Source organism: Kitasatospora sp. NPDC092948 (assembly GCF_044754805.1).
In the GTDB taxonomy this organism is placed as follows: domain Bacteria; phylum Actinomycetota; class Actinomycetes; order Streptomycetales; family Streptomycetaceae; genus Kitasatospora.
This window is the reverse complement of sequence record NZ_JBIVPU010000004.1, coordinates 505,902-618,805: the sequence shown is the minus strand read 5'-3', so window position 1 is coordinate 618,805 and position 112,904 is coordinate 505,902. Positions and strand designations below refer to the sequence as shown.

The following is a 112,904-nucleotide window of genomic DNA, read 5'->3' as shown; positions in this document are numbered from 1 at the left end:
TTGAGGAAGCGCTCGAAGATCAGGCCGTGCGGGATCGGGTCGAGGTCGGTGATGCCCATCGCGTAGGCGACCAGCGAGCCGGCCGCGGAGCCACGGCCGGGGCCGACCGCGATGCCCTGGCTCTTGGCCCACATGATGAAGTCGGCGACCACGAGGAAGTACGCCGGGAACCCCATCTGGATGATGGTGTCCATCTCGTACTCGGCGAGCTTCTTGTGCTCGTCGTCGTAGCCGTTCGGGAAGCGCCAGTCCATGCCCTCCCAGACCTTGGACTTGAAGAAGTCCGCCTCGGACTCGAAGCCCTCCGGGATCGGGAACCGCGGCATCAGGTTCTTGAACTTGAACATGCCCTCGGTGTCGACCCGGGAGGCGACCAGCAGTTGGCTGTTGCGGCAGCCCTCCTGCCAGATGTCCGAGCTGTCCAGGCCGTACATCTCGGCGGCCGACTTGATGTAGTAGCCGGTGCCGTCGAACCGGAAGCGGTCCGGGTCGGAGAGGTTCTTGCCGGTCTGGACGCAGAGCAGCAGGTCGTGCGCGCCGGCGTCGGCCTCGGTGGTGTAGTGCGAGTCGTTGGTGACCACCGGCGGGATGTCCAGCTTCCGGGAGATCTCCAGGAGGCCGTCCCGGACCCGCTTCTCGATGTCGAGACCGTGGTCCATCAGCTCCAGGAAGTAGTTCTCCTTGCCGAAGATGTCCTGGTACTCGGCGGCCGACTTGAGCGCCTCGTCGAACTGGCCGAGCCGCAGCCGGGTCTGCACCACGCCGGACGGGCAGCCGGTGGTGGCCATCAGGCCGGCGGCGTGCTCGGCGATGATCTCCTTGTCCATCCGGGGCCACTTCACCAGCCAGCCCTCCGCGTACGAGCGGGAGGTCAGCTTGAAGAGGTTGTGCAGGCCCTCCTTGTTCCGGGCCCAGATGGTCTTGTGGGTGTAGGCGCCGGACGCCGAGACGTCGTCCTTCTTCTGGTGCGGCTGGCCCCACAGGATGCGCTTGGTGTTGGACCGCGACTCCGGCGCCACGTACGCCTCGATGCCGATCACCGGGGTGATGCCGGCGGCGGTGGCCTGCTTGTGGAACTCGGCCGCGCCGTACATGTTGCCGTGGTCGGTCATCGCGACGTGCGTCTGGCCCAGCCGCTCGACCTCCTTGAAGAGCTGCTTCAGCCGGGCGGCGCCGTCCAGCATCGAGTACTCGGTGTGGACGTGCAGGTGCGCGTACGGCTGGTCGCTCAAGGCGGGGCCTCCGGGGTCCTGAGGGGGGCTGAAACACGTAAGGCCCGAGCCACCACCAGGGCTCGGACCACGGCTTCCGGGTTCGCGGGTCCGAGTCTAGTCCCCCGCCGGACGTTGAAGCGCTAACCTCCGACCACCACACGGCACCGAGGGGGACTCGCCATGGCGTTCGCTCCACCTGTGCAGGATCCGCCGGGACCGGGCGGGGGCGGACTGCCCGCCATCGGCGTGTTGCTGCTGGTCCAGGCCGTTTCGATGATCGGCGTCCTGGTCTACGACCTGGTCCGGGTCGGCACGGCCTACCTGCCCACCGCGATCGGCATCTCCTACCAGCACATCCCGCCGGCGCCGGTGGCCTTCGGCGGCGCGGACATCGCCTTCCTGCTGGCCACCCTGGCGTTGGCGTTCGGCGCGTTCGCCGGCGGGCGCTGGACCCGCGGCGCGGCCGTGGTGCTCGGCGCGGTGCACGCGTTCGGCGCGTGGTCGCAGCTGGTGAACCTGTTCACCGCGCCCGGCAGCGACACCCGCTTCGTCTTCGAGCCGGTCGGGCACCTGCTGCTGGCCCTCACCCTGGTGCTGACCGTCGTGCTGGCGCTGATCACCACCATCGTGGTGACCGCCACCCGCACCCTGCCGGCCCGCGCCGAGCCCTTCGCCCCTGTGCCTTTCGACCCGGAGCCGGCCTTCCCCGGCCCGGCCGCCCCGGCACCGTACGGCCCGCCGCCGGGCGCCCCCGGCCCCGGCTCGCCGGCCCCGGGCGCCTGGGTCGCTCCTCCGCAGCCCGGGTACGGGCCGCCGAGCCGGCCGCCGCAGCCGCCGAACCCGTACCTGTCGCAGCCGCCCGCCGGCGGGCCGGGCGCCTCGTACGCCTACCCTCCGCAGCCGCCCGCTGCGCCGCCCGCGCCGCCCGCGCCGCCGAACCGGCCGCCCGACCCGTACCGGTAGCGGCGGCCCGCCCGCAGCGGCCTGCCGTTGTCCTGAGGGGTTGTTAGGGTGCTCGCCGTCGGCCCCCTCCGGGGTCGGCGGCGACGAGGGGAGATCCGGCGATGCCCGCCGTGCGCACGCTGTCCGACCGCGAGCTGACGGTCGGCTACTTCGAACGGCAACTGCTGGACCGCGCAACGCCGTTGACGGCCGCCGGGGCGGTGCGGCGGCTGGCCGCGCTGCAGGCGCAGTACTCGCCGTCGCCGCACATCGGCCTGTGGTCCCGGCTGCCGGGCTTCACGGCCGGGCAGTTGGACGCCGCCCTGCTGGACGGCAGTGTGGTGAAGTCGACGCTGATGCGCGGCACCCTGCACCTGGTGCCGGGCGAGGACTACGGCCACCTGGCCGCCGCCTGGCGCCGCCAGTGGCTGCCGTCGCTGCGCGGCCGGCACCGGGGCACCGGCCTGGACGAGGACCGGCTGGAGGCCCGGCTGCGGGAGTTCACCACCGTCCCGCGCAGCGCACAGGAGCTGCGCGAGCGGGTGGCGGAGATCTCCGACGACCGGGTGCACGCCGCGGACCGGCTGAACTACGCGCGGGCGCTGCTGCCGTTCGTGCACGTCGCCCCGTCCGGGCACTGGCGGGAGCACGGCAAGCCGCAACTGGTGCTGTGGCCGGGCGAGTTGCCGCCCGAGCCGGCCGCCACCGCCCGGCTGGTGCACCGCTACCTGCGCGCGTTCGGGCCCGCGTCGCGCGCCGACGTCGCCCACTTCGCCGGGCTGCCGCTGCGTCAGGTCGATCCGGCGCTGGCCGAGTTGGGCGAGCTGTCGCGGCTCCGGACCGAGGACGGCCGGGAGCTGCTCGACCTGCCCGACGCCCCGCCCGCCGCCGATCCCGACCGTGAACTGCCGGTGCGCTTCCTGCCCAAGTGGGACGCCGCGCTGCTGTCGCACGCCGACCGGACCCGGATGCTGCCCGCCGCGCTCCAGTCGCAGGTGTACCGGGCGGCGAACGGCACCCTGCTGGCCTCCTACCTGGTGGACGGCCTGGTCGCGGGGACGTGGACCACCACCCGCACCCGGGGTGAGGCGCGGCTCGCCCTGACCCCGCTGGTGGAGCACGGCCGCCGGCCCGAGCTGGTCGCGGAGGGCGAACGCCTGCTCGCCTTCCTGGAGCCGGACGCGAAGAGCCTCGACGTGGTCTTCGCGCCCTGACGCCCGGCCGGTCCGGCTACTCGTCCAGCTCCGCGAGGAACGCCAGCGCCGCCGCCCAGGTCCGCTCGTCCGCCTCGGCGTCGTAGTCCGGCAGGTCGGCGTCGGTGTACAGGTGTCCGGCGCCCCGGTAGCGGTGCACCTCGACGTCGGCGCCGGCCCGGGTCATCAGCAGGTACCAGGTGTTCAGCCAGTCCTCGGACTCGAACGCGTCCGGCTCGGCCACGTGCAGCTGCACCGCGATGCCGGTGGCGGCGTCCTCGCGCAGGTCGGAGGTGCCGTGCAGGAGCAGCAGCCCGCGGGCCTGCTCGTCGGCCAGCGCCAGGTTCTGCGCCAGCGACCCGCCGAGCGAGAACCCGGCGTACACCAGTCCGTTCTTGGCGGGCAGCAGCGGGGCGACGGCGGTGACGGCGCGGCGCAGCAGTTCGTCGTTGCCGACCTCGTCGCGGTACGCCATGCCCTCCTCCAGCTCGTCGAAGGTGCGGCCCTCGTACAGGTCGGGGGTGTGCACGGTGTGCCCGGCCTCGCGCAGCCGGTCGGCGGCCCGGTGCACGGCGGGACGCAGGCCGTACGCGGAGTGGAACAGGACGATCTCGGCCACGGGTGGCTCCTCGGTGCTCGGTGCTCGACCGTCCATGATCTCCCATGCGGGAACGCGCCGGGGCCCGGCCCACCGGTGGGTGGGCCGGGCCGTCGGGGTGCGGGGTCAGTACGAGGTGCTGACGGCCGCGCCGCTGAAGCCCTGCTGGGCGTACAGGCTGAGGTAGTTGTAGCCGGCGGGCGGGTTGGTGACGGTCAGCGTCTCGGTGTTGTCGGGTCCGGTGGACCTGGCGGTGTACGAGCCGGTGGTGGCCCAGTTGCTGCCGCTGTAGTACAGGTCCGCGTTTCCGGTGCCGCCGGAGACGGTGATGGTGAGGCTGGGGGTGCCGGCCGGCACCCAGAGGTAGAAGTAGGCGTAGTTGTTCACGGTGGCGGCGACGTTCGAGCGGCGGCAGTTCTGGTCGAGCTGCCGGGTGTCGCTGCCGGTGCACTCGGGCGTGGTCGGCACGGCGGAGCCGCAGTTGCCGGCGTTGCAGGCGGTCAGCCAGCTGTTGAAGTCGGCGTCGTAGCGGGTGCCGATGGTGGTCTTCAGGATGGTCCGGGCGCCGTTCCAGTCACCGGTGCGGTACTTGGCGAGCACCGCGTCCATGTCCGCGCGGTGCGACTGGAGCATGTAGCGGACCGCCAGGTAGCCCCAGTTGTAGATCCGGGTCTGGTCCGCGTTGTCGTAGGTGGTGTCGAACAGGGTGGACAGCGCGTAGGTGTGCTGCCCGGCCTGATTGATCGCGTCGGTGTACTCGACGCCCCGGTAGGAGTAGGAGATGTACTCGGCGAAGCCCTCGACCCACCAGACGGTCGGGGTGGTCATGCCGGCGTCGAAGTCGCCGTACATGTCGAACCGGCCGTCGAGGTAGTGGGTGTACTCGTGGTTGAGGTTCCAGATCTGGAAGGCCGGGCGGACCCACTCGGCCTCGTAGGCGACGAACCGCGGCTGGTTGCCGGCCGCGGCCGGGTCGCCCTCCAGGTACATGCCGCCGTTGTCGGTGGAGATCCCGTAGATGGTGCCGGCGTAGGTCTGGTAGTCGCTGCTGGAGTGGAAGACCACCACCTCGATGGTGGTGTTGTTGTCGCCTCCGACCGCGCCGCTGTCCCGGACCACGCCGTGGAAGTACGCGTCCTGGCCCTTCAGGCTGGTGCAGGCGGTGTTCAGCTGGTCGGCCGTCAGCGCCTGGGCGAGGATGCGGATGCTGGGGCTGCACGTGTAGTTGACGGTCAGTACGGCCGCCTTCAGCCGGTTCGCCAGGTCGCAGGTGCCGTAGTAGGCGCAGTTCGCCCGGTCGTAGCTGTCGGTCATCTCGGCCAGGCCGACCCAGAGCGAGGCGGTCCGGCCGGTGATCGAGCTCTGGTCCAGCAGGCTCTTGACCAGCGGCCGGACCTTGGCCTGGAGCGCCGGGTACTGGAGGAACCGGCCGAGTTCGCGGCCCGCGTTGGAGACCAGGAAGTCGTTGGTCCCGCCGAGCAGTCCGCCGTTGCGGGCGGCGAACGACTGGAGGGTGTCCAGCACGCTCGGGTCCGCCTGGACGGCGGGCAGGAAGTCGCTGTTCTGGTGGCCGCGCCAGAGCACCGTGTAGGTGTTGTTGACGGCGTTGACCATGTACCAGGACGCGTCGTAGCTGCTGTTGTAGCCGTTCAGCAGGCGCTTGACGACCGACAGGTAGCGGGCGTTCTCGGCCGCGCTGTCGATCAGGGTGACGGCCTCGCCCAGCGTGGCACCGTTGGCGTCGGTCACGTCCTGGGAGTGCGGGGCGGCGAAGAACGCGTCCAGGCCGCCCTCGATCGCGGACTTCAGGCTGCTGCCGTACGGGCCGACCACGTCCGCGTTGTACCACTGCACGTAGTACCCGGCGCGCAGGTACAGCACCAGCTGGGTGGCCGAAGTCGAGTCGTCGCCCGGGTAGTTGACGGAGACGTCGCGCAGCGCGTTCGCCACGCTCACCATCTGCGCCTCGTTGAACGCCAGCTTCGCGTCGTTGCCCTTCAGCAGGAACAGGCTGTTGACGCAGTCCACCGTGGCGGACTTGATCTGGGCGACCAGCGCGCCGCCGGTCTTCCCGGTGAAGTCGGCGACGTTGCAAGCGGCCGCTGCGGCAAGGGACTTGGCCGCGGCCGGCTCGCCCTTGCCGGTGACCGGCGGGCGCCTGCTGGCGTCCGACCGCAGGTCGCGGTCGGAGTCCTTGCGGCGCTCGGCCGCTTCGGTGCTGCGCGGCGCCGACTTGGACGCCTTCGCGGGCCGTTCGCCGGTGGGAGCGGCGGGGGCGGCCGCCCGGGCGCCCGGCACGAAGGCGGCCAGGAATCCGAGGGCGAGACAGAGGGAGAGCAACAGACTCCACGTTCGCGTGAGGGACGCGAACGGTATCCGGAAGGTTCGCACGTGGGGCCTCCGGGCCGATATGACGCCGCGCATGGGGGTGCACGGCGGAAGGTGGGGGATGGCCGGCGAGCCACCGCTCGACGGCCGGTGACATGTACAATTGCACATGTCACCTCACGCCGGAACCCCCTTCGGCCGGATCAACTGACCCGCATAACCCCGGAGTTCGCTGCGGCGACGACGCCCGGGCCGGCCCCTGCCGGATCGGCCCGCCGGTCCAGGGCCAGGCGCAGCACCACGACCGCCAGCGCGGCCAGCGCGAACCCGACGCCGACCCAGGGGAGCGACCGGCCGCCCAGCGCGGCGAGCACCCAACCCCCGACGGCCGTACCGGCGGTGATCCCCAGGTTCGAGAACGACACGAACAGGCTGTTGCCGAACTCCGGCGCGTCCTGCGTGTCGCGCCCCAGCCAGTGCTGGCAGACGATCAGCCCGCCGGAGTGCACGGCAGCCCAGAGCGGAACGAGAGCGATCATGGGCGCGACGCGCGCACCGAAGGCGTACACCAGGACGTAGACGGCGGCGCACAGCACCGGGAAGAGCAGCACGGTGCGGACGGCGCCGGCCCGCAACAGGGCGGCGAAGGCGAAGTTGCCGAAGATCATGACGACGCCGAACACCATCAGCAGCGCACTGATCCGGGAACCGCCCACCCCGGTGACGGCGCCGAGGTATTCGGCGAAGTAGCCGTACACCGAGAAGAGCGCCGCGAACACCAGGACCACCGAGGCGATGGACAGCCACGTCCGCCCCCGACGCAGCACCCCCAACTGGCGTCCGTAGGACAGCCGTTCACCGGGCGGCAGGGCGGGGAGGAAGCGCAGGACGCCGATCAGGCCGAGCAGGTTGACCGCCGCGCCGAACCAGAACGCCACCGACAGCGAGAAGTGGTCCGCCAGGTAGGACGTGAACGGCACCCCGAACGCGAAGCCCGCCGTGATCCCCGCGAACACCCGGGCGGTGGCTCGGGTCGCGTCCTCCGGCCGGCCGAGCCGCACCGCCGTCGCGAGCGCGACCGAGAAGAAGACCGGGTGCACCAGCGCGGGGACGACCCGGAAGGCGAGCATCACCGCGAAGTGCGTGCTGAGCGCGTAGACGGCGTTCGACACGGCGAAGACGCCCATGGCCGCCGCCAGCACGGCCCGCCGGTCGAGCCGGGACGCCCCGAGGGTCATGAACGGGCCGGACACCGCCACGACCAGGGCGAAGGACCCCACCAGCAGGCCGGCGGCGGCGGCGCTGACGTGCAGTCTGGAGGCGACCTGCGGAAGCACCCCGACGATGCCCATCTCGGTCGTGATGATGCCGAAGACACCTACGGCCAACGCCAGCACGGCCGGCGCGCTTCTTCTCATGATCGTCTTCCTGTGGGAGTGCGGGGCGGGCGTATATCGATGTATCGCGGTTTCTAGATATGAAAGCCCGCAGTGAAGACCCGGGGAGTGCGGGCCGGAGTCAGAGTTCGTTGCCGACGTGGGCCGCGAGCGCCCGGATCGTTCCTTCGTTGCGGCGGTAGTACGTCCACTTGCCGATCCGCTCGGACTCCAGCAGACCGGCGTCCTTCATCGACTGCAGGTAGCTGGACACCACGGACTGCGAGAGCCCCGACCGCGCCTGGATGTCGCCGACGCAGACCCCGATGTGGAACCCCAGGCCCTGCTCGCGGTAGGCGCTCTCGTCGAAGTGCTCGGCCGGGTTCTTCAGCCACTGCAAGAACTGCAGGCGCGCCGGGTTGGCCAGCGCCTTGAACACGGTCAGTGGGTCCACGATCAGCCTTCCGACTCGCTCCGCCGATGTCGCATCTACTTTTTGCGATTTTTGGGAGCGTGTCAACTGCGAGGGGCCCGGGCGCCCCACGCGCCCTACCCGGCGAGCCGGCCGGCCAGCTCCTCCAGGTCGCCGACGAACCACAGTTGCAGCCCGCGGTTGCTCTCCCGCACGAAGTCCCGCAGCGCGTCCGACCGCTCCACGTGCGGCGCGACGTCCCCCACCACCGCGAGACCCATCCGGTACTGGGCGAACTTCTGCACCACCCCGCCCGCGACCCCGCTGCGCAGCCGGAAGAACTCCTCCCCGAACCGCTGCACCGGCACCGCCACCCAGGACGCCCCCAGGTAGTACGCGTTGCCCAGCAGGTCCACCGCGTCCTGCTCCCCCGCGACCGGCTCCCCCTCCGGCGCGCACACCAACACCTGGACCCCGCCCAGCTCCTGAACCGCCGTCACCGCACTTCTCCCGTCATGTCTTCGATCAACCCGAGCACGTCCCCGACCCGCCGCGGCGGGCCCATCACCACGAACCGCAAGGCGCTGCGCGCCTCGTCCGGCACCGCCTGCACCCACAGCGGCCGCGACTCCCCCGACGACCAGGCCCCCGCCGCCGCGAGCACCGCCGTCACCAGCCGGTCCGCATCCGCCCGCCCCACCCCGTCGACCTGCACCACCGCGGAGACCTCCACCCGCGAAGGGCCCGCCGCCTCGACGGCCCCACCCCCGGTGAACGCCGCCACCTCCGCCCGTGCGATCCGGTACTGCTTGCCGATCCGCACGGCCTTCAGCCTTCCGTCGCGAACATAGCCCCGAACGGTCTTCACGTGCAGCCCCAGCAGCTCGGCCACGTCCTCGACGGAGTAGAACTCTTGCACTCCGCATCCTTCCTTATCGCGCCCCGTTGTTCAACCAATAGGGAATGATACGGCACCACTCATCCACTGGCCCGGCCTGACGCGAGCGACCAGGCGAGCGGGCGAGCGAGCAGGCGGGCAGGCGGGCAGGCGGGCGGGCAGGCGGGCGGGCGGGCGGGCGGGCAAGCAGGCGAGCAGGCAAGCGAGCAGGCAAGCGAGCAGGCAAGCAGGCAAGCGAGCGAGCAAGCAGGCAAGCAGGCTGGCGAGCAGGCAAGCGAGCGAGCAGGCGGGCGAGCAGGCTGGCGAGCAGGCGAGGCCCCGCCGCCCCGGTGTTCGGGGATCGACGGGGCCTCACGGCCGCGGCTCGGCGCGGCCGGGTACGCGGGTGCGGTCAGCGCAGCGGGTCGGGCGTCTCCGGCCCGGCCGGGCCGGCGAGGCGGTTGCGGCGCCGGAAGCCGACGGCCGTGGCTGCGACCAGGAGGACGAGTACCGCCATGGCGTCGAGGTTCAGGAAGAAGGCGGTGTCGTAGAGGGGCGGGACGACCGCCACGACCCAGGGCAGGACCGCCAGCGCGACGCCGCCGGCCCGCAGGCGGTCGGTGGCCGGGTCGGCGAGGTGCCGCAGATAGGCGAGGACCATGACGACCGCCGGCCAGGCGGTCGAGGCCAGGAGCAGGGACTCCTGGAGGGGCGTGAAGGCGATGCTGAGGTAGTCGTCGGGCCAGTTGACGATCCACAGGGCGGCGAGGCCTCCCATCGGCACGGCGACGGCTGCCGCGGCGACCGCGGCACGGACGCGGCCCCGCCGGGAGGGGTCGACCGCGTCGGGCGGCGCGAGGAGTACCAACACACCCATCAGCGCCCAGAGTTCGACCAGGTCCAGGTGCAGGCCGAACGACAGGCCCGAAAGGCACTGGGCCGCCACGACGGCGACCAGGACGAGGACCCGGGCCGCGGTCCACCGGCCGAGCGCGGCACACAGCAGGGCGAGGACCCAGGGCGCGGCCTGCGCGACGCCCACCCCCGCCGGAGCGTGGCCGGACCCGGTCGCGCGCAGAACCAGGGCGATCAGCAGGTGGACGACGCCGAGCGCGGCGCCGCCCGCCAGCAGGAACGGCGCGGCACCGGCGAGAACCTGGCCGGCGGGGTCGCGGGAGCTGAGCCGGGTGCGCAGCCGCAGGGCGTGCGCGGCGAGGACGGCCCACTCGTGGGCGGCGGCGCGACGGCCGGCGTGCCGGACCGACTCGGCGTGGACGGCGACGATCTCCTCGCCGTACGCCGCCCGGTACTCGGCGGGGTAGAGGCGGCGCAGCAGCGCGGCAGACCGGGTGAGCGGCCGGGTCATGCCGTCCCCCCACCCAGTCGGAGCGCCGGCCCCGGCGCGGGTCGCAGTGTCGGCCGCAGGCCCCCGAGGGTGAGTCGGCGCTCGGCCTCGTCGGCGCCGGCGCGCAGCCGCCGGGTCTCTTCGGCCAGGGTCCGGCGGCCTTGCTCGGTCAGGGTGAAGGTGCGGCGCAGCCGCCCGTTCACGACCTCCTCGCCCTCGACCTGGATCAGCCCTTGTTGGAGCAGGCGGTCCAGCGCCGTGTAGAGGGTGCCGGTGAGCATCCTGGTCCGGCCTTCGGTGATCGCCAGGACTTCCTGAAGGATCGCATATCCGTGCCGGGGCTCGTCGGCCAGCGCGGTGAGCACCAGCCGCGTCGGCTCGTGCAGTTGACGGTCTGTCATAGCGCAGACGATAGATCAATGGTTTAAATATGTCGATGGCTTAGCTATCGGCGACCCGCCGGCCCGCCGCTCGGCGACCCCCCGGCCAAGAGCCGACCCCGCCGCTCGGCGACTCCCCGGCGATCCACCGCCACCGCTCGGCGACCCCCAACCAAGACCCGACCCCGGCACTCGGCGACTCCCCGGCGATCCACCGGCCCACCGCTCGGCGGCCCCCGACCAAGAGCCGGCCCCGCCGCTCGGCGATTCCTCGGCGACCCCCCGCGAAAAACCGTTTGCATCCGCCGCCGGGCTGGCTAAGGTGGTCCACGTCCTTCCGCATGCGCCTGTGCTGTGGTCGGCCGAGACGAGTGAGGAGGTGTGGCCAGGATGGTTGCCGCCGTGATGCGGCGCGCCTTTGTCTGCGCGCCATACGCCTCCCCCCGTCTTCTTCCCACCGGCTGACAGCGCGCCATTCCGCGCCCCGGTGGGCCACTCCCCAGGAGCCACCGCAGTGCGCGAGCGCTTTGCCGACAGCGATTCCTTCTCCCGTATCCGCCCCAAGGGCGCTTCCCGTCGTGGCCGCAAGGCCGACCGCTTCGACGACGCCGAGCCCGAGTACCTGTACTTCCCCTCCGAGGAGTCCGACTTCGCGGACGAGGAGGAGGCCGAGGCGAACCCGCCCGTCGCCGACGGCCCCGCCGTGGGCGACCGCTGGTCCACCTGGGACCAGTCCACCCCGACCGAGAAGGGGCCCGAGCCGCGCCCCGACTGGGTCATCACCGAACTCGCCGCCGTGGACACCGAGTTCGGCATCGTGAAGACCGGCAAGGAGGCCGACGTCTTCCTGCTGGAGCGCGCCGTCCCGGGCACCGGGCGCCGCACCCTGATGGCGGCCAAGCGCTACCGGGACGCCCAGCACCGGATGTTCCACCGCGACTCCGGCTACCTGGAGGGCCGCCAGCACAAGGAGTCCCGGGTCAGCCGGGCGATGGCGAAGCGGACGGCGTTCGGCAAGGAGGCGATCGCCGGCCAGTGGGCGGCCGCCGAGTTCACGGCGCTGTGCCGCCTGTGGTCGGCGGGCGTCGCCGTGCCGTACCCGGTACAGATCACCGGCACCGAGATCCTGATGGAGTTCATCGGCGACGAGGCCGGCACGGCCGCCCCGCGGCTGGCCCAACTGCGCGCCGAGGAAGCCGACATCGACGACCTCTGGGAGCAGCTGGGCCGCAGCCTGTCCCTGCTGGCGTACGACGGCTACGCGCACGGAGACCTCTCCGCGTACAACATCCTGGTGCACCACGGCCGCCTGGTGATCATCGACGTCCCGCAGATCGTCGATGTGGTGGCCAACCCCCGGGGCCTGTCCTTCCTGGAGCGGGACGTGCGCAACGTCGGCGCCTGGTTCGTCTCCCGCGGCCTGCCGCCCGAGCGGGTGGAGGCCCTGGTGGAGTCGCTGGCGGAGGACGCCCGGCTGCAGCGCTGACGGCCCGTCGGCTCACTCGCTCGGCCAGAGGACGAACCGCGGCAGCACCACTCGCCGCGGTTCGCCGCCGCACGCCCCCAGCGCCCCGCGGATCTCGTACAGGTGCGCCACGGCGAGTTCCAGCGGGGCCTCGTCCGGCTGGTGGCTGTAGCGGATCGGGTAGTCGACGCCGGGCCGGGTCGACATCTCGATGTGGCAGCCCAGCACGTGGCTGACGGGCCGCCGTTCGGCCAGCTCGATCAGCCGGTCGATGCTGAGGGCGAACGCGGCCCAGTCGTCGATGTAGAGCCGGCCGGGGTAGACGGTGTCGCCGGTGAGCAGGAAGCCGCTCCACGGGTCGTAGTAGGTGACCGCGGCGGGGTGGTGCCCGGGGGTGGCCAGGCACTCCAGCACCCGCCCGCCGAGGTCGATCCGGGCGACGGCGTCCGGGTCGGCGTCGAAGCCGAACCACGGCCAGGCGTCGTCCTTCCCGGCCGGCACCAGCTCCGTCCCCGGCCGGTCGGCGAACTGCCCGTCCCCGGCGACGTGGTCGCCGTGCCCGTGGGTGTGCACCACCAGCAGCCGGTAGTCCTCCCGCGGGTTGTTCGCCAACCAGCCGTCGATCAGCTCGTCCACGGTCCGCCGCAACGGCAGGTACGCGGCCTCGGCGGTGGCGCCGGTGTCGATCAGCACCGCCCGCTCGTTGCCGAACAGCAGGTACAGGAACGGCGCTTCGTAGTGGACGGCCATGTTCTGCCGCAGGATCACCGTGTGCTCGTCGTACGCGTACACCTGCAGGTCGGGGTCGGTGTTGTGCTTGGCCGACGGCGAGCCGTGGTTCCAGCTGACGTCCAGCGGGCGCGCCCCGGGCCGGCCGGTGGTGAAGTCGATCGGGTTGCCGGTCACTGCGGGGTTCCTCCGGATCTTCGTGCCGAACATGCCGGTTGACCGTACGTCAGCCGCCCCGGCGACTCGAACGGGCGTGCCCCGGCGGCGTGTAGAGTCGCCGCGCGAAGAGGGGCCCGGCCGACTTCCCATCGGGTGGCCCGGCGGGCCAGACTCTTGCTGACAGGTCGTACACCATGCTCGGGGGACACGGGACATGTGGGGTCGGGGGACGGTGCTCGGGGGCCGGTATGCCCTCGCCGAGCGGCTCGGCAGCGGGGCCATGGGCGAGGTCTGGCGGACGGACGACCGGGTGCTCGGCCGCCAGGTCGCGGTGAAGATCGTGCTTCCGGCGCTGATGGAGGACGAGGTCTTCGCGGCCCGGTTCCGCCGCGAGGCGACCGTGCTCGCGGCGATGAACCACCGCGGCGTGGTGCACATCCACGACTACGGCGAGGACGCCTCCGACCCGTCCGCGAAGATCGCGTACATCGTGATGGAGCTGCTGTCCGGCCGCCCGCTGGACAAGGCCAAGGGCCGCGGCAGCTTCCCGCCGGACCGGGCGCTGGACGTCGCCGCGCAGGTGCTGGACGCCCTGCACGCCGCGCACCAGCAGGGCATCGTGCACCGCGACATCAAACCGTCCAACCTGATGATCGATCAGGACGGCCGGGTCACCGTCACCGACTTCGGCATCGCCCGCACGCTGGCCGACACCCGGATCACCACCGCGCACGCGGTGATCGGCACCGCCCTCTACATGGCCCCGGAACGCGCCGAGGGCAAGGACGCCTCGGCCGCCTCCGACCTGTACTCGGTCGGCGTGGTGCTGTACGAACTCCTCACCGGGAAGCCGCCGTTCACCGGCGAGACCCCGCTGGAGGTGGTCCTCAAGCACGTCCGCGAGCCGGTGCCGGACCTGCCGGACGCGGTGCCCGCGCCGGTGCGCGCGGTGGTCGTGAAGTCCCTCGCCAAGCAGCCCGGCGAACGCTACCCGGACGCGGCGGCGATGGCCGTCGCCGCCCGGCAGGCGATGTCCACCCCCGCCGGGCTGGGCGCCGTCCTGGCACTCGCCGGACCGGACGGAACCCCTCCCGCCGTCCCCGCCCCGGCCGCCGCCACCGCCGCCCCCGAGCGGACGAACCACGCCGGACGCCGACGGCTGGTCACGTTCGTGCTGCCGCTGGTGCTGGTCACCGGCGGCGGAGTGACGGCCCAGCAGCTCGAAATCCTGCCCTGGCAACACCGGCCCGACGCCGTCAACGCCGCCAAGTCCCCCGAAGCCCCGACCGGTTCCGCCTCCCCGACCGCCACCGCCTCCCAAGGCGGCCCGACTCAGCAGCAGTCCTCCGCCCCACCCGAGTCCGCCGGCCCGCCCACCACCGACCCGAACGGCAACCCGCTCCCGCCCGGCGGCACCACCGCCCAGGGCAACAGCAACCCCGGCACCGGCAACGGCGGTTCCGGCAACGGCGGTTCCGTGAACAACACCACCGGCGGCGGCACCTCGGGCGGCGGCTCCAACGGCGGCGGCTCGAACAGCGGCGGCGGCAGTGGCGGTGGCAGTGGCGGCGGCGGCACCCCGGCCCAGCCCGCCCCGACCACCCCCAAGCCCCCCTCGGCCACCGGCCCGGCAGCGGGCTGCGGCGGCAGCGGCTGGGGCCGGCTGGTCAACGTCGGCACCGGGCAGGCCGCCGGCCTCGGCTCGGACGCGCTGACGGGAGGCGTGCCCGTGGTGTCGGGCCGCAACACCTCCTACGGCTGGATCAAGACCACCGACGGCACCGGCCAAACCTTCTTCACCGCCTGCAACAGCAGCAGCGGCGTCAACCTCGGCGGGCGCTACGCGGGCAGCCCGAACATCGCCGAACTGGCCGGCTCCAGCTCCTACGGAGACATGACCAACTGGTTCCCGGCCGACGCCGGTTCCGGCATGTTCCAGCTCAAGTTCGGCTACGGCGTGCAGAGCTGCCTCACCGACAGCGGCGCCGGCACCACCCTGACCATCACCACCTGCTCCCCCGGCGACAAGTCCCAGCTCTTCCGCTTCTCCTGACCGCGACTCCCGCGCGTCGCACCGGAGTTGTCACACCCCTGGGGAAGAGTGCCGGACATGGCCGAACAGTACGTCGCCGCGTTCGCGGTGGACGCCGCGCTGCTGCTGCGCCTGCCCGGGTCGGGCGGCGCGGGGCTGCCCGGCATCCACCGGTCCGCCGCGCTCGCCGAGCTGCTCTCCGGCCGCCTGCGCGCCGACACGGACTCCCGCTACACCGCCCTGCTGCCCGCCCTGGCGGGCACCCTCGGGACCCCACTGGGCGAGGCCGTCCTCGCGGGCCGGCACTGGGACGAACTCACCGGCGTCTTCTGCACCTTGGGCCTGCCCGCGCTCGCCGCACTGTGGTCCCGCCGCTGGCCGTGGCCGGACGGCGCCACCGACGACCGGCCCTGGCCGTGCCCGACCCTCACCCCGTGCACCGCGCTCCCCGGCGTGCTGGCCGACCTCGCCGCCCTCGACCCCGGCGCGCTCCCCGGCCACCCCACGGCCAACCTGGAGGAGGACGACCTCGAAGAGGCCGCCTGGTTCCTCACCGAGCACCTCCCCACCTGGGCGTCGCACGCCCACGCGCACTCACTCGACCTGCTGCTGCTCCGGGACGGCGCCCGATGACCGCCGGCGCCCTGGTGGTGCGCACCGACTTCGCCGACCCGGCGGCCTGGCGACGCCTGTGCGACGTGCTGGCCACCCCGACCGAGGAGGGCTTCCGGCCCGTCGTCGCCCCGGTCGACGACCCCGCCAACAGCGGCCTGACCGTCGCCGACCTGGCGGCCCGCCTGCCACCCGACTACCGGCACCCGCTGCTCGTCGTCGCCGACCGCCGCACCCTCTCCGACCCCGAACTCCCGCTGCTGGCCGCCCACCTGCGCGACCCGGCGGCCCCGACCGTCCGGGTGGCCGCGGCCGCCCTGTGGGGCATCGAGAACAACCTGTCGATCTCCAACACGGACTTCTCGGACTACCCCCGCGCCGCCGGCCCCGACGGAGTCTTCCGCGGCTTCTGACCGTCCGTCACGTCGGCCGTCACGACACCACGTCCTTCGTCGCGAACCCGCGGAACGCCAGCGCCAGCAGAATCGCCGCGTACGACAGGGACAGCACCACGCCCTGCACCATCCCGCCCCACTCCAACTGCGGCTGGAGCGCGTCCGCCCAGGCGTACTGCCAGTGCGCGGGGAACCACTCGCGCAGCGAGCCGAGCGCGGTGACGGCGTCCAGCACACCCGTGATGATCGACGCGAAGACCGCGCCGCCGACCGCGCCCAGCGGGGCGTCCGTCGCGGTGGAGAGCCAGAACGCCAGTGCGCCGACCACGACTTCGGCGAGGAAGACGTACAGCACGGCGATCGCCAGCCGGGGCAGCGCCTCGGTCGCGGAGAGCGTCGCCCCGGTCGGGAGCTTCAGGTCGCCCCAGCCGTACGCGGCGGTGCCGACCACCAGGCCGACGGCGGGCAGCAGGACGACCGCCGCCGCCGAGAACGCCATCGCCACGGCGAACTTCCGCGCCAGCAGCCGGGCCCGCGGCACCGGCGCCGCCAGCAGGTAGCGCAGCGAGGACCAGCTCGCCTCGGAGGCCACGGTGTCGCCGCAGAACAGCGCCACCGGGATCACCAGCAGGAACCCGGTGCCCATGAACAGCAGCGTGGTGGCGAAGTTCGCGCCGGACGCGGTGGCCAGCTCGATGAACGTGGTGCGGTTCTCCCGCCCCGGCGTGCCACCGATCTGGAACGCCGCCAGCACGATGAACGGCAGCAGCGCCAGCACCCCGCCGATCACCAGCGTGCGCCGCCGCCGCAACTGCCGCATCGCCTCGACCCGCAGCGGCAGCGTCCGCCCGGGCCGGTACCCGGGGGCCGCCGTCTCCCTCACGGTCGTACTCATGCCGCTCCTCCGATCAGGGACAGGAAGGCGTCCTCCAGTCGTCGCTGCGGGCCGATGCCCGCCACCGGCACGCCCAGGCGCACCAGTTCGGACGTCAGCCGGCTCACCGGCAGTCCGTCCAGCCGGACCAGCAGCCCGCCGTCCACCGCCCGCACGGACTCGACGCCGTCCAGCGCGGACAGCTTCTCCGCGACCGCCTCGGCCTCCGCCCCGGCGAACCCGTCCTCGACGTTCACCAGCAACTGCTCGCCCGCGCCGGTGATGTCGGCGGTCGGCCCGGCCACCACCAGCCGGCCGCGCTCCATCACCACCAGGTGGGTGCAGGACTGCTCGACCTCCGCGAGCAGGTGGCTGGAGACGATGACGGTGCGCCCGGCGGCGGCGTAACGGACCATCACCTCCCGCATCTCGCGGATCTGCGGCGGGTCGAGGCCGTTGGTCGGTTCGTCCAGGATCAGCAGATCGGGCAGGCCCAGCATGGCCTGCGCGATCGCCAGGCGCTGCCGCATGCCCTGCGAGTAGGTGCGCACCGCGCGCTCCAGCGCCTCGCCGAGGCCGGCGATCTCCAACGCCTCCGCGAAGTGCGCGTCCTCCACCGGCCGCCCGGTGGCCGCCCAGTACGACTCCAGGTTGGCCCGCCCGGTCAGGTGCGGCAGGAAACCCGCGCCCTCGACGAACGCCCCGACCCGGGACAGCACCGGCGCGCCCGGCCGGATCGCCTGCCCGAACACCCGGATCTCGCCCTCGTCGGGACGGATCAGACCCATCAGCATCCGCAGCGTGGTGGTCTTGCCGGCGCCATTCGGACCGAGCAGGCCGAGCACCTGCCCGGCCTCCACCCGCAGCGACAACTCCCGTACCGCGTACCGGTCCGCCGAGCCCTTGTACTTCTTCGACAGGCCGGTGATCTGCAACGGCACCCCGGCCAGCTCCGGATCCGGCGCGGGCGTCGCCACCCGCCGGCGCCGCACGAACAGCAGCAGCGCGCCGATCACCAGCGCCACCAGCGGCAGGATCCACGTCCGGTTCGGCACCGGCGCGGCCTCGGTGCGCAGCTGATCCACCGTCGGCACGCTCAACGGCCCGGCCGCGGACAGCGTGTACGTGGCGGCCTGCACCGGCGAGGCGTACGCCAGGTCGGTGGACGCCACCACCAGCCGCAGCCGGTGCCCGGCCGGGAACTCGTGGTCCACGGCCGGCAGCGTCACCTGCACCGTCCGCCCGCCCGGCACGTCCGCGCCGGTCACCCGCAGCGGGGCGACCAGTTGCTGCGGCAACGCCTGCTTCCCGTCCGGCGCGACGTCGTACACCTTCGCGAACAGCACCGCCTCCGGGGCGTCCGCGGCCACGTGCACCGCCACCGTCGGCGCGCCCGTCAGGTGCAGCGCGCCGCCCAGCGGCGCGGAGTCGAACGCCGCGTACTGGCCGGGGAAGTCGATCGACAGGCCCGCGCCCACCGAGGACAGCTGGGACAGCGCCCCGATCCCCGGCAGCGTCGAAATGTTCGGCGGCGAGCCGCCCGGCGGGTTCGCCACCTTCTGCTCACGGCCCGTCAGCTCCACGGTGCGCTGCGCCGTCCCGCCCAGCCCGGGGTAGCGGTCGGCGTCCGCGCCGCGCAGCACCGCCTGGAAGCCCGTCGAGTCGACGCCGCCGGTGCGGGTCACCCGGAACGCCGGGCCGGTCGAGGTGCCCCTGCCCTTCAGATAGTGGTCGAACCAGGCCGTCACCCGGGCGTCCGAGCGGGTACTGCTCTCCTGCCCGCCGTCGTGGCCCGCGCCGAACCAGTCCACCGCGACCGGTGCGCCGTTCGCGGCCACCGCCTTCGCGATCCGGTCGCCCTGGTCGAGCGGGAACAGCGAATCCTGCTGACCCTGGATCACCAGCGTCGGGACCTTGATCCGGTCCGCCACCGAGGACGGGCTCGACCGCTCCAGCACCCGCACCGCATCCGCGTCCGGCCGCCCGGCCGCCGCCACCCGGTTGTACATCGCGCACAGCTCGTCCCGGAACCGGCCGCACCCCACCGGCCCCTCGGCCGCCGGCTGCTTCGGCCCGCCGTCACCGAGGCCGGACGCCGAACCGGTGGTGAAGAAGATCCCCGCCCACAGCTTCTTGAACACCCCGTCGGCGGCCGAACTCCCCTGCGCCGCCTGCGGAAACAGCGCATCCGCCAGGTTCCACCAGGTGATCTGCGGCGCGATCGCGTCGATCCGCCGGTCGTACGCGGCCGCCAGCAGCGACACCGCCCCGCCGTACGACGCGCCCGTCACCCCGACCCGCGGATCGCCCTCGCCGTCCAACTGCACCTCGGGGCGCTGCGCCAGCCAGTCCACCAGCCGCGACACGTCCGCGACCTCACGCTCCGGCTCGTTCAGCCCGATCTGCCCGGACGACTGCCCGAACCCGCGCGCCGACCACGTCAACACCGCGTACCCGTCCCGGGCCAGCTCCTCCGCCCGCGACCGCTCGCTCTCCTTCGACCCGCCGAAGCCGTGCGCCAGCAGAATCGCCGGACGCCGCCCCGACCCGCCCGCGGTGAAGAACGAGGTGTCGATCCGAACCCCCTCCGACACCTCCAGGAACCGGTCCTCCCGATGCACCGCCGCCGGCTCCCCCGCCGCCGCGACCACCGCCCCGCCACCGCCCAGCAGCGCCACCAGCGCGCCCCCGGCCACCACCACCCGCCGACGCATCACCCACCCGCGCCATGCCTCAGCGAACCCCATGCCCGCGATCCTAGCCGCGCGACAAGTAGGACTCCTGTTAGCGCGAGACCGCTCGCCCCTTCCCCGTTCGCGGGCGACCACCGGCGGACAGGTGGGCAGATCGGCACAGAAAGCCCAATCCCCACGCTATGGTGCAAATCCCCCACCCTCCCGAGGTGCCCCCGTGCTATGGCCTCTCGCCAGCCTCCTCACCGCGATCCTCGCCACCCTCTTCGCCGGCTGGCTGGTCGACCAGATCCTCCAGCGCCTCGCGGCCCGCCACCCCGACGCCCCGGTCTGGGAGGCCCTGCGCCGCTGCCGGATCCCCCTCCAGCTGGTCCTGCTGACGGCGATCCTGCTGTCCTCCCCGCCGCTTCGCCGGCTCTTCCCCAGCGAGGACAGCGCCGCCCGCCACACCGTGCTGCTCGCGCTGATCGCCTCTCTCGGCTGGCTCACCGTCCGCGTCCTCGCCGCCGTCCTGGAGGCGGTCTTCAGCCGCTACGAGACGATCACCGAGGACGCGTCCCGGGTCCGACGCGTGCGGACCCAGCTCGGTCTGGTCCGCCGCGTCGGCTCGGCCGTCGTCTGGGTGGTGACGGTCGGCGCGCTCCTGCTGACCTTCGACGCGATGCGCACGGTCGGCGCCAGCCTGCTCGCCTCCGCCGGCCTGATCGGCATCGTCGCGGGCATCGCCGCCCAGTCCACCCTCGGCAACTTCTTCGCCGGCCTGCAGATCGCGTTCAGCGACACCGTCCGGATCGGCGACACCGTCGTCCTGGAGGGCCAGCAGGGCACGGTCGAGGAGATCACGCTCTCCTACCTGGTGCTGCGCCTGTGGGACGACCGCCGACTGGTGGTCCCGGTGTCGTACTTCGTCTCCAAGCCGTTCGAGAACTGGACCCGCCGCGACCCGGGCCTGTACGCCTGGGTGCTGCTCCACCTCGACCACTGCACCCCGGTCGAGGACCTCCGCGCGGAGCTGGGGCGCTTCCTGACCGGCACCGAGTTGTGGGACGGCGGGGACTGGTCCCTCACCGTCACCGACACCACCCCGTCGACCATCGTGGTCCGCGCCATGATGACCGTCCGCGACCCGGACGCCGCCGGCGCCCTCAAGCTCGCCACCCGCGAACACCTGCTCGCCCACCTGAGGGACCACCACCCGGAGGCCCTCCCCCGCGTCCGCACCGCCTAGTCACGCCCCCGGCCGGACCTCGCTCTCGTAGGTGACCCAGGTCGTGCGCTCGGCGAGCGTGTCGTACAGCGCCTGGGCCTGCCGGTTGTCCTCCGCGGTGACCCACTGCACGAAGGATCGCCCCTCCGCGGCGGCGAGTTCCCGCAGCCGCTCGACGAGCGCCCGCCCGACACCGCGACCGCGGACCGCCGGGTCGGTGAACAGGTCGTCGAGGAAGATCCCCGTCGTGCCGGTGTACGAGGAGGGGACGGGGCGGTGGTGCGCGAAGCCGACGACGGCTCCGTCGGCCTCCGCGACGAAGGCGTCGCATTCGTGCCCGGGGTCCGTCAGCCAGGCCCAGACCCGGGAGACGACCTCCTCGGACTCCTCCAGCCGGTAGAACTCGCGGTACTGGCGGAACAGTTCACGCCAGCGGGCCTCGTCCGTCGCGGCGAGCGGACGGACGGTCGGGGTGGTCGATGTCATGCGGTGCTCTCTCCGTTCTCGTGCCGGCCGGGCACGTGGTGCGCGGGTGCCCCGAAGGTCCGCCCGTCGCCGGGTGGCGGTCGGCGCGTCGCCCGCCCCGTGCAGCATGGCAGTACGGCCGCGCCCCGGACACGGCACCCCGCACCCCGCACCCCGCACCCCGCACCCCGCAGGGCAACGCGCCGGCCGCCGGCCGAGACCCGGCCCGCACCCACGGTCACGGCGGCCCGACGAAGCGTCACCATGGGGGAATGACTTGGCAAGCCGATATCGCCATCGACCCGGACGGTGTCCGCCGCGCCGCCGTCCTGATGCGGGAGTCCGCCTCGGACAGCCGCCGCGGGTTCATGCTCGACGACGCCCAGAGCGCCGGCGGCGCCCATCGCGGCTGGCAGGCGGCCGACGCCAGCAGCCGGTGCGTCGCGGCCTGGCGGGACCGCCTGCACCGGGAGGCGGACGAGGTCGAGGCCGCGGCCGACGCCCTCCGGGCCTCGGCGAACGCCTACGTCAACACGGACGGCGCGACGGCCGTCGCCCTCTCGGATGACGCACAGTGGCTGCGGGGGGCCTGATGCTGACCCTCGACGACCTCGACCACGCGCAGCCCGGGATGTGGCAGCAGGCCTGCGACGACGCGCTCACCACGGCCAGGCACTGCGAGCACCTCGCCTCGGTCGCCCGCGACGAGGTGAACCGGACCCTGGCCGGCGCCTGGACCAGCCCGACCGGCGACTCGGCCCGCGCCCGGTTCGCCCGGCACGCGGAGGCCTACGACTGCGCCGCCCTGTCGATGCGCGACCTCGCCAAGGTGTACGACCGGCTCGCCACCTCCATGGCCGACGCCCAGCGCGCCCTGCACGACGCGCTCGACTTCGCCCGCGGCCACCGGCTGAACGTCAGTCAGGACGGCGGCGTCCACCGCGACCCGGGCCCCGTCGACCCGGCCGGGGCCGCCGCCCTCGACGACCGGATCCGCCAGGCCCGGGCCCTGATCGCGGCCGCCCTGCACGACGCCACCGCCGCCGACACCGCCGCGACCGACGAACTCCGCACCCTGGCCCGGCTGCCCGGCATCGACAGCGCCGCCACGGTCCGCGAGGCCCTCGACCACGACGGCAACAGCGCCCTCGCCGTCGCCCTGCGCCTCCAGGGCGCGCAGAACGGCCCGCACCGGATCAACGTCCCGCCGGAGCTGGTCGAGGCGGCCCGCCGGGCGTCCGCCGAAGCCGGCATCAGCACCGACCTGCTGCTCGCCGTCATGTGGCAGGAACAGCAGTGGTACCAGAATCAGGAACCGGGCCTGGACGGCCCGTTGACCGCCCTCGGGCGCAGGTCCGACCGGGCCGCCGAGGAGAGCCTCAAACCCGACAAGTCCCTCGGCATCACCCACCTCAAGCTCGCCACCGCCCGGAGCGTGATCGAGGCCGAGCCGTTCCGCTTCCCCGGCCTCGCCGAGCTCGGCGACGCCCAGTTGGCGAAGTACATCGAGGAACACCCCGCCGAGGACCTCCGCCTGAGCGCCTGTCACCTGCGGCGGCTCCGGCAGGACCCGGAGGGCTCCGTCACCGACAAGGAGCTCTTCGTGCTCTACGCCGCCGACACCGAGCAGGTCCGCCGCTCCAACGCCCAGTACGGCGACGACGGTTCGCACCGCGGCGCGGCCATCAAGGCCCGCTCCGACAACTGGGACGCCATTCAGCAGTCGATGCGCGACGCGGACGCCTGGAACAGCCTCCCGGAGGCGGAGCGCCGCCACGCCCTCGACGAACTCGCGGCCCGGACCCCGAGCGACACCGCCGTCGAACTGAACCCGCTGTACGCCGGCCCGGGCGTGAGCACCGGCGCGCGCGGCACCGCACCCGCCCCGCCCGGCCTGCTCCGCCCACCGCTCCCGCCGTTCACCGGCGCCCGGCCGACCCCGGCGCCGAGCCCCGGCCCCGCCCCCGTCCCTCCGGCGGGCTGAGCGACCGATGCGCAGCCCCCGCCCCGCCCGTCTCCTGCTCGCCGCCCTGGCCGCCGCCTGCCTGGTCTCCTGCACCGGCGGCGGACCGCCGCCCCGGGTGCCGATGCCCTCGAACGTGCCGGCCGCACCCGAGTTCCCGGACTCCGGCACGGTCGTCGAAGCCCTCGAAAAGGGCGGCATCCCCTGCCTGGTCACCCTGCACAGCACCCTCGACGGAGGATCGAGCACCACCTGCACGACGACCCTCGACGGCACCACCTTCCAGTACGAGGTCGACGTGTTCGACCCGAGGCAGTTCGGCCGGGACGACATCGGCAACGCGATCGCGGCCGGACGCACCGCCTACCACCAGACCTACGTCGCGGCCGGGAACTGGCGGATCAACGTCGTCCCGCCCGCCTACGCGCCGCGCATCGCCCAGGTCCTCGGCGGCGTGGTGCTCCCCGGCGGCGAGCCGAGCATCCCCGACTACCCGCTGCCCGGGTTCCCGTCGGCCCCCCGGTACGACAGCGTCGAGCAGCTCGCCGCGGCCCTCGACGCCTCGGTCGGCTGCGCCGACCGGAAGGCGGGGCCCGGTTCGCTGGCCTGCCGGACCGGGGACCGGGTCGGCCGCGGGCCGAACTGCGCGACCATGCGGCTCTACGGCGGCGACGCCGAACGCGACCACGCGCTGCGCTCGGCGATCTCCCACCCCGGCGTCCCCGCGTACCTCGCCGCGGGCGCGAACTGGTCGGTCAACCTGTGCGACTACGGGCTCGCCGACCGGGTCGCGCACGACCTCGGCGGTGTCGTCGTCTCCTACGACGGAGGCTGAGCGCACACGGCGAGGGGCCGCGGCCGGAATCCCGACCGCGGCCCCTCGACCGACCGTTACAGCGCGCGCGTCATCGTGCGGTGCGCGATCCCCGCGTCGTCGTACTCGGGTCCGTGCGCCGCGTAGCCGAGCCGCTCGTAGAAGCCCATCGCCCGTACCTGCGCGTGCAGCTCGAGCTCCTTCGCGCCGCGCTCGCGGCCCAGGTCCTCGACGGCCCGGACCAGTCGGACGCCCAGTCCGGTGCCGCGGGCGGCCGGGACCACGGCGAGCCGGCCGAGCAGCACCCGGTCCTGGATGCCGCCGGTGATCGCGAGCGCCTCGGGGCCGGAGATCAGCCGGGCGGTGCCGAGCGGGGCGCCGTCCTCGTCGACCGCCAGCAGGTGCAGCGAGGTGGCGTCGTACTCGTCGTACTCCAGCTCGGCGGGGATCTCCTGCTCCTCGACGAACACCGCGCGCCGCACCGCCCACACCGCGGCCAGGTCGTCCTCGTTCGCGGCGACCCGAATGGCGGCGGCCACCTCAGCTCTCCGCCGCGATGACGTCCAGCGCGTGCTGGAGGTCGTCGGGGTAGGCGGAGGTGAACTCCACCCAGCGCCCGTCCTCGGGGTGTTCGAAGCCGAGCGAGACGGCGTGCAGCCACTGCCGGGTCAGGCCGAGCCGCTTGGCGAGCGTCGGGTCCGCGCCGTAGGTGAGGTCGCCGACGCAGGGGTGACGCAGCGCGGACATGTGGACCCGGATCTGGTGGGTGCGGCCGGTCTCCAGCTTGATGTCCAGCAGGGAGGCGGCGCGGTAGGCCTCGATCAGGTCGTAGTGGGTGACGGACGGCTTGCCGTCCCGGGTCACCGCCCACTTCCAGTCGCTGCTGGGGTGGCGGCCGATCGGCGCGTCCACGGTGCCGGACAGCGGGTCGGGGTGGCCCTGGACCAGCGCGTTGTACTTCTTCTCGGTGACCCGGTCGTGGAACTGGCGCTTCAGGTCGGTGTAGGCGCGCTCGGACTTGGCGACCACCATGATCCCGGAGGTGCCGACATCCAGGCGGTGCACGACGCCCTGGCGCTCGGCGGCGCCGGAGGTGGAGATCCGGTAGCCGGCGGCGGCCAGGCCGCCGATGACGGTGGGGCCGGTCCAGCCGGGGCTGGGGTGCGCGGCCACGCCGACCGGCTTGTCGATGACGACCACGTGGTCGTCGTCGTGGATGATCCGCATGCCCTCGACGGCTTCGGCGACGATCTGCACCGGCGCCGCGGGGGCGGGGATCTCGACCTCCAGCCAGGATCCGGCGGTGACCCGGTCCGACTTCGCGGCGACCGCGCCGTCCAGGGTGACCTTGCCCTCGGCGGCGAGCTCGGCGGCCTTGGTGCGGGAGAACCCGAACATCCGGGCCAGGGCGGCGTCCAGCCGCTCGCCCTCCAGGCCGTCGGGTACGGGGAGGCTACGGGTCTGCGCTGCGATACTCACCCACCCGAGTATGCCCGACCCGGGGCCCGCCCCTTCCCGCCAGTGGGCCGGTCAGGCCTTGGGCTGCCCGTCCTCGCCGTCGGCCGCGGGCTGCTCCTCGGCCTTGGCGGTCGGGGCGCCGTGGATGGTGCCGTCCGGGTTGATGCCGCGGAAGGAGAGCAGGACGACCAGGATGCCGCCGCAGACGATCGCCGAGTCGGCGAGGTTGAAGACCGCGAAGTGCTGGACCGAGATGAAGTCGACCACGTGGCCGCGGAACGCGGACGGGGAGCGGAACAGCCGGTCGGTGAGGTTGCCGAACGCGCCGCCGAGCAGCAGGCCGAGCGCGATCGCCCAGGGCAGGCTGTACAGGCGGCGGGCGATCCGCCAGATCACCACGATGACGCCGGTGGCGATGCCGGTGAACAGCACCGTCAGCGCCTGGCCGATGCCGAACGCGGCGCCGCCGTTGCGGATCACCTGGAGGGTCATCCAGTCGCCGATCACCCGGATCGGCGCGGTGTGGTCCTCCAGCTTGGCGACCACCAGCAGCTTGGAGCCGAGGTCGGTCAGGTAGGCGAGCACCGCGATGATCAGCAGGACGCTGATCCGGCGGCGGACCACCGAGCGGCCGCCGGCGGCGGCGGTGGCGCCCTCGGCCCGGCGTTCCTCGGGCGCGTTCGGGCTCACCCGGTCACCCGCCCCGGTGGAGGTGGCGCTGGGGACGGCGTCGTCCTGGGTCTGGTGGGAACCTGGCGTGCTGATGATCCGCTCCGCTGCCGTGGGAAAAGCCGGTCGACGTTACGGGGACGAGAGTACGACACCCGTCGGCCCGTTGGCCGCCCTGTACGACAATGTGCACCGTGCGGGGCGGCCGGGCTGCGGACCGCGGTCAGCGGCGCTCCTGCTTCGCCTTGCAGCTGACGCAGAGCGTGGCCCGGGGGAAGGCCTGCAGGCGGGCCTTGCCGACCGGCTGGCCGCAGGACTCGCACAGGCCGAAGCCGGCGCCTTCGAGGCGGGCCAGCGCGCGTTCGGTCTGGGCGAGGGAGTCGCGCGCGTTGTTGGCCAGCGAGAGCTCGCTCTCCCGGTTGATGTTCTTGGTGCCGGCGTCGACCTGGTCGTCGCCCGCGCCGTCGTTGGAGTCCCGCATCAGGCCGGCGATGGCGGCCTCGGAAGCCTCGATCTCGGAGCGCAGCCGCAGCAGGTCGGACGCCAGTTCGTCGTGCAGCTCGGCGACCTCGGCGGCCGTCCACGGCTCTTCGCCGGGACGGACCGGCAGGTCCGCCGGATCGACCGATTCGGCGCCGCCACGCGCGCCGGAGCCGGCCGGCACCTGGGTGCGGCTGCTGGCCGCAGTGTGTCCGGTGGTGCCGGTCTTTCGCCGCGCAGTACTCACGGTCCCCTCCCCTGGGTCACTCGCCACGGCCTTGCGCGACCTCGCGGTCACGGTCCCTGTCGCCTTCTCAGCCATGGCTTTCGACCTCATTTACGAATGATCAGAAGCGTCGGTTCCCGACGATCTTGCCGGTCCCCGGAACGATAAACCTCATCGAATCGGCCCACAACGGGACATACCGAAGCTTTTCTCCGATCCCACCCGCGCAGCCTCCGCCGTCCCGACGCTGCAAAAGTTGTGCCCAGAACGCCTCCGGCTAACCGCGCGGGACCCGGCTCACGGGTGCGCGAAACGGCTTGCGGAGGCCGATACACTGGGCCGTGCAAGGCGCAGATGGGACGAGTACCGACGTACGCAGCCATGAGCGACCCGGGGACGGTGCGAGCCCGGGGGTGTGCACGGCGGGAAGATCACCCCGGAGCCGCCGGAAGAACGGCCCGGCCAGGGCCCACTAGACCCGGCAGCAAACCCAAAGAGAGGGCCGCAGCACGCGCGGTCAAGGAGGGTGGTACCGCGGGGCGGCTCGCCGTCTCGTCCCTCCGTCGGAGCCAGTCCACGCATCCGCCGGAGGTTGACGCACCCCATGTCGCCCACCTACAACGCCGTTCCCGCGCAGGTCGACCTGCCCGCGCTCGAACACCAGATCCTCTCCTTCTGGCAGGACCAGAAGGTCTTCCAGCGCACCCTGGAGCAGTCCGAGGGCCGCCCCGAATGGCTGTTCTACGAGGGCCCGCCCACCGCCAACGGCATGCCGGGTGCCCACCACATCGAGGCCCGCGTCTTCAAGGACGTCTTCCCGCGCTACCGCACCATGAAGGGCTACCACGTGGCCCGCAAGGCCGGCTGGGACTGCCACGGCCTGCCGGTGGAGCTCGCGGTGGAGAAGGAGCTGGGCTTCTCCGGCAAGCCCGACATCGAGAAGTACGGCATCGCCGAGTTCAACGCCAAGTGCCGCGAGTCGGTCACCCGGCACACCGACGCGTTCACCGAGCTCACCGAGCGGATGGGCTACTGGGTCGACCTCGACCAGGCCTACCGCACCATGGACCCGTCCTACATCGAGTCGGTCTGGTGGTCGCTCCAGCAGATCTTCGACAAGGGCCTGCTGGTCCAGGACCACCGGGTCGCCCCCTGGTGCCCGCGTTGCGGCACCGGCCTGTCCGACCACGAGCTGGCCCAGGGCTACGAGACCGTCGTCGACCCCTCGGTCTACGTGCGCTTCCCGCTCACCTCCGGCCCGCTGGCCGGCACCGCCGCCCTGCTGGTGTGGACCACCACCCCGTGGACCCTGGTCTCCAACACCGCCGCCGCCGTCCACCCCGAGGTGACGTACGTCGTCGCCACCGACGGCAACGAGCGCCTGGTGGTCGCCGAGCCGCTGGTCGGCAAAGCCCTCGGCGAGGGCTGGGAGACCACCGGCGAGTCCTTCACCGGCGCCGAGATGGAGCGCTGGGCCTACCGGCGCCCGTTCGACCTCGTCGAGATCCCGGACGCCCACTACGTGCTGACGGCCGAGTACGTCACCACCGAGGACGGCACCGGCATCGTCCACCAGTCGCCCGCCTTCGGCGCCGACGACCTCGCCACCTGCCGCCGCTACGGCCTCCCCGTGGTCAACCCGGTGGAGACCGACGGCACCTTCGCCCCCGACGTGCCGCTGGTCGGCGGGGTGTTCTTCAAAAAGGCCGACGAGACCCTGGTCGCCGACCTGAAGGACCGCGGCCTGCTGTTCCGTCACCTCCCGTACGAGCACAGCTACCCGCACTGCTGGCGCTGCCACACCGCGCTGCTGTACTACGCGCAGCCGTCCTGGTACATCCGGACCACCGCCGTCAAGGACGCGATGATCCGCGAGAACGAGGCCACCAACTGGTACCCGGAGACGGTCAAGCACGGCCGCTTCGGCGACTGGCTGAACAACAACATCGACTGGGCGCTGTCCCGCAACCGCTACTGGGGCACCCCGCTGCCGATCTGGCGCTGCGAGGACGACCACCTGACCTGCGTCGGCTCGCTCGCCCAGCTCTCCGAGCTGACCGGCACCGACCAGTCCGGGCTGGACCCGCACCGCCCGTTCATCGACGAGGTCACCTTCCCCTGCCCGCAGTGCTCCACCACCGCGGTCCGGGTGCCCGAGGTGATCGACGCCTGGTACGACTCGGGCTCCATGCCGTTCGCGCAGTACGGCTACCCGTACCGGAACAAGGAGCTGTTCGAACGGCGCTACCCGGCGCAGTTCATCTCCGAGGCGATCGACCAGACCCGCGGCTGGTTCTACACGCTGATGGCCGTCGGCACCCTGGTGTTCGACAAGAACGCGTACGAGAACGTCGTCTGCCTGGGCCACATCCTGGCCGAGGACGGCCGCAAGATGTCCAAGCACCTGGGCAACATCCTCCAGCCGATCCCGCTGATGGACCAGCACGGCGCCGACGCCGTCCGCTGGTTCATGGCCGCCGGCGGCTCCCCCTGGTCGGCCCGCCGGGTCGGCCACGGCACCATCCAGGAGGTGGTCCGCAAGACCCTCCTCACCTACTGGAACACCGTCGCCTTCCAGGCCCTGTACGCCCGCACCGCCGGCTGGTCCCCCTCGGAAGGCGACCCGGCCCCGGCCGACCGCCCGCAGCTGGACCGCTGGGTGCTGTCCGAACTGCACACCCTGGTGCGCGAGGTGGACGCCTCCTACGAGGCGTACGACACCCAGCGGGCCGGCAAGCTGCTGTCCGGCTTCGTCGACGACCTCTCCAACTGGTACGTCCGCCGCGGCCGCCGCCGCTTCTGGCAGGGCGACGCCGCCGCGCTCGCCACCCTGCACGAGGCGCTGGAGACCGTCACCCGCCTGATGGCCCCGCTCACCCCGTTCATCACCGAGCGGGTCTGGCAGGACCTGGTCGTCCCGGTCACCCCGGACGCCCCGCTCTCCGTCCACCTCTCCAGCTGGCCGGTCGCCGACGAGACGCTCATCGACACCGAGCTCTCCAAGCACATGGCGCTGGTCCGCCGCCTGGTCGAACTCGGCCGCGCCACCCGCGCCGAGAGCGGAGTGAAGACCCGTCAGCCGCTCTCCCGCGCGCTGATCGCCGCCCAGGGCTGGGAGGAACTCCCCGCCGACCTGCGCGCCCAGATCGCCGAAGAGCTCAACGTCTCCGTCCTGGAATCCCTCGCCGAGGTCGGCGGCTCCCTCGTCGACACCTCCGCGAAGGCCAACTTCCGCGCCCTCGGCAAGCGTTTCGGCAAGGGCGTCCAGGACGTCGCCAAGGCCGTCGCCGCCACCGACGCCGCCCGCCTCGCCGCGGAACTGCGCGCCACCGGCGAGACCTCGGTCGAACTGAACGGCGAGACCGTCGCCCTCTCCCCCGACGAGGTCATCATCACCGAGACCCCGCGCGAGGGTTGGGCCGTCGCCAACGAGTCCGGCGCGACCGTCGCCCTCGACCTGGCGATCACCCCCGAGCTCAAGCGGCTCGGCGTGGTTCGCGACGCGATCCGGCAGATCCAGGAGGCCCGCAAGAACTCCGGCCTCGACGTCGCCGACCGCATCCACCTCCAGCTCGCCACCACCGACGAGGACACCCTCGCCGCCCTGACCGAGCACCAGTCCCTGGTCGCCGCCGAGGTCCTGGCCGAATCCCTGGGCCTCACCATCACCGACCCGGACGCGCCCCGCTTCTCCGACGAGAACCTGTCGTTGGAGTTCACCCTGCGACGGGCGTAACCGCCGGCGCGCGAGCGGGCGGGCGCGAAACCAGGGGCGCGGGGAACTGCGCGAAGCGGAAGAGGCCCATCCGCAAGATCGCGACGCAGGACAATGACCTGCACTTGATCGCGACCTTGCGGACAGGGCCTCGCGCTCGTCGCGCAGTTCTCCCCCAGCCCTGGCGGGCCGGGAGGTGCCCCCCACACGCCCCTGTTTTCGCACCCACCTACCCCTCCCGAACGCGAAGGGCGCCCCCAGCCGTCATGGCCAAGGGCGCCCTTTCGGTGACGCGTTGCGGGACCGCTTAGTTGTCGCCGTCCTCGTCGATCAGGAAGCCTCGCATCGGAGCGGGGGCCTGCTGCATCGGCTGCGGGGGCTGCGGCCGCACGGCCGCCATCGGCTGGGTCATGCCCGCCGGCGCCATCGCCCCGTTGGAGCTCGCGGAGGCGCCGCCGAACGACGGGGTGCCGGCCGAGCTGCCGAAGGAGCTGCCACCGAAGGACTGGTTGCCGCCGAAGGACGGGGTGGAGCCGAACGACGGTGCCGAGGAGGACATCGCGCCGGCACCGGCGGGCGCCATCGACGACGCGGCCGGCGGCAGCGACGCGGTGGCGGGGATCCGCGGCGGGGCGAGCGAGTCGTCCGCCTGCGACTCCAGCTGACGCAGCTGGGTCTCCAGGTAGGACTTCAGGCGCGTGCGGTACTCGCGTTCGAAGGCGCGCAGGTCCTCGACCTTGCGCTCCAGCGTGGCGCGGGCGGACTCCAGGGAGCCCATCGCGACGCGGTGCTTCTCCTGCGCGTCCCGCTCCAGCGCGTCGGCCTTGGCGCGGGCGTCGCGCTCCAGGCCCTCGGCGCGGCTGCGGGCCTCGCCGACGATCTTGTTGGCCTCGGAACGGGCCTCGGAGATCGCCTGGTCGGCGGTCTGCTGGGCGAGCGCGAGCACCCGGGCGGCGCTGTCGCCACCGGGACCCTGCTGCTGCTGCATCGGGTTGCCCATCGGCTGACCCATCGGCTGCAGCTGCTGGCCGCCCATCGGCTGGAGCTGCTGCCCGCCCATCGGCTGGCCCATCTGCTGCTGCATCGGGTTGCCCATCGGCTGCAGCATCTGACCGCCCATCGGCTGGACCAGCTGCTGCTGGCCGCCCATGGTCTGGCCCATCTGCTGCTGCATCGGGTTGCCCATCGGACCGCCCATCGGGCCGCCCTGACCGGCGGGCAGCTGCGGCGCGCCGGACGGCAGGCCGAGCGGCTGGTTGCCCATCCCCTGCTGGGGACCGGCAAGCTGCTGCGGGCCACCGAGCTGCTGCGGGCCGCCGAGCTGCTGCGGACCGGGGCCCTGCTGCTGGCCGGGCACCGGCGGACCGGATATGGCGGCGGGCACCGGAGCGCCGGGCCGTCCGCCCTCCTGCGGAGCCTGCTGCTCCTTGCGCATGTTCGCCTGGTTCTGCGCGGCGGCACGCGTGGCGGCAGCCAGCTTGGCGCGCAGGTCCTCGTTCTCGCGCAGCAGGCGGGTCAGCTCGGCTTCGACCTCGTCGAGGAAGGCATCGACCTCGTCCTCGTCATAGCCTTCGCGCAGCCGGACGGTCGTGAACTGCTTGTTCCGAACGTCCTCGGGGGTCAATGGCATCTCTTCACCTCAACGTGATCGTCGGACCGGCATCCTGTCGCATCGTTCAGAACGACAGGCGCTGCACGAGCGAGATCAGGACATACACAATGATCATCAGTACGAAGAAGGACAGGTCGAGCGCCACGCCCCCGAGACGCAACGGCGGGATGAATCGCCGAAGAAGCTTGAGTGGTGGATCCGTGACAGTGTACGTGGCCTCCAACACGACGACCATGGCCTTCCCAGGACGCCACGATCGAGCGAACTGGAAGACCCAGTCCATCACCAGCCTGAAGAGCAGGATCAGCAGGAACACGGTCAGCACCCAATAGAGCACCGAACCGAAGATCCCCATCGCTTCTCCCTCTCCCTGACCGACAATCCGTCAGCGACGCACTGTCAAACTGATCCACACAGAAAGTCGTGGCCGGGTCAGCTCTGGTTGAAGAACCCACCCTCGGCGATCCGAGCCTTGTCCTCCGCCGTGACATCGACGTTAGCAGGCGACAGGAGGAACACCTTCTGTGTCACGCGCTCGATACTGCCGTGCAGACCGAAGACCAGTCCAGCCGCGAAGTCTACGAGTCGCTTGGCGTCCGTGTCGTCCATCTCGGTCAAATTCATGATCACGGGCGTGCCGCCACGGAACTGTTCGCCGATCGTACGGGCCTCGTTGTAGGTCCGGGGGTGCAGCGTGGTGATGCGGTAGGGCTCTCGTTCGTTGACGACCTTGGGCATGATCACCGGGGTGCTCTTCTCCAGATTGCGGTGGCGCTCGGATGTGATGGACGACACGGGAGCCATCCGCGGCTGCTCCTGACGGATCGGCACCGCGGCGGGCACCGGCTGGGGTGCGATCTGGGCGACGGGCGCCGGCTGCGCGGGGGCCGCGGCGGCGGAGTTCGCGGACCGCAGGTCCTCGGTGCGGCCGGTGCGGATCGGCTCCGGGTCCGTGTCGTAGTCGTCGTCGGGGTCGTACCCCTGGCTGTCATAGGTCTCGTCCTCGACCAGGCCGAGATAGACCGCCATTTTGCGCATCGCGCCGGCCATGCTGCTGTCTCCTCCGCTTCATGCGCCCACCGTTCACCTGCGGACGCCGTGATGGTCACGGCCTGTCAGGCCGACGGTCCGTCAGACCGCGGAGGTGTGCGCTCGGATGCGATCCACGGGTTTACCTGCAGACTGGTCATCTGCTAGGTTCTGTCCTATTTTGTCCTGCGCAGTCTGATCTACTTACTCGGTGACGTTACCCGAGCGGTGACCGCACTCCGAGTACCGCCGTACCGACGCGTACATGTGTCGCTCCGGCGGCGATCGCCTGCTCCAAATCTCCGCTCATCCCTGCCGAAACCATCGTGGCAGTCGGATGCTCCGCGCGTACGGCGCTTGCGATTTCCGCAAGGCGCGCGAAGGAGCGCGCGGGGTCGCCCGCCAGCGGACCCGCGAGCGGTGCGACCGTCATCACACCCTTCATGTGCAGCCCGGGCGTGTCGGCGATCTTCCCGGCCAGCGCGAGCACGTCGGCGGGCGCGACGCCGGCCCGGTGCTCGCCCTCCCCCGACTCCTTGTCGAGCGCGACCTGCACCAGGCAGCCCAGCGGCGGGCGTTCGGCGTTGCGGACGGCGGCGGCCAGCGAGTCGACCAGGCGGTCCCGGTCCACCGAATGCACCAGATCGGCGTAACGGACCACCGAGCGGGCCTTGTTGGTCTGGAGCTGGCCGACGAAGTGCCAGGTCAACGGCAGGTTGACGCAGCGCTCGGCCTTCGGGGCGGCGTCCTGGTCGCGGTTCTCCGCAACGTCGGTGACGCCCAGTCCGGCGAGGAGTGCGGTGTCCTCGGCGGGGTAGGTCTTGGTCACCACGATCAGGGTGACGTCCTCGCGCGGCCGGCCGGCGGCGGCGCAGGCGTCGGCGATCCGGCGCTCGACCACGTCCAGGTTGGCGCCGAGTTGGTCGAAGCGGGCGCGCTGAGCGCCCGTCAGGGCGGCGGCGAAGTCGGGGCCGCCGGGGAACGGGCCGAAGATGTCGTTCGTCATGAGAGTGGAGGTCCCAGCCAGACGTAGCTTGCGAGTCGGCCGGTCCGCTGCTCCCGACGGTAGGAGTAGTGGTCCGGAGATTCCAGGGTGCAGACAGATGATCGCACCACGCTGTGCACGCCCGCCTCGGCGAGTTGGGCGGCGACGCCGGCCGGCACGTCCAGGGCGGGAGTGCCCCAGGAGGTCTCCGACCGGGCGGCCGGCACGAGTGCGGCCACCTCGGCGCGCATCGCCTCCGGCACTTCGTAGCAACGGCCGCACACGGCAGGGCCGGTGGCGGCGAGGATCCGCTCGGGGCGGGCGCCCAGTTCGACCATCGCGGCGACCGCCGCGGGGACCACCCCGGCGGCCAGGCCCGGGCGTCCGGCGTGCGCCGCGCCGATCACGCCGGCCTCGGGGTCGGCCAGCAACACCGGGGTGCAGTCGGCGGTGAGCACCGCCAGGGCCAGCGGGCGGTCGGTGACCACCGCGTCCACCGTCGGTGCGTACCCGGCCGGTTGGCGGTCCGTCACCACCGCGACGTCCGCGCCGTGCACCTGGTTCATCCAGACCACATCGGCCGGATCCAGTCCCAGTTCGCGGGCCGCGAGGAAACGGTTCTGCTGTACGGATTCGGACGAATCACCCACCGCACCGCCGAGGTTGAGCTCCCCGTACGGCGCGGTGCTCACCCCGCCCCACCGGGTGGTGGAGGCGAAGTGAGCACCGTTGCGAAAGGCCGTACGAATCACTTCAGGAAGTCCGGCACGTCGAGCTCCTCCGCGGGGCTCTCGACGTACGGCTGCCGAACCGGCTGCACCTGCGGCGGCACCGGCGCGGCGGTGGCCACCGGGGCCGGGGCCTCGGACGGGCGGGCCGGCTCCTCGGAGCGGGTGACCGACCCGATCGAGCCGTAGGACGGACGGGTGGCCGGCCGCTCGGGGGCGGACGAACTGCTGCTGCTCGACGAGGAACTGGAGGCCGACTTCACCACCGGCTCGCGGACGATCGCCGGCGGCTGACCGCCGTCGAAGCCGGCCGCGATCACGGTGACCCGGACCTCGTCGCCGAGCGCGTCGTCGATGACCGCGCCGAAGATGATGTTCGCCTCGGGGTGCGCCGCCTCGCTGACCAGCTGGGCCGCCTCGTTGATCTCGAACAGGCCGAGGTCCGAGCCGCCCGAGATGGACAGCAGCACACCGCGGGCGCCGTCGATCGACGCCTCCAGCAGCGGCGAGGAGATCGCCATCACGGCCGCGGCCTTGGCACGGTCCTCGCCGCGCGCCGAGCCGATCCCCATCAGCGCCGAACCGGCGTCCGACATGACCGACTTGACGTCGGCGAAGTCCAGGTTGATCAGACCCGGGGTGGTGATCAGATCGGTGATGCCCTGGACACCGGAGAGCAGCACCTGGTCGGCGGAGCGGAACGCGTCCAGCACCGAGACCTGGCGGTCGGAGATCGACAGCAGTCGGTCGTTGGGGATGACGATCAGGGTGTCGACCTGCTCGCGCAGCGAGGCGATGCCGTCCTCGGCCTGGTTGGCGCGGCGACGGCCCTCGAAGGTGAACGGGCGGGTGACCACGCCGATCGTCAGGGCGCCCAGCGAGCGGGCGATGTTGGCCACCACGGGCGCGCCACCGGTACCGGTGCCGCCGCCCTCGCCGGCCGTCACGAAGACCATGTCGGCCCCCTTGAGGACCTCCTCGATCTCCTCGCGGTGGTCCTCCGCGGCCTTCCGGCCGACCTCCGGGTTCGCGCCTGCGCCGAGGCCGCGGGTGAGCTCCCGGCCGACGTCGAGCTTCACATCGGCGTCGCTCATCAGGAGCGCCTGCGCGTCGGTGTTGATCGCGATGAACTCGACGCCCTTGAGCCCGACCTCGATCATCCGGTTGATGGCGTTGACTCCGCCGCCACCGATGCCGACGACCTTGATGACCGCGAGGTAATTCTGGGGTGCTGCCACGTCGGGGCCTCTCGCCTCGAATTTCCGGGTCGGCTCCCCTGGATACGAAGGCCGACGGATGTCGATGGGTGGGAAGCGCGTGGTTCCAACCCGAACCCTAAACTTGAGGTTGAGGGTTACGGCTGTGCCGGTGTCAGTTCGTTGTCGAGCACAGCTCGTTGACACAGGACAGTAGGTCGCAACCAGCGCGTGTTTCAACGAACACGCCGAGCTTCCCTTTTTCTTTTGAGCCTATGTGATCATCGACCCCCCGGTGAAACCGGGGTGACCATCAAGGGTCGGACCGGAGCCGCAGCTCCGTCAATACCTCCCCCGGGCACAGAACTTACCGGATCAGCCGGACACCGCCGGGGCATCCGGCGCACTCACGTCGTAATTCGACGCCTTCCGGCCGAGCAGGGCCGTCAGGACGCGGGACTTGCGGGCGGTGTCGTCGGCGCTGCCCCAGCGGATCGTCGGGCCGGAGGGGAGTTGGAGCCGGATGTCGTCGTAGGAGTAGACCGTGAGCGAACCGCCCTGTTTGGCCACGTCCGGGGGCAGGCCGGCGGCGACCGTGATGGCCGAACGGACCAGGGTGGGACGGTCGATGACGGGGAGGGCGTCGGTCGCGGGCCCGCCGAGTTCGAGCGCCACCACGGGGACGCCGGACGGCGGCTGCGGTTCGGTGGCGAACTCCACACCCAGCGCGTCGACCTGGACGAACCGCCCGTCGTCGGCACGGATCGCGGCGACCGGTTGACGCTCCGTCACCTTCACCCGCAGGGTGTGCGGCCAGCCGCGCCAGATCTCCACATGGGCCACCCGCGGGACTCCGGCCACCAGCTGTTGGGCCCGCTCCAGGTCCACCCGGGCCAGCGGGCCGTGCGCGGTGGAGCCGAGCGCCCGCTCCACCTCGTCCTGGCTCAACTGCCCGGAGTCCAGGCCCTGGACGGCCACCCGGCGGACGTCCAGGGCGGCGGAGAAGAACACCGTCCAGCCGAGCGCGCCGAGCACCAGGGCGCCCAGCGCCACCAGTACCAGCACGCCCCGGCGGGACAGCCGGAGCCGGGGCGGGCGGGCCTCGTCGCCGTCCTCCCCGAACTCCTCCTCGTAGTCCTCGTCAGCCACGACGGCGGCCGCCGCGGGCAGCCTCGATCGCCTCGTACACCATCTGCACCAACAGGTCGTCCGCGTCCCGGCGGCCGAACTCGGCGGCGGAGCGCGACATCTCCCACAGCTTCGCCGGGTCGGTGAGCACCGGCAGCACGTTCTGCAGCACCCACTCCGCGGTGAGTTCGGCGTCGTCCACCAGCAGACCGCCGCCGGCCTTCACCATCGGCTGGGCGTTCAGCCGCTGCTCGCCGTTGCCGATCGGCAGCGGCACGAACGCGGCCGGCAGGCCCACCGCGGCCAGCTCGGCCACCGTCATCGCGCCGGCCCGGCAGAGCATCATGTCGGCCGCCGCGTACGCCAGATCCATCCGGTCCAGGTACGGCACCGCGCGGTACGGCGGCATGCCCGGGATGTCGTCGATGGTCGGCAGCTCGTTCTTCGGGCCGACCGCGTGCAGGATCTGCACGCCGTACTGCTGGAGCCGCGGCGCGATCGCCTGCACCGTCTCGTTCAGCCGGCGGGCGCCCTGCGAACCGCCGGACACCAGCAGGGTGGGCAGGCGCTGGTCCAGGCCGAAGTAGTGCCGGGCCTCGGGGCGCACCGTGCCGCGGTCCAGGGTGGCGATGGTGCGGCGCAGCGGGATGCCGATGTAGCGGGAGTCGCGCAGCTTGGAGTCCGGGGTGGAGACCGCCACGAAGTCGCTGTAGCGGGCGCCGATCTTGTTGGCCAGGCCGGGGCGGGCGTTGGCCTCGTGCACCACGATCGGCACGCCGGCCCGCTTGGCCGCCAGGTAGGCGGGCATCGCCACGTAGCCGCCGAAGCCGACCACCGCGTCGGCGTTGACCCGCTCGATGACCTCCTGGGCGGCCCGTACGGTGCCGCGCAGCCGGCCCGGGACGGTGATCAGCTCGGGGGTGGGCTTGCGGGGCAGCGGCACCGCCGGGATCAGCGCCAGCTCGTAGCCGCGCTCCGGGACCAGCCGGGTCTCCAGGCCGCGCTCGGTGCCGAGGGCGGTGATCCCGACGGACGGGTCGTGCCTGCGCAGCGCGTCCGCGAGCGCCATGGCCGGCTCGATGTGACCGGCGGTACCGCCGCCGGCGAGTACGACATGCACCGAAATTCACCGCTCCCTGCGCGTCGGCCCGGAGGCCTTCCGCGCTGTGGTTTTCCTACCTGGCACCACCCGGTCCAGGACGGACCCGAACCGGGAGTTGGCCCCTCTACGCCATCGGCGGGGCCGGGCAGCCAGCGCTGCCTTCGCCGCCGGGGTGCTGCGCGCGAAGCACAGCAGCAACCCGATGGCGCACATGGCCGACAGCATCGCGGAACCACCGTACGAGAACAGCGGCAGCGGGACGCCCGCGATGGGCAGGAGTCCCAGCGCCGACCCCAGGTTGACCACGGCCTGAGCCATGATCCACGTGGTGGCGGCGCCCGCCGCGTACCGGACGAACGGGTCCGTGGTGCCGAGAGCCACACGGATACCCGCGTAGCCTAGTGCCGCGAAGAGTGCGAGCACCGACAGCGTCCCCACCAGGCCGAGTTCCTCGCCGGTCGCGGCGAAGATGAAGTCGGTGTGCGCCTCCGGGAGTTGCCCCCATTTCTCGACGCCCGCACCCAGTCCGGATCCGAACGGTCCGCCCGCGGCCAGCGCGTACAGTCCGTGCAGGGCCTGGAAGCAGTCCAGGTTCGGGTCCGGCTTGGTCACGCCCACGCAGGCCAGCCGGCCCAGCCGGTGCGGCACCGTGATGATCAGCGCGGTGCACGCGACCACCGCGATGCCCAGGGTGGCGGCGAACAGCCGCAGCGGGGCGCCGACCATCCAGAGCAGCCCGAAGAGCATCGCGACCAGCACCATCGTGGTGCCCATGTCGCCGCCGAGCATGATCAGCATCATCAGGACGACGGTGCCGGGGACCAGCGGGACCAGCAGGTGCTTCCACTGGTTGAGCATGTGGGTGCGCTGCTTGCGGGCCAGCAGGTCGGCCGCCCACAGCAGCAGCGCGAGCTTGGCGAACTCGGACGGCTGGATCTGGAAGAAGCCCAGGTTGATCCAGTTCCGGTTGCCGTTGATCCGCACCCCGATGCCCGGGATCGCCACCAGCACCAGCGCCGCCACCACGCCGAACAGCAGCGGGTACACGGCGGCGCGCAGCATCTTGATCGGGGCCCTGGTCAGCACGACGGCGATCGCACCGCCCAGCAGCAGGGCGATCAGCTGCTTGCGGAAGAAGAACGTCATCGGCAGCCCGTAGTCCACCACGACGCTCTGCGACGCGGAGAACACCATCACCAGTCCGAGCACCACCAGCAGCAGCGCCGAACCGAGGATCAGGTAATAGGGCGTCAGCGGACGGGCCATCAAGTACCCGAACCGCTCACGCGCTGCGCGCACCCGGGCGACGGGGCCGGCGGACTTGAAGGTGGTCGTGGTCGCCGAGACCAGTCGCAGACGCGGCTTCTCGCTGGGCGGCACGTCCGTCTCCTCGTCGTCGGGGGCAGCTGGCAGGTGGGCGCGAAATCAGGGGCGCGGGGAACTGCGCGAAGCGGAAGGCACCACGTCCGCAAGATCGCGGTGCAGGACAATGAGCTGCACTTGATCGCGACCTTGCGGACGTGACTTGCGCTTGTCGCGCAGTTCCCCGCGCCCCTGGTTGCCCGTGGTTGCCCTAAAGCTCTCGCACTGCCGCCGCGAACAGGTCTCCCCGCTCACCGTAGTTGGTGAACATGTCCATCGACGCGCAGGCCGGGGCGAGGAGGACGGTGTCGCCCTTCTGCGCGGCGGCGGCCGCCACGCGGACGATCTCGGTCATCGCCTCCGCGCCAGTCTTCCCCGGCGCGGGTTCGAACACCGGGACTTCCGGGGCGTGTCGCGCCAGCGCCTCGCGGATCAGCTGCCGGTCCTGGCCGATCAGCACCGCGGCCCGCAGCCGGGGCGCGGCCGCGGCGACGAGTTCGTCGAAGGTCGCGCCCTTGGCGAGGCCGCCGGCGATCCACACCACGGGGCGGTACGCGGCCAGCGAGGCGGCCGTCGCGTGGGTGTTGGTGGCCTTGGAGTCGTCCACGTACGTCACGCCGTCGATCTCGGCGACGTGCGCGATCCGGTGGGCGTCGGGCGTGAAGGCGCGCAGTCCGTCGCGGACGGCCTTGGCGTCCACGCCGTAGGCCCGGGCGAGCGCCGCCGCGGCGAGCGCGTTGGCGATGTTGTGCGGGGCCGGGGAGGAGATGTCGGCGACGGCGCCGATCTCCGCGGCGGCCCGGTCCCGGTCGGGGACGAAGGCGCGGTCGACCAGCAGGCCGTCCACGACGCCGAGGTTGGAGACGGCGGGGGCGTCGAGGCCGAAGCCGATCGCCCGGCAGCCCTCCTCGACGTCGGCCTCGCGGACCAGCGCCTCGGTGGCCGGGTCGGCGAGGTTGTAGACGCAGGCGACCTGGTTGCCCTGGTAGATCCGGCCCTTGTCGGCGGCGTAGGCGTCCATCGAGCCGTGCCAGTCGAGGTGGTCGGGGGCCAGGTTGAGCACCGCGCCGGAGTGCACCCGCAGCGAGGGCGCCCAGTGCAGCTGGTAGCTGGAGAGTTCGACGGCGAGGACGTCGTAGGGCTCCTCGGCGAGGACCGCGTCCAGCACCGAGACGCCGACGTTGCCGACGGCTGCGGTGCGCTTGCCGGCGGCGGTGAGGATGGACGCCAGCATCTGGACGGTGGTGGTCTTGCCGTTGGTGCCGGTGACGGCCAGCCAGGGGGCGGGCTCGCCGGTGGCGGGGTGCGGGGTGCGCAGCCGCCAGGCGAGTTCGACGTCGCCCCAGACCGGGACGTCGGTCTGCTCGGCGGCGGCGAACAGCGGGCTGTCCGGGGCCCAGCCGGGCGAGGTGACGATCAGGCGGGTGCCCTCGGGCAGGGTGGCGCCGTCGCCGAGGCGGACGGCGATGCCCTGTTCGGTGAGGGCGGCGGCCTTGGCGTCCAGTGCGGGGCCGGTGCCGCCGTCCACGACGGTGACGTGCGCGCCGAGTCCGTGCAGGACCCGGGCGGCGCTGACCCCGGAGAGGCCGAGTCCGGCGACGACGACCGGCAGGCCGGCCCACTCCGGGTTGTTCATCCGGTCACCCATCCCGCGTAGAAGAGTCCGAGTCCGACGGCGACGCACAGGCCCTGGATGATCCAGAACCGGACCACGATCAGGACTTCGCTCCAGCCCTTGAGTTCGAAGTGGTGCTGGAGCGGCGCCATCTTGAAAACGCGCTTGCCGGTCATCCGGAACGAGCCGACCTGGATGATCACCGAAAGGGTGATGATCACGAACAGGCCGCCGAGGACGGCGAGCAGCAGCTCGGTGCGGGAGACGATGGCGAGGCCGGCCAGGGCGCCGCCGAGGGCGAGCGAGCCGGTGTCGCCCATGAAGATCTTGGCGGGCGAGGTGTTCCACCACAGGAAGCCGAAGCAGGAGCCCATCAGGGCGGCGGCGACCACGGCGAGGTCGAGCGGGTCGCGGACCTCGAAGCAGGACGCGGTGGCCTTGATCGCGTAGGCGCAGTTCTGGCCGTGCTCCCACAGACCGATGAAGGTGTAGGCGCCGAAGACCATCACCGAGGCACCGGTGGCGAGGCCGTCCAGACCGTCCGTCAGGTTCACGCCGTTCGACATCGCGGCGATCATGAAGTAGGCGAACAGGACGAACAGCACCGGGCCGATCGACCAGTTGAAGTCCTGCACGAAGGACAGCTTGGTGGACGCCGGGGTCTGGCCGCGGCTGTCGCTGAACTGGAGTGCCAGGATGGCGAAGGCGAGCGCGACGAGGGACTGGCCGAGCAGCTTCGCCTTGGCCCGCAGGCCCAGCGAGCGGCGCTTGACCACCTTGATGTAGTCGTCCAGGAAGCCGACCAGGCCCAGACCCGTGGTCAGGAACAGCACCAGCAGGCCGGAGGCAGTGGGCGACTCGCCCGTTATCGCCTTGGTGGCGAAGTAGGCGATCAGGGTGGCCACGATGAAGGCGATGCCGCCCATGGTGGGCGTGCCCTTCTTGCTGTGGTGCGCCTTGGGGCCGTCGTCACGGATGTACTGGCCGTAGCCGTGCCGGGCGAGCAGCTTGATCAGGGCGGGGGTGCCGAGCAGGGTCAGCACCAGGCCGATCAGGCCGGAGAAGAGGATCTGCTTCACTTCGCGGCACCGTCCGCGAGCAGTGCGTCGGCGACCTTCTCCAGGCCCACCGAACGGGATGCCTTCACCAGGACCACGTCCCCCGGCCGCACCTGACTGCGCAGCAGCTCGATCGCCGCGTCCGCGTCGGACACCAGCACCGACTCCTCACCCCACGAACCTTCGTTCCTCGCGCCCAGTTCCATCCGGGCCGCCTCGCGTCCGCCGACCGCCACCAGCTTGGTGATGTCGAGCCGGACGGCGAGCCGTCCGATGGCGTCGTGCTCGTCGAAGCTGTCCTCGCCGAGCTCCCGCATCTCACCGAGCACCGCCCAGGTGCGGCGGCGCTCCGGGCCCTTGCCCGCCATCGTCGCCAGTGCCCGCAGCGCGGCCCGCATGGACTCCGGGTTCGCGTTGTAGGCGTCGTTGACGACGGTCAGGCCATCGGCCCGGTCGACCACCTCCATGCGCCAACGGGACAGCGCACCGGCTTCGCCGAGTGCCTCGGCGACGCGGTCGACGGGCATCCCGAGCTCCACCGCCACCGCGGCGGCGGCGAGGGCGTTCGAGACGTGGTGCTCACCGTACAGGCGCAGCTGCACGGGTGCGGAACCGGCCGGGGTGCTGAGGGTGAACTGTGGCCGCCCGGTGGAGTCCAGGCGAACATCGGTGGCGCGGATGTGTGCGTCCGACGACTCGCCGAACAGCACCACGCGGGCCCTGGTGCGGCTGCTCATGGCACGCACCAGCGGGTCGTCGGCGTTCAGCACGGCGACGCCGTCGGCCGAAAGGGCCTCCACCATCTCGCCCTTGGCCTCGGCGATGCCCTCCTTGGAGCCGAACTCGCCGAGGTGCGCGGTGCCGATGTTCAGCACCAGGCCGACGGTGGGCGGGGTGATGCCGGTCAGGTACTCGATGTCGCCCTTGTGCCGGGCGCCCATCTCCATCACCAGGTACCGGGTGCCGGGGGCGACCTGAAGGGCCGTCAGCGGGTGGCCGATCTCGTTGTTGTGCGAGCCGGCCGGGAAGACCGTCTCGCCGTGCTTGGCCAGCAGCTGGCCGATCAGGTCCTTGGTGGAGGTCTTGCCGGCCGAGCCGGTGAGGCCGACGATCCGCACCTCGGTGGCGCGGGCGACCACGGCGCGGGCGAGCCGGCCGAGGGCCACCACGACGTCGTCGACCAGGATCGCGGGCACGCCGACCGGGCGGGTGGCGAGCACCGCGACCGCGCCGTCGGCGACCGCCTCGGCCGCGAAGTCGTGGCCGTCGACGCGCTCGCCGAGCACGCACACGAACAGGCCGCCGGGCTCGATCTGCCGGTTGTCGGTGACCACCGCGCCGGTGATCTGCGCGTCCGGGTCGGCCGCGTCCAGGGTGCCGTCGACCGCTTTCGCGGCCTCGGCCAGGGTCAGGCTGATCACCGGTCTGCCTCCATAAGCTGCTCCATGGCGACCCGCAGCACCTCGCGGTCGTCGAACGGGCGGACCTCGCCCTTCACGTACTGCCCGAGCTCGTGGCCCTTGCCGGCCACCAGCACGGTGTCCCCGGCGTGCGCCCGGGCGACCGCCAGGGCGATCGCCTCGGCCCGGTCGGGGACGGCGAGCACCTCGCCGCGCTCCTCCTCGGGCACCTCGGCGGCGCCGCCGAGCATGGTGGAGAGGATCGCCAGCGCGTCCTCGGAGCGCGGGTTGTCGCTGGTCAGGACGGCGGTGTCGGCGAGCCGGGCGGCGATCGCGCCCATCGGGCCGCGCTTGTACGGGTCGCGGTCGCCGCCGCAGCCGACGACGACGTGCAGCCGGCCCTTGGTGACCTCGCGCAGCGAGGCGAGCACGGCGCTCAGCGCGTCCGGCTTGTGCGCGTAGTCGACCACGGCGACGAACGCCTGACCGGCGTCGACCTTCTCCAGGCGGCCGGGCACGCCCGGGACCTGCGCCACCCCGGCGACCGCGGCGTCCAGCTCGATGCCGGCGGTGACCAGCGCGGTGATCGCGCCGAGCGCGTTGGCGACGTTGAACGGGCCGGGCAGCGGCACCGAGGCCTCGGCGCGGGCGCCGTCCGGGCCGAGCACGGTGAAGGTGGACCCGGCCGGGCCGAGGTGGACGTCGACGGCGCGCCAGTCGGCGGCCGGGTCGCCCTCGGCGGAGAACGTCACCATCGGGATCCGGGCCTCGCCGGCCAGTCGGCGGCCGTAGGAGTCGTCGCGGTTGGCGACGCCGAGCCGGGCCTTGCCGGGCTCGAACAGCCGGGCCTTGGCCCGGTAGTAGTCCTCCATGTCGGGGTGGAAGTCGAGGTGTTCCGGCGTCAGGTTGTTGAACAGTGCGACGTCGTAGGCCACGCCGTCGGTGCGGCCGTACACCAGCGCGTGGCTGGAGACCTCCATGACCACCGCGTCGGCGCCGGCCTCGTGCATCACGGCCAGCACCGCGTGCAGGTCGGTGGCCTCGGGGGTGGTGCGCTCGGACTTGATCCGCTCCGCGCCGACCCGCATCTCGACGGTGCCGATCACCCCGGGCAGCCGGCCGGCCCCGCGCAGGCCGCCCTCGACCAGGTACGAGGTGGTGGTCTTGCCGTTGGTGCCGGTCAGGCCGATCATCAGCATCCGCTCGGCGGCGGCCCCGTAGACCGCCGCGGCGAGGTCGCCCATCACCGCGCGGGGGCTGTCCACCACCAGCAGCGGCACGCCCGCGTCCGCGGCCAGCTCCGCGCCGGCGGCGTCGGTGAGCACCGCGACCGCGCCGGAGGCCACCGCGCCGGCGGCGAACGCCGCACCGTGGTGGTTGGCGCCGGGGAAGGCCACGTACACGTCGCCGGGGCGCACCGCCCGGGAGTCGTGGGTGACGCCCGTGACGGCCGGTCCTTGGACGGGCTCCAGCCCGAGCAGCCGGGCCGCCTCGGCGAGGGGCAGCGCCGCGGTGCGGCTCGGTCGGGGGGGACTCGCGGAGATTTGATCGGATTTCGGCACGGCCGGAAGGCTATCGGCCCCATGCCCCCCGGGGCCAAACCGGGTCCCGTCGGCCGTGACGCGGCTCACATCGCGCCCGTGGGCCGCGGCGGGTCGCGAGGTGTCGGGGGTGTCGCTCATCTCAGGGCTTCCAGTCGACGGGCAGGTTCGGCGCCTCGCTGCCGCTCGGCGGGACCTGGAGGGTCTTCAGGGTGAACTCCATCACCTGCTTGAACACGGGCCCGCACAGCTGCCCGCCGAAGTGCCCGTTGACCGGGGCCTGGATGACGCAGGAGACCGTCACCCGGGGCTGGTCGGCGGGCGCGAAGCCGATGAAGGAGGCGGTGTACCCGGAGTACTTGCCGGTCTTCGGGTCCACCCGGTCGGCGGTGCCGGTCTTTCCGGCCACCCGGTAGCCCGGGATCTGCGCCTTGTTGCCGGTGCCCTGCTCGTCGGTGACGACGGACTCCAGCATCTCGGTCAGCGTCTTCGCGGTCGTTTCCGTCACCACCCGGCTCTGCTCCCCGGGCGGCGCGGGCGTGTACCGCCCGTCCGGCCCGGTGGTGCCGGCCACCAGGCCGGGGGCGACCCGCACGCCGCCGTTGGCGATGGTGGAGAACACCGAGGTGGCCTGCAGGGCGTTCACCGACAGGCCCTGGCCGAACGGGATGGTGTACTGCTGCGAGCCGTTCCAGTCCTCCGGCTTGGCCAGGATGCCGCGGGTCTCGCCGGGGAAGCCCAGTCCGGTGGGCCGGCCGATGCCGAACTTGTCGAGGTACCCGGCGAGCACCTTGTTGGCCTCGGCCTGGGTCGGGCCGAGGTGCTCGGCGGCCTCGATGGTGCCGATGTTGGACGACTTGGCGAGCACGCCCGCCAGCGTCAGGTACCAGGTCTCGTGGTCGACGTCGTCGTGGAAGACCCGGTCGGAGCGCTGGAGCGTGTTCGGCACCGTGACGTGGGTGTCCCAGTTCGCCGAGCCGGTGTCCAGCACCGCCGCCATGGTCATCAGCTTCGCCGTGGAGCCCGGCTCGTAGGCGTCCTGCAGGGCCGGGTTGCCGAGCTGGTCGGCGCGGGCCGAGGACAGGTCGTTCGGGTTGAAGCCCGGGGAGGTGGCCATCGCCAGCACCTGACCGGTCTTCACGTCCTGGACGACCACATAGCCCTTCTCCGCCCCGGCGTTGGAGACCTGGTCGGTGATGGCGCGCTGCGCCGCCCACTGGATGTCCGGGTCGATCGTCAGCCGCAGGTCGCTGCCGGGCACCGCGTCCTGCCGGTTGCCGGCGGCGGTGGCGACCCGGCGGCCGCCGGCCGAGGCGTAGGTGGAGTAGCCGTCCTGACCGGCCAACAGCTGCTGGTACTGGAGTTCCAGACCGCCGGTGCCGGTGCCCTCGGAGTTGACGAAGCCGACCAGGTTGGCGGCCAGCCCGTTCGCCGGGTAGCTGCGCCGGGTCGACTGCTCCCAGAACACCCCGGCCAACGGGTTCACGCAGGCGGTGTCGAGGAACTCCCGGCCGCCCTTCTCGGCGGGCTTGCCGAGCAGCTCGCGCTGGCCCGCGCAGACCTTGCTGCCGGTCTGCTTGGCCAGCGCGGACTTCAGGTCGGCGATCTGCGTCTTCGCCTGCGGGGACTGACGGGAGGTCAGCAGCGCGTACTGGCTCTTCGGGTTCTTCGCGTTCAGGTGCAGCGAGGCCGCCAGCTTCTCCTTCGGCTGGCCGAGGATCGGCGCGAGCAGCGCCGCGGCCTGCTCGGGGGCGTCCGGCAGGTGGGTCGCCTCGGGGGTGAACATGGTCGGGTCGGCGGTGATGTCGTACGCGTCGACGCTGGTGGCCAGCACGGTGCCGTCGGCGGCGGTGATCGAGCCGCGCTCGGCGGGCAGCGTCGCCCGCACGTACTTGTTGGCGCCCGCACCGGCCGCCAGCGCGTCGGAGTCCAGCAGTTGGAGCTGGACCAGCCGGCCCGCGAAGATCACGAACACCAGGCCCAGACAGGCCGTCACCAGCCGCAGCCGGCGCTTGGGGTCGGCCAGCTTGATGGTCCGGGCGCCCGCCGCCGGGCGGCGCGCGGGCGGCCGGCGGACGTCGGGGCGCGGCCGGGGCCGGACGGCGGGCCGGCGGTCCCCGGCGGGCGGCCGCGGGCGGGCCGGGCGCGGCGGGGCGCCCTCGCCGGAGCGGCGCGGCTCGCCGACCCGGCGGCGCGGGGCGGCGGGGCGGCCGCCGGACGGCGGGGTGCGGCGGGGGCGGTGGGGGTCGCCGGGGCCGGTCGGGCGGCTCACCGCTGGGCCCCGGGCGAGGCGGTGGCGGTGGCGGCGAGGGGCGGCGCGGGGGCCAGCTCGATGCCGGGGTCGCCGGGGCTCGGCGACGCGGCGGGCGACGGCGAGCCGGACGCGGCGGGGCGCTGCCAGGGGTCGGTGCTGCTGCGCGGCACCGGCGGGTTGTCCTCGGCGGCCTTGGCCTTGCCGGTGACGCTGCCGTCGGCGCCGAGGAAGACCGGGTCGCCGCCGGGGACCATGCCGAGTTCGCGGGCGCGCTGCTCCAGCGCGTCGGGCGCGGACTGGGCGGCGATCTCCTGCTGGAGGGACTGCTGCTGGTCGGTGGCCTCGGTGGTCTGCTTCTTCAGCCGGGACAGCGTGAACGAGCCTTCGTTGAGGGCGGTGTTGAGCATCAGCAGCCCGAGCAGCCCGGCCGACAGCAGGGCGACCACCAGCACCGCGAACGGGGTGCGTCCCCTCGTCGAGCGCGCTCCGGGCCGGACAGTGATCCGCGCCCTGCCCCCCTGCCCGGGGACGCGCCCCCGGGTCCGCTCGCCGGCCACCGGCACCGCTCCACTCCCCTTCGCTCCGCTGTTCCCGGGGGCTGGCTACCTCCGGGTCTCCCTGATCCTCTCCGCCACGCGCAGCCGTACGGGTGCGGCGCGCCGGTTCTCCTCGATCTCCTCCTCGGTCGCCAGTTCGGCTCCTCGGGTGAGCAGCTTCAGCCAGGGCTGGAGCTCCTCGGGGATCACCGGGAGGCCCGGCGGGGCGGTCGAGGTGGCGGCGGCCTGGAAGTACTGCTTGACCAGGCGGTCCTCCAACGACTGGTAGGACATCACGACGATCCGACCACCCACTGCGAGGGCGTCCAGCGCGCCGGGGATGGCCCGGTCCAGCACCTCCAGTTCGCCGTTGACCTCGATCCGCAGCGCCTGGAAGGTCCGCTTGGCCGGGTTGCCGCCGGTCCGCCGGGTGGCGGCCGGGATGGCGTTCCGCACCAACTCCACCAGACGAGCACTGGTGGTGAACGGTTCCTTCTCGCGTTCCCGCAGCACCGCGGAGGCGATCTTCCCGGCGAACCGCTCCTCGCCGTACACCTTGAGGATCCGGGCCAGGTCCCCGTGGCTGTAGGTGTTCAGGACCTCGGCGGCGGAGATGCCGCGGGTCTGGTCCATCCGCATGTCCAGCGGCGCGTCCTGGGCGTAGGCGAAGCCGCGGTCGGCCTCGTCCAGCTGCATCGAGGACACCCCGAGGTCGAACAGCACGCCCTGCATCGCGGGGATGCCCAGGTCGTCGAGGACCTGCGGGATCTCGTCGTACACCGCGTGCACCAGGGTCGCGCGGTCGCCGAACCGGGCCAGCCGTTCGCCGGAGAGCCGCAGCGCCTCCGTGTCGCGGTCCACGGCGACCAGCCGGACGTCGGGGAAGCGGGTCAGCAACGCCTCGCTGTGGCCGCCCAGGCCCAGGGTGGCGTCCACCACCACCGCGCCGGGCGCGGAGATCGCCGGAGCGAGGGCGTCCAGGCAGCGCTCCAGCATCACCGGGATGTGCCGGGGGGTCGGGCTGTCGGTACTCATACGGGGGCCGGGCCCTTCCTCAGGTGCAGGTGTGGCCCCGCCATTCTCGCTCACCGGCCCGCCGACTCCGCACGCCGCCCGTGGTCCCCGCCCGCTCGCTCGGGGGAAGGAGCGACCGCCCGGCACCGGGGAAGGTGCGCCAGGTGGGCACGGAGCGGGAGGAGGCCGCGGCCTGCGTGCGGGCCGACGGCCCGGCGCGGAGAGCGGCCGAGCGCCCGGTTGCCGGGTGCCGTCCGCCGTGCTCCACTGCGCCGCCAGACTATCGCTCACGCCTCGTCAGTCAACGCTCCACCACGGCGCACCACCCGCCCGGCGGTATCCGTTCCCGCAGGTCGGACCGGTAGTGCGGGCCCCGGCCGGACGGGGCGCGGAGCGCCGCGGGTGCGCCGGTCGAACCGGGTCGAAGCCGTCCGAACGGGGTGGCCCTCGCTTCCGCGCGCCCGGCAGGACCCGGAAGAGAGGCCCCCGCCGCCCGGCGGGTAAAGGCTTGCGCAGGTGTGCCCCGCCGCCGCCGCGACCCCACTACGGTCGTCGCATGGCACCTGCTCCCGGCTCCGACCGGCCGTCCGAGACCGACCGCTTCCTGGTGGCCAACCGCTCCTATGCCGAGACCTTCCGGGACGGCGGCATGGACGCCCGACCGGTGCGCAAGGTCGCCGTCGTGGCGTGCATGGACGCCCGGCTCGACCTGTTCGCCGCGCTCGGCCTGGAACTCGGCGACGCGCACATCGTCCGCAACGCGGGCGGCGTCGTCACCGACGACACCATCCGCTCCCTGACCATCAGTCAGCGCGCCCTGGGCACCCGCACCGTGGTGCTGATCCACCACACCGGCTGCGGACTGCTCGGCCTGACCGAGGACTTCCGCCACGAACTGGAACGCGAGGTCGGCCAGCGCCCGCAGTGGGCGGTGGAGGCCTTCACCGACCTGGACGGCGACGTCCGCCAGTCCATGCAGCGGGTGCGCACCTCGCCGTTCCTGCCGCACCGCGACGACGTCCGCGGATTCGTCTTCGACGTGCACACCGGCCTGCTCCGCGAAATCCGCTGAAACCACCCGGGCCCCGCCCTCGTCCCAAACCGGGACAAGCCTTCGCGTGTCGCCCGGCCGGGTGACTTCTGGCCGGGGGACAGGGAAGAATGCGCCAAGTATTCGGGGTGGGCCGGGCTCGAACCAGCCGCCCGGCGACTGTTGCACATTGGAGTGTACGGGTGACGACCATCAACGGGCAGGGCACGGGACAGCCTCAGGCGGACCGCCACGAGCGCCGGGAGGCGGCCGGGCCGGCCGAGTTGACGGCGGTCGCCGACCGGGTCCGGGCGTCCGTCGAGAGCGTGATCGAGGGCAAGCCGGAGGCCGTCCGGATCGCGCTGACGGTGCTGCTCGCCGAGGGCCACCTGCTGCTGGAGGACGTGCCCGGCGTCGGCAAGACCATGCTCGCCAAGGCGCTGGCCCGCTCGGTGGACTGCACGGTCCGCCGGATCCAGTTCACCCCCGACCTGCTGCCCTCCGACGTCACCGGCACCAACGTCTTCGACCAGCACCAGCGGGACTTCGAGTTCCGGCCCGGCGCGATCTTCGCGCAGATCGTGGTCGGCGACGAGATCAACCGGGCCTCGCCGAAGACCCAGTCGGCGCTGCTGGAGTCGATGGAGGAGCGCCAGGTCACCATCGACGGCACCACCCACGAACTGCCCTCGCCGTTCATGGTGATCGCCACCCAGAACCCGGTCGAGATGGAGGGCACCTACGCCCTGCCCGAGGCCCAGCGCGACCGCTTCATGGCCCGCATCTCGATCGGCTACCCGAGCGCCGAGGCCGAGTACGCGATGCTCGACCTGCACTCGGCGGCCAACCCGCTGGACGGCCTGCAGCCGGTCGCGCACGCCGCCGACCTGCTCAAGCTGATCGAGGTGGTCAAGAGCGTGTACGTCTCCGACCCGGTCCGCCGGTACGCCGTCGACCTGGTCGCCGCCACCCGCAACACCCCCGAGCTGCGGCTCGGCGCCTCCCCCCGGGCCACCCTGCACCTGGTCCGCGCCGCTCGCGCGCACGCCGCCCTGGACGGCCGCGACTACGTGCTGCCGGACGACATCCAGGCACTGGCCGTCCCGGTGCTGGCACACCGTCTGCTGCCCACCTCGGAGACCCAGTTGAGCCGCCGCACCGTGGAGAACGTGGTGCTCGACCTGGTCTCCCGACTGCCCGTCCCGCGCCCGCAGGGCCGCTGAGGTGGCGGGCCCCGCCCGGCCCTCCGGGCTGCGCGCCGCCCTGCAGGGGCTCACCACCCGGGGGCGCTCCTTCCTGGCCGCCGGCCTGACCGCCGCGCTCTGCGCCTACCTGTTCGGCCAGAGCGCGCTGTTCCAGGTCGGCGTGCTGCTGGCGGTACTGCCGCTGGCCTCCGCGCTGCTGCTGGTGCGCACCCGCTACCGGGTCGCCTCCGGCCGCCGGCTCAGCCCGCAGCGCGCCGCCGCCGGCCAGGAGGCCCGGGTGCACCTGCGGCTGGACAACGTCTCCCGGGTCCCCACCGGCCTGCTGCTGCTGGAGGACAAGGTCCCGTACGTGCTGGGCCCGCGCCCGCGCTTCGTGCTGGACCGGGTCGAGCCGCGCGGCTTCCGCGAGGTGTCCTACCGGGTCCGCTCCGACCTGCGCGGACGCTACCCGCTCGGCCCGCTGCAACTGCGGCTGTCCGACCCGTTCGGGATGTGCGAGCTGACCCGCTCGTTCAGCGCCGCCGACGTGCTCACCGTGGTCCCGCAGGTCCAGGACCTGCCGCCGGTGCGGCTGCCCGGCGAGTCCGCCGGACAGGGCGAGTCCAACGCGCACGCGCTGGCACTGGCCGGCGACGACGACGTGATCCCGCGCGAGTACCGGCACGGCGACGACCTGCGCCGGGTCCACTGGAAGTCCACCGCCCGCTACGGCGAGTTGATGGTCCGTCGGGAGGAGCAGCCGCTCCGGGCCCGCGCCACCGTGCTGCTGGACACCCGCGAGACCGCGCACCGCGGCTCCGGCCCGGCCTCCTCGTTCGAGTGGGCGGTGTCCGCCGCCGCCTCGGTCTCCGTCGACCTGGTGCAGCGCGGCTACCAGACCCGGCTGCTCACCGACACCGGCCGCGCCCACCCCCAGCACGGCAGCACGAACACCACCACCGCCGAGGCCGTCGGCGTGCTGCTGGACGCGCTCGCCGTGGTCGAGCACTCCGACGGCGGCGGCCTCGGCCGCGCCGAGGAGGTGCTGCGCCTGGGCGGCGAGGGCCTGCTGGTGGCGATCGTCGGCGACCTCGACGACGACCAGGCCGAACGCCTGTCCCGACTGCGCCGCCGGGCCGGCGGCGCGGTCGCCCTGGTGCTGGACACCGGCACCTGGGCGGGCCTGCGGCACCTCTTCCCGGACGCCGCCGACGAGCATGGCGACACCGTGGTCCACCGACTGCGCGAGGCCGGCTGGACCGTCCTCCCGGTGCGGGCCGGCGACTCGCTGCCCGCACTGTGGCGGGCCGCCGACCGCACCCAGAATTCCGTTCCCTACCGAGACGAGGTCGGCGCGTGACCACCCGGGCCAAGTTGACGCTCTGCGCGGCCCTGGCGACCGCCCTGGCGGCGCTGTCCCTGTCCCCGCTGTTCAAGGACTCCTTCGCGCTGGCCCCGCACGGCATGCTGATGATCGCCGTCGCGGCGGCCGCCGGCGCAGGCCTGCGCAGCCTGCCGCTGCCCCGCCCGCTGGTGCTGCCGCTGCAACTGCTCGCGGTGGTGTACGTGCTGATGCTGACCACCGTGCAGTCCGCGATGAGCATCGGCGTGCTGCCCGGGCCGGGCGCGCTCGACGCCCTCGCCACCCGGCTGGCCGGCGGCGGCAGCGACATCCAGGAGTACGCGATCCCGGCGCCCACCACCGACGGCCTGCGGCTGATCGTGGTCGGCTCGGTCGCCCTGGTCGCCGTCCTGGTCGACGCCCTGGCGGTCACCTACCGCCGGGCCGCCGCCGCAGGCCTGCCGCTGCTCGCCCTGTACTCGGTGGGCTGCGGCCTGGCCGGCTCGCCAGGCGGCATGTGGCTGTGGTTCCTGTTCGCCGCGGCCGGCTACCTGATCCTGCTGTACACCGAGGGCCAGGACCGGCTCACCCGCTGGGGCCGGGTCTTCCACGGCACCGGCCGCTCCGCCGTGGCGCTGTCCAACGGCGGCCGCCGGGTCGGCCTGATCGCCCTCGCCTCCGCCCTGGTGCTGCCCGCCGTGCTGCCCTCGGCCGGCGCCGGCCTGTTCGGCGGCTTCGGCAACAGCGGCAGCGGCACCGGGAAGGGCAGCGGCTCGGGCGACGAGCGCTCGCTCAACCTGGTGGTCGCGCTCACCGCCAACCTGCGCTCCAGCGACGACACCGAGCTGCTGCGCTTCTCCACCGACGCCCCCGACGCCGACCAGCTCTACCTGCGGGTCGCCGAGCTCAGCGAGTTCGACGGCGCGGAGTGGAAGGCCGGCACGCCGTCCGAGGAGGCGGTGCCCACCACGCTGCCCCGCCCCGAGGGCCTGGGCAACGGCGCGCCCATGACCACGGTCCGCACCAACGTCAAGATCTCCGACCGGCTCAGCACCGTCTGGCTGCCGATGCCGTACCCGGTGTCCTGGGTGGAGCTGCCGTCCACCAACAACTGGCGCTTCGACCGGACCGGCCGCACCATCAACGCCGTCAACGGCCAGAAGACCAACGGCCTGTCGTACACCGTCGGCTCGCTCACCATCAACGCCGAGCCCTCGCAGCTGCGCTCGGCCGCCGCGCCGCCCGAGGACATCACCCGGCGCTACCTGGAGCTGCCGGCCAACCTGCCCTCCGTGGTCGGCGAGACCGCCCGGAAGATCACCGAGAACGCCACCAACCCGTACGACATGGCCGTCGACCTCCAGCAGTACTTCACCAAGGGCGACTTCACCTACAACACCAAGATCGAGCCGCGTACCGGCGGGGACGCCATCGCCAAGTTCCTCCAGGACAAGGAGGGCTTCTGCGTGCACTTCGCCGCCACCATGGCCGCGATGTCCCGCTCGCTCGGCATCCCCGCCCGGGTCGCCATCGGCTTCACCCCCGGCACCGGCGACGGCACCAACCGGATCGTGCGCAGTTCCAACTACCACGCCTGGCCCGAGCTGTACTTCTCCGGCCTCGGCTGGATGCGCTTCGAGCCGACCCCCAACCGGGGCGCCGCCCCGCGGTACACCGTCCCGCAGGCCGCCGCCTCGGCGCAGCCCAGCGCGCAGCCCAGCGCCTCCGCGTCCGCCGACCAGCCGTCCGCCGGACCGTCCGCCTCCAGCACCTGCACCTCGCAGCAGCACCGGCTCGGCGACTGCGACGACCAGTCCCTGGCCGTCGAGCACCGCACCACCGCCACCCCGTGGTGGCAGAGCCCGCCCGCGCTGCTCGGCGCCGCCGGGCTGGTCCTGCTGCTCGCCCTGCTGGCCACCCCGATGCTGCTCCGCGGCCGCCTGCGCCGACGCCGCCTCGGCACCGGCCGGCACGCCCCCGGCGCGGACGGGCCCCGGCTCACCGACCAACAGGTGCTCGCCGCCTGGGCCGAACTGATCGACTCCGCCTGGGACCTGGGGCTGCCCCCGGACGAGGCCCGCACGCCCCGGAACGCCGCCCGCCGGCTCGCCGAGGACGCCCACCTCGCCCCCGCCGCGGCCGAGGCCGCCGGCCGGGTCGCCCTCGCCACCGAACGCGTCATGTACGCCCGCGAGTCCGACCCGTCCCCGCACCTCGGCACCGACGTCCGCACCGCCCGCGAGGGCCTGCTCCTCCAGGCCTCCCGCGGCCGCCGCCTGCGCGCCCTGCTCCTGCCCGCCTCCACCGTCCGCTTCTGGTGGCGCACCCAGGACCGCATGGCCGCCCTCCGGGAACGCACCGCCGCCCGCACGGAGGCCCTCCGCGCCGCCGTCGCCCGGCGCTTGCGCCGCGCCCCGAAGGAGTAGGGCCCCGCCGTCCCGGCGTTCTCTCCCCGGCCCGGCCGAGGGAGAACTCCGGGACGGCGCAAGGCGTCGAACGCAAAGATCCGCCCGACGAGGGAAGCTCCCTCCTCGGGCGGATCTCTCCGTAGTGAGTTCCGGTTGCGCTACAGCCCGCTCTGCTCGTCGCGGCGCCGCTGCCAGCGCTGTTCCATTCGGTCCACGACGCCGGTCTTCCGGCGTGGCGCTGCCGCCTGCCGTGGACCGTGTCCGGCCGGGCCTCGACGCCACGCGGTGACCGCGAGGACCGCACAGCCCAGCATTACCAGGAACCCGACCACGCTGACCCAGATGACCTGCGCGACCAGGCCGCCCATGAGCAGCGCGATGCCTGCCACGAACCCCGCCGCGGCCAGGTAGACCCGCCGACGGGTGTAGGTGCGCAGGCCGGTTCCCTCAAGCGCTGACGCGAACTTGGGATCTTCGGCGTACAGCGCTCGCTCCATCTGCTCGAGCAGTCGCTGCTCGTGCTCCGAGAGCGGCACGGAGTCCTCCTACTCGTCGGTCGCGGGGCGACCGGTCCGCCACCCCTGGCTCGGGCCTCGTGGTCCATATGCCCCACCGGTCTGGCCGTCATGCTTACCGGCTTTACCCAGATCATACGGTCCACGGGCCCGGTTCGGCGTGGTCAATCAGGCGTGGCACGGGCCACCGCGACGTGGGGCCCGCACCTCTGCAACGAGCGGGCCCCCCACTTGGTGCCCCTGGCGTGCCGGTGTGCGGTCAGACCGCTTCGGCGAGCAGGTGGAGCTGGGTGGCGACGGCGTGGAACGCGGGCTGCTCGGCGGCGGCCAGTTCCAGCTTCAGCAGGGCGTCGAGCGCGCCGGGCTCGGTGTCGACCAGGACGCCGGGGACCAGGTCGGCGAAGACCCGGATGCCGTGCACGGAGGTGACCCGCAGGCCGGCGTCGGAGGCGAGGGCGTCGAGCTGGTCGCCGGTGAAGCGGCGGGGCATCGGGTCGCCGGCGCCCCAGCGGCCGTCGGGGGCGTCCAGCGCGGTGCGGGCGTCGGTGAACTGGCCGGCCACCGCGCGGGCCAGGACGGCGCCGTTGCGGTTGGCGGCCAGCAGGCTGACCAGGCCGCCCTTGCCGAGCGTGCCGACCAGGTTGCCGAGCGCCTCGGCGGGGTCGTCGACGACCTCCAGCACGCCGTGGCAGAGCACCGCGTCGACCGAGCCGGCCGGGACCAGCTCGGGGAGCGTCTGGGTGTCGCCCTGGACGGCGCGGACCAGGTCGGTGACGCCGGCCTCGGCGGCCCGCCGCTCCAGCGCGAACAGCGCGTCGGGGCTGGGGTCGACCACGGTGACGCGGTGGCCCAGCCGGGCCACCGGCACGGCGAAGTTGCCGGTGCCGCCGCCGGTGTCGACGACCTCCAGGACCGGCCGTCCGAGCTCGGCGGAGCGCCGTTCCAGCGCCGAGCGCAGCACCTCCCACACCACAGCGGTACGCAGCGCACTGCGGGGACGAGTCGGATACAAGGCGGCACCCCTCTAGGCAGGACTTCCACGGCGGAAACGCCCTTACCCTATCCGCCCGAACAGGGCGGACAGGGTGCGGCGCAGTGCCGGGTTCAGGGATGCAGGGCCAGGATCCGCTCCACGATGCGCAGGTACAGAGCGGTGTTGCGGATCAGGTCGTCCGCGTCGCGCGGCCCGGCGGCGCCGACGATGCCGGCCTCGGCGGCGGCCCGGCGGCGGGCGCCTGCGGCGAAGTAGGCGGCCCACTCGGCGAGTTCGGGAGCGACCTCGGGCAGCAGCTCCCATGCGGGGCGGATGGCGTGGCGGCGGCGCGGACTGCGCTCGGGGCGGCCGCGGACCGCGAGCACGGCGGCGGTGGCGCGCAGCGCGGCGAGGTGGGCGGTGGCGTAGCGCTCCAGCGGATCCTGCCGACTGCGGGCGAACACCAGGGTGCGGTGGGCGTGCCGCAGCAGTTCGAGCGCGGCCGGCGAGGCGGGCACCCGGCGCAGCACCGGGTGGACGTCGGCGCCGCGCACGGCGGGCAGCGTGGGTTGATCGACGGCAGGGCGGGCGACAGGCTCAGGACGACTGATGGTCATGGGTCTCCCCCGTTCACTCCGGACCTTGCCCGGGCCGGTCGGCCCGGGCATGCATCCATCGTGAACGGGGGGTCTGACAACTCCGGGCCGTTCGTGGCCGGTCGGTCGTCCCCGACGGCCGCTCCCCCGGAAGGGAGTCGGGCTCCGCCGCCCCGTGTCGGCGGTGCCCGACCCTGCCGTGCGGCCGTTGGTCGCGCCCAGGGCCTGCGGTGCGGGCCAGCTGTCCCCCGTCGGCCGTGGCCTGCCCCGGGCGCTCCGGGCGGCTCCAACCTGCGGCCGTCCCGTTGCCCACTACTGTGCCGTCGCGCCGTCACAGCGGGAATCCGTGCGGGTACTCAACCGGCGATCTGAGTACGGATACTCAGACGCCCCCGACGGTCGGCGGGGCGGGTACGGTGGCCGGATCCCGTCCGAGGGCCGGGCGGGGGGCGTGCGAGGGGGGCTGCGGTGGAGGCCGTTCCGCTGATCTTCACCAGCGGCTGGGCGAGCGGGATCAACGCCTATGCCGTGGTGCTGCTGCTGGGCCTGTTCGGCCGGTTCGGCGGCGCCGAGTCGGTGCCGCCGGTGCTGGAGCGCACCGATGTGCTCCTCGCCGCGGCGGTGCTGTTCCTGTGCGAGGCGGTCCTGGACAAGATCCCGTACGTGGACACCGTCTGGGACGTGGTGCACACCTTCGTCCGCCCGATCGCCGGCGCCACCGTGGGCGCGCTCCTCGCGGCGCACGACCCGGGCTCCCTCGGCGAGGTCGCCGCCGGCGCGGTCGGCGGCACGACCGCGCTGCTCAGCCACGGCGTCAAGGCCGGCCTGCGGATGGCGGCCAACACCTCCCCCGAGCCCGCCTCCAACATCCTGCTCAGCCTCGGCGAGGACCTCTCCGTCGCCGGCCTGGTCACCCTGGCCGTCTTCCACCCGTGGCTGGCCGCCTCGGCCGCGGCCGTCCTGCTGCTGCTCGGCGCCCTGCTGGTCTGGTTCGCGGTGTCCCGCATCCGCCGCTTCTGGCTGCGCCGCAGGGACCGCGGACGGGCGCGAGCCCGGGCACGTGAGGGCGTGCGGGACGAGGGCGAGCCCGACCGGGGGCGCCGGGGGTCCCCCCGGCGGAGCGAGGGGGCGGAGCCTCGCGAAGCGGAAGACCTCCATCGGCAGGATCGCGATCTCACGCAATGACCTGCACGTGAACGCGCCCCGCGCAGGCAGCCGCCGCGTGAGGGCCGCATAGGATCTCCTGCCATGGCTCGCATCATCGTCATCGGCGCAGGTATGGGCGGTCTGGCCGCCGCGTCCAGGCTCGGCACCCTCGGGCACCGGGTGACGGTGCTGGAGGCCGCCGGGACGTACGGCGGTCAGGTGGGGGCGTACCGGCGGGAGGGGTTCGGGTTCGACACCGGGCCGGGGCTGCTCGCGCTGCCCGCGGTGTACCGCGACCTCGCGTTGAAGACCGGCCGGGAGCCGTTGGAGCAGCTGGTCGGGTTGCGGCCGGTGGACCCGGAGAGTCGGCACGTGTTCGCGGACGGCACCGAGCTGGTGCTGCCGAACGCGTCGCGCGGCGGGGTCGGTCAGGCGTTGGACGCGGCGTTCGGCGCGGGCGCCGGCTCGCGCTGGAACGACGTGGTCAACCGGGGCCGGACGGTGTGGGAGGCGACCCGTCGCCCGCTGCTGGAGGAGCCCCGTCCGGCCGTCGACCCGGTCGACCCGTACCCGGTGCCGCCGCGGCGGGGGCTGTCCCGGCTGCTGCCGCGCGGCCGTCACACGCTGGCCGAGGTCGCCGCGCGCGAGTTGGACGGCGCGTCCGGCCCGACCGCGCTGCTCGCCGAGTTCGCGCTGCGGTACGGCCTGAATCCGCTGACCGCGCCCGCCTCGGCGACCGTGCTGCCGTACATGGAGCAGTCGTTCGGCGTCTGGTACGTGGACGGCGGTCTGCGGGCGCTGGCCGACGCGGTGTTCGCGCGCTGCGAGGCCCGCGGCGTCGAGTTCCGGTTCGACACGCCGGTGCGGGCGTTGGAGCGTGCGGGCGGGCGGGTCACCGGTGTGCGCACCGACGAGGGGGTGCTGGCCGCCGACGCGGTGCTGTCGGCCGTTCCCGGGCTGGGTATGGTCGCGCCCGCCGAGCCCGCGCCCGGGCGGTTCACCGTGCTGCTCGCCCTGGACGGTGCCCGGCCCGCCGGTACCGCGCACCGCACCGTGCTGCACGGCGCGGACGTCGCCGCCGAGGCCCGCGCGGTCTTCGCCGACCGTGTCCTGCCCGAGCAGCCCACGATCCAACTGCTGCGCCCGGACGACCCGTTGCTGGTGCCCGGCGCGGACTTCGAGTCGGCCGTGCTGACCGTGACCGTCCCGGCCGGGCCGGAGCTGACGGAGGCCCGGCAGGACGCCTACGCCGAGCAGCTGCTGGCCCGGCTGGCCGCTGCGGGGATCGACCTGCGGGAGCGGCTGCGCTGGCGGGAGACCCGGGTGACGGCGTCCGTCCCGGTGCCCGCGCTGGCCGGCGGGCAGCTCGCCCGGGCCAACCGGGCGGGCGAGCCGGGGCTGTACCTGATCGGCGCGCACGCCCACCCCGGCGGCGGGCTGGCCCGGGTCGGGATGTCCGCGTCGATCACCGCGGGGCTGATCGGCCCGGCCTGACGTCGGCTCAGTACTGCTGCTGGTAGTACCAGTTGTGCTGCTGCTCGCCGGGCTGCTGCGGGATGTACGGCTGTTGCTGCTGTTGCTGCTGCTGGTACTGCTGCTGCTCCGGCTGGTACTGCTGCTGCGGGAACTGGTAGACCGGCTGGCCGTACTGGTCGTAGCCGATCAGCTGCGGCTGCTGCTGCTGGGCGTAAGGGTCCTGGTACGCCTCCTGGTACGGCTGCTGTTGCTGCTGGTAGCCGTAGTCGGGCTGCTGGTAGGCGTACTGCTGCTGCTCCGGCTGCTGGTGGACGACCGACTCGTCGATGTAGATGCCGGTCTCGATCTCCTGGAACTCCTCGTACGCGTACGGCTGTTCGGCCACCGGCTCGTCCTCGACCGGGCCGACCTCGCCGACCTTCGGGGCCGTCTCGGCGGCCACCGCCGCGACGGTCGCCCCGCCGGTGGCCGCGGCCAGCAGCGGGACCTTCGCCAGCGGGCCGGGGAGGCTGCCGTCCGCGCGGCGCAGCGACCAGCCGACCGGGCGGCCGCGCTTGACCGAGAGGGTGACCATCGCCTGGCCTGCCGCGAAGGCTCCGGCGCCCGCCACTATCACCGGCACCGAGGACCGGGTCATCCCCGCGACGACGCCGAGGAACCCTGCCAGGGCGAGTGCCCGCCAGTGCAGCGCGGCCCGGTTCTGCAGCAGCAGTTCGGCCGTCAGCCAGACTGCGACGAGCGCCAAAGCGCCATAGAGGAACAGGTGTCCGATGCCCATCCCCGCAACCTCCAGACGCCACCATCACCGCGCGATTGCGGGCGACTGTACCGCCTCCGGGCAAACAGCACCGCATCCCGCGCCACCCCGGCCGGGCACTGTTCCCGGCCAGCGCCCGTCCGCGCCTCCGCGCGCCCCTCCCGCCCGGCCCGGCGGACCGGGCCGACGGGGGCGTCAGTGCTTGTGGAGGCCGAGGTTCTGGTAGATCTCCAGCGTCGAGGTGCTGTGGTTGAGGGTGATGAAGTGCAGGCCGGGGGCGCCCTCCGCGAGGAGCCGCTCGGCCATGGCGGTGGCGTGCTCCAGGCCGACCGCGCGGACCTCGGCCGGGTTGTCCGCGGCGGCCTCCAGGCGGCGGCGGAAGTCCGGCGGGAAGTCCGAGCCGGACAGCTGGGGGAAGCGGACCAGCTGGCGGATGTTGGTGACCGGCATGATCTCCGGGATGATCGGCGTCTCGCAGCCGGCCGCCGCGACCCGGTCGCGCAGCCGCAGGTAGTCCTCGACCTCGAAGAACATCTGGGTGATCGCGTAGTCCGCGCCGGCCCGGCACTTGGCGACGAAGTGCTTGATGTCCTCGTCCCAGTCGGTGGAGCGCGGGTGCATCTGCGGGAACGCGGCCACGCCGACGCAGAAGTCGCCGATGCCCTTGATGAGTTCGACGAGTTCGTAGGCGTAGCTGACGCCCTCGGGGTGGCGCACCCACTCGCCCATCGGGTCGCCGGGCGGGTCGCCGCGGACGGCGAGCACGTTGCGGACGCCCTCGTCGGCGTACTGGCCGATGATGTTGCGCAGCTCGGCCACCGAGTGGTCGACGGCGGTGAGGTGCGCGACGGGGGTCAGGGTGGTCTCGGTGGCGATCCGGCCGACCAGGTTGACGGTACGGCCGCGGGACGAGCCGCCGGCGCCGTACGTCATGCAGACGAAGTTCGGGTCGAGCGCCTCGACCCGGCGGATCGCGTCCCAGAGCTTGCGCTCGCCGTCCTCGGTGCGGGGCGGCATGAACTCGAAGGAGAAGGAGCGGTCGCCTGCCGCCAGGAGGTCACGCACAGTCTGGGCGCGGTCGCTTCTGGTGGAGGGAATCCCGAGTGCCATGCACGAAGGGTAGCCGTCGGCGGCGCGGCCCGGACAAACCGAGTCCAGGGGCTGAGACGGTGGGTGAGCGATTTCCGGACACGCCCGCGAGGGGCCGCTCCGGGGCCTCGGCGAATGGGTGCACCCGCGCAGGGGCGTTAGTCTGACTGTCAGCCCAATCTATACCGGAGTTCCAGGTGCCCTCCTCCATCCGTCTTCCCCGCAATCCCGTCGATGCGGAGGACGTGCGCGACCGCGTCAACGCCGCGCTGAGCACGTTCATGGCCGAACGGACCGCCCTGCTCTCCGGCATCTCCGACCAGCTCGGCCCGGTCGCCGACGCGCTGCGCGAGTTCCTGCTCGACGGCGGCAAGCGGCTGCGCCCGGCGTTCTGCTACTGGGGCTGGCGCGCGGCCGGCGGCGACGCCGACGAGCCCGGCATCGAGCGGGCCGCGGCCGCCCTGGAGCTGCTCCAGGCCAGCGCCCTGGTGCACGACGACCTGATGGACCGCAGCGACACCCGGCGCGGCCTGCCGTCCGTGCACCGCCGCTTCGAGGGCCTGCACCGGGCCAGCGGCTGGTGCGGCGACCGCGAGCAGTACGGCGCGTCCGCGGCGGTGCTGCTCGGCGACCTGCTGCTGATCTGGTGCGACGAGCTGTTCCAGCGCTCCGGGCTGCCCCCCGCCGAGGTGTCCGCCGCCAAGCCGGCCTTCGACCTGATGCGCACCGAGGTCATGCTCGGCCAGTACCTGGACGTGCTGGAGCCGGTGGCGGGCGACTCCACCGACGCCGACGCGCTGGACCGCGCCCGGACGGTGCTGCACTACAAGTCCGCGAAGTACACCATCGAGCGCCCGCTTCAGGTCGGCGCGCTGCTGGCCGGTGCCGGCCCCGACCTGGTCGAGGCGCTCGGCAACTTCGGCCTCCCGCTGGGCGAGGCGTTCCAGCTCCGGGACGACCTGCTCGGCGTCTTCGGCGACCCGGCGGTCACCGGCAAGCCGGCCGGCGACGACCTGCGCGAGGGCAAGCGCACCCTGCTGGTGGCGCACGCGATGCGCGGCCTGTCGGACGTCGACGCCAAGCACCTGGACACCCGGCTCGGCGCGCCCGACCTCACCGCGGACGAGGTGGCCGAGCTGCGCGAGCTGATCTCCGCCAGCGGTGCCCCGGCGATCGTCGAGGCCCGCATCGACCAGCTGCTCACCGAGGCGCTGGCCGCCCTGGAGGCCGCCCCGATCGCCGGCGGACCGACCCGCGAGGTGCTCCGGGCGCTGGCCGACGCGGCGACGGTCCGCAAGTACTGACGGCCTGCCGGCGCGCCACGAACCGACGGCACCGACGGCCCGTCAGCGCGCCCACCACCGCCGGGAGGCGAGCGCGGCCAAGCCGGCGCCGACGGCGTTCACCAGGACGTCGTCCACCGAGGAGACCCGGTCCAGCCACAGCACGTACTGGGCGGTCTCCACCAGCACCGAGCAGGCCGCACCGAGCGCCAGCATCCGGGGGACGGACGCCAGGGCGCGAAAACGCATCGGCGCGAAGAAGCCGAGCGCCGCGAACACCAGCAGGTTGCCGACGACCTGCACCACCGCGACGGCCGGGGTGCTCAGCGTGAGGGTGTCGTACAGGTCGTGCAGCGGCACCAGGCTGACCCGCCGCGGTGCGACACCCGCCCCCGGGCCGGGCAGCATGGTCATCCAGACCCACGGCAGCGTCCCGTGCACCATGGCGACCTCGACGAACGCCCGCCGCCGCCCGCCCTCGGCGCGACGCCGGGCCAGCACCCGCACCAGCCCGGCGGACAGCGGCAACGCGACCAGCGACCAGAACACCGCCGCGTTGACCGTTCCGACCCAGGGCTGCCACCCGGCGCGGTGGTGCAGCGGCCGCTGCGCGACGAACGCGACAGCTGCGGCGAGAAGCACGGCCGGAACGAGCAGCGCCGTCCGGCGAACACGGGACATGGGATTCACGACTCCACTGAGACCACCGAGGCCCTCCGCGGTTCCCGGCCGAAACCCGCGGCAACGGCCCGCCCGGGCCAAGCCCGGGCGCACGGCCGACTGCCCGCGACCGCCCGAAGCCCGCCACAGGCGGCCCGTTCGGGCCTAGCGCAGGCGCGCGGCCAGCTGTGCCGCTGCTGCGCCCGGGTCCTCGGCGGCGGTGAGGGCGCGGACGACCACGACGCGGGTGGCGCCGGCGGACAGCACCTGGTCGAGGTTGTTCCGGTCGATGCCGCCGATCGCGAACCAGGGCCGGGTGGGGCCGGCGGCAGCCGCGTGGCGGACCAGGTCGAGGCCGGGGGCGGGCCGGCCGGGCTTGGTGGGGGTGGGCCAGACCGGGCCGGTGCAGAAGTAGTCCACGCCGGGTTCGGCGATCGCCGCGTCCACCTCGGCCCCGGTGTGGCAGGAGCGCCCGATCAGCACGTCCTCGCCGAGGATGGCCCGGGCCACCGCCACCGGCAGGTCGTCCTGCCCGAGGTGCAGCACGTCCGGGCGGGCGCCGTACGCGACGTCGGCGCGGTCGTTGACGGCCAGCAGCTTGCCGTGGCGCTTGGCCGCGTCCGCGAAGACCTCCAGGAACTCCAGTTCCTGGCGGGCCTCCAGGTTCTTGTCCCGGAGCTGGACGATGTCGACGCCGCCGGCCAGCACGGCGTCCAGGAAGTCCGCCAGGTCGCCCTGCTCGCGGCGGGCGTCGGTGCAGAGGTAGAGCTTCGCGTCGGCGAGCTGCCGACGGGCCGTCACCGGGTCCGTCACAGCGCCATGGCCTGGGCGCGACGCTTGACCTCGGTGCCACGGTTCTCGCGCAGGGCCTGGATCGGGCTGCCGGGCAGCGACGGGTCCTCGGTGAACATCCACTCCAGGATCTCCTGGTCGGAGAAGCCGCAGTCGCGGAGCACCGTGAGGGTGCCGACCAGGTGCTTGACCGGGCCGTCGTCCTCGATGAAGTCGGCGGGCACCTGGAGGGAGTTGTTCGCGCCGCGGCGGACGGCCAGCAGCTTGCGGCTGCGCACCATGTCGCGGACCTCGGTGATCACCACGCCCCACCGCTCGGAGATGTCGGGCAGGTACAGCCACGCGGGAACCAGGGCGTCAATCTTGGGATCAATAGTGCTCACGCCCCCAGCCTACCCACGCGCTACGCGGTCGCCGCCTTCAGCTGGACGGCCGGGTCGGCGGCGAGCTCCGGATCGAGCACCGTGCCGCGTTCGATCAGGCGGCGGCCCTGCGCCAGGTCGCGCGGCCGGTCCACGGCCAGCAGCGCCACCGGCGCGCCGTCGCGCAGCCACAGCACCGACCAGTCGCGCCCGGACGGGGAGCCGCGCCACAGCAGGTGGTCGGCCCCGGCGTGCCGGCCCGCGTACTGCACCATGCGGTCGAACTGCTCGGACCAGAAGTACGGGACGGGGTCGTAGGGCGCGTCCAGGGCGCCGAGCACGGAGGCGGCGACCGTGCCGCCGGAGTGCAGGGCGTGGTCCCAGTGCTGGACGGCCAGCCGGGCGCCGAACCGGGCGGACGGGTAGGAGACGCAGTCGCCGGCCGCCCAGACGCCGGGCAGCGCGGTGCGCAGCCGGTCGTCCACCGGGATCGTGCCGTCGGGTTCGAGGGCCAGCGGGCTGTCGGCGAGCCAGCCGGTGGCGGGGCGGGCACCGATGCCGACCACCACCTCGTCGGCGGGCAGGTGGGTGCCGTCGGCGAGCAGCACCCCGCCGTCGGCGGCCCCGGCGACGCCGACGCCGCAGTGCAGTTCGACGCCGGCGGCGGCGTACCACTGGGCCATCAGCGTGCCGAGTTCGGCGGGCAGCGCGCCGGCCAGCGGGGTGGCTGCGGCCTCGACGACGGTGACGTGGCAGCCGAGGGCGCGGGCGACGGTGGCGGTCTCGGCGCCGATCCAGCCGGCGCCGACCAGCACGACCCGCTTGCCGGGGGTGAGCGCGGCGCGCAGCGCGTGCGCGTCGTCGACGGTGCGCAGGGTGCGGGCGCCGGGCAGGCCGGGCAGCGTGCGGGGGTCGGCGCCGGTGGCGATCACCAGGGCGCTGTAGGGGAGTTCGCCGCGGTCGGTGTGCAGCACGCCGGCGTTCAGGCCGGTGGCGCGGCGGCCGGTGAGCAGTTCGACGCCGAGGTCGGTCCAGTCGATCTCGAAGGCGGTGGCGTCGGTCTTGCCGAGCAGCACGTCCTTGGAGAGCGGCGGCCGGTCGTACGGGAGGTGGAGTTCCTCGCCGACCAGGGTGATCGTGCCCTGCCAGCCGCCCTGCCGCAGGTTCAGCGCGGCCTGTGCGCCCGCCATGCCCGCCCCGACCACGACGACCCGGTCCGTTGCCCTCAGCTCAGCCACGGCGTCCACCCTAGCCGCCCGTACGCCCCTGTGGGAGCGGGTGGGCGCGGCGTTAAGGTGGGAGGGACGACCTTTCACGGGAGCCCGGCGCACCGGGCTGAGAGGCGGGCTGTGGCGGCCCGCGACCGTCCGAACCTGATCCGGGTCATTCCGGCGAAGGGAGAAGTAGCGCTGTGGCACATTCCGACGTGCTGGTGATCGGCGGAGGCATCATCGGCCTCGGCGTCGCCTGGCGTACCGCGCAGCGCGGGCTGAGCGTCGCGGTGGTGGACCCGTCGCCGGGCGGCGGCGCGGCGCAGGTCGCGGCGGGGATGCTCGCCCCGGTCACCGAACTCCAGTACGGCGAGGAGCCGTTGCTGCGCCTGGGGATGGCGTCGAACGACCGCTACGGCGCGTTCGCCGCCGAGCTGACCGAGCTGACGGGGCTGGACACCGGCTACCGCCGCACCGGCACCCTGGCCGTCGCGCTGGACTCCGACGACCGCGAGGAGCTGCGCGAACTGCACGCCTTCCACGGCCGGTTGGGCCTGGAGTCGCAGTGGCTGACCGGCCGGGAGTGCCGCCGGCTGGAGCCGATGCTCGCCCCCGGGGTGCGCGGCGGCCTGCACGTCGCCGAGGACCACCAGGTGGACGGCCGCCGACTGGCCGCGGCGCTGGTGGCGGCCTGCAAGCTGCTGGGCGTGGCCTTCCACCGCACCCAGGCCGCCGAGCTGCTCACCGACGGCGAACGGGCCGTCGGCGTGCGGCTGTTGACGGGCGAGCAGCTGACGGCCGGCCGGACGGTGCTGGCGGCCGGATCGCGCAGCCACCTGCTGCCGGGCCTGCCGGACGGGGTGCTGCCGGCGATCCGCCCGGTGAAGGGCCAGGTGCTGCGGCTGCGGATACCGCAGCTGTACGCGCCGTTCCTGTCCCGCAACGTGCGGGCCGTGGTGCGCGGGCAGCACCTGTACCTGGTGCCGCGCGCCGACGGCGAGCTGGTGGTCGGCGCGACCACCGAGGAGATGGGCCACGACACCACCGTCACCGCGGGCGGCGTGTACGAGCTGCTCCGGGACGCCCACGAACTCGTCCCCGGCATCACCGAGTTGCCGCTGGTGGAGACGGGCGCCGGGCTGCGGCCGGGCTCTCCCGACAATGCGCCGCTGCTCGGCCCGACCGCGCTGCCCGGCCTGGCCGCCGCCACCGGGCACCACCGCAACGGCGTGCTGCTCACCCCGGTCACCGCCGACCTGCTCGCCGACTACCTGGCCACCGGCGAACTCCCCCGGCTGGCCGCCGACTTCACCCCCGACCGCTTCCGCACCGAGGTGCCCGCATGAACACCGTCGCCCTGACCGTCAACGGCGAACCCCGCACGCTGCCCGAGGCCACCACCCTGGACGCGGTGGTCGCGGAGGTGTCCGCCGCCAACACCGGCGTCGCCGCCGCCGTCAACGAGGCCGTGGTGCCGCGCAGTTCGTGGCCGGCCACGGCGCTGCGGGCGGGCGACCGGGTGGAGATCCTCACCGCCGTGCAGGGAGGCTGACAGCCATGGCCGACGACCTGCTGACCATCGGCGACACCACCTTCGCCTCCCGCCTGATCATGGGCACCGGCGGCGCGCCCAGCCTGGACGTGCTGGAGCAGGCGCTGCGGGTCTCCGGCACCGAACTGACCACGGTGGCGATGCGCCGGGTCAACACCGCCACCCAGGGCTCGGTGCTGGAGGTGCTGGCCCGCAACGGCATCCGGATCCTGCCGAACACGGCCGGCTGCTACACCGCCGGCGAGGCCGTGCTGACCGCCCGGCTGGCCCGCGAGGCGCTCGGCACCGACTGGGTGAAGCTGGAGGTGATCGCCGACGAGCGCACCCTGCTGCCCGACCCGATCGAACTCCTGGACGCCGCCGAGACCTTGGTCGACGACGGCTTCACCGTGCTGCCGTACACGAACGACGACCCGGTGCTGGCCCGCAAGCTGGAGGACGTCGGCTGCGCGGCGATCATGCCGCTCGGCTCGCCGATCGGCTCCGGCCTGGGCATCCGCAACCCGCACAACTTCCAGCTGATCGTGGAGTCCGCGAACGTCCCGGTGGTGCTCGACGCGGGCGCCGGCACCGCCAGCGACGTCGCCCTCGCGATGGAACTCGGCTGCTCCGCCGTGATGCTGGCGTCCGCCGTCACCCGCGCCCAGGACCCGGTGCTGATGGCCGACGCGATGCGCCGCGCCGTCGAGGCCGGCCGCCTCGCCCACCGGGCCGGCCGCATCCCGCGCCGCTACTACGCCGAGGCGTCCTCCCCCACCGCGGGCCTCGCCGACACCCGGGAGCGCCCGGCGTTCTGACGGCGCGCCCGGCAGGTGTGCGACCGCTGCCGGGTGCCGACCGGTTCGGACCGGGCCCTCTAGACTCCTCGGGTGGACATGACCCTGAACGACCCCCTGCTCGGTGCGCTGCTCGACGGGCGCTACCGGGTCGAGCAGCGGATCGCCGTCGGCGGCATGTCGACCGTCTACCGCGGCACCGACACCCGGCTGGACCGCACCGTCGCACTGAAGGTGATGCACCCGACGCTTGCGGGCGACGCCGACTTCACCGCGCGGTTCATCCGCGAGGCGAAGGCGGTGGCCCGGCTGGCGCACCCCAATGTGGTCAACGTGCTGGACCAGGGCGCGGATCCGCGCGCGGTGTTCATGGCGATGGAGTACGTCCCCGGCCGCACCCTGCGCGACCTGCTGCGCGACCGCGGCGCGCTCTCGGTGCGGGCCGCGCTGGACGTGCTGGAGCCGGTGCTGGCGGCGCTCGGCGCGGCGCACCGGGCCGGGCTGGTGCACCGGGACGTGAAGCCGGAGAACGTGCTGATCACCGACAACGGCCTGGTGAAGGTCGCGGACTTCGGCCTGGTCCGGGTGATGGGCGCCGCCGACTCGAACGCCACCGCCACCACCGAGGCGGGCCAGCTGCTCGGCACCGTCTCGTACCTGGCGCCGGAGCAGATCAGCCAGGACGCGCCCACCGACCAGCGGGTGGACGTCTACGCGGCGGGCATCCTGCTGTACGAGATGCTGACCGGCGCCAAGCCGCACACCGGCGAGAACGCCGCCCAGGTGATGTACCGCCACCTGCACGAGGACGTCCCGGCGCCGTCCCGCACCGCCCCCGCGGTCGGCCGGGAGCTGGACGCCCTGGTCGCCGCCGCCACCGCCCGCGACCCGCAGGCCCGGCCGTGGGACGCGGTGGAGCTGCTGGCCGCGGTGCAGCGGGTGCGCCGCACGCTGCCGGCCGCGCAGTTGGACGCGGAGCCGCCGGCGTCCGGCCGGCCCACCCCGCAGTTCGGCCCGGGCGAGGCGACCGCGGTGATCAGCGCCCCGCCGGGCCTGGAGCGCACCAGCGTGCTGGACGTCCCGCCGGACCTGCTGCCGCCGGTCCGCCCGGTGAACGACGACGCCCCGCCGCGCCGCCTGCGCCGCACCTCGCGCCGCCGCAGCCGCAGCCGCGCCCCGCTGATCTGGTCGGCGGTGGCGCTGGTGGTGGTGCTGCTGGTCGGCGGCGTGACGTACACGCTGTCCAGCGCGGTGTACGCGACGGTGCCGAGCGTGCTCGGGCAGAGCCGGCAGCAGGCCGTCACGGTCCTGGACAAGCAGGGCCTGCACGGCGCGTTCAGCGAGCAGTTCAGCGAGTCGGTGCAGGCCGGGCAGGTGATCTCCACCGACCCCGGCGTGGGCGCCAAGGTCCGCAAGAGCGACGCGGTGAAGGTGGTGGTCTCCCGCGGCCCGGAGCGGGTGCCGGTGCCTGAGTTGACGAGCCGTCCGCTGGCGGAGGCGTCCAAGGCGCTGACCGACGCCCGGCTGACCCCGGGCACCACCGCCGAGCAGTTCAGCGACTCGGTGCCGAAGGGCGCGGTGATCTCCACCGACCCGGCGGCCGGGACGGCGCTGGCCCCGAACTCGCCGGTGGCGCTGACGGTCTCCAAGGGCATGCACCCGGTGCCGGACGTCTCCGGCATGTCCAAGGACGACGCGGTGAAGGCCCTCCAGGACGCCGGGTTCACCCCGCAGATCGCCGGCCTGCTGCCGTTCGGCAAGGCCACCGACCAGTCCCCGGCGGCGGGAACGCCCCGCCCGCAGGGGTCGACGGTGACCGTCACCATCAGCCTGTTCTAGCGCTTCAGCGCAGCGGCCCGTCGCCGTCCTGCTCCTGGTAGGAGTAGCGCTGCTCCTGCCAGGGGTCGGCCCGGTTGTGGTAGCCGCGTTCCTCCCAGAACCCGCGCCGGTCGGCCCGCATGTACTCGACGGCGCGCACCCACTTGGGGCCCTTCCAGGCGTACAGGCGCGGCACCACCAGGCGGACCGGGAAGCCGTGTTCGACGGTGAGCGGCTGCCCGTCGTGGTGGGTGGCGAAGACCGTCGACGGGTCGGCGAAGTCGACCAGGCTCAGGTTGGCGCTGTAGCCGTACTCGGCCCACACCATGACGTGGGTGACGGACGGGTCGGGCGGAGCCAGGTCGAGCACCGTCCGGGCGGCGACGCCGTGCCACTCGTTGTCGAGCATGGAGAACTTGGTGACGCAGTGGAAATCGCCGCGGACGGTCACCTTGGGCAGGGCGTGGAAGGCGGCGAAGTCCCACCTGGTCTTCTCCGCGTCGGCGGTCGCCCCGAACACCTGGAAGTCCCAGCTGTGCGGCTTGAACCGGGGCACCGGCCCGTAGTGCAGAACCGGCCAGCCGCGTTGTCGGCGCTGGCCCGGCGGGAGCCTCGGGTCAGCCGGCGGCGACGGTTCCGATTGGTTCTGACCCATGGCTCCATGGTGACAGACGGCCTTTGCCGTACCGCGCCCACCCCTTGGGGAACACTTTCCACCGGAGGGGGGCAACACGACGGAAATGCGCCCGGCCGTTCGGGCCAGATACCCGCGAACGGCCCAATCTGCGCAGCATCTTCGCAGGTCAACGAATTGTCCGGCGGGAAGGAGCGGCGATCTCCGACCGTTCGGTAAGCGTGAACTTACTGGAAGTGACCCGGACCGGCTGCCACGATGCGGGCATCCGGGCAGCGCCCGGAATGTCGAGTCAGGAAGGGCAGGCCATGCAGGGCGATCCCGAGGTCATCGAGTTCCTCAACGAGCAGTTGACCGCCGAGCTCACCGCGATCAACCAGTACTTCCTGCACGCGAAAATGCAGGAGAACAACGGCTGGACCAAGCTCGCCAAATACACCCGGCACGAGTCCTTCGACGAGATGAAGCACGCCGAGACGCTGACCGACCGGATCCTGTTCCTGGAGGGCCTGCCGAACTACCAGCGGCTGTTTCACGTCCGGATCGGGCAGACCGTCACGGAGATGTTCCAGGCCGACCGGCAGGTCGAGGTGGAGGCGATCGACCGCCTCAAGCGCGGGATCGTGGTGATGCGCGCCAAGAACGACGTCACCTCGGCGAACATCTTCGAGGACATCCTGGCCGACGAGGAACACCACATCGACTACCTGGACACCCAGTTGGAGCTGATCGACAAGCTCGGCGAGGCGCTCTACCTCGCGCAGGTGATCGAGCAGCCGGACACCTGAGCCGCCCCGGGGGCCGAGGGGCCGGGCGGCCCGGGAGCTAGGCGGCCTGCGGGGCGGCCGGCTCGGCCAGGCCGAGCCGCTGGGCCAGCCGGGCGGTGGGGCAGGGGCGGGCGCCGCTCTCGCCGAGCAGCGCCTGGATGCGCCGCACGCAGGAGCCGCAGTCCGTGCCGGCCTTGCAGCCGCGGGCTATCTGGCGCGGGGTGGTGGCGCCTTCGTCGATCTCCTGCTTGACCCGGGCCTCGGTGACCGCGTGGCACATGCACACGTACATGTGCGGCCCCTTCCAGCTCGGCTTCGTTTACTGAGCCTTACCTTACCTGGCGCTTCGGGTACGAAGAAGGCCCCTCCGCCTTCGGATCACCGAAAACGGAGGGGCCTTCGTCACACCGCCGGGCCGGGCCTACTGGCCGCGGTACATCTCGGCCACCAGGAACGCCAGGTCCAGCGACTGGCTGCGGTTGAGCCGCGGGTCGCAGGCGGTCTCGTAGCGCTGGTGCAGGTCGTCGACCAGCACCTCGTCGCCGCCGCCGACGCACTCGGTGACGTCGTCGCCGGTCAGCTCCACGTGGATGCCGCCCGGGTGGGTGCCCAGCGCGCGGTGGACCTCGAAGAAGCCCTTGACCTCGTCGAGCACGTCGTCGAACTTGCGGGTCTTGTGGCCGCTGGACGCCTCGTAGGTGTTGCCGTGCATCGGGTCGCTGATCCACACCACCTGGGCGCCGGACGCGGTGACCTTCTCCACCAGGGTGGGCAGGTGGTCGCGGATCTTGCCCGCGCCCATCCGGGTGATGAAGGTGAGCCGGCCGGGCTCGCGGTCCGGGTCCAGCCGGTCGATCAGGGTGAGCGCCTCGTCGACCGTGGTGGTCGGGCCGAGCTTCACGCCGATCGGGTTGCGGATCTTCGAGGCGAACTCGATGTGCGCGTGGTCGAGTTGGCGGGTGCGCTCGCCGATCCACACCATGTGGCCGGAGACGTCGTACAGCTCGCCGGTGCGCGAGTCGGTGCGGGTCAGCGCCGTCTCGTAGTCCAGGATCAGCGCCTCGTGCGAGGAGAAGAACTCGACCGTCTTGAACTCCTCCGGGGCCACCCCGCAGGCGTTCATGAAGGCCAGCGCCTGGTCGATCTCGCGGGCCAGCTGCTCGTAGCGCTGGCCGGCCGGGGAGTTGCGCACGAAGTCCTGGTTCCAGGCGTGCACCTGGCGCAGGTCGGCGTAACCGCCGGTGGTGAAGGCGCGCACCAGGTTGAGCGTCGACGCGGAGGCGTTGTACATCCGCTTCAGGCGCTCCGGGTCCGGGATCCGGGACTCGGGGGTGAACTCGAAGCCGTTCACCGAGTCGCCGCGGTACACCGGCAGCGTCACGCCGTCGCGGGTCTCGGTGTTCTTCGAGCGCGGCTTGGAGTACTGGCCGGCGATCCGGCCGACCTTCACCACCGGCACGGAGGCGGCGTAGGTGAGCACCGCCGCCATCTGGAGCAGGGTCTTCAGCTTGTTGCGGATGTGGTCGGCCGACACGCCGTCGAAGGCCTCGGCGCAGTCACCGCCCTGGAGCAGGAACGCCTCACCACGCGCGACGGCGCCGAGCCGGGCGCGCAGCTGGTCGCACTCGCCGGCGAAGACGAGCGGCGGATAGGAGGCGAGCTCCGCAAGGGTATTGCGCAGAGCCTCTTGGTCCGGCCATTCAGGCTGCTGCGCCGCGGGCAGGGACTGCCAGGAGTGGTTAGTCACGGTCACAACGCCAAGGCTACGGGGTCGTACAACCAGGTTGTGGACGCCGCCCGCCAAGTGAGACAGGTCGTGGACATCCCCCGGACAGGCCGGCGGTGGGCTATCGTCTGCTGCATGACCGCGACCTACACCTCCTCCTGGTGGTGGGCCAGCCCGTTGGGCGGCCCACGATTCGCGCGTCCCTAGAGACGAACGACGGCCGCCCTTCGGGGCGGCCGTCGACGTATGTGTCCAGCGTCACGACCGTTCCGGAGGGCGGCGGCAGAGCCCGCAGCCCACTCCCGGAAGGACCACCGCAGTCGTGACCACCACCACCGCCGACCTGATCGCCCGGCTCACCGCGCCCGGCGCCCCCGCCTTCGCCCTGCTGCACCGCCGCGCGCCGCGGCTCGCCCCCGACACCGTCGAGCTGCTGCTCGGCGCCGTCTCCGAGCACGACACGCTGGCCGAACTGCCGGTCCCCCACGGCGTGCCCGCCGACGGCCCCCGGCACGACCTGCTCGCCCTGGTCCCCTACGCCCAGCTGCGTGAACGCGGCTTCGCCGCCCGCCAGGACGGCACCCCGCTGCGCGCGCTGTCCGTCGAGGAGCAGCACGCGCTGCCGCTGGCCGAGGTGCTGGCCGCGCTGCCGGACGCGCCGGTCGAGCTGCGCGGCGGGGAGTTCGACCTCGACGACGCGGAGTACGCCGGGATCGTCCGGCGGGTGATCGAGGACGAGATCGGGCGCGGCGAGGGCGCCAACTTCGTGATCCGGCGCGACTTCCGGGCCGAGCTGGCGGGCTTCTCCACCGCCACCGCGCTGACCCTGTTCCGGCGACTGCTGGAGCACGAGCGCGGCGCGTACTGGACGTTCCTGGTGCACACCGGCGACCGGGTGCTGGTCGGCGCGTCCCCCGAGGTCCACGTCCGGCAGTCCGGCGGCACCGTGGTGATGAACCCGATCTCCGGCACCTACCGCTATCCGTCGACCGGGCCCACCGCCGAATCGCTCCTCGAATTCCTGCGCGACCCCAAGGAGTTGGAGGAGCTCACCATGGTGGTCGACGAGGAGCTGAAGATGATGTGCGCGGTCGGCGACCTCGGCGGGCAGGTGCTCGGGCCGCGGCTGAAGGAGATGTCGCACCTCGCGCACACCGAGTACGAGCTGCGCGGCCGCACCTCGCTGGACGTCCGCGAGGTGCTGCGGGAGACCATGTTCGCCGCCACCGTCACCGGCAGCCCCGTGCAGAACGCCACCCGGGTCATCGACCGGTACGAGCGCGGCGGGCGCGGCTACTACTCGGGCGCGCTGGCGCTGATCGGGCGCTCCGCCGGCGGCGGCCAGCAGTTGGACTCGCCGATCTGCATCCGGACCGCCGACATCGACCCCGCCGACGGCTCGCTCGTCGTCCGGGTCGGCGCCACCCTGGTCCGGCACTCCGACCCGGACTCGGAGGTCGCCGAGACGCACGCCAAGGCCGCCGGCGTGCTCGCCGCGATCGGGGCCCGCCCGGGCCGGCCCGCGAAGGCCGCCGCCGCCCGGCCGAGGCTCGCCGAGGACCACCGGGTGCAGGCCGCCCTGGGCTCCCGCCGGGCCGGGCTCGCCCCGTTCTGGCTGCGGATGCAGCAGCCCGCCGGGCCCAGCACGGGCGCGGACGCCCTGGTGGTGGACGCCGAGGACACCTTCACCGCGATGCTCGCCCACCTGCTGCGCTCGCTCGGACACCCCGTCACCGTGCTGCGCCACGACACCCCCGGGCTGCGCGAGCGGGTCGCCGCCCACCGGGGCCCGCTGGTGCTCGGCCCCGGCCCCGGCGACCCCGCCGACCCGGCGGACCCGAAGATGGCGCTGCTGCGCCCGGTCGTCGCCGACGCCCTGGCCGCGGCCCTGGACGGCTCCCGCACCGCGCCGCTGCTGGCGGTCTGCCTCAGTCACCAGCTGCTGTCCGCGCAGCTCGGCCTGCCGCTGGTCCGCAAGGCCGTGCCGTACCAGGGCGCGCAGGAGGCCGTCGACCTGTTCGGCGTCCGCCGCACCGTCGGCTTCTACAACACCTTCACCGCCCGCTGCGACGACGCCGCGGCGCAGCGGCTGGCCGTCGACGGCGTCGAGGTGGCCCGCGACCCGCGCACCGGCGACGTGCACGCGCTGCGCGGGCCGGGCTTCGCGGGCCTCCAGTTCCACCCCGAGTCGGTGCTCACCAGGGACGGCGTGGAGATCGTCGCGGAGCTGCTGCGGCCGGTCCCGGCAGTGCGCCACCGAGCCGTCCGACACAGCCGCTAAAATCCCCGAAAACGCTTAACACCAAGCAGAGTTGACTGATATTCATATTCTGCTTCACCAGCGGTGTCGGAGGGGGACATGGCGCATTCGGCGGAACATGACACGGTGGAGATCGTCCTGGACGACGGCACCGTCCTGCACGCGGCCGTCCGGGCCGACTCGGAACGGGCGGCCGGCGACGCGGGGGCGGTGTCCCGGGCGGTCACGCACAGCCTGGGCGAGGTGCGGCGGACGGTCCGCGCGGTCGGCCGGTGGGCCCGGGACACCGCGCTGGAGGCCGGCGACCCGGAGTCCTTCGAGGTCGAGTTCGGGCTCAACCTGGGGGTGAAGTCCGGCCAGTTGATCAGCGTGCTGGCGGAGGCGTCCGGCGAGGCGAGCCTGGTGGTGCGGCTGACCTGGTCGCGGCCGGACGGCCGCCCCGCCGAGTGACCGCGCAGGGCGCGCCGGCCGCCGCCCTCTGGCTGGCCGGGCCGACCGGGGAGTTCCTCGGCAGCGGCTTCCACCTGGGCGCGGGCCGGGTGGTCAGCTGCGCCCACGTGGTCGCCGGGCAGCCGGCGGTGACGGCCCGGCACTCGGGCGCCGTCCACCCCGCCCGGGTGGTGCTGCTGGCCCCGCCCGAGCGCCCGCCCGGCGCGGCCGTCCACCCGCCGCCGGACCTGGCGGTGCTGGACGTCCCGGGCCTGGCCGGCGCACCGGCGGTGCCGCTCGCGAGCCGGGACGTCGCGAACGGCGCGGGCGTGCTGGTGCACGGCTTCGCGGTGAACGCGCTGACCGGCCAGGTCGGCCCGGAGTCCGCGCAGCTCACCGTGGCCGGCCCGTCCGGGCTCGGCCTGCGGGTGCAACTCGGCTGGGTGCAGCGCGGGTTGAGCGGCAGCATGGCGGTGGACGGCAACGGCCGGGCGGTCGGCGTGGTGAAGGCCACTGCGGACGACCGCGACCCGGTCGGCGGCTGGCTCACCCCGGTGTCCGAACTGCTGCCGCTCGTCGGCGAGGTCCGGCCCGCGCCGGTGCGGCCGGTCACGGCCATGGCCTGCACCCGGCTGCTGGTCCAGATCCCCCAGCTGGACGACCCGGCGGTGCGCCGGGGCGTGGTGCAGCTGATGAACAACCAGCTCGGCCCCGGAGCCGGGATCGTCGTGCCGCACCACGAGAATGCCTTCCTCCACCTGCAGGCCATCGCGTCCTCCGCCCTGAACCACAGCAGGCCGGAGGACGCACTGCCGGCCCTGCTGACCTCGGTACTGGCGTTGTGCGGCCCGAACCGGGCCCTGGACGAACTCGGCGCGCTGCTGCACCTCGACCTGGAGGAGTGAGGCATGGACCGCTGCACCGCGGAGACCCGCCGCCTGCTGAAGGAGATCCTGTCCAGCTGGTACGAACTGGCCGAGCTGCTGCCGAGGTTGGAGCAGCACCTGGCCGAGAACACCGGCTACGTCGTCCAGATCCACCCCACCACCTCCATCCTGTCGCTGTCGGCCGACCGGATCGCCAAGTACCTGGCCGAGGAGCACCCCCAGCCGGCCGCGGCGATCGGCCACCTGCACGACTGGCTGAAGAGCACGATGGGCTCCCAGCGACGCACCGACTGGGTCGGGTTCCTCGCCCGGGTCCAACGCCCCGGGCTGAAGACGGATCAGCGCGCCGACCTGGTGGCGGTCGCCGCGGTGCTCTGCTTCCCGCCCCAGCCCCTGGAACGCGCCACCAACCAACGGCTGGTCGCCCTCGCCGACTGGGCCCTGACCGCCACCAGCGTCACCGTGCTGCTGGACGAGATCGAGAAGGTCGAGCCGGAGCTGGCCCAGCAGGCCCGGGCCGCGGTGAAGCGCTCACGCGACCGTGTGATGCACATCCCGCCCCCGCCGCCCCGCCTCCGGAGACTGCTGGCGGTGGGCACCGTGCTGCTGGTCACGGCGGGCGTGGTGACGGCCGTGGCGCTGTCCGGCGGACTGCCCGACCGGACGGTGAGCTGGTCGCCGTCCACCGTGCCGGTGAAGGGCCAGACCGACGCGAAGGTGGACGTCCCGAAGGGGGCGCACCGCCTGGTGATGCACGTCCAGTTGGTGGATCCGCACCCGGAGCTCGGCAGTTGCCGCGGCCTGCAGGTCCTCCTCAGCACCGACCAGGGCCAGCAGACCGGTTGGCAGGCCCCGGACGCCACGCTGTCCGTTCCGGTGCCGTCCGACCATCCCGAACTGACCATCTCCCTGCACCTGGACGGCCCGGCCGACTGCGACCAGATCATCAAGACCCAGAGCGTCGGATTCGAACAATAGGAGGTTCCCGTGGCCAGATCGCGTTTCGCCCTGCTGTCCGTCGGTCTGCTTCTACTGGCCGGCACCGTGGCGGGCTGCGACACCACCGGAGGGACTTCGGCCGCCCCGTTCGACAGCATTCCGATCAGGGTCGGCTTCAAGGACGGCCGCCCCGGCATGTCCGCTCTGAACGACGGAAGCTGGTCCGGCTTCGAACCGCACCTGGCACAGAGAGTCCTCAAGGACGCACTGGGCCGCACCTACACCTCGGTGCCCCTGGGCGTCGGCACCTGGAAGGGCGCCCTCAGCAACGACAAGGCCAACAACAACACGGTGAATCTGGTGATCGCCGACATCTCCGAAGGGAAGGACTCGGAGGGCTACGACCTGGCCGGCCCCTACCTGCTGACCCCGCTCGGCGTCCTGCTGAAGGACAAGGACCAGACACCGGTCAAGGACATGAACGACCTCGCGCCGCTGACGGTCTGCGCGCAGAAGGACACCACTGCGGCCCACACCCTGGACGAGAGCCACCCGCAATATTCCAGGGCAACGAACCTCGACGAGTGCTTGAAGCAACTCGACCGCGGCACCGTCAGGGTGGTCGTCGCCGACTTCGTGGTGCTGCGGGGCATCGCCCACAACCTCCGCTACCCCACCGATCCGGCCGACCCCGCCGCCCCCGCCGACCCCCAGGACCTCGGCCGGCCCAAGTACCGGGCCCCCCGGGACGTCTACCTCGGCCGCCCGCAGCAGCTGATGGCGGTGCTGCCCCCTCTCCATCAGCAGGCCTGCAAGCTGCTCGGCAGAGCCATTGCCGACTACGTCCAGGACACCGACTGGTTGACCTCGGTACGCACGTACGCCGGGCTCGACGACTTCACCGACCAGGAGATCATCAACACCTTCCGGCCCCCCACCACCCAGGCCAAGGACACCTGCGCCGCCTGATCCCCGAGGCCTAGCCGAGCTCCTCGTCCAGCCCCTGCTCGATCGCGTAGCGGACCAGCTCGACCCGGTTGTGCAGCTGGAGCTTGCCGAGGGTGTTCTGCACGTGGTTCTGCACGGTGCGGTGCGAGAGCACCAGCCGGTCCGCGATCTGGCGGTACGACAGACCCTTGGCGACCAGCCGCAGCACCTCCGTCTCCCGCGGGGTCAGCTGCGGCGCGGCCGGCTGCGCGGGGGTGCCGGGCTCGGTGGCCAGGCGGCGGAACTCGCCCAGCACCAGCCCGGCCAGGCCGGGGGTGAAGACCGGGTCGCCGAGGGCGGTGCGGCGCACCGCGTCGATCAGCTCCTCACGGCCCGCGGACTTCACCAGGTAGCCGGTCGCCCCCGACTTCACCGCCTCCAGCACATCGGCGTGCTCGCCGCTCGCGGACAGCACCAGCACCCGCACCGCCGGGTCGGCGGCCACCACCTGGCGGCACACCTCGACGCCGGGCAGCGCGGGCAGGTTGAGGTCCAGCACCACCACCTGCGGGGCGCTGGCCCGGGCCCGGCGCACCGCCTCCTCGCCGTCGCCGGCGGTGGCGACCACCGCGAACCCGGCCTCCGCCAGGTCCCGGGCCACCCCGTCGCGCCACATCGGATGGTCGTCCACCACCATCACCCGCACCTGCTGATCAGTCATCAACGCCCCTCCGCGGCCATCGCAGTTCCACCTCGACGCCCTCTCCGGGCACCGAGTACAGCTCGGCGCTGCCGCCGAGGTCCACCATCCGGCCGCGGATCGACTGCGACACGCCCAGCCGCCCGTCGCGCTGCGCCTGCGCCAGCCGCCCGGCCGGGAAGCCCGGGCCGTCATCCCGGACCGAGACGGTGACGGCCTGCGGCTCGTCCTCCAGCAGGATCCAGGCCCGGGCGCCGTCGCCCGCGTGCACCCGCACGTTGTCCAGCGCCGCGGCGACCGCGGCGGCCAGCTCGGCGGCGACCGGCGCGGGCAGCAGCACCGGCGTGGCGGGCGCGGCGACGGTGATCCGCTCGTTCGCGTGCCCGGCGATCAGCGAACGCAGGTCCGCGTCACCGTCGACGACCGCCCCGGGCTGCTGCTGGCCCGCCATCAGGGCCCGCAGCGCCCGCTCCTGCTCCCCCGCCAGCCGGCCCAGCTCGGCGGCGTCCCCCTGCTGACGGTGCACCAGGGCGAGCACCTGCAGCACCCCGTCGTGGATGTCCCGGGACAGCCGTTCGCGCTCCCGGGTGGCGGCCTCCACCTGGAGCGCCCGGGTGAGCACCGCCTCGCTGGCCCGGGCCAGTTCGATGACGTAGCCGATCGCACAGCCCGCGACCAGCAGCAGCACGATGTTGTGCAGGTTGTCGGGGCTGATCCCGCCGTGGCCGAGGATGTTGGCCGCGCCGATCACCGCCCCGGCGAACGCGGCGGGCCGCCAGCCGCCCTTGCCGGCGAAGCCCAGCACGGTGCCGGCCGCCCAGATGGTGGGCAGCGTCGGCGCGCCGGCGTGGATCCGGGCAGGGGTGTCGATGAAGCCGCTCTGCACGATGCCGAACACCGCGAACAGCAGGTCGGTGCCGAGCACCGCCCAGGTGCACCGCTTCGGCCCGGCGAACGCCCGGGTGCTGGCCAGCGTCCACAGGGTCAGCGCGCCCAGGTAGATCCAGCCGGACACCGGGTGCAGGAACTGCCGGTACGCCGTGAGGAACCGCAGCACCGCGTAGCCGAGCGCCAGCACCCGGAAGTACCCCATGGCGCGCCACAGCGGCAGCTCCACCGACATCCCGCCGGCCACCACGGCCGCGGCCGGCCCGGTCCGGGCCGGCCGCACGACGGGTCTGTGCTCCTCCACCCCAAGCCCCCCTGACGGCCGGTCAGGCGCCGGCGTCCTTCTCCTGCTCCCCGGACTTCTCCTGCTCGGCAGCCTTCTCGGCGGCCTTCTCCGCTTCCTCGGCGGCCTTCTCGGCCTTCTGCTGCGCCTTGCGGTCCGCGTCCGCGGCCTTCTTCTCCTCCGCGAGCTGCCGCTTGGCGGCGGTCGCGTAGATGTCCACGTACTCCTGGCCGGACAGCCGCATGATCTCGTACATCACCTCGTCGGTGACCGAGCGCAGGATGAACCGGTCGTTCTCCATGCCCTGGTAGCGGGAGAAGTCCAGCGGGCGGCCGATCCGGATGCCGGGGCGGACGCCGAAGTTCGGGATCACCTGGCCGGGCGGCTGCACCTTCTCGGTGTCGATCATCGCGACCGGGATGACCGGCGCGCCGGTCGCCAGCGCGACCCGGGCCAGGCCGCCGACCTTGCCGCGGTACAGCTTGCCGTCGGGCGAACGGGTGCCCTCCGGGTACACGCCGAACACCTCGCCGCGCTCGATCACCGCGATGCCGCTGCGGATCGCCGCCTCACCGGCGCCGCGGGCGCCCGAACGGTCCACCGGCAGCTGGCCGACGCCCTTGAAGAACGCCGCGGTCAGCCGGCCCTTGATGCCGGGCGTGGTGAAGTACTCGGCCTTCGCGATGAACGTCACCCGCCGCTTCAGCAGCGCGGGTAGGAAGAACGAGTCCGAAAAAGACAGGTGGTTGCTGGCGAGGATGGCCGGGCCTTCGTCCGGAATGTTCTCCTCGCCCTCCATCCACGGCCGGAAGAAGATCCGCAGCAGCGGTGCGACGATCATCTTCATCAGTCGGTAGAACAACCGGGGCCTCCTGTTGTGCGGACCGGACGATCCTAATGCCCCGGCCCGCGCACCCGTGCACCGGCGGACCCGTCCGGTGCCTCCGCGGGCCTCTGTACGGGGCAACCCGCCCGTGGGACGATCGAGTTACCCTCACCAGCCCACACACCCCAGGAGTCCTGCCGATGCCGCTGCTGCCGGGAGCCGAGCCGTACCGCCACGACGGCGGTCCGGTCGGTGTGCTTCTCGTCCACGGTTTCACCGGTTCCCCGCAGTCCATGCGCCCGTGGGCCGAACACCTGGCCGACGCCGGGCTCACCGTCAGCGCCCCGCTGCTGCCCGGCCACGGCACCCGCTGGCAGGACCTCCAGCCGACCCGCTGGGAGGACTGGTACGCCACCGCGGAGGCCGCCTTCACCGAACTCGCCGACCGCTGCGAGCAGGTCTTCGTCTGCGCGCTGTCGATGGGCGGGTCGCTCGCCCTCAAGCTCGCCGAGAAGCACGGCGACCGGGTCTCCGGACTGGTGCTCGTCAACCCGTCGGTGCGCTCCGACAACCCCGCGACGGTACTTCTTCCGGTCCTGCGCCACCTGCTGCCGTCGCTGCCCGGCGTCGCCGGGGACATCGCCAAGCCCGACGCGACCGAGGTCGGCTACGACCGGCTGCCGCTGCACGCCGCCTGGTCGCTGTCCCGGCTGTGGAGGAGCGTCCAGGCGGGAATGCCCGCGGTGACCCAACCCGTTCTGCTGTTGCACAGTCCGCAGGACCACGTGGTCTCGCCGAGCAACTCGGCAATGGTGCTCGCCCGGATATCCTCGACCGATGTGACGGAGCTGCTGCTCGACCGCAGCTTCCACGTGGCCACGCTGGACCACGACGCCGGTCTGATCTTCGGGGCGAGCCTCGACTTCGTCCGGCGGCTGGCCCCGGCAGCGGCGGTCGATGCCGGGAACCACTCGGGCTGAAAGGCCGATAGTGAACGAGACCAGCAAAGCGAACGACGACGACCTGCCCCGCGACGAACCGAAGGCGGCCGAGCCCGCCGAAGAAGCCGCGCCCGAGCCCGCCCCGTGGCGTCCCGCCGCCGGAAGCCAGGCCGAACAGGACGCGATCTTCGCCGAGCTGGTCGGCCGGTTCGACGAACCGGTCGACGCCGCCGAGCACGACTGGCCCGAGGCGGAGAACGTCCGCGAGCGCCCCCGCCGGCCCGGCGCGCCCACCGGCCCCACCGGGCTCGGCGACTTCGCCCCCCGCCCGGTCCCCCGCCCCGTCGAGGGCCCGCGCGACTACACCGTCGCCGAGGACGAGGAAGAAGGCCACTTCGTCCCGCCCGAGCCCCCGCCGCTGCCCGCGGCCGACACCACCGCCAAGTTCGCCTGGCTCGCCGTCCTCGGCGGCCCGGCCCTGCTCCTGTTCGACGCCGTGGTCTGGCGCGAGGTCTCCGGCTGGCCCGCCTGGGTCGGCGTCATCGCCTTCCTCGGCGGCTTCGGCACCCTGGTCTCCCGGATGAAGGACCGCGACGACGACGAACCCGAGGACCCGAACGGCGGCGCCGTCGTCTGACCCCCACCACCGCACGCCGGAGCTGACGACCGCTCAGCTCCGGCGGCCGCGCCGCTACGGCCCGGGGATCCGCAACGCCGCCAGCACCGGCAGATGGTCCGTCGCCGCGTGCAGATCCGCCTCCGAGACACCCGGCAGCGGATACGGCACCCCGCAGCCCAGCACGTCGATGTCCGGCGTGGCGAACACCCCGTCGATGCGCTGGTACGGCTGCTTCGGCACCGACGTGAGCGTCCCGCCCCACGGCGCCTTCGCGTGCGCGTCCGTGAACTCCTCCGCGAACGCCCGCCAACCGGGCCCCTCCGGCGGCTCGTTGAAGTCCCCGGCGACCACGCCCGGCTCCCCCGGCCGCACCTGACGGCGCAACAGCTCGAACTGCCGCAGCCGCTCCTCCGGCTGAAGACTCAAGTGACAACTCGTCACCGAGAACGGACGCGACCCGCCGATCCGCAGCAGCGCACTCGCGAACCCGCGCGCGTGCAACCCCCGGGTCTTCGGCAGCAGCACGTCCCGCAGCTCCACCACGTCCACCCGCAACCTGCCCAGCAGCAACGGCCCCGCCGCCACTCGGCCGCCGCCGGCCAGAATCACCATCCCGGTCCGGTGCGCGAGCCACGCCGCGGCCTTCTCGCTCTTCCAGTACCGCGGCGACTCCTGCACACACACCACGTCCGGATCGCACGCCCGGATCACCCGAGCCACCGCCGCGCGGTCGTCGCGCAGCGACCGCACGTTGTAACTCATCACCCGCACCCGCCGCGCGCCGTCCGGCTCCACCCCGGAGGACGCCAACGCAACATCAGTGTCCGTCACCTGACCGACAGTAACAGGACGGAACGAGGGAAGGCAGGGGATGCGCCACCGGGGGCGCGTGGGGGCACCTCCCAGCCCGCCAGGGCTGGGGGAGAACTGCGCAAAGCGGAAGGCACCCGTCGGCAGGATCGCGGCACGGACAGAGACCTGCACGTGCGAGCGACCCCGCCGGCGGGTGCCCCAAAGGACCTACACGCGCGCCAGATCGGCCGCGCCGACGATTCCCGCCGCCGACCCCATCGACGCCAGGACGACGTTCGCGCGGGGCCGGGCCGGGCCGCCCGTCAGGTACTTCGCGAAGGCCTCGGCGACCGGGTCGAGGAGGAGGCGGCCGGAGTCGGAGACGCCGCCGCCGAGGACGAAGACGGCCGGGTCGAAGAGCGCGGCGAGGTCGGCCATGCCGCGGCCGAGCCAGTCGGCGACCTCCGCGTAGACGGAGAGCGCCAGCGGGTCGCCCTCCTCCGCCGCCTGGTTGACGTGGATGCCGCGGATGGTCTCGGCGACGCCCTCGTTGAGTTCGAGCATCCGCTTGCCGGCGATCGGGTCGGCCGCCGCCTTCTCCCGGCCGTAGCGTCGCAGGGCGCGCCCGGAGCCGTACTGCTCCCAGCAGCCGTGGCCGCCGCAGCCGCAGAGCAGGCCGTCGGGGACCATGTTGAGGTGGCCGATCTCGCCGGCCACGCCGAACCGTCCGCGGTGCAGGCGACCGTCGAGGACGATGCCGCCGCCGATGCCGGTGCCGACGGTGATCAGCACCATGTCCTCGTACTCGGCGGCGGCGCCGAACCGGAACTCGGCCCAGGCGGCGCAGTTCGCGTCGTTCTCGACCACGGTGGGCAGGCCGGTGAGTTCCTCGATGCGCTGCTTGAGGGGCTCGTTCTCCCAGGCGATGTTGGGCGCCATCAGGACGGTGGAGCGGTCCCGGCTGACGAAGCCGGGGGCGCCGACGCCGACGGCGGCGACATCGGGGTACTGCTCCTTCAACTCCCGCACGCCCTGGGCGATGGCGTCGACCGCCCACTGGGGGTCGGCCGGGGTGGGCACCCGGGTCTTGGCCAGAATCTCGCCGGACTCGTCGACGACGCCTGCTGCGATCTTGGTACCGCCGACGTCCACGCCGATGGTCAGAGCCATGTGTCCCTCAGCTATTCACTCGTTCCCGCTCAGGCCGAACGGTACCGGCTGAGGGGTGCCCACGTACACAGCTCGGCCTACATTTTCCGAAGGCATTCGACGAGCAATCTCGAAAACTGCCTTCAGAAGTCATACCGACTGTCCCGTTCGGTGATGGCTTGAAACCACAATGTGACGACGACGAACCGTCGGCTTCACTACTTGTCGGAGGCCTCTTCGGACCCGTCCAGGTCCACCCGCTCGGTCTCGGCGTGTTGGGGCGCCGACCAGCGCCGCTCGTGCCCGGCCACCGCGGCCCGGTACGCGGCCAGCAACTCGCCGCCGGCGGCGGCCAGGTGGCCGTACACCTCGGGGTTGGACTCGCGCAGCCGGCCGCCGATCTCCACGGCCTTGCCGCCGAGTGCGGTCGCGAACTTCCGCACCTCTTCCACCAGTGGCGCGAACTCGCCCGCTCCGCCCGGCTGTTCCGTACCCATCACACGCTCCCGTCCGTCAGGTCCCGCTACCCGCGCGGCCACAGCGCGGGGTCGGGGGTGAACCGCACCGACAGCGTTCCGTCGACCAGGCCGGCCCCACTGACCGTGCAACGGCGCAGCGCGGACGGGAGTGCCACGACCCGCCGGTAGCTTCCGGCGCCGAGCACCAGCTCGTCGCCGCGGCGCAGCAGTTCGAGGTCCGCGCGGTCGGCGCCGGGCAGCGGCAGGTGCCAGATCAGCTGGTTCTCGGCGGCCAGCCGGTCCTCGGTCCACGGCTCGGCGGGTGCGGGGACGCGGGGCGCGCCGGCCGGGTACAGCTCCTCGGCGAGCGCCTGAAGCGAGTCGGGCTGCCGCACGGTCAGCAGCGGGACGTTCAACTGCGCGGCGATCTCGGCGAGTTGCTCGCGCTGCCGGGTGGCGGTGCGGGCCAGCCAGGGGTCCGGGGAGTCGACCGCGCCGACCGGGTGCGCGCCGTGCGCGACCACCGCGTCCAGCGGCAGGCCGTGCAGCGCGAGGCCGGCCCGGATCCGGGCCAGGGCGCGCGGCGCGGGGCGGGCGGCGTCCAGCACCAGGCGGACGGTGGTGCCGGGCGCGGTGATCACCGCGGCGGCCTCGGCGAGCGCGGCGGACGCGGCGGCCCGGGCCTCGAACAGCTTGTCGGTCGGCATCGGGACGCCCGCCAGCCCGGCCAGCAGCGGGCGCAGCGCGCGGGCGGCCTGGCGCTGCTCGGGCAGCAGCCGGGACAGGTAGCGCTCCAGCTGGGCGGGCAGCGCCAGGGTGGCGATCAGTTCGGCGGGCGGCGGGGCGGCGACCACCAGCACCTCGGCCGCGACCCGGGGCAGCGCGCGCAGCAGGGCGAGGGCGCGGGTGCCGGGCAGCGGGGCGAGCTCCTCGGGGTCGAGCGGCTGGGCGCCGATCAGGTCGAGCGCGGGGGCGAGCCGCTCGCGGTAGCCGTCCAGGGCGGCGCGGAACGCGTCCTGTTCGTCTATCCGGGCGGCGCTCAGGAAGCGCTCCAGTTCGACGGCGTCGGGGCCGAGCCGGACGCCGAGCAGGTCGTCGACGGCCCGGTGCGGGTCGTCGGCGGCCAGCAGCAGGGTGGTGCTGCCCTGCCGGGCGTGGTGCAGGGCGGTGGCGGCGGCGATCCTGGCGGATTCCGGGCCGCTGATCAGTACGGTGCGGGTGGCCACGGGCCCGGTCAGCCCTCGACGCGCTTCTTCAGACCGGCCAGCGCCCGGTCGATGATGACCTTCTCCGCCTTGCGCTTGATCATGCCGAGCATCGGGATCTTGACGTCCACGGCCAGCTGGTAGGTGACCTCGGTGCGGCCCTGGCCCGCGGGGGCGAGCCGGTAGGAGCCGTCCAGGGCGCGCAGCATCTGGCTCTTGACCAGGGTCCAGCCGACCTCGCGGTCGCCGTCCCAGGTGTAGGCGAGCACGTGCTCGTCGCGGATCGCGCCGGCGTCCAGCAGCAGCCGCACCTCGGCGGCGCGGCCGTCCGGTCCGGTCTTCAGGACCTCGATCTCCTTCAGCTCGTCGGTCCACTCCGGGTAGGCGGCGAAATCGGCGATCACCGCCATGACCTCGGCCGGGGTGGCGTCGATGACAATGCTCGACCTGGTGTGCTCCGCCATTGCGGCCTCCGCGATCTCCCTGTGCTGCTGTGCGCCCAGCAGAGGCTATCGCGGGCGGGGCCGCCTCCTTTCCGCCCGGGCACCTTACCGGCGGGTCACCTACCGACTGTCGTAGGGTTCGCATCGGTCCATCCCACGTCCGACCTGCGATGTGACGATCGGAACACCGAGGCCGACCCCTCTGGTCGAACTCACCTACCCAGCAGTAACGTCCAGTCGTCCCGCAGCGTCGCAGACGAGGAGCAGTCTTGCTCGAGGAGTTCAGCCTTCCGGCCCGCTACCAGGTACCGAGCGACGGCAACCTCGCCGACCTGGTCCACCAGAACGCGGAGCGGCACCCGGGCGTCGCTGTGCTCAGCCGCAAGGCGGACGGGCAGTGGCAGGACCTCACGGCCGTCCAGTTCCTCGCCGAGGTGCACGCCGTCGCCAAGGGCCTGATCGCCGCCGGCGTCGGCCCCGGCGACCGGGTCGCCGTGATGTCCCGCACCCGCTACGAGTGGACGCTGCTCGACTTCGCGATCTGGACCGCCGGCGCGATCACCGTCCCCGTCTACGAGACCTCCTCCGCCGAGCAGGTGCAGTGGATCCTCGGCGACTCCGGCGCGCTCGTCGTGGTCACCGAGACCGACAAGCACGCCGCCGTGATCTCCGAGGTCCGCGAGGCGCTGCCGGAGCTCAAGCACACCTGGCAGATCGAGCGCGACGGCATCGCCGAGCTGGTCCGCGGCGGCCAGGACGTCGCCGACCGGGTGATCACCGAACGCCGGGTGCTCGCGAACGCCGACTCGATCGCCACCATCGTCTACACCTCCGGCACCACCGGCCGCCCGAAGGGCTGTCAGCTCACCCACGGCAACTTCCTCGCCGAACTGGGCAACGTCACCGCCCGGATGCCCGAGCTGTTCGTCACCGGCGAGTCCTCGGTCCTGCTGTTCCTGCCGCTCGCCCACGTACTCGGCCGGATCGCCGAGATCGCCGCCGCCATCGCCCCGGTCAAGCTCGGCCACGTCTCCGACATCCGCAACGTCACCGAGGAACTCGGCTCGTTCAAGCCGACGCTGATCCTCGGCGTCCCCCGGGTCTTCGAGAAGGTCTACAACACCGCCCGCGCCAAGGCCCAGGCCGACGGCAAGGGCAGGATCTTCGACCGCGCCGCCGACACCGCCGTCGCCTACAGCCGCGCGCTGGACGCCGGCGGCCCCTCGCTGCTGCTGCGGGTCAAGCACGCGATCTTCGACAAGCTGGTCTACGTCAAGCTCCGCAACGCGCTCGGCGGCCGCTGCAAGACCGCCATCTCCGGCGGCGCCCCGCTCGGCGAACGGCTCGGCCACTTCTACCGCGGCATCGGCTTCTCCGTCCTGGAGGGCTACGGCCTCACCGAGTCCTGCGCGGCCACCACCTTCAACCCCAACGACAAGGCCAAGATCGGCACCGTCGGCCAGCCGCTGCCCGGCTCCGCGATCCGGATCGCCGAGGACGGCGAAATCCTGCTCAAGGGCCCGAACATCTTCACCGGCTACTGGAACAACCCGGCCGCCACCGCCGACGCCCTCCAGGACGGCTGGTTCGCCACCGGCGACCTCGGCACCCTGGACGACGACGGCTACCTCGCCATCACCGGCCGCAAGAAGGAGATCATCGTCACCGCCGGCGGCAAGAACGTCGCCCCCGCCGTGATCGAGGACCGCATCCGCGCCCACGCGATCATCGGCGAGGTCATGGTGGTCGGCGACCGCAAGCCCTTCATCGCCTGCCTGGTCACCATCGACGACGAGTTCTTCCCCCGCTGGAAGGCCCTCAACAACAAACCCGCCGACGCCACCGTCTCCGACCTCCGCGAGGACCCCGACCTCCTCGCCGCCGTCCAGGCCGCCGTCGACGACGGCAACCAGGCCGTCTCCCACGCCGAGGCCGTCAAGAAGTTCCGCCTCCTCACCACAACCTTCACCGAGGACAGCGGCCACCTCACGCCGTCCCTCAAGCTCAAGCGCAACGTCGTCCTCAAGGACTTCGCCGCGGAGATCGAGGCGCTCTACACGCGGTAAGGGGCCCCGGAAACCAGGGAGAGCGCAACCGGGGGCGCGGGGAACTGCGCGAAGGGGAACGCGCCACGTCCGCAAGATCGCGACGCAGGACAATGACCTGCACGTGATCGCGACCTAACGGACGTGATCTGCGCTTGTCGCGCAGTTCCCAGCGCCCCCGATTTCGCACCCGCCTGCGTTCCCGCCCCTGCTCCTAGCGGACCTCCAGCAACCCCGTGAGCCGCTCCGCCAGCATGTCCCACCGCCACGCGTCGTGGACCCACTTGCGCCCCGCCTCGCCCATCTCCCGTCGCAGCTCCGGGTCCCCCAGCAGCCGCACGAGCCGCTCCGCGAGGACCGTCTCCCCGTTCTTGCCGGGGACCACGAACCCGGTCTCCCCCTCGCGGACGGCGTCCGGCGCCCCGCCGGAGTCCCCGGCGACGACGGGGAGTCCGGTCGCGGAGGCCTCCAGGTAGACGATGCCGAGGCCCTCGACGTCCAGCCCGCCCCGCCGGGTGCGGCACGGCATCGCGAAGACGTCCCCCGCGCCGTAGTGAGCCGGGAGCTCCTCCCACGGCACCGCACCGGTGAACACCACCGACTTCCGCACCCCGACCCGGTCCACGAGCTTCTCCAGGTCGGCCCGGTAGGGCCCGCCGCCGACGATCAGCAGCACCGCGTCGGGCTGCGCCGCCAGTACCCGGGGGAAGGCCCGGATCAGCGTGTCCTGGCCCTTTCGCGGCACCAGCCGCGAGACGCAGACCACGACCGGCCGCTCCGTCAGCCCCAGTCGTGCCCGGACGGCGTCCCCGCCGGAGTCCGGCCGGAAGGTGGACTCGTCGACGCCCGGAGGAAGTTGCTCCATCCGCGAGGCGACCCGGGGGCCGACGGCGCGGGCGATCCGGGAACGCGTGTACTCCCCCAGGTAGGTCAGCACGTCCGTATTGCCCCCGATCCGCCGCAACAGCTGGGCGGAGACGGGCAGTTGGGCCCACGCGGCCTCGTGTCCGTGGGTCATGCCGAGCAGCCGCCGGGCGCCGGCCCGGCGCAGGTGCGGGGCCATCAGGCCGAGCGGCGCGGCGGCCCCGAACCACACGGAGGTGCAGTTCTCGGCGCGCAGGATCTCCGCCGCCCGCCGGGTGACCCGGGTGGTGGGAACCATCATCCTGGTGCGGTCGCGGATCACCGGGAAGGGCTGTTCGGCGTCGAACCTGGCCACCTCCCGCCCGTCGCGCCAGGTGGAGGCGTACACCACGATCGATCCGGCCGGTTGACGGACGGCCATGTTGTGGACGAACGCCTGGATGCCGCCCGGCCTGGGCGGAAAGTCGTTGGTGACGATGAGGGTTCTGTTCATGTGCCGCGGCTCGCTCGGTCAGGGGGTGCTCGGAGTACCCGTGAGTGGTCCGTACGATAGGTCACCGTGCCGGTCCGCCGGGAACGCGGCCCGCACCGACCACGGCGGCGGGACCGTCGCGGCCCGGAAGGTTCGGACACGGTTCGGAGAAGTTGAAGGACACCGCCGCAACCATGCGGTGTGCTGGTAGGTCCTTACCGGTACCCCGGGCGCGCCCGGTGCCGGTGCGTACGCGACGACCCGAAGGAGCGTAGTGGAGTCAGCCCAGGCCGAACGGCCCGGCAGTTCGGAGGCCCCGACGCTGCCTGCCCCGTCCGGTTCCGCGCCGAGTCGCCGCCCGCTGTGGGCCCTGGCGGCCTCCTGGACGGTCTCCAGGACGCTGCTCGTCCTGGTCGTCACAGGGGCGTTGCGGCTCGCCAGCACGGACGTCACGGCGGACGTCTCGGTGATCTATCACAGCTGGTACGAGGTGCTCCGCACCGGCACGTTCCCGCTGGACGACGTGACCTGGCAGTACCCGCCGGGTGCGGCGCTGGTGATCCTGCTGCCGGGGCTGCTGCCCTGGTCGTACCTGGTGTCGTTCTTCGTGATCTGCGGCGTGGTGGACGCGGCGGCGATGGCCCTGCTGATGCGCGCGGGCGTGCGCAAGGGCCGCAGCTACCTGGGCGCCTGGTACTGGGTGGTGGGCGTGCCGCTGCTCGGGCCGACGGTCTACTGCCGGTACGACATCATCGTGACCGCGCTGACGGTGGCGGGTCTGCTGGTGGTGCTGCGCCGCCCCGCGGTGGGCGGCGTGCTGCTGGGCCTGGGCGGCCTGCTGAAGATCTGGCCGCTGCTGGCGCTGTTCGGCACGCCGCGCGGCCGCCGCACCCGGCGGGCGTGGACCTCGGCGGCGGCGTTCGCGGCGGCGCTGGGCTTCCTGCTGACGGCGGGCATGAACGGGGCCTTCGAGTTCCTGAAGTTCCAGTCGGAGCGGGGCATCGAGATCGAGTCGCTGGGCGCGCTGCCGCTGCACTTCGCGAGGCTCGCGGGCACCTGGAACGGCACCGTGACGATGAACTACGGCTCGGTGGAGTTCCTCGGCCCGTGGGTGCCGGTGATCTCAAAGGTGATGGTCGGCATGACGGTGGCGGGCTTCGGCTGGCTGCTGATCTGGCGGCTGCGGGCGGCCCGTTGGACGTCGGCGACCACCTTCGACGCGGCGCTGTGCGCGCTGCTGATCTTCACCACCACCAGCCGGGTGATCAGCCCGCAGTACATGATCTGGGTGGTCGGCCTGGCGGCGGTATGCCTGACGGTGCGGGGCAGCAGCCAGCGTCCGGTGGCGGTGCTGGTGCTGGTCGCCACGGCGCTGACCACGCTGGAGTTCCCGGTGATGTTCGGGGCGGTGAACCGCAGCGAGCTGACCGGCGTGCTGGTGCTGACGGCGCGCAACCTGGTGCTGCTGGTGACCACCGTGCTGTCGGCGTACCGGCTGTGGCGTTCCACCCGACGGCGCGAGGTGCTGACCACCGTGGTGCTGCCGGCCGGGCAGGTGGTGGCGCAGCCGCAGTACCCGGTGCGGCCGGGCATCGCCTACGAGCAGGACCTGCTGGACGACCTCACCCCGGCCGACCGCAACTGACCGACCGTCAAATGATCCTTCGCCACATCCCCCTGCAAGTTTCTGAAAGTGCTTGCAGGGGGCGGCTTTTCGCTGCCACCATCGCCGAATGATCGACTACGACATCCTGATCGTCGGCGGCGTCGGCGTGGACACCATCGTCCGGGTGGACCGCCTGGAGATCCCGCCCGGCCGCGACTCGGTGCACGTCCCCCCGGTGCGCGACTACCCGGCGCACACCGGCAACGGCGTCGCGCTGGCCTGCCACACGCTGGGCCTGCGCACCAAGCTCGCCGACTTCCTCGGCGAGGACCCGCAGGGCGCCCTGGTGCTGTCCGAGTACGCCCGCCGCGGCCTGGACTTCAGCCACCTGCCCGCCCCCGCCGGCACCCCGCGCAGCGTCAACCTGGTGGACGCCGACGGCCTGCGGTTCTCCTTCTACGACGGCCGCCACCCGGCGGACGCCCGGCTGCCACGGGAGTTCTGGCTGCCGCTGCTGGAGCGCTCGAAGCACGTCCACCTGTCGATCACCGGCGTCAACAGGGACATGTACCCGGACGTCGAGCGGCTGGGCCGGCCCAGCTCGACCGACCTGCACGCCTGGGACGGCGAGAACGAGCACCACCGGTTCTACGCGCTCCGCTCGGACCTGGTGTTCCTGTCCGCGGCCGGCCTGGACAACCGCCCGGAGGCGGCGATGCGGTCGATCCTCGCCCAGGGCCGGGCCGAGCTGGTGGTGGCCACCGCGGGCGCGCACGGCGCGTTCCTGCTCACCCGCGAGGACGACGCGCTCCGACACTTCCCGGCGGTGGACCCGGGCGCGCCGATCGTGGACAGCAACGGCGCGGGCGACGCGTTCGTCTCCGGCTTCCTGCACCACCGGCTGGCCGGCCGCCCGGTCGAGGAGTGCATGCGGGCGGGCGCGGTGGCCGGCGCGTTCGCCTGCACCACGGCGGGCACCCACACCGCGTTCCTGGACGCGGCGGGCCTGGAGCTGGCGCTCAGCTCCTGAGGGTGGCCACCTCGGCCGCCCAGTTCCGGGTGAACTCGGCGACGCCGAAGCCGAGTTCGGACCGGAAGGCGCGCTCCAGGCCGCCGGGTCCGTTCAGCCCGACGGCCCGGTAGAGCGCCACCAGCCGCTGCGGCCCGTACCGACGGGCGATCAGGTCGCAGGCCAGCCAGGACTGCTCGTAGGCCTGGGCGATGCCGGCCGAGCCGGCGGTGAAGGCGTCGTCGGTGGGCAGCCCGGCGGGCATCCGCCCGGCCCGGACGTCCTTGACCAGCTCGGGGGCGATCTGCCGGGTGCTCCGCCCGGTGCCCTGGTAGCCGGTGTAGTCGGCGACGCCCTCGGACAGCCACAGCGGGGTGCACGACCTGGTGTCGGCCCGGGTCGCGACGTGGGTGGCCTCGTGCGTCACCACCACCCGCCGGCCGAGCTCGCTGAGCTGCCGGTAGGCCTCGGGGTTGACCACGATCCGGTCGGCGGGGGTGTGCATCGGCGCGCCGCCGACCGCCAGGGTGACCGCCGCTATCCCCTGGTAGGCGTCCGCGGAGACATCCATCCGGCGGGCGAACTGCTGGACGGTGAGCGGCAGTTCGAGCAGCAGCCGGCCGGGCTTCCAGGCCCCCCAGACCGCTTCGACGGTGGGCATCGCACGGTCGGCCAGCGCGGCCAGTTCGGCCAGTTCGGCGCTCTCGCCGAGGCCCAGCACCAGGCTGTGCTGCCCGGTCGCGGCGCGGACGGCGCCCAGGTCCCAGAGCGCCACCGCACCGGTGGGCGTCTCCCTGAGCACCCGCCAGCCGGCCGGCTCCCGTTGGAGCTCGACCTGTCGTTCCAGCAGCGCCGGGTAGTCGTCCACGCCCGCGATCCGGTAGCCGAGTTCGGCGCCGACGGTCAACCGGTCGGCGCCGGGCGCGGGTTCGGCGAACGTGGTCAGCCGCAGCGTGTACTCGCTGAAGCGGATCGCGGCCGTCCGGGCCAGCAGGTCCCGGTCGGCCTCCTCGGCGCCCGCCGCCGTCGGCAGCCCGCCGGGGTCGCGCCGCAGGATCGCGCCCGCCCGTCGCGCCAGCACCTGGGTGACGGCCTCCCGGACGCCGGACGGCGTGCCCGGCCCGGGCGGGACGGCGCCCGGCGCGGCGGGCCCGGCCGGCAGCACCCGGGGCAGCGACAGCTGGGCGGCGCACCCGGCGGCGACCAGCAGGGCCGCCCGCCGGGACAGCGAAACCCCGGCCTGCGGCGGCGCCTCCTCCGGCGACAGGTCGGTGACCAGGGGCTCGTACTGGTTCAGACCCGCACCACCGAGTTGACCGGCATCGCGCCGACGCTCTCGTAGCGGACCCGGGCGCCCGGATGCGGGGCGTGCACGACGACACCGCCGCCGGCGTACATGCCGACGTGGTGCCTGTCCTTGAAGAAGATCACCAGGTCTCCGGGCCGGGCTTCGGCGAGGCTCACCCGCCGGCCGGCCGAGGCCTGCCCCTGCGAGGTCCGCGGCAGGGTCACTCCGGCCTGCCGCCACGCCCAGTACATCAGACCGGAGCAGTCGAACGAGGCCGGGCCGGTGGATCCGTATACGTACGGGGAGCCGATCCTCGAAACGGCGGCGTTCAGCGCGGCGGCGGCCCGCTCGGACGCGGGGGGCTGGTCGCCGAGGTCGAGCCGGTCGGTGCCGCGGGTGGCGCGCTGCTCGGCGTCCCGGGCGTCGTCGTCGGCCAGCCGGAGGCGCTCGGCGACGCCGAGGCCGGCCAGCAGCCGCTGGGCCCGGGTGAGCCGGCTGCGGACCTCGTCCTTGGCGGCGGCCAGGCGCTGCCGGGCCTGTTCCAGCTCGTCGAGCTTGGCGGTGGTCTCCTGCCGGCGCTGGTCCAGTCGGCGCTGCCGTTCGTGCAGGTCGTGCAGGATGTCGTTCTGGCGGGCGGTGGCCTGGCCGAGGGAGCGGGCGCCGGCCAGGTAGGACGCCGGGTCGTTGTCGAGCATCAGCCGCAGGGTGGGGTCCAGGCCCTGGGCGCGGTACTGGGCGGCGGCCACCGCCCCGAGGTCGGCGCGCAGTCGGTTCAGGTCGTCCTGTCCGGCGGCGACCTGACTCTGCAGGGCGGCGGCCTCGCGTTGCAGCTGCCGTTGGTGCTCCTGGGCGGCGTTGCACCTCTCGGAGGCCTGTTCGGCCTCCTCGTACAGCTGGTCGACCTGCGCCTTGACGTCGGCGCGGTCGGGCGGGTCGGTCGGCACGGCGCCGGCCGGGGCGACCCCGAGCTGGAGGACGCCGGTCGCGGCGGCGGTGAGGGCCAGGGCGCGGGCGAGGCGCTGGACACCGGGCAGTGGGGGGCGACGGTGCACGGGCACGTGCGACGACTCCGTTCCTGCGGCCGGCCTCCGCCGCCGCCCGCCGGTCGGGCGGCCGTCCGCACGGGGGGCCGGGGCAGAGGTTAGCGAGTCGGAAGGATCCAGTCCAAACCCTGACAACCTCGAATATTCGACCGTAAATCGGACACCGGAACGACTGCGGCCCGGCACCCCTGTCGCGGGGTGCCGGGCCGGAGGCGTCGAGAAGCCGTCAGATCCGGACGATCTTGGTGATCGGCATCACCGTGGCCGACTCGTAGCGGACCTGCGCGCCGGTGTGCGGGGCGTGCACGATCTGGCCGCCGCCGACGTACATGCCGACGTGGTGCGCGTCGTTGTAGTAGATGATCAGGTCACCCGGTCGGGCGTTGGCGATGTTGGTGCCGATGTTGGTGCCGGCGCCCGCCTGGGCCTGCGAGGTGCGCGGGATCGACACACCCGCCTGGGCGTACGCCCACTGCATCAGACCGGAGCAGTCGAAGGTGCTCGGGCCGGCCGCACCGTAGGAGTACCAGCTGCCCAGCTTGGACAGCGCGGCGCTCATCGCGACGCCCGCGTAGCCGGCCGGGGCCTGGACCTGCGTCGGCGCGCCGAGGTCGGTGCGGGAGGTGTCGCGGGAGGCCCGCTCGGCCTGGGTGCGGGAGTCGGCGGCGGCCTTGGCCTCGGCCGCGGCGAGCTCGTCGCGCTCCTTCTGGGTGAGCGAGTTGAGCAGGTCCTGCGCCTTGACGAGCTTGGCCTTGATGTCGTCCTTCTCGGCCTGCAGCGCCTTGGTGGTGGTGTCCAGCTCGGCGAGCTTCTGCTCGGCCTCCTTGCGCTGCCCGTCGAGCTTGGCCTGCTCCTCCTTGAAGCTCTTGAGCAGGTCCGACTGGGTGGCGCCGACCGTGTTGAGCGCGCCGGCCTGCCCGAGGAAGGTGTCCGGGCTGCTGGAGAGCATCAGCTGCATGGTCTGCGGGATGCCGCCGTTGCGGTACTGCTCGGCGGCGATGGTGGCCAGGCTCTCCTGAACGGTGGTCACCTGGTCCTGCTGGCGGGCCAGCTGGTCCTGCAGCTGGGAGACCTGCTTCTGCAGGCCCTGCTGCTTCTCCACGGAGGCGTTGTACGCCTCGGTCTTCACCTCGGCCTGCTCGTTGAGCTGGTCGACCTGCTGCTTGACCTGGTCCTTGGTGGGCGTCGGGTCGGCGTGCGCACCGGTCTGCGCGGAGAGCGCGACAGCGGTGGCGGCAGCGGCAGTGAGAATCGAGACCCGGGCACGGCCGACGGGCTTGGGACGGCGATGGGACGCCACGAAGGCGGACTCCTTCTTCCTCACACCGCCTACCGGGTGAGCTGACGGGTTCGGGCCGGAAGAGATGCCCTACGGCGCTTCACCGGCCGCTGTCGCGGCCGACCTGGCGCCGATTCACCCCGGGGGAACGTGGTTCCCCGGCTCCGTTCGACAGCACCCCCGCAGGGGTATCCCCGTCGACGGATCTCGTTCTGACGATCCGCCCGCTGCGTCACGGACTCGGCGGCGACCGCCACCGTCGCCCCCCTTGGGCGACCGACTCTGCGGCGGTCGAACCACGACCCTAGTAACCAATCCGTGATCGGTTCAAATCATTGTCCGAAAAAAATCTGATTCTGGGTCAATTTTGATTACGGAACTGACCGAACGTAAGTGATTCGTTGCACAGTGCGTAGCATTTCCCGCTGATCCCACAGAAAACACCACGCCCGGACGTGTGCGAGATCACAGCAGAATCTCGACCCGTCCGGGCGTGTCACGGCGCGTCAGTTGTGGCCCTCTGCGGGCATATGTCCGATTCGTCGGACCGTCAGACCCGGCGGATGGTCTGGATCGGCAGGGTGTCCGCGGCCATCACCTTGACCACGTCGCCGGTGCGCGGCGCGTGCACCACCATGCCGTTGCCGATGTACATGCCCACGTGGTGCGCGTCGTTGTAATAGATCACCAGGTCACCGGGCTGGGCGTTGTGCCAGTCCTTGCCCACGTTGGTGCCGACACCGGCCTGCGACTGCGAGGTGCGCGGCAGCGAGACGCCGGCCTGCGCGTACGCCCACACCATCAGGCCGGAGCAGTCGAAGGTGCTCGGGCCGGTCGCACCCCACACGTAGGCCGAACCGCGCTTGTCCATCGCCTTCTGCACCGCGACGCCGGCGTAGCCGGCGGCCTTCGGCAGGCTCGCCAGGTCGACCGTGCGGTCGGCGCCGCGCGAGGCGGTGCCGGTGCCGCGCAGGATCGCGGCCCGGTCGGCGGCCGAGAGCTGGCTGAGCAGCTTCTGCGCCTCCTGGAGCTTGGTCTGCACGTCGTTCTTGGCGTCGTTGAGCGCCTGGGTGGAGCTGTCCAGCTCGGCCAGGACGGTCGCGGCCTCCTGCTTCTGCTGGTTCAGCCGGCGCTGCTGGTCCTCCAGCGACTTCAGGGTCTCGGCCTGGGTGCTGGCGGCCTGGTCGAACGAGGACGCCTGGGCCAGGTACTTGTCCGGGTCCGAGGAGAGCATCAGCTGCATCGACGGGTCGACACCGGCGTGCCGGTACTGGTCGCCGGCCACCGCCGCCAGCCCGGAGGCCAGCTCGGTCAGCTGCTCCTGGCCGCGGGCGACCTGGTCCTGCAGCTGGTCGGCCTGCTTGCGCAGCTGGTCGGACTTCTCCTTGGCGCCGTTGTACTTCTCGGCGGCCTGCTCCTGCTCCTCGAGCAGCTTGTCGACCTGCGCCTTGACCTCGTCCTTGTTCGGCTGGGCCGGCGCGGCGTGCGCACTCACCTGGGCCGACAGGGCGACCGCAGTCGCGGCGGCAGCGGTGAGCACGGTCACCCGGGCGCGACTCGGCTGCTTGGGACGGCGGTGGGAGGCCAAGGCGGTGCTCCTTCTTCCTCTGGACTCACCCATTCGGGCGATAGTCCGGAATATAGGTTTGACGCCAGACCCTAGTGAAGCCCCGGCCCCCGCGTCCACTCCCGGGGGGCTTTCGGTTCCGCCTCTCCGCCCCTTTTCACCACACCGACACACTCCGGACGCTTCAACGCCGCTGAGCGCCCGTCAGTTCGATCAACTGCGCGACAGCCGGTTCAGCAGCAGCACCGAGGCCACCGGGCGGGCGCCCGCCTTGCGCACCCCGTCCGCGACCTCCTTGTCGGTGGAGACCACCACCACCGGCCGGCCCTGCGGTTCGGCCCGCACCATGCGGCGGATCAGCTCGTCCGCGGTCTCCCCGGTGCGGCTGAACCGGACCCGCACGCCGCGCGGCGGGGCCATGATCACCGGGACGTCCAGGTCCTGGCCGTCGAACACGCAGGTCACCTCGGCCTGGGTCCGCTGGGCCAGCATCGCCAGGCCGCCCAGCAGTCTCAGCCGCTGCTGCTCCAGCGGCAGCTGCGGATAGCCGGTCTTGGTCACGTTGTAGCCGTCCACCACCAGGTGGACCTGCGGGATCGCCAGCAGCTGGTCCAGCAGCGCCGGGTCGTCCTCGGCCAGGCCGCGCCGGGCCACGTCGTGCGGCGACGCCGAACCGGGCTCCACCGCCTCCACCAGGTCGGCCGGGCGCAGCGCCGTCACCGGGAGCGCCAACTCCCGCTGCAGGCCCTGCGCGGACTGCAGGACGGTGTCCAGCAGCAGCCGCAGCCGCATGTCCTCGACGCTCCGGCCCTCCCGGGCGGTGCGCCGGCCGGTCTCCACCGCGGCCTCCAGCTCGGCCACCCGGTGCCTCAGCCGGCGGGCCTCCACCTCGGCGGCGCCGCGCTCGGCCGCGGCGGCGGCCCGGGCGGCCTCCAGTTCGGCGGCCAGGCGGCGGCTCTCGGCCTGCGCCCGGCGGGTGTCGGCCTCCAGCGAGCGGACCTTCTTGCGCAGCGAGTCGGCCTCCCGGCGCACCCCCTCGGACTCGGCCCGGTGCCGGTCCAGTTCGGCGCGGGCGGCGGAGCGGGCCTCGGCCAGCTCCTCCTGGAGCTTCTCGGCCAGCCGGGCGGCCTCCGCGGCGGCGCCCTCGGCGTCCACCCGCTCGGCCTGCTCGCCGGCCTCCTCGACCAGCCGGGCCCAGCCGGTGGGCCGCACCAGGTAGGCGGCGGCGGCCACGTCCATCGGGTCGGCGGCGGCCGGCACGGTGCCCGCCTCCAGCGCGCGCACCAGGTCGGGCTGGCCGAGCCGCAGCCGCTCGGCTATCCGGACCCGGAACGCCGGGTCGGACTCCAGCGCGGCGGCCAGCGCGGTGGCCGCGTACTTGGCCCGCCGGGCGGCGGTGAACTTGGCGTACGGGCGCAGCGCGGCGGGCAGTTCGCCGGGGGCGATGCCGCCGAGCGCGTCGGAGGCGATGCCCACCACCCGGCGGCGCACGCCCTCGGGCAGCACTCGGCCGGCGGTCTCGCCGTTGCCGTCCTCGGCCGCCGGGGCGGCCTCGACGGGCCCGGCCTCCTGGGTCTGCCGGACCGGAGCGGGCGTGGTCCCGTCCGTGCCCGCGGGCGCGTTCGCTGCCTCCGCCACTGTCCTCGGCTCCGATCCTGGTCCGGGCGGGCCCCGGCGGGTGCCGGGGGCGTTGGTGTCCGCCGCTGCTTGCAATTGTCCCGTCTACCGTGCCGCACCGACAGCACCCCGCCGACGAGTCCGCCCCGCGCCCCGGTCCGGGGCGCGGACGGGAACACGGGGCGGTGGAGGTGCGTCAGCCCTGCGCGGGGCCGCCCTCGGTGGTCTCCTCGGCGCCCGGGCGGGCCACCAGCTCGACCTGGTCCACGGCGTTGCACCACCGGCAACGCACCGACTCGATGGTCTCGGCGAGCACCTGGGTCTCCTCGACCTTGGAGTCGCCGGACAGGTCGAAGTGCAGGAAGTCGATCACTCGGGAGGACCGGGTGACGTCGAAGCGGGTGAGGTTGCCGCACAGCGTGCAGCGCCAGCGGGTCTCGGCGGTCGGCGCGGCAATGGTCATCAGTGGTCCCTCTCGGCTGGTCCCGGTTCCGGGCCTCCAGCCTATTGCCTGCGGTCGGGGGCCCGGGCCACCGGTCCACTGCCCGGACGCTCACCCGCCCGGAGCAGCGCCCGGTGTCGCGGACGCGCCCCCGAGGAATGCTCACCGGCATGGTGCTCACCGCCCCCGCCCGGGCCGGTTCGCCGGCGGCCGAGCGGGCCGCCCGCACCCCGGTCGTCAGCTACCTGCTGATCGCACTGTCCGCGCTGGTCCTGCTGGTCGGCCCGGCCGGCGGCCTGAACCCGGCGTACGGCAGCGGCGCGGCCCGGGCCTGCGCCGAGCAGCGCTACGAGCACCGCTGGGGTGCGGTGCCCGCCGAGCTGCTGAGCGGCCGCCCGCTGACGGCCGCCCAGCTGTCCGCGCTCACCCCGGCCGCGCCGGGCTGCGCGCTCCCGCCGACACCCGGCAAGATCCCCGAACTCTCGGTCCTCACCTCGCTGTTCGTCCACGCGGGGTGGCTGCACCTGGTCGGCAACCTGCTGTTCCTGTTCGTCTTCGGCCCGGCCGTGGAGGCCCGGCTGGGCCGGATCCGCTTCCTGACCGGCTACCTGGCGATCGGCTACCTGGCCACCTACGGCTACGCGGTGGCCGAGGCGCACACCGCGGACGGGATGCGCGCCCTGGTCGGCGCGTCCGGCGCGATCGCCGGGGTGCTGGGCGGGTACCTGCGGCTGTGGCCGAAGGCCCGGGTGACGGTGCTGGTGCCGGTCCTGCTGTTCCTCCCGCTGCGGTTCCCGGCCTGGCTGGTGCTCGGCCTGTGGTTCGCGCTGCAGTGGTGGTCCGTCAGTTCCGGCGGCGGCGGGGTGGCCTATCTGGTGCACGTGATCGGCTTCGTGACGGGCTGGCTGTTCGCCTGGGCCGCCCGTCCGGCGGGCGATACCCTGGGCGCACCTTCTCGAACAGGAGTTGCTCAGTGATCACCGCGATCGTCCTCATCAACACCAGCGTCGACCGGATCCCCGAGATCGCCGAGGCGATCGCGGCCATCGAGGGCGTCAGCGAGGTCTACTCCGTCACCGGCACCTACGACCTGGTCGCCATGGTGCGGGTGCGCAACCACGAGGACCTGGCCGAGGTGATCCCCGGCCGCCTCAACAAGGTCCCGGGCGTCTCCAACACCGAGACCCACATCGCCTTCCGCACCTACTCGCAGCACGACCTGGAGGCCGCGTTCTCGCTCGGCCTGGACGAGTAGCCGCTCGGCTCAGCGCTGCCGGCCCCTGTCGATCTGCTCGGTGGCGACGCAGCGCCCGCCCTCGTTGCGGTAGCTCCACCGCGCGCCGTCGGTGACCAGGTCCCGAACGGCCGTCAGGAACCGGTCCAGGTGCTCGACGGGGGTGCCGGCGCCGAAGCTGACCCGGATCGCGTTCAGGCTGCGCTCCCCCGGCAGCGACGGCTCGGGCGCCCCGCACGCGCTGGGCGCCACGTCCTCGCCGCCCAGCAGGGTCCGCACCAGCGGGTGCGCGCAGAACAGCCCGTCCCGCACGCCGATGCCGTACTCGGCGGACAGCGCGGCCGAGAAGTGCGAGCTGTTCCAGCCGCGCACCACGAACGACACCACGCCGACCCGGTCGGAGTCCTCGCCGAACAGGCTGAGCACCCGCACCTCGGGGATCTCCGCCAGCCCCTCCGTCAACTTCGCGACCAGCGCCCGCTCCCGGGCCTCCAGCGCGTCGAAGCCCGCCTCGCCGAGGGCCCGGCAGGCCGAGGCGATCGCGTAGGCGCCGATCACGTTCGGGGAGCCGGCCTCGTGCCGCGCGGGGCCGGTGTGCCACTCCACCGCCACCGAGCCGTCCAGCTCCCGGGCCACCGTCCGGCTCGCCCCGCCGCCGGCCAGGTACGGCTCCGCCGCGTCCAGCCAGTCGGAGCGGCCGGCCAGCACGCCGGCCCCGAACGGCGCGTACAGCTTGTGGCCGGAGAACGCGATCCAGTCGACGTCCAACTCCCGCACCGACACCCGGTGGTGGGGCGCCAGCTGGGCCGCGTCCAGCACCACCCGGGCGCCGTACCGGTGCGCGACCTCGGTCAGCGCCTTGACCGGCCACAGCTCGCCGGTGACGTTCGACGCCCCGGTCACGCAGAACAGCTTCGGTCCGTCGGACGCCCCCAGCAGCGCTTCCTCCAGCGCGGCCACCGCCTCGCCGTGCGATCGCGGCGCCCGCAGGTAACGCACCGTCAGGCCTTCGCGCCGCCACGGCAGCAGCGACGCGTGGTGCTCGGTCTCGAACGCGAACACCTCGGTCCCGGCGGGCACCGCCCCGGCCAGCAGGTTCAGCGAGTCGGTGGTCGCCCGGGTGAACACCACCTGGTCGCCGTCGCGCAGCTCCAGGAACTCGGCGACGGTCCGCCGGCTCTGCTCGAACAGGTCGGTCGACAGCTGCGACAGGTACCCGGCACCCCGGTGCACCGACCCGTAGTACGGCGCGTACGCCGCCACGTCCTCCCACACCCGGGCCAGCGCCGGCGCACTCGCCGCGTAGTCCAGCGCCGCGTACCCGACCTTCTCTCCGGACGCCAACGGCACCTCGACGTCCTGGCCCAGCACGGCCAGCGGCTCACAGATCTCGGCGGTCACAGACATGGATGCACTCCTCCACAGGGTAAGGACCCCGGGGTGCATCGACCGGAAGTCCGCGCTTGCCGCGCGGACGGATCGCCACGCAGCCCGGTCCTCACCCAGGGCACCCCGCCACGGACGGAGGGTTGCCGGACAGCAAGCTGGGGCTTGTCGCTGCCACTCATGACCTGCGCAAGACCATACACGAGAGCCCCGCAGTCTCAACCCCTGTCCAGCACGTGGACCCCACCCCTGACGCCCCGCCAGACGTGCGGGCAGCCGCACGAGCGGCCGCCCGCAGACGGCTAGGCCCGCCCGGGAAGGAGCAATTCCCCTCCCCGGGCGGGCCGTTCGCACCGGGAGCCGCTACTGGGTGGCCTCCGCCCAGCGCTTCAGCAGCGACCCCGCCGCCCCCGAATCGATCGCCGCCGCCGTCCGCACCATCCCCGCCGCGAGCTGCTCGCTCAGCGGCGCGTCCGTCAGCTCCAGCGCCACCAGCGCCGCCGCGCTGTTGAGCAGCACCGCGTCCCGCACCGGCCCGCGCTCGCCGTTCAGCACCCGCCGCGCGACGTTCGCGTTGAACTCCGCGTCGGCGCCCCGCAGCGCCTCGATCCCGACCAGCTCGATGCCGACGTCCCGCGGGTCGAACCGGGTCTCCGTCACCTTGCCGTCCCGAATCACCCAGACGTGGGACGTGGTGGTGATCGTCAGCTCGTCGAGCCCGTCGTCACCCCGGAACACCAGTCCCTGCCCGCCGCGCCGGGCGAGCACGCCGGCGATCAGCCCGGCCAGCCGGGTGTCGAAACAGCCGACCGCGTGGGCGCCGACCTTGGCCGGGTTGGTGAGCGGGCCGAGGATGTTGAAGACCGTCGGGACGGCGAGTTCGGCGCGGGCCTGCGCGGTGTGCCGCATCGAGGGGTGGAACTTGGCGGCGAAGCAGAAGGTCAGTCCGACCTGCTCGGCGACCGCCGCGACCCGCGCGGCGGACAGGTCCAGGTTGATGCCGAGCCGCCCGAGCACGTCCGAGGAACCGGACGCCGAGGACGACGCCCGGTTGCCGTGCTTGACCACCTTCGCGCCGGCCGCCGCGGCGACCACCGCCGACATGGTGGAGATGTTCACGGTCTTTGCCCGGTCGCCGCCGGTGCCGACGATGTCGACGGCCGGCCCGGGGATGTCCAGCGGCACGGCGTGCGCGTACATCGACTCGACCAGGCCGGAGATCTCCTCGACCGTCTCGCCCTTGCCGCGCAGCGCGATCAGGAAACCGGCCACCTGCACGGGGCTGGCCTCGCCGCTCATGATCCGGTCCATCGCCCAGGCGGTGTCGGCCTGGGCGAGGTCCTCGCCGCGCATCAGGGCCATCAGGATGTCGGGCCAGGTGCGGACCACCTGCGCGGGGTCGCTACCGCCGTTCGCAGAGTGCACGTTCACCATGGCCGTCTCCAGCTCTCGTCTTGTCGCAGAGGAATGGAGTCAGCCTATCGAGCGAGCGGGGACGGCCGCCCTGCCTTGCCGTCCCCTTCTCTTCAGGTGAGACGGCCCGGTCCGCACACCGGGACCGGTCAGCGCGCGGCCGGCGCCCGGCGGGCCACCCGGGCCCGCAGCAGCGTCGTCGCGGCGTCGGCGAGCGAGACCGGGTCGACGGGGTGCGAGATCGCCGCGTCGGCCCGGCTCCAGGCGGCCAGCCAGGAGTCCTGCGGGCGGCCGATCAGGACCAGCACCGGCGGGCAGCCGTAGATCTCGTCCTTCAGCTGCCGGGTGAGGCCGAGTCCGCCGGCGGGCACCGCCTCGCCGTCCAGCACGCAGAGGTCGACGCCGCCCTTCTCCAGGGCGCGGAGCACCGCGGGGGCGGTGGCGCACTCCAGGTACTCCAGCGCGGGAACGTCCCCGGCGGGGCGGCGGCCCAGGGCGAGGGTCACCTGCTCACGGGTGTTGCGGTCGTCGCTGTAGACGAGAACGGTGAGCGTCTCGTCGGAGTGCTGCGCCATGTCCCCTGCTTCCTGGTGCTCGTCCTCTTATATGTGTCCACTGTGTTCGCGCGGGCCACGACCGCGCGCGGACCCCGACCGAACGGCCCAGTGTGACCCGGACCACGTCCTGGGACGGATGCTACTCCGGCGGACCCGTCCTGAAGAGACCCCGACGCGATCTCGCTCAAGCCGACGCGCCACAGGCTCACCCCCACGGCCCAGTTCCCTCACCCGCTCCGAACAACCGTCAGAAAACGGACGGCCCGCGAGGCGGGCATACCTCACGCACCGGACACTCCGAGGGAGACCCCCCGGCGTGAAGACGGAATAAGGGACCGACATAATGTCCGTCGTGGCGACAGCAACAGCAACAGAAACCGGACACGCGCACGGAGCGGTCAACAGGCCGAACCTGGTCAGCGTGGGAACCATTGTCTGGCTGAGCTCGGAGCTGATGTTCTTCGCGGCCCTGTTCGCGATGTACTTCACCCTCCGCTCGGTCAAGGGCGCCGAGTTCTGGCACGAGAAGGCAAGCGCCCTCAACGTGCCCTTCTCCTCGGTCAACACCACGATCCTGGTGCTCTCCTCGCTCACCTGCCAGCTCGGTGTGTTCGCCGCCGAGCGCGGTGATGTGAAGAAGCTCCGCTCGTGGTTCACGATCACCTTCGTGATGGGCGCCATCTTCATCGGCGGCCAGATCTTCGAGTACACCGACCTGGTCAAGAAGGACGGCCTCTCGCTGTCCTCCGACCCGTACGGCACGGTGTTCTACCTGACCACCGGCTTCCACGGACTCCACGTGACGGGTGGTCTGATCGCCTTCCTGCTGGTCCTCGGCCGGACCTACGCGGCGCGGCGCTTCACCCACGAGCAGGCCACCGCGGCGATCGTGGTGTCGTACTACTGGCACTTCGTCGACGTTGTGTGGATCGGCCTGTTCGCGACCATCTACCTGATCAAGTAACAGCCGCCCCGCCCCTGACCCGGCGTCACCGTGACGCATGGAAGTCGGGGGCAGGCTGCTGCCGACCAGATCCTGACACCGGGGTTATTCCGTGAAAAAGCTCTCCGCACGACGGCGCCACCCACTGGCGGCGGTCGTCGTTCTACTTCTCGCCCTGGCGGCCACCGGGGGGCTGTACGCCGCTTTCGCGCCCGCCGAGAAGGCGCAGGCCGACAGCTCCTCGCAGTCGCTCGCCATCGACGAGGGCAAGAAGCTCTTCGCCGTCGGCTGCTCCTCCTGCCACGGCCTGAACGGCCAGGGCACTTCTGACGGTCCGTCGCTGGTCGGCGTCGGCTCTGCTGCTGTCGACTTCCAGGTCGGCACCGGCCGCATGCCGGCCCAGCAGCCGGGCGCGCAGGTCCCGCGCAAGAAGACCGTCTACAACCAGTCCGAGATCGACCAGCTGGCCGCCTACGTGGCCTCGCTCGGCCCCGGCCCGGTCACTCCGACCACGGAGCAGTACTCGCCGTCCGAGGACAAGGTCACCAACGCCGAGCAGGTCGCCAAGGGTGGCGAGCTGTTCCGCACCAACTGCGCGCAGTGTCACAACTTCGCCGGCAAGGGTGGCGCGCTGACCAACGGCAAGTTCGCCCCGTCGCTGGAGGGCGTGGACTCCAAGCACATCTACGAGGCCATGCAGACCGGCCCGCAGAACATGCCGTCGTTCCCCGACACCACCATGCCGGAGGAGCAGAAGCGCGAGATCATCGCGTACGTCCAGAACACCAACAACGCGCCGAACCCCGGTGGTCTCGCCCTGGGCAGCCTCGGCCCCTTCACCGAGGGCCTGTTTGCCTGGATCTTCGGCATCGGCACGCTGATCGTGATCGCGATCTGGGTCGCCGCCCACACCACCAAGGCCAAGAAGTCATGAGCCACGACATGTCAGAGAACCTGCCGGAGGCTCACGACGCCTCCCACGGCGCTGAGGTCGTCACCCACGACGACCCGTTCGCCGACCCGGGCCTGCCGGCCCACGAACCGCGTCGGACCGACATCGACGAGCGGGCCGCCAAGCGGGCCGAGCGCCAGGTGTCGCTGATGTTCGTGGTGTCGATGCTGGCGACCGTCGGCTTCATCGCGTCCTACGCGTCGATCGACGCCGACAAGCTGGTCTACATCTTCCCGCTGGGCAAGGTCAGCGCCCTCAACTTCGCCCTGGGCATGACCCTCGGCGTGGCGCTGTTCTGCATCGGCGCGGGCGCGGTCCACTGGGCCCGCACCCTGATGTCGGACCACGAGCTGCCGGCCGAGCGTCACCCGATCGAGGCCTCGGACGAGGTCCGCAACGACGTCATCGAGCAGTTCAAGACCGGTGCCGCGGAGTCCGGCTTCGGCCGTCGCAAGATGATCCGCAACACCCTGATCGGCTCGATGGCCCTGGTGCCGCTGTCCGGTGTGGTGCTGCTGCGCGACCTCGGCCCGCTGCCGGAGAAGAAGCTCCTGCACACCGGCTGGGAAGAGGCCACCGCCGCGCAGCCGATCCAGCTGGTCAACATGAACACCGACCAGCCGATGAAGCCCGAGGACATCATCCAGGGCTCGCTGACCTTCGCCAAGCCGCACGGCCTGGAGGAGACGGACGAGGACTTCCAGCAGCGCATCGCCAAGGACGCCCTGATGCTGGTCCGGATCGCTCCGGAGAACATCAAGGACGCCAAGTCCCGCGACCTGGGCTTCGAGGGCATCCTCGCCTACTCGAAGATCTGCACCCACGTCGGTTGCCCGATCTCGCTGTACGAGCAGCAGACCCACCACGCGCTCTGCCCCTGCCACCAGTCGACCTTCGACCTGGCGGACGGCGCTCGCGTCATCTTCGGCCCGGCCGGCCACCCGCTGCCCCAGCTGAAGATCACCACCGATGAGCAGGGCTTCCTGGTCGCCACCGGCGACTTCGACGAGCCCGTCGGCCCGAGTTACTGGGAGCGCAAGCGATGAGCACCGCGAGCGGCACCAACAGCGGTGCCTCCAAGCCGGCCAGCACGCGCGCCAAGCCCGCCAACAAGGCCGAGGCGACTGCGGACTGGGTCGACGGCCGGCTGGGGATCTACTCCCTGGCCAAGGCCAACCTGCGGAAGATCTTCCCGGACCACTGGTCCTTCATGCTGGGCGAGATCTGCCTCTACAGCTTCATCATCATCATCCTCACGGGTGTCTACCTGACGATGTTCTTCAAGCCGAGCATGGCGGAGACCGTTTACCACGGTTCCTACCTGCCGCTGAACGGCATCCGGATGTCGGAGGCGTACGCCTCGACGGTGGACATCAGCTTCGAGATCCGCGGCGGTCTGCTGATCCGCCAGATCCACCACTGGGCCGCGCTGGTCTTCGTCGCCGCGATGTTCGTGCACATGATGCGCGTCTTCTTCACCGGCGCGTTCCGCAAGCCCCGTGAGATCAACTGGCTGTTCGGCTTCCTGCTGCTCTGCCTGGGCTTCTTCGACGGCTTCTTCGGCTACTCGCTGCCGGACGACCTGCTGTCGGGCACCGGTATCCGCTTCATGGAAGGCGCGATCCTGGCGGTGCCGATCGTCGGCACCTACATCCAGATGTTCCTGTTCGGCGGCGAGTTCCCGGGCACCGACATCATCCCGCGCTTCTTCACCATCCACGTGCTGCTCATCCCGGGCATCATGCTGGGCCTGCTGGTCGCGCACCTGATCCTGGTCTTCTACCACAAGCACACCCAGTGGGCGGGCCCGGGCAAGACCGAGAAGAACGTCGTCGGCATGCCGCTGATGCCGGTCTACATGGCCAAGGCCGGTGGCTTCTTCTTCCTGGTGTTCGGTCTCATCGCGGCGATCTCCGCGATCGCCACCATCAACCCGGTGTGGGCGTACGGCCCGTACCGTCCGGACCAGGTGTCGACCGACGCCCAGCCCGACTGGTACATGGGCTTCGCCGAAGGCCTGATCCGCTTCATGCCGGGCTGGGAGATCTCCGTCTGGGGCGGCCACACCCTGAACCTGGGCGTGTTCATCCCGCTGATGCTCTTCCCGCTGGTCCTGGTCGCGATCGCGGTCTACCCGTTCATCGAGTCCTGGGTCACCGGCGACAAGCGCGAGCACCACATCCTGGACCGCCCGCGCAACGCCCCGGTCCGCACCGCGCTCGGCGCCGCCTGGATCTCGCTGTACGTGGTCCTGCTGGTCGGCGGTGGCAACGACCTGTTCGCCACTCACCTGCACATGTCGATCAACACGATCACCTACATGGTCCGGGTCGGCTTCTTCGTGGTGCCGGTCATCACCTTCTTCGTCGCCAAGCGCTGGTGCCTCGGCCTGCAGCGCCGCGACAAGGACAAGGTGCTGCACGGCCGCGAGTCGGGCATCATCAAGCGCCTGCCGCACGGTGAGTTCGTCGAGGTCCACACGCCGCTGTCGCAGAAGGACCTGCACACCCTCACCTCGCACGAGCAGCCCCAGCCGCTGGAGCTGCCCGCCGAGACCGACGAGAACGGCGTCGCCCGCAAGGCCGGCGTGGTCGCCAAGACCCGGACGAAGCTCTCCGAGGGCTTCTACGGCGAGGGCAACCAGATCGCCAAGCCCACCTCCGAGGAGTACCTGGAGATCACCAGCGGCCACGGCCACCACTGATCCCTAGCTGTCACGCCACGTCAGAACCCCCATCGGCCCCGGCCGGTGGGGGTTCTGGCATGTTTCCGGGTTCTGGCATATTTCTCCGGCACCGGCCCGGCGCCCTGTTATGTTGGCCGGGTGCACGTGGCGATCGACCCTCACTCCTCCACGCCGCCCTACGAGCAGGTGCGCTCGCAGATCGCGGCCCAGGCCCGCACGGGTGAACTCCCGATCGGGCTGAAGCTCCCCACCGTCCGCGCGCTGGCCGAGCAACTCGGCCTGGCCGCCAACACGGTGGCCCGCGCCTACCGGGAGCTGGAGGCGGACGGCGTGGTCGAGACCCGCGGCCGGGCCGGCACCACCATCGCCCCCACCGGCGACACCTCGCACCGCCTGGCGGCCGACGCCGCCACCGAGTACGCCGCCCGCACCACCCGCCTCGGCCTCACCCGCGACGAGGCGCTGGCCGCCGTCCTGGCCGCGCTGGACGCCGCACACCGCTGACGCCCGCACGGCGCCGCCCGGCACACCACCGGCCGCCGCACCGCCGACGCCCGCACAGCGAGGTCCGCCCGGCGGGAGCGCTGGGCTCCTGCCGGGCGGACCTCGTCGCCGGCGCCGCTACTGCTGCTCCTCGGCCTCCGGGCTCGGTGCCGGGTTCTTCACCTCGTCCGGCCCCGCCGTGCTCACCGGCTTGCCGAGCGCGCTGTGCTTCACGTAGTCGTCCCAGTCGATGTTCCAGTCGCCGAAGCCGTTGCCGAACGGCTCCATGTCGTGGCCGAGGCTGTTGACCACCTGCACGAGGTCGCCGACCCGGGTGTTCTCGAAGAACCACTTCGCGTCGTCGGTGCTCATGCCGGTGCAGCCGTGGCTGACGTTCTCCCGGCCCTGCGCCCAGGTCGACCAGGGCGCCGCATGGACGTACTCGCCGCTCCAGGTGACCCGGGTCGCCCACTTCACGTCCAGGTCGTAGGACTCGCTGCTGCCGTCGGGTATGCCGATCGTCTCGCCGCTCATCCGGACCGAGGCCTCCTGGCCGAGCACGACCTTGACGCCGTTGCGGGTGTCGAAGCCGGGCTTGCCGGTGGTGACCGGGATGGTGCGGACCACCTCGCCGTTGCGCTTGTACGTCAGCTCGTCGCTGCCGGCGTCGATCACCGCCTCGATCCGGTCGCCGGTCCGCAGCGCCAGGGTCTTCTCCTCGCCGCCGTAGATCCCGTCGGCGACCCGGATGCCGGGCAGGTCGTAGGCGAGCTTCACGGTGGCGTTGGCCGGCCAGTAGTCCTCCGGCCGGAAGTGCAGGTTCTGGTCGTCGACCCAGTACCAGGCGCCGGTCACGGCGGGCTGCGAGGTGACGGTCAGGCCGTTCTCTATCTGCTTCCGGGCCGCCGGGTCGGTGACCTTCTCGGAGAGCTTCACGGTGAGCGGCTGGCCGACGCCGTAGACGCCGCTGCCGGAGCTGTCCGGGCCGAGATCGGCGCCTATCACGTGCTGCGCGGGCGCGGTGGTGAAGCTGGAGTCGGCCTCGCCGTGGCCGCCCTTGCCGTCGTCGGCGGTGACCTTGACGGTGTATCCGGCGCCGGCCCGGAGCGGGTCGGTGGTCTGCCAGTGCTGCTGGTCGGCGGCGAGCTGTCCGGCGACGGGCTTTCCGTCGGGGCCGGTGACGGTGACCTCGCCGAGCTTGGCGGGGCCGTCCGTACTGATGCTGAACGCCTTGGTGGGATCGGCCTTCGCCCCCGTCGCCGACGTGTGGATCAGCTGTGCCACGTCGACCTGGTGGGGCGAGTCCTTGCCGGAGCCGCTGGTGGAACAGGCCGCTGCGGGTGTGATCACCAGCAGGGCGGCCAGCGTGGTCCGGGTACTGACTATCCGAGAGCCCTTCAACGGAACCTCCCAGGGGTTGGAACCTGCCTCGAAGCGTAGGAAGGCGTCACCCCGGAGGCACTCCGGGTAACCCGCGCGGGGGAAATTCGGAGCGCGGTCCCCAACGACAACGGGCCGGGCACTCCCCGAGGGGAGTACCCGGCCCGCCGTACGGCTTGCGCGATCCGGAACCCTTACTGGTTCTGGTTCTCGCCGCGGTAGAACTCGAAGACCCAGCCGAACAGACCGATCATCAGGATCGGCAGCGACCAGAACAGCAGCCACCAGCCGAAGATGACGCCCAGGAAGGCCAGCGCGCCACCGACCGCCAGGGAGAGCGGCTGCCAGCTGTGCGGGGCGAAGAAGCCCAGCTCGCCGGCGTCGTCCGAGACCTCGGCCTCGGGGTTGTCACCCGCACCGGTGTCCACCCGCTTGGCGGTGAACGCCAGGTAGAAGCCGATGAAGGCGCACAGGCCGAAGGCCAGGAACAGCGCGGTCGTGCCGGCGGCCTCCAGGCCGTGGTCCGACTTGGTGGTCCACACGAAGTACGTGATGGCGATGGCCAGCGTGAAGACGGCCAGACCCGCGAAGATCTTTCCCTGTTCCTTCATCGGGCGTCGCCCTCCTTGCCCTTGCCCAGGGACGGACGGTCGTACTGCGCGGGCGTGACACCCTCGAAGTGCTTCGCCGTCTCACCGTGGTTCTCGAGGTAGTCCAGCGCGGCGATCTCCGGGTGGTGCAGGTCGAACGCCGGGGACTCCGAGCGGACACGCGGCAGCGTGGTGAAGTTGTGCCGCGGCGGCGGGCAGGAGGTCGCCCACTCCAGCGAGCGGCCGTAGCCCCACGGGTCGTCGGTGTTGACCTTCTCGCCGTACTTGGCGGTCTTCCACACGTTGTAGAGGAACGGCAGCATCGACAGGCCCAGCAGGAACGAGCCGATGGTCGAGACCGTGTTCAGCGTGGTGAAGCCGTCCGAGGCCAGGTAGTCGGCGTAGCGGCGGGGCATGCCCTCCGCGCCGAGCCAGTGCTGGACCAGGAAGGTGGTGTGGAAGCCGAAGAACAGCGTCCAGAAGGTGATCTTGCCGAGGCGCTCGTCCAGCATCTTGCCGGTCATCTTCGGCCACCAGAAGTGGAAGCCGGCGAACATCGCGAAGACGACGGTGCCGAAGACCACGTAGTGGAAGTGCGCGACGACGAAGTACGAGTCCGAGACGTGGAAGTCGATCGGCGGGGAGGCGAGCAGCACGCCCGTCAGACCACCGAACAGGAAGGTGACCAGGAAGCCGATCGTCCAGAGCATCGGTGTCTCGAAGCTCAGCGAGCCCTTCCACATGGTGCCGACCCAGTTGAAGAACTTCACACCGGTCGGGACCGCGATCAGGAAGGTCATGAACGAGAAGAACGGCAGCAGGACCTGGCCGGTCACGTACATGTGGTGCGCCCACACCGTCACCGAGAGGCCGGCGATGGCGATGGTCGCGGCGATCAGGCCGGAGTAGCCGAACATCGGCTTGCGGCTGAACACCGGGATGATCTCGGAGACGATGCCGAAGAACGGCAGCGCGATGATGTAGACCTCGGGGTGACCGAAGAACCAGAACAGGTGTTGCCACA

The 112,904-nt window shown here is 72.6% G+C and carries 106 protein-coding genes and 3 riboswitches (2 of these 109 cut by a window edge); of the genes, 40 read left to right on the top strand and 66 right to left on the bottom strand.

Features of this window, described 5'->3' with window-relative positions:
* Positions 1 to 1,232, bottom strand: partial view of a DNA polymerase III subunit alpha gene (gene dnaE, locus ACIQF6_RS16435; RefSeq protein WP_400895047.1) — the beginning only. Its footprint begins 2,302 nt before the window's first position; only the first 1,232 of its 3,534 coding nucleotides appear in the window; it begins with the start codon at positions 1,230 to 1,232; its stop codon lies beyond the left edge, outside the window.
* A 180-nt stretch (positions 1,233 to 1,412) separates the two neighbouring features.
* On the opposite strand from dnaE, the gene ACIQF6_RS16430 reads away from it, so the two are divergent.
* Together ACIQF6_RS16430 and ACIQF6_RS16425 are read left to right on the top strand one after the other, a co-directional pair.
* Entirely contained in the window at positions 1,413 to 2,177 is a 765-nt protein-coding gene (locus tag ACIQF6_RS16430) for a hypothetical protein (RefSeq protein WP_400895045.1), read from the top strand.
* Between the two features lie 101 nt (positions 2,178 to 2,278).
* Complete coding sequence (locus ACIQF6_RS16425) at positions 2,279 to 3,370, top strand: winged helix DNA-binding domain-containing protein (RefSeq protein WP_400895043.1); 1,092 nt, start codon at positions 2,279 to 2,281, stop codon at positions 3,368 to 3,370.
* A 16-nt stretch (positions 3,371 to 3,386) separates the two neighbouring features.
* Here ACIQF6_RS16425 and ACIQF6_RS16420 read toward each other — a convergent pair whose 3' ends face one another.
* From ACIQF6_RS16420 to ACIQF6_RS16385, 8 genes are all read right to left on the bottom strand, one after another.
* Entirely contained in the window at positions 3,387 to 4,004 is a 618-nt protein-coding gene (locus ACIQF6_RS16420; protein ID WP_400895041.1) for a dienelactone hydrolase family protein, read from the bottom strand.
* A 69-nt stretch (positions 4,005 to 4,073) separates the two neighbouring features.
* On the bottom strand, positions 4,074 to 6,371 hold the full coding sequence (locus tag ACIQF6_RS16415; RefSeq protein ID WP_400895039.1) for a M9 family metallopeptidase: 2,298 nt from the start codon (positions 6,369 to 6,371) through the stop codon (positions 4,074 to 4,076).
* Positions 6,372 to 6,478: 107 nt separating this feature from the next.
* Positions 6,479 to 7,693, bottom strand: coding sequence for an MFS transporter (locus ACIQF6_RS16410; RefSeq protein WP_400895037.1), 1,215 nt, complete (start codon positions 7,691 to 7,693; stop codon positions 6,479 to 6,481).
* Positions 7,694 to 7,793: 100 nt separating this feature from the next.
* Positions 7,794 to 8,105, bottom strand: a complete 312-nt coding sequence (locus ACIQF6_RS16405; protein WP_400895035.1) for an ArsR/SmtB family transcription factor — start codon at positions 8,103 to 8,105, stop codon at positions 7,794 to 7,796.
* A 95-nt stretch (positions 8,106 to 8,200) separates the two neighbouring features.
* Positions 8,201 to 8,563: a DUF4180 domain-containing protein gene (locus tag ACIQF6_RS16400; protein ID WP_400895033.1), complete on the bottom strand. Its 363-nt coding sequence runs from the start codon at positions 8,561 to 8,563 to the stop codon at positions 8,201 to 8,203.
* Positions 8,560 to 8,982, bottom strand: coding sequence for a helix-turn-helix domain-containing protein (locus ACIQF6_RS16395; RefSeq protein WP_400895031.1), 423 nt, complete (start codon positions 8,980 to 8,982; stop codon positions 8,560 to 8,562). The genes ACIQF6_RS16400 and ACIQF6_RS16395 overlap by 4 nt, the downstream gene beginning before the upstream one ends.
* A 370-nt stretch (positions 8,983 to 9,352) precedes the next feature.
* Complete coding sequence (locus ACIQF6_RS16390; RefSeq protein ID WP_400895029.1) at positions 9,353 to 10,306, bottom strand: hypothetical protein; 954 nt, start codon at positions 10,304 to 10,306, stop codon at positions 9,353 to 9,355.
* The gene (locus ACIQF6_RS16385; protein ID WP_400895026.1) at positions 10,303 to 10,686 is read right to left on the bottom strand and encodes a PadR family transcriptional regulator; all 384 of its coding nucleotides are present in this window, start codon (positions 10,684 to 10,686) and stop codon (positions 10,303 to 10,305) included. Before ACIQF6_RS16385 ends, ACIQF6_RS16390 begins: the two co-directional genes overlap by 4 nt.
* 493 nt (positions 10,687 to 11,179) lie before the next feature.
* Between ACIQF6_RS16385 and ACIQF6_RS16380 the strand changes: the two genes are divergently transcribed.
* Positions 11,180 to 12,151 (top strand): serine protein kinase RIO, encoded by a 972-nt coding sequence (locus ACIQF6_RS16380; RefSeq protein ID WP_400895024.1) that lies wholly within the window; start codon positions 11,180 to 11,182, stop codon positions 12,149 to 12,151.
* A gap of 12 nt (positions 12,152 to 12,163) precedes the next feature.
* Here ACIQF6_RS16380 and ACIQF6_RS16375 read toward each other — a convergent pair whose 3' ends face one another.
* On the bottom strand, positions 12,164 to 13,036 hold the full coding sequence (locus tag ACIQF6_RS16375) for an MBL fold metallo-hydrolase (RefSeq protein WP_400895021.1): 873 nt from the start codon (positions 13,034 to 13,036) through the stop codon (positions 12,164 to 12,166).
* Positions 13,037 to 13,232: 196 nt separating this feature from the next.
* Here ACIQF6_RS16375 and ACIQF6_RS16370 point away from each other — a divergent pair, with 196 nt between their 5' ends.
* The 3 genes from ACIQF6_RS16370 to ACIQF6_RS16360 are packed head-to-tail and all read left to right on the top strand — an operon-like array spanning position 13,233 to position 16,075.
* The gene (locus ACIQF6_RS16370) at positions 13,233 to 15,071 is read left to right on the top strand and encodes a protein kinase (protein ID WP_400895018.1); all 1,839 of its coding nucleotides are present in this window, start codon (positions 13,233 to 13,235) and stop codon (positions 15,069 to 15,071) included.
* A gap of 57 nt (positions 15,072 to 15,128) precedes the next feature.
* Positions 15,129 to 15,683 carry a hypothetical protein gene (locus ACIQF6_RS16365; protein ID WP_400895016.1) on the top strand — a complete coding sequence of 185 codons (555 nt, stop codon included), beginning with the start codon at positions 15,129 to 15,131 and terminating at the stop codon, positions 15,681 to 15,683.
* Positions 15,680 to 16,075: a DUF6924 domain-containing protein gene (locus ACIQF6_RS16360; RefSeq protein WP_400895013.1), complete on the top strand. Its 396-nt coding sequence runs from the start codon at positions 15,680 to 15,682 to the stop codon at positions 16,073 to 16,075. The genes ACIQF6_RS16365 and ACIQF6_RS16360 overlap by 4 nt, the downstream gene beginning before the upstream one ends.
* A gap of 19 nt (positions 16,076 to 16,094) precedes the next feature.
* Here the strand turns inward: ACIQF6_RS16360 and ACIQF6_RS16355 are convergent, their stop codons facing one another.
* Positions 16,095 to 16,952 carry an ABC transporter permease gene (locus ACIQF6_RS16355; RefSeq protein WP_400895010.1) on the bottom strand — a complete coding sequence of 286 codons (858 nt, stop codon included), beginning with the start codon at positions 16,950 to 16,952 and terminating at the stop codon, positions 16,095 to 16,097.
* Positions 16,949 to 19,678, bottom strand: coding sequence for an alpha/beta fold hydrolase (locus ACIQF6_RS16350; protein ID WP_400895008.1), 2,730 nt, complete (start codon positions 19,676 to 19,678; stop codon positions 16,949 to 16,951). The genes ACIQF6_RS16355 and ACIQF6_RS16350 overlap by 4 nt, the downstream gene beginning before the upstream one ends.
* A 163-nt stretch (positions 19,679 to 19,841) precedes the next feature.
* Here ACIQF6_RS16350 and ACIQF6_RS16345 point away from each other — a divergent pair, with 163 nt between their 5' ends.
* The gene (locus ACIQF6_RS16345; RefSeq protein ID WP_400895006.1) at positions 19,842 to 20,852 is read left to right on the top strand and encodes a mechanosensitive ion channel family protein; all 1,011 of its coding nucleotides are present in this window, start codon (positions 19,842 to 19,844) and stop codon (positions 20,850 to 20,852) included.
* Here ACIQF6_RS16345 and ACIQF6_RS16340 read toward each other — a convergent pair whose 3' ends face one another.
* Positions 20,853 to 21,317 carry a GNAT family N-acetyltransferase gene (locus ACIQF6_RS16340; protein ID WP_400895003.1) on the bottom strand — a complete coding sequence of 155 codons (465 nt, stop codon included), beginning with the start codon at positions 21,315 to 21,317 and terminating at the stop codon, positions 20,853 to 20,855. It lies immediately after the preceding gene.
* Positions 21,318 to 21,568: 251 nt separating this feature from the next.
* Here ACIQF6_RS16340 and ACIQF6_RS16335 point away from each other — a divergent pair, with 251 nt between their 5' ends.
* From ACIQF6_RS16335 to ACIQF6_RS16325, 3 genes are read left to right on the top strand one after another with little or no spacing between them, the layout of a single operon-like run.
* Positions 21,569 to 21,889 (top strand): hypothetical protein, encoded by a 321-nt coding sequence (locus ACIQF6_RS16335; protein WP_400895000.1) that lies wholly within the window; start codon positions 21,569 to 21,571, stop codon positions 21,887 to 21,889.
* A complete protein-coding gene (locus ACIQF6_RS16330; RefSeq protein WP_400894998.1) occupies positions 21,889 to 23,280 on the top strand; it encodes a hypothetical protein in 1,392 nt (463 codons plus the stop codon). The genes ACIQF6_RS16335 and ACIQF6_RS16330 overlap by 1 nt, the downstream gene beginning before the upstream one ends.
* Positions 23,281 to 23,287: 7 nt before the next feature.
* Positions 23,288 to 24,094, top strand: a complete 807-nt coding sequence (locus ACIQF6_RS16325) for a hypothetical protein (protein ID WP_400894996.1) — start codon at positions 23,288 to 23,290, stop codon at positions 24,092 to 24,094.
* A gap of 56 nt (positions 24,095 to 24,150) precedes the next feature.
* On the opposite strand, the gene ACIQF6_RS16320 is transcribed toward ACIQF6_RS16325, so the two are convergent.
* The 4 genes from ACIQF6_RS16320 to ACIQF6_RS16305 form a co-directional block, all read right to left on the bottom strand.
* A complete protein-coding gene (locus ACIQF6_RS16320; RefSeq protein WP_400894991.1) occupies positions 24,151 to 24,612 on the bottom strand; it encodes a GNAT family N-acetyltransferase in 462 nt (153 codons plus the stop codon).
* A gap of 1 nt (position 24,613) precedes the next feature.
* Positions 24,614 to 25,552, bottom strand: coding sequence for an RluA family pseudouridine synthase (locus ACIQF6_RS16315; RefSeq protein WP_400894989.1), 939 nt, complete (start codon positions 25,550 to 25,552; stop codon positions 24,614 to 24,616).
* Positions 25,553 to 25,603: 51 nt separating this feature from the next.
* On the bottom strand, positions 25,604 to 26,299 hold the full coding sequence (gene lspA, locus ACIQF6_RS16310) for a signal peptidase II (protein WP_400895351.1): 696 nt from the start codon (positions 26,297 to 26,299) through the stop codon (positions 25,604 to 25,606).
* Positions 26,300 to 26,423: 124 nt separating this feature from the next.
* Complete coding sequence (locus tag ACIQF6_RS16305; protein WP_400894986.1) at positions 26,424 to 26,927, bottom strand: TraR/DksA family transcriptional regulator; 504 nt, start codon at positions 26,925 to 26,927, stop codon at positions 26,424 to 26,426.
* A gap of 583 nt (positions 26,928 to 27,510) precedes the next feature.
* Here ACIQF6_RS16305 and ileS point away from each other — a divergent pair.
* The gene (gene ileS / locus ACIQF6_RS16300; protein ID WP_400894984.1) at positions 27,511 to 30,642 is read left to right on the top strand and encodes an isoleucine--tRNA ligase; all 3,132 of its coding nucleotides are present in this window, start codon (positions 27,511 to 27,513) and stop codon (positions 30,640 to 30,642) included.
* Positions 30,643 to 30,928: 286 nt separating this feature from the next.
* Here ileS and ACIQF6_RS16295 read toward each other — a convergent pair whose 3' ends face one another.
* From ACIQF6_RS16295 to rsmH, 16 genes are all read right to left on the bottom strand, one after another.
* Positions 30,929 to 32,251, bottom strand: coding sequence for a DivIVA domain-containing protein (locus ACIQF6_RS16295; RefSeq protein ID WP_400894982.1), 1,323 nt, complete (start codon positions 32,249 to 32,251; stop codon positions 30,929 to 30,931).
* A gap of 46 nt (positions 32,252 to 32,297) precedes the next feature.
* Positions 32,298 to 32,588: a YggT family protein gene (locus ACIQF6_RS16290; protein ID WP_033216891.1), complete on the bottom strand. Its 291-nt coding sequence runs from the start codon at positions 32,586 to 32,588 to the stop codon at positions 32,298 to 32,300.
* Between the two features lie 77 nt (positions 32,589 to 32,665).
* Entirely contained in the window at positions 32,666 to 33,283 is a 618-nt protein-coding gene (locus ACIQF6_RS16285) for a cell division protein SepF (protein WP_400894978.1), read from the bottom strand.
* A gap of 196 nt (positions 33,284 to 33,479) precedes the next feature.
* On the bottom strand, positions 33,480 to 34,268 hold the full coding sequence (locus ACIQF6_RS16280) for a YggS family pyridoxal phosphate-dependent enzyme (RefSeq protein WP_400894976.1): 789 nt from the start codon (positions 34,266 to 34,268) through the stop codon (positions 33,480 to 33,482).
* Entirely contained in the window at positions 34,265 to 34,999 is a 735-nt protein-coding gene (gene pgeF, locus ACIQF6_RS16275; protein WP_400894974.1) for a peptidoglycan editing factor PgeF, read from the bottom strand. The genes ACIQF6_RS16280 and pgeF overlap by 4 nt, the downstream gene beginning before the upstream one ends.
* Positions 34,996 to 36,213, bottom strand: a complete 1,218-nt coding sequence (ftsZ, locus tag ACIQF6_RS16270) for a cell division protein FtsZ (RefSeq protein ID WP_400894972.1) — start codon at positions 36,211 to 36,213, stop codon at positions 34,996 to 34,998. The genes pgeF and ftsZ overlap by 4 nt, the downstream gene beginning before the upstream one ends.
* 333 nt (positions 36,214 to 36,546) lie before the next feature.
* Positions 36,547 to 37,320: a cell division protein FtsQ/DivIB gene (locus ACIQF6_RS16265; protein WP_400894970.1), complete on the bottom strand. Its 774-nt coding sequence runs from the start codon at positions 37,318 to 37,320 to the stop codon at positions 36,547 to 36,549.
* Positions 37,313 to 38,419, bottom strand: a complete 1,107-nt coding sequence (murG, locus tag ACIQF6_RS16260; RefSeq protein WP_400894968.1) for an undecaprenyldiphospho-muramoylpentapeptide beta-N-acetylglucosaminyltransferase — start codon at positions 38,417 to 38,419, stop codon at positions 37,313 to 37,315. Before murG ends, ACIQF6_RS16265 begins: the two co-directional genes overlap by 8 nt.
* 6 nt (positions 38,420 to 38,425) lie before the next feature.
* The gene (gene ftsW, locus ACIQF6_RS16255) at positions 38,426 to 39,781 is read right to left on the bottom strand and encodes a putative lipid II flippase FtsW (protein WP_400894965.1); all 1,356 of its coding nucleotides are present in this window, start codon (positions 39,779 to 39,781) and stop codon (positions 38,426 to 38,428) included.
* A gap of 193 nt (positions 39,782 to 39,974) precedes the next feature.
* Positions 39,975 to 41,411, bottom strand: coding sequence for a UDP-N-acetylmuramoyl-L-alanine--D-glutamate ligase (gene murD / locus ACIQF6_RS16250; RefSeq protein WP_400894962.1), 1,437 nt, complete (start codon positions 41,409 to 41,411; stop codon positions 39,975 to 39,977).
* The gene (gene mraY / locus ACIQF6_RS16245) at positions 41,396 to 42,457 is read right to left on the bottom strand and encodes a phospho-N-acetylmuramoyl-pentapeptide-transferase (protein WP_400894960.1); all 1,062 of its coding nucleotides are present in this window, start codon (positions 42,455 to 42,457) and stop codon (positions 41,396 to 41,398) included. The genes murD and mraY overlap by 16 nt, the downstream gene beginning before the upstream one ends.
* A complete protein-coding gene (murF, locus tag ACIQF6_RS16240) occupies positions 42,454 to 43,857 on the bottom strand; it encodes a UDP-N-acetylmuramoyl-tripeptide--D-alanyl-D-alanine ligase (RefSeq protein WP_400894958.1) in 1,404 nt (467 codons plus the stop codon). The genes mraY and murF overlap by 4 nt, the downstream gene beginning before the upstream one ends.
* The gene (locus tag ACIQF6_RS16235; protein ID WP_400894956.1) at positions 43,854 to 45,398 is read right to left on the bottom strand and encodes a UDP-N-acetylmuramoyl-L-alanyl-D-glutamate--2,6-diaminopimelate ligase; all 1,545 of its coding nucleotides are present in this window, start codon (positions 45,396 to 45,398) and stop codon (positions 43,854 to 43,856) included. Before ACIQF6_RS16235 ends, murF begins: the two co-directional genes overlap by 4 nt.
* Before the next feature lie 121 nt (positions 45,399 to 45,519).
* Positions 45,520 to 47,649 (bottom strand): peptidoglycan D,D-transpeptidase FtsI family protein, encoded by a 2,130-nt coding sequence (locus ACIQF6_RS16230; RefSeq protein WP_400894953.1) that lies wholly within the window; start codon positions 47,647 to 47,649, stop codon positions 45,520 to 45,522.
* The gene (locus ACIQF6_RS16225; protein WP_400894951.1) at positions 47,646 to 48,083 is read right to left on the bottom strand and encodes a septum formation initiator family protein; all 438 of its coding nucleotides are present in this window, start codon (positions 48,081 to 48,083) and stop codon (positions 47,646 to 47,648) included. The genes ACIQF6_RS16230 and ACIQF6_RS16225 overlap by 4 nt, the downstream gene beginning before the upstream one ends.
* 150 nt (positions 48,084 to 48,233) lie before the next feature.
* Positions 48,234 to 49,202 (bottom strand): 16S rRNA (cytosine(1402)-N(4))-methyltransferase RsmH, encoded by a 969-nt coding sequence (gene rsmH / locus ACIQF6_RS16220; RefSeq protein ID WP_400894949.1) that lies wholly within the window; start codon positions 49,200 to 49,202, stop codon positions 48,234 to 48,236.
* Positions 49,203 to 49,737: 535 nt separating this feature from the next.
* Here rsmH and ACIQF6_RS16215 point away from each other — a divergent pair.
* The 4 genes from ACIQF6_RS16215 to ACIQF6_RS16200 all read left to right on the top strand — a co-directional run bounded on the left by ACIQF6_RS16215 (position 49,738) and on the right by ACIQF6_RS16200 (position 55,163).
* A complete protein-coding gene (locus ACIQF6_RS16215) occupies positions 49,738 to 50,253 on the top strand; it encodes a beta-class carbonic anhydrase (protein WP_400894947.1) in 516 nt (171 codons plus the stop codon).
* A 242-nt stretch (positions 50,254 to 50,495) separates the two neighbouring features.
* Positions 50,496 to 51,434, top strand: a complete 939-nt coding sequence (locus ACIQF6_RS16210; RefSeq protein ID WP_400895349.1) for an AAA family ATPase — start codon at positions 50,496 to 50,498, stop codon at positions 51,432 to 51,434.
* Position 51,435: 1 nt separating this feature from the next.
* A complete protein-coding gene (locus ACIQF6_RS16205; protein ID WP_400894944.1) occupies positions 51,436 to 52,755 on the top strand; it encodes a DUF58 domain-containing protein in 1,320 nt (439 codons plus the stop codon).
* Positions 52,752 to 55,163, top strand: a complete 2,412-nt coding sequence (locus ACIQF6_RS16200) for a transglutaminaseTgpA domain-containing protein (protein WP_400894942.1) — start codon at positions 52,752 to 52,754, stop codon at positions 55,161 to 55,163. The genes ACIQF6_RS16205 and ACIQF6_RS16200 overlap by 4 nt, the downstream gene beginning before the upstream one ends.
* A gap of 140 nt (positions 55,164 to 55,303) precedes the next feature.
* On the opposite strand, the gene ACIQF6_RS16195 is transcribed toward ACIQF6_RS16200, so the two are convergent.
* The 3 genes from ACIQF6_RS16195 to ACIQF6_RS16185 form a co-directional block, all read right to left on the bottom strand.
* On the bottom strand, positions 55,304 to 55,681 hold the full coding sequence (locus tag ACIQF6_RS16195; RefSeq protein ID WP_387643760.1) for a DUF3040 domain-containing protein: 378 nt from the start codon (positions 55,679 to 55,681) through the stop codon (positions 55,304 to 55,306).
* A 238-nt stretch (positions 55,682 to 55,919) separates the two neighbouring features.
* Positions 55,920 to 56,672, bottom strand: a complete 753-nt coding sequence (locus ACIQF6_RS16190; RefSeq protein ID WP_400894939.1) for a methyltransferase domain-containing protein — start codon at positions 56,670 to 56,672, stop codon at positions 55,920 to 55,922.
* A 92-nt stretch (positions 56,673 to 56,764) separates the two neighbouring features.
* The gene (locus ACIQF6_RS16185; RefSeq protein ID WP_400894937.1) at positions 56,765 to 57,250 is read right to left on the bottom strand and encodes an SAV_6107 family HEPN domain-containing protein; all 486 of its coding nucleotides are present in this window, start codon (positions 57,248 to 57,250) and stop codon (positions 56,765 to 56,767) included.
* A gap of 447 nt (positions 57,251 to 57,697) precedes the next feature.
* Between ACIQF6_RS16185 and ACIQF6_RS16180 the strand changes: the two genes are divergently transcribed.
* A complete protein-coding gene (locus tag ACIQF6_RS16180) occupies positions 57,698 to 58,414 on the top strand; it encodes a DUF4126 domain-containing protein (RefSeq protein WP_400894935.1) in 717 nt (238 codons plus the stop codon).
* 63 nt (positions 58,415 to 58,477) lie between these two features.
* Positions 58,478 to 59,869, top strand: a complete 1,392-nt coding sequence (locus ACIQF6_RS16175; protein WP_400894933.1) for a phytoene desaturase family protein — start codon at positions 58,478 to 58,480, stop codon at positions 59,867 to 59,869.
* Between the two features lie 7 nt (positions 59,870 to 59,876).
* Here the strand turns inward: ACIQF6_RS16175 and ACIQF6_RS16170 are convergent, their stop codons facing one another.
* Positions 59,877 to 60,629, bottom strand: coding sequence for a hypothetical protein (locus ACIQF6_RS16170; protein ID WP_400894931.1), 753 nt, complete (start codon positions 60,627 to 60,629; stop codon positions 59,877 to 59,879).
* A gap of 174 nt (positions 60,630 to 60,803) precedes the next feature.
* On the bottom strand, positions 60,804 to 61,718 hold the full coding sequence (gene metF / locus ACIQF6_RS16165; protein WP_400894929.1) for a methylenetetrahydrofolate reductase [NAD(P)H]: 915 nt from the start codon (positions 61,716 to 61,718) through the stop codon (positions 60,804 to 60,806).
* Between the two features lie 176 nt (positions 61,719 to 61,894).
* Between metF and ACIQF6_RS16160 the strand changes: the two genes are divergently transcribed.
* Positions 61,895 to 63,001, top strand: coding sequence for a polyprenyl synthetase family protein (locus ACIQF6_RS16160; protein WP_400894927.1), 1,107 nt, complete (start codon positions 61,895 to 61,897; stop codon positions 62,999 to 63,001).
* 42 nt (positions 63,002 to 63,043) lie between these two features.
* On the opposite strand, the gene ACIQF6_RS16155 is transcribed toward ACIQF6_RS16160, so the two are convergent.
* The 4 genes from ACIQF6_RS16155 to ACIQF6_RS16140 all read right to left on the bottom strand — a co-directional run bounded on the left by ACIQF6_RS16155 (position 63,044) and on the right by ACIQF6_RS16140 (position 66,041).
* Positions 63,044 to 63,661, bottom strand: coding sequence for a VanZ family protein (locus ACIQF6_RS16155; protein ID WP_400894925.1), 618 nt, complete (start codon positions 63,659 to 63,661; stop codon positions 63,044 to 63,046).
* A 144-nt stretch (positions 63,662 to 63,805) separates the two neighbouring features.
* On the bottom strand, positions 63,806 to 64,453 hold the full coding sequence (thiE, locus tag ACIQF6_RS16150) for a thiamine phosphate synthase (RefSeq protein ID WP_400894922.1): 648 nt from the start codon (positions 64,451 to 64,453) through the stop codon (positions 63,806 to 63,808).
* Positions 64,450 to 64,815, bottom strand: coding sequence for an Rv2175c family DNA-binding protein (locus ACIQF6_RS16145; protein WP_400894919.1), 366 nt, complete (start codon positions 64,813 to 64,815; stop codon positions 64,450 to 64,452). The genes thiE and ACIQF6_RS16145 overlap by 4 nt, the downstream gene beginning before the upstream one ends.
* A gap of 20 nt (positions 64,816 to 64,835) precedes the next feature.
* On the bottom strand, positions 64,836 to 66,041 hold the full coding sequence (locus tag ACIQF6_RS16140; RefSeq protein WP_400894917.1) for an NAD(P)/FAD-dependent oxidoreductase: 1,206 nt from the start codon (positions 66,039 to 66,041) through the stop codon (positions 64,836 to 64,838).
* Between the two features lie 57 nt (positions 66,042 to 66,098).
* Positions 66,099 to 66,211: riboswitch (TPP riboswitch) on the top strand.
* On the opposite strand from ACIQF6_RS16140, the gene thiO reads away from it, so the two are divergent.
* From thiO to pknB, 4 genes are all read left to right on the top strand, one after another.
* Complete coding sequence (thiO, locus tag ACIQF6_RS16135; RefSeq protein WP_400894915.1) at positions 66,206 to 67,351, top strand: glycine oxidase ThiO; 1,146 nt, start codon at positions 66,206 to 66,208, stop codon at positions 67,349 to 67,351. It overlaps the preceding riboswitch by 6 nt.
* The gene (gene thiS, locus ACIQF6_RS16130; RefSeq protein ID WP_400894913.1) at positions 67,348 to 67,557 is read left to right on the top strand and encodes a sulfur carrier protein ThiS; all 210 of its coding nucleotides are present in this window, start codon (positions 67,348 to 67,350) and stop codon (positions 67,555 to 67,557) included. The genes thiO and thiS overlap by 4 nt, the downstream gene beginning before the upstream one ends.
* Before the next feature lie 5 nt (positions 67,558 to 67,562).
* Positions 67,563 to 68,354 (top strand): thiazole synthase, encoded by a 792-nt coding sequence (locus ACIQF6_RS16125; RefSeq protein WP_400894910.1) that lies wholly within the window; start codon positions 67,563 to 67,565, stop codon positions 68,352 to 68,354.
* A gap of 78 nt (positions 68,355 to 68,432) precedes the next feature.
* The gene (gene pknB, locus ACIQF6_RS16120; protein ID WP_400895347.1) at positions 68,433 to 70,172 is read left to right on the top strand and encodes a Stk1 family PASTA domain-containing Ser/Thr kinase; all 1,740 of its coding nucleotides are present in this window, start codon (positions 68,433 to 68,435) and stop codon (positions 70,170 to 70,172) included.
* Between the two features lie 4 nt (positions 70,173 to 70,176).
* On the opposite strand, the gene ACIQF6_RS16115 is transcribed toward pknB, so the two are convergent.
* Positions 70,177 to 70,806 (bottom strand): sulfite oxidase-like oxidoreductase, encoded by a 630-nt coding sequence (locus ACIQF6_RS16115; protein WP_400894907.1) that lies wholly within the window; start codon positions 70,804 to 70,806, stop codon positions 70,177 to 70,179.
* 287 nt (positions 70,807 to 71,093) lie between these two features.
* On the opposite strand from ACIQF6_RS16115, the gene bfr reads away from it, so the two are divergent.
* Complete coding sequence (bfr, locus tag ACIQF6_RS16110; RefSeq protein ID WP_400894905.1) at positions 71,094 to 71,573, top strand: bacterioferritin; 480 nt, start codon at positions 71,094 to 71,096, stop codon at positions 71,571 to 71,573.
* A gap of 37 nt (positions 71,574 to 71,610) precedes the next feature.
* On the opposite strand, the gene ACIQF6_RS16105 is transcribed toward bfr, so the two are convergent.
* Together ACIQF6_RS16105 and ACIQF6_RS16100 are read right to left on the bottom strand one after the other, a co-directional pair.
* On the bottom strand, positions 71,611 to 71,844 hold the full coding sequence (locus ACIQF6_RS16105) for a bacterioferritin-associated ferredoxin (protein ID WP_400894903.1): 234 nt from the start codon (positions 71,842 to 71,844) through the stop codon (positions 71,611 to 71,613).
* A 129-nt stretch (positions 71,845 to 71,973) separates the two neighbouring features.
* On the bottom strand, positions 71,974 to 73,305 hold the full coding sequence (locus tag ACIQF6_RS16100) for a class II 3-deoxy-7-phosphoheptulonate synthase (protein ID WP_400894901.1): 1,332 nt from the start codon (positions 73,303 to 73,305) through the stop codon (positions 71,974 to 71,976).
* A 295-nt stretch (positions 73,306 to 73,600) separates the two neighbouring features.
* Here ACIQF6_RS16100 and ACIQF6_RS16095 point away from each other — a divergent pair, with 295 nt between their 5' ends.
* The 5 genes from ACIQF6_RS16095 to ACIQF6_RS16075 all read left to right on the top strand — a co-directional run bounded on the left by ACIQF6_RS16095 (position 73,601) and on the right by ACIQF6_RS16075 (position 78,762).
* Positions 73,601 to 75,559: an anthranilate synthase family protein gene (locus ACIQF6_RS16095; protein WP_400894899.1), complete on the top strand. Its 1,959-nt coding sequence runs from the start codon at positions 73,601 to 73,603 to the stop codon at positions 75,557 to 75,559.
* A gap of 78 nt (positions 75,560 to 75,637) precedes the next feature.
* Entirely contained in the window at positions 75,638 to 75,988 is a 351-nt protein-coding gene (locus ACIQF6_RS16090) for a CU044_2847 family protein (protein ID WP_400894897.1), read from the top strand.
* A complete protein-coding gene (locus ACIQF6_RS16085) occupies positions 75,985 to 76,872 on the top strand; it encodes a trypsin-like peptidase domain-containing protein (RefSeq protein WP_400894894.1) in 888 nt (295 codons plus the stop codon). Before ACIQF6_RS16090 ends, ACIQF6_RS16085 begins: the two co-directional genes overlap by 4 nt.
* Positions 76,873 to 76,875: 3 nt before the next feature.
* Positions 76,876 to 77,832 carry a hypothetical protein gene (locus ACIQF6_RS16080; protein WP_400894891.1) on the top strand — a complete coding sequence of 319 codons (957 nt, stop codon included), beginning with the start codon at positions 76,876 to 76,878 and terminating at the stop codon, positions 77,830 to 77,832.
* Positions 77,833 to 77,841: 9 nt separating this feature from the next.
* A complete protein-coding gene (locus ACIQF6_RS16075) occupies positions 77,842 to 78,762 on the top strand; it encodes a substrate-binding periplasmic protein (protein ID WP_400894889.1) in 921 nt (306 codons plus the stop codon).
* A gap of 10 nt (positions 78,763 to 78,772) precedes the next feature.
* On the opposite strand, the gene ACIQF6_RS16070 is transcribed toward ACIQF6_RS16075, so the two are convergent.
* The 3 genes from ACIQF6_RS16070 to ACIQF6_RS16060 form a co-directional block, all read right to left on the bottom strand.
* Complete coding sequence (locus ACIQF6_RS16070; RefSeq protein ID WP_400894887.1) at positions 78,773 to 79,441, bottom strand: response regulator; 669 nt, start codon at positions 79,439 to 79,441, stop codon at positions 78,773 to 78,775.
* Entirely contained in the window at positions 79,434 to 80,543 is a 1,110-nt protein-coding gene (macS, locus tag ACIQF6_RS16065) for a MacS family sensor histidine kinase (protein ID WP_400895345.1), read from the bottom strand. The genes ACIQF6_RS16070 and macS overlap by 8 nt, the downstream gene beginning before the upstream one ends.
* 91 nt (positions 80,544 to 80,634) lie before the next feature.
* Entirely contained in the window at positions 80,635 to 81,438 is an 804-nt protein-coding gene (locus ACIQF6_RS16060) for a lysophospholipid acyltransferase family protein (protein WP_400895342.1), read from the bottom strand.
* Between the two features lie 179 nt (positions 81,439 to 81,617).
* Here ACIQF6_RS16060 and ACIQF6_RS16055 point away from each other — a divergent pair, with 179 nt between their 5' ends.
* Together ACIQF6_RS16055 and ACIQF6_RS16050 are read left to right on the top strand one after the other, a co-directional pair.
* Positions 81,618 to 82,397 (top strand): alpha/beta hydrolase, encoded by a 780-nt coding sequence (locus ACIQF6_RS16055; RefSeq protein WP_400894884.1) that lies wholly within the window; start codon positions 81,618 to 81,620, stop codon positions 82,395 to 82,397.
* A 10-nt stretch (positions 82,398 to 82,407) separates the two neighbouring features.
* Positions 82,408 to 82,995, top strand: a complete 588-nt coding sequence (locus ACIQF6_RS16050; RefSeq protein WP_400894882.1) for a hypothetical protein — start codon at positions 82,408 to 82,410, stop codon at positions 82,993 to 82,995.
* A 54-nt stretch (positions 82,996 to 83,049) separates the two neighbouring features.
* Here ACIQF6_RS16050 and ACIQF6_RS16045 read toward each other — a convergent pair whose 3' ends face one another.
* The 5 genes from ACIQF6_RS16045 to ACIQF6_RS16025 form a co-directional block, all read right to left on the bottom strand.
* Positions 83,050 to 83,808, bottom strand: a complete 759-nt coding sequence (locus ACIQF6_RS16045; RefSeq protein WP_400894880.1) for an endonuclease/exonuclease/phosphatase family protein — start codon at positions 83,806 to 83,808, stop codon at positions 83,050 to 83,052.
* A 189-nt stretch (positions 83,809 to 83,997) separates the two neighbouring features.
* Positions 83,998 to 84,939, bottom strand: a complete 942-nt coding sequence (locus ACIQF6_RS16040) for an ROK family glucokinase (protein ID WP_400894878.1) — start codon at positions 84,937 to 84,939, stop codon at positions 83,998 to 84,000.
* A gap of 197 nt (positions 84,940 to 85,136) precedes the next feature.
* Positions 85,137 to 85,415: a DUF5304 family protein gene (locus tag ACIQF6_RS16035; protein WP_400894876.1), complete on the bottom strand. Its 279-nt coding sequence runs from the start codon at positions 85,413 to 85,415 to the stop codon at positions 85,137 to 85,139.
* Positions 85,416 to 85,441: 26 nt separating this feature from the next.
* Positions 85,442 to 86,602 (bottom strand): ArsA family ATPase, encoded by a 1,161-nt coding sequence (locus ACIQF6_RS16030; protein WP_400894874.1) that lies wholly within the window; start codon positions 86,600 to 86,602, stop codon positions 85,442 to 85,444.
* An 8-nt stretch (positions 86,603 to 86,610) separates the two neighbouring features.
* On the bottom strand, positions 86,611 to 87,045 hold the full coding sequence (locus tag ACIQF6_RS16025) for an SRPBCC family protein (protein WP_400894872.1): 435 nt from the start codon (positions 87,043 to 87,045) through the stop codon (positions 86,611 to 86,613).
* A 248-nt stretch (positions 87,046 to 87,293) separates the two neighbouring features.
* Between ACIQF6_RS16025 and ACIQF6_RS16020 the strand changes: the two genes are divergently transcribed.
* A complete protein-coding gene (locus ACIQF6_RS16020) occupies positions 87,294 to 89,090 on the top strand; it encodes an AMP-dependent synthetase/ligase (protein ID WP_400894869.1) in 1,797 nt (598 codons plus the stop codon).
* A gap of 193 nt (positions 89,091 to 89,283) precedes the next feature.
* Here the strand turns inward: ACIQF6_RS16020 and ACIQF6_RS16015 are convergent, their stop codons facing one another.
* On the bottom strand, positions 89,284 to 90,426 hold the full coding sequence (locus tag ACIQF6_RS16015; RefSeq protein ID WP_400894867.1) for a glycosyltransferase family 4 protein: 1,143 nt from the start codon (positions 90,424 to 90,426) through the stop codon (positions 89,284 to 89,286).
* A gap of 253 nt (positions 90,427 to 90,679) precedes the next feature.
* Here ACIQF6_RS16015 and ACIQF6_RS16010 point away from each other — a divergent pair, with 253 nt between their 5' ends.
* Together ACIQF6_RS16010 and ACIQF6_RS16005 are read left to right on the top strand one after the other, a co-directional pair.
* Positions 90,680 to 92,050 (top strand): glycosyltransferase 87 family protein, encoded by a 1,371-nt coding sequence (locus ACIQF6_RS16010; protein WP_400894865.1) that lies wholly within the window; start codon positions 90,680 to 90,682, stop codon positions 92,048 to 92,050.
* A gap of 88 nt (positions 92,051 to 92,138) precedes the next feature.
* Entirely contained in the window at positions 92,139 to 93,041 is a 903-nt protein-coding gene (locus ACIQF6_RS16005; protein WP_400894863.1) for a carbohydrate kinase family protein, read from the top strand.
* Here the strand turns inward: ACIQF6_RS16005 and ACIQF6_RS16000 are convergent.
* The 6 genes from ACIQF6_RS16000 to ACIQF6_RS15975 all read right to left on the bottom strand — a co-directional run bounded on the left by ACIQF6_RS16000 (position 93,031) and on the right by ACIQF6_RS15975 (position 100,277).
* Positions 93,031 to 94,185 (bottom strand): hypothetical protein, encoded by a 1,155-nt coding sequence (locus ACIQF6_RS16000; protein WP_400894861.1) that lies wholly within the window; start codon positions 94,183 to 94,185, stop codon positions 93,031 to 93,033. The two genes, ACIQF6_RS16005 and ACIQF6_RS16000, sit on opposite strands and share 11 nt — an antisense overlap.
* 128 nt (positions 94,186 to 94,313) lie before the next feature.
* Positions 94,314 to 95,366, bottom strand: a complete 1,053-nt coding sequence (locus ACIQF6_RS15995) for an NlpC/P60 family protein (RefSeq protein ID WP_400894859.1) — start codon at positions 95,364 to 95,366, stop codon at positions 94,314 to 94,316.
* A gap of 211 nt (positions 95,367 to 95,577) precedes the next feature.
* Positions 95,578 to 96,651, bottom strand: coding sequence for an NlpC/P60 family protein (locus ACIQF6_RS15990; RefSeq protein ID WP_400894857.1), 1,074 nt, complete (start codon positions 96,649 to 96,651; stop codon positions 95,578 to 95,580).
* A 10-nt stretch (positions 96,652 to 96,661) separates the two neighbouring features.
* Positions 96,662 to 96,817: riboswitch (cyclic di-AMP (ydaO/yuaA leader) on the bottom strand.
* A 363-nt stretch (positions 96,818 to 97,180) separates the two neighbouring features.
* A complete protein-coding gene (locus ACIQF6_RS15985) occupies positions 97,181 to 98,218 on the bottom strand; it encodes an NlpC/P60 family protein (protein WP_400894854.1) in 1,038 nt (345 codons plus the stop codon).
* Between the two features lie 192 nt (positions 98,219 to 98,410).
* Positions 98,411 to 99,835 (bottom strand): NYN domain-containing protein, encoded by a 1,425-nt coding sequence (locus ACIQF6_RS15980; RefSeq protein ID WP_400894852.1) that lies wholly within the window; start codon positions 99,833 to 99,835, stop codon positions 98,411 to 98,413.
* Positions 99,836 to 100,010: 175 nt separating this feature from the next.
* The gene (locus ACIQF6_RS15975) at positions 100,011 to 100,277 is read right to left on the bottom strand and encodes a hypothetical protein (RefSeq protein WP_400894850.1); all 267 of its coding nucleotides are present in this window, start codon (positions 100,275 to 100,277) and stop codon (positions 100,011 to 100,013) included.
* A gap of 149 nt (positions 100,278 to 100,426) precedes the next feature.
* On the opposite strand from ACIQF6_RS15975, the gene ACIQF6_RS15970 reads away from it, so the two are divergent.
* Complete coding sequence (locus tag ACIQF6_RS15970; protein WP_400894847.1) at positions 100,427 to 101,233, top strand: rhomboid family intramembrane serine protease; 807 nt, start codon at positions 100,427 to 100,429, stop codon at positions 101,231 to 101,233.
* Positions 101,230 to 101,511, top strand: a complete 282-nt coding sequence (locus ACIQF6_RS15965) for an Lrp/AsnC ligand binding domain-containing protein (protein WP_043913528.1) — start codon at positions 101,230 to 101,232, stop codon at positions 101,509 to 101,511. Before ACIQF6_RS15970 ends, ACIQF6_RS15965 begins: the two co-directional genes overlap by 4 nt.
* A 9-nt stretch (positions 101,512 to 101,520) precedes the next feature.
* On the opposite strand, the gene ACIQF6_RS15960 is transcribed toward ACIQF6_RS15965, so the two are convergent.
* The 3 genes from ACIQF6_RS15960 to ACIQF6_RS15950 form a co-directional block, all read right to left on the bottom strand.
* On the bottom strand, positions 101,521 to 102,897 hold the full coding sequence (locus ACIQF6_RS15960) for an aminotransferase class V-fold PLP-dependent enzyme (protein WP_400894844.1): 1,377 nt from the start codon (positions 102,895 to 102,897) through the stop codon (positions 101,521 to 101,523).
* A gap of 47 nt (positions 102,898 to 102,944) precedes the next feature.
* Positions 102,945 to 103,062, bottom strand: a riboswitch (SAM riboswitch).
* A 177-nt stretch (positions 103,063 to 103,239) separates the two neighbouring features.
* On the bottom strand, positions 103,240 to 104,310 hold the full coding sequence (trpD, locus tag ACIQF6_RS15955; protein WP_400894842.1) for an anthranilate phosphoribosyltransferase: 1,071 nt from the start codon (positions 104,308 to 104,310) through the stop codon (positions 103,240 to 103,242).
* 128 nt (positions 104,311 to 104,438) lie between these two features.
* Complete coding sequence (locus ACIQF6_RS15950) at positions 104,439 to 104,864, bottom strand: hypothetical protein (RefSeq protein ID WP_400894840.1); 426 nt, start codon at positions 104,862 to 104,864, stop codon at positions 104,439 to 104,441.
* A gap of 325 nt (positions 104,865 to 105,189) precedes the next feature.
* Between ACIQF6_RS15950 and ACIQF6_RS15945 the strand changes: the two genes are divergently transcribed.
* From ACIQF6_RS15945 to ACIQF6_RS15925, 5 genes are all read left to right on the top strand, one after another.
* A complete protein-coding gene (locus ACIQF6_RS15945) occupies positions 105,190 to 105,810 on the top strand; it encodes a heme-copper oxidase subunit III (protein ID WP_400894838.1) in 621 nt (206 codons plus the stop codon).
* A gap of 91 nt (positions 105,811 to 105,901) precedes the next feature.
* Complete coding sequence (locus ACIQF6_RS15940; protein WP_400894836.1) at positions 105,902 to 106,723, top strand: c-type cytochrome; 822 nt, start codon at positions 105,902 to 105,904, stop codon at positions 106,721 to 106,723.
* A gap of 8 nt (positions 106,724 to 106,731) precedes the next feature.
* A complete protein-coding gene (locus ACIQF6_RS15935) occupies positions 106,732 to 107,787 on the top strand; it encodes a Rieske 2Fe-2S domain-containing protein (protein WP_400894834.1) in 1,056 nt (351 codons plus the stop codon).
* Entirely contained in the window at positions 107,784 to 109,445 is a 1,662-nt protein-coding gene (locus ACIQF6_RS15930) for a cytochrome bc complex cytochrome b subunit (RefSeq protein WP_400894832.1), read from the top strand. The genes ACIQF6_RS15935 and ACIQF6_RS15930 overlap by 4 nt, the downstream gene beginning before the upstream one ends.
* Positions 109,446 to 109,565: 120 nt before the next feature.
* Complete coding sequence (locus ACIQF6_RS15925) at positions 109,566 to 109,931, top strand: GntR family transcriptional regulator (protein ID WP_400894830.1); 366 nt, start codon at positions 109,566 to 109,568, stop codon at positions 109,929 to 109,931.
* A gap of 117 nt (positions 109,932 to 110,048) precedes the next feature.
* Here the strand turns inward: ACIQF6_RS15925 and ACIQF6_RS15920 are convergent, their stop codons facing one another.
* The 3 genes from ACIQF6_RS15920 to ctaD all read right to left on the bottom strand — a co-directional run.
* Positions 110,049 to 111,311, bottom strand: coding sequence for an Ig-like domain-containing protein (locus ACIQF6_RS15920; RefSeq protein ID WP_400894828.1), 1,263 nt, complete (start codon positions 111,309 to 111,311; stop codon positions 110,049 to 110,051).
* Between the two features lie 173 nt (positions 111,312 to 111,484).
* Positions 111,485 to 111,901, bottom strand: coding sequence for a cytochrome c oxidase subunit 4 (locus ACIQF6_RS15915; RefSeq protein ID WP_400894826.1), 417 nt, complete (start codon positions 111,899 to 111,901; stop codon positions 111,485 to 111,487).
* On the bottom strand, positions 111,898 to 112,904 hold the 3' portion of the coding sequence (gene ctaD, locus ACIQF6_RS15910; protein WP_400894824.1) for a cytochrome c oxidase subunit I. It continues 769 nt past the right edge of the window; the window shows 1,007 of its 1,776 coding nt (coding positions 770–1,776); its start codon lies beyond the right edge, outside the window; the stop codon is at positions 111,898 to 111,900. Before ctaD ends, ACIQF6_RS15915 begins: the two co-directional genes overlap by 4 nt.

What these genes read in the sequence shown, in the direction of transcription:
- ACIQF6_RS16425 (WP_400895043.1), top strand. Translation starts at nt 2,279, where the DNA reads ATGCCCGCCGTGCGCACGCTGTCCGACCGCGAGCTGACGGTCGGCTAC.
- ACIQF6_RS16420 (WP_400895041.1), bottom strand. Translation starts at nt 4,004, where the DNA reads ATGGACGGTCGAGCACCGAGCACCGAGGAGCCACCCGTGGCCGAGATC.
- ACIQF6_RS16415 (WP_400895039.1), bottom strand. Translation starts at nt 6,371, where the DNA reads ATGCGCGGCGTCATATCGGCCCGGAGGCCCCACGTGCGAACCTTCCGG.
- ACIQF6_RS16410 (WP_400895037.1), bottom strand. Translation starts at nt 7,693, where the DNA reads ATGAGAAGAAGCGCGCCGGCCGTGCTGGCGTTGGCCGTAGGTGTCTTC.
- ACIQF6_RS16390 (WP_400895029.1), bottom strand. Translation starts at nt 10,306, where the DNA reads ATGACCCGGCCGCTCACCCGGTCTGCCGCGCTGCTGCGCCGCCTCTAC.
- ACIQF6_RS16385 (WP_400895026.1), bottom strand. Translation starts at nt 10,686, where the DNA reads ATGACAGACCGTCAACTGCACGAGCCGACGCGGCTGGTGCTCACCGCG.
- ACIQF6_RS16370 (WP_400895018.1), top strand. Translation starts at nt 13,233, where the DNA reads ATGTGGGGTCGGGGGACGGTGCTCGGGGGCCGGTATGCCCTCGCCGAG.
- ACIQF6_RS16365 (WP_400895016.1), top strand. Translation starts at nt 15,129, where the DNA reads ATGGCCGAACAGTACGTCGCCGCGTTCGCGGTGGACGCCGCGCTGCTG.
- ACIQF6_RS16360 (WP_400895013.1), top strand. Translation starts at nt 15,680, where the DNA reads ATGACCGCCGGCGCCCTGGTGGTGCGCACCGACTTCGCCGACCCGGCG.
- ACIQF6_RS16355 (WP_400895010.1), bottom strand. Translation starts at nt 16,952, where the DNA reads ATGAGTACGACCGTGAGGGAGACGGCGGCCCCCGGGTACCGGCCCGGG.
- ACIQF6_RS16350 (WP_400895008.1), bottom strand. Translation starts at nt 19,678, where the DNA reads ATGGGGTTCGCTGAGGCATGGCGCGGGTGGGTGATGCGTCGGCGGGTG.
- ACIQF6_RS16340 (WP_400895003.1), bottom strand. Translation starts at nt 21,317, where the DNA reads ATGACATCGACCACCCCGACCGTCCGTCCGCTCGCCGCGACGGACGAG.
- ACIQF6_RS16335 (WP_400895000.1), top strand. Translation starts at nt 21,569, where the DNA reads ATGACTTGGCAAGCCGATATCGCCATCGACCCGGACGGTGTCCGCCGC.
- ACIQF6_RS16330 (WP_400894998.1), top strand. Translation starts at nt 21,889, where the DNA reads ATGCTGACCCTCGACGACCTCGACCACGCGCAGCCCGGGATGTGGCAG.
- ACIQF6_RS16325 (WP_400894996.1), top strand. Translation starts at nt 23,288, where the DNA reads ATGCGCAGCCCCCGCCCCGCCCGTCTCCTGCTCGCCGCCCTGGCCGCC.
- ileS (WP_400894984.1), top strand. Translation starts at nt 27,511, where the DNA reads ATGTCGCCCACCTACAACGCCGTTCCCGCGCAGGTCGACCTGCCCGCG.
- ACIQF6_RS16295 (WP_400894982.1), bottom strand. Translation starts at nt 32,251, where the DNA reads ATGCCATTGACCCCCGAGGACGTTCGGAACAAGCAGTTCACGACCGTC.
- ACIQF6_RS16290 (WP_033216891.1), bottom strand. Translation starts at nt 32,588, where the DNA reads ATGGGGATCTTCGGTTCGGTGCTCTATTGGGTGCTGACCGTGTTCCTG.
- ACIQF6_RS16285 (WP_400894978.1), bottom strand. Translation starts at nt 33,283, where the DNA reads ATGGCCGGCGCGATGCGCAAAATGGCGGTCTATCTCGGCCTGGTCGAG.
- ACIQF6_RS16280 (WP_400894976.1), bottom strand. Translation starts at nt 34,268, where the DNA reads ATGACGAACGACATCTTCGGCCCGTTCCCCGGCGGCCCCGACTTCGCC.
- murD (WP_400894962.1), bottom strand. Translation starts at nt 41,411, where the DNA reads ATGGGTGACCGGATGAACAACCCGGAGTGGGCCGGCCTGCCGGTCGTC.
- rsmH (WP_400894949.1), bottom strand. Translation starts at nt 49,202, where the DNA reads ATGAGTACCGACAGCCCGACCCCCCGGCACATCCCGGTGATGCTGGAG.
- ACIQF6_RS16215 (WP_400894947.1), top strand. Translation starts at nt 49,738, where the DNA reads ATGGCACCTGCTCCCGGCTCCGACCGGCCGTCCGAGACCGACCGCTTC.
- ACIQF6_RS16185 (WP_400894937.1), bottom strand. Translation starts at nt 57,250, where the DNA reads ATGACCATCAGTCGTCCTGAGCCTGTCGCCCGCCCTGCCGTCGATCAA.
- ACIQF6_RS16175 (WP_400894933.1), top strand. Translation starts at nt 58,478, where the DNA reads ATGGCTCGCATCATCGTCATCGGCGCAGGTATGGGCGGTCTGGCCGCC.
- ACIQF6_RS16170 (WP_400894931.1), bottom strand. Translation starts at nt 60,629, where the DNA reads ATGGGCATCGGACACCTGTTCCTCTATGGCGCTTTGGCGCTCGTCGCA.
- metF (WP_400894929.1), bottom strand. Translation starts at nt 61,718, where the DNA reads ATGGCACTCGGGATTCCCTCCACCAGAAGCGACCGCGCCCAGACTGTG.
- ACIQF6_RS16155 (WP_400894925.1), bottom strand. Translation starts at nt 63,661, where the DNA reads ATGTCCCGTGTTCGCCGGACGGCGCTGCTCGTTCCGGCCGTGCTTCTC.
- thiS (WP_400894913.1), top strand. Translation starts at nt 67,348, where the DNA reads ATGAACACCGTCGCCCTGACCGTCAACGGCGAACCCCGCACGCTGCCC.
- ACIQF6_RS16125 (WP_400894910.1), top strand. Translation starts at nt 67,563, where the DNA reads ATGGCCGACGACCTGCTGACCATCGGCGACACCACCTTCGCCTCCCGC.
- pknB (WP_400895347.1), top strand. Translation starts at nt 68,433, where the DNA reads ATGACCCTGAACGACCCCCTGCTCGGTGCGCTGCTCGACGGGCGCTAC.
- ACIQF6_RS16115 (WP_400894907.1), bottom strand. Translation starts at nt 70,806, where the DNA reads ATGGGTCAGAACCAATCGGAACCGTCGCCGCCGGCTGACCCGAGGCTC.
- bfr (WP_400894905.1), top strand. Translation starts at nt 71,094, where the DNA reads ATGCAGGGCGATCCCGAGGTCATCGAGTTCCTCAACGAGCAGTTGACC.
- ACIQF6_RS16105 (WP_400894903.1), bottom strand. Translation starts at nt 71,844, where the DNA reads ATGTACGTGTGCATGTGCCACGCGGTCACCGAGGCCCGGGTCAAGCAG.
- ACIQF6_RS16090 (WP_400894897.1), top strand. Translation starts at nt 75,638, where the DNA reads ATGGCGCATTCGGCGGAACATGACACGGTGGAGATCGTCCTGGACGAC.
- ACIQF6_RS16080 (WP_400894891.1), top strand. Translation starts at nt 76,876, where the DNA reads ATGGACCGCTGCACCGCGGAGACCCGCCGCCTGCTGAAGGAGATCCTG.
- ACIQF6_RS16070 (WP_400894887.1), bottom strand. Translation starts at nt 79,441, where the DNA reads ATGACTGATCAGCAGGTGCGGGTGATGGTGGTGGACGACCATCCGATG.
- macS (WP_400895345.1), bottom strand. Translation starts at nt 80,543, where the DNA reads ATGTCGGTGGAGCTGCCGCTGTGGCGCGCCATGGGGTACTTCCGGGTG.
- ACIQF6_RS16060 (WP_400895342.1), bottom strand. Translation starts at nt 81,438, where the DNA reads ATGAAGATGATCGTCGCACCGCTGCTGCGGATCTTCTTCCGGCCGTGG.
- ACIQF6_RS16055 (WP_400894884.1), top strand. Translation starts at nt 81,618, where the DNA reads ATGCCGCTGCTGCCGGGAGCCGAGCCGTACCGCCACGACGGCGGTCCG.
- ACIQF6_RS16040 (WP_400894878.1), bottom strand. Translation starts at nt 84,939, where the DNA reads ATGGCTCTGACCATCGGCGTGGACGTCGGCGGTACCAAGATCGCAGCA.
- ACIQF6_RS16035 (WP_400894876.1), bottom strand. Translation starts at nt 85,415, where the DNA reads ATGGGTACGGAACAGCCGGGCGGAGCGGGCGAGTTCGCGCCACTGGTG.
- ACIQF6_RS16025 (WP_400894872.1), bottom strand. Translation starts at nt 87,045, where the DNA reads ATGGCGGAGCACACCAGGTCGAGCATTGTCATCGACGCCACCCCGGCC.
- ACIQF6_RS16015 (WP_400894867.1), bottom strand. Translation starts at nt 90,426, where the DNA reads ATGAACAGAACCCTCATCGTCACCAACGACTTTCCGCCCAGGCCGGGC.
- ACIQF6_RS16005 (WP_400894863.1), top strand. Translation starts at nt 92,139, where the DNA reads ATGATCGACTACGACATCCTGATCGTCGGCGGCGTCGGCGTGGACACC.
- ACIQF6_RS15975 (WP_400894850.1), bottom strand. Translation starts at nt 100,277, where the DNA reads ATGACCATTGCCGCGCCGACCGCCGAGACCCGCTGGCGCTGCACGCTG.
- ACIQF6_RS15970 (WP_400894847.1), top strand. Translation starts at nt 100,427, where the DNA reads ATGGTGCTCACCGCCCCCGCCCGGGCCGGTTCGCCGGCGGCCGAGCGG.
- ACIQF6_RS15960 (WP_400894844.1), bottom strand. Translation starts at nt 102,897, where the DNA reads ATGTCTGTGACCGCCGAGATCTGTGAGCCGCTGGCCGTGCTGGGCCAG.
- trpD (WP_400894842.1), bottom strand. Translation starts at nt 104,310, where the DNA reads ATGGTGAACGTGCACTCTGCGAACGGCGGTAGCGACCCCGCGCAGGTG.
- ACIQF6_RS15950 (WP_400894840.1), bottom strand. Translation starts at nt 104,864, where the DNA reads ATGGCGCAGCACTCCGACGAGACGCTCACCGTTCTCGTCTACAGCGAC.
- ACIQF6_RS15945 (WP_400894838.1), top strand. Translation starts at nt 105,190, where the DNA reads ATGTCCGTCGTGGCGACAGCAACAGCAACAGAAACCGGACACGCGCAC.
- ACIQF6_RS15935 (WP_400894834.1), top strand. Translation starts at nt 106,732, where the DNA reads ATGTCAGAGAACCTGCCGGAGGCTCACGACGCCTCCCACGGCGCTGAG.
- ACIQF6_RS15930 (WP_400894832.1), top strand. Translation starts at nt 107,784, where the DNA reads ATGAGCACCGCGAGCGGCACCAACAGCGGTGCCTCCAAGCCGGCCAGC.
- ACIQF6_RS15915 (WP_400894826.1), bottom strand. Translation starts at nt 111,901, where the DNA reads ATGAAGGAACAGGGAAAGATCTTCGCGGGTCTGGCCGTCTTCACGCTG.